Origin of the sequence: Gilliamella sp. B2772, assembly GCF_026536985.1 — a bacterium.
GTDB classification, from domain to species: domain Bacteria; phylum Pseudomonadota; class Gammaproteobacteria; order Enterobacterales; family Orbaceae; genus Gilliamella; species Gilliamella apicola_E.
In genome coordinates this window covers 173,014-288,356 of record NZ_JAFNNB010000002.1, presented here as the reverse complement: position 1 = coordinate 288,356, position 115,343 = coordinate 173,014, and the positions used below count along the sequence as shown (strand labels likewise).

Sequence of the window (115,343 nt, the reverse complement as noted above, 5' to 3'; positions counted from 1 at the left end):
TCTTTTCACCACAAATAAGGATTTTTGATGAAGAAGCAACTTGATTTAACACTCTATTTAGTACTTGATCCATTACTTTGTGATGGCATAAATGGTATGGTTAATACCACTACGTTTGCAGTTGAAAATGGTGTTACTGCCGTTCAATTACGTTCAGAACAAAAATATTCAGGTAGAAATTGGTATAAAGCCGCCCAAGCTTTAAAAGAAGTATTAATCGACACTCAAGTTCCACTATTGATTAATGATCATATTGATATAGCTTTAGCTGTCGATGCCGATGGTGTTCATGTTGGACAAAGCGATCTACCTGTCGAAATTGCACGACGATTAATTGGAGAAGATAAATGGATAGGGCTTTCAGTCTCTAATTATTCGCAACTTGAGCGCGTTCCTTGGCAACTAGTCGATTATCTAGGTATTGGCCCTATCTATCCAACCCCCACCAAAAAAGATGCAGCAGAAGCAATAGGCATCGCCCAATTGACTGAACTTGTTAAAGCAAAACAATGCCCTGCCGTTGCGATAGGTGGTATCGGTGTAAACAATTTAACTGAAGTGATTCAAACTGGCATTGAAGGTATTGCCGTTGTATCCGCAATTTGCGGGCAAGGAGATATTGCTAAGGCCACATCTGATTTGATTAGAAAAATAAGACAAGCAAGATAGGAAATTAAACCATGACAACAGTTTCATTAACTATAGCTGGTAGCGATCCTAGTGGCGGTGCAGGTATTCAGGCCGATTTAAAAGCCTTTTCAGCGCTTGGCGCTTATGGGATGTCAGTCATTACTGCTTTAACCGCACAAAGTACACAAGGTGTTAATAGCATATACCCAGTGCCACCCGAATTTGTTGAGGCTCAATTTAACACACTTTATCAAGATATCCATATTGATAGCGTTAAAATCGGTATGCTGATGAATAAAGAGATTGTAACCACGGTTAATCATCTATTAAGCAATAATCCTATTGCCAATATTGTTCTTGATACGGTAATGATAGCCAAAGGGGGGCATCCTTTATTGAGAAATGATGCCATTACCGCTATTCGAGAATTGCTATTACCATTAGCCACCATCATCACCCCTAACCTTCCAGAAGCAGCAGCATTACTTGATTGTCATGAGGCACAAAACGAAGATGAAATGCAACAACAGGGTTATGAGCTACTCAAATTAGGCTGTCAGGCAGTATTAATGAAAGGGGGACATTTGCCAAGTCAAGAAAGTCCGGATTATTTAATCACGCCAACAAAGATCATCAGAATGGCATCACCACGTATCCAAACTAAAAACACTCATGGTACAGGTTGCACATTATCGGCAGCCATTTCAGCATTACTACCAAAATATGAGTTAGAAGAAGCCGTTAAACAAGCAAAAAAATACCTACAAGGTGCCATTGAAAATGCAGATAATTTGAAAATTGGTAAAGGAATTGGACCTACTCACCATTTTTATCAATGGTGGAACACCGCAGGAAAAGGCTAGAAAGCTAAATGTGGTATTTTCGGCAAACGCTATTTTCAACAGCTATATACTTCATCGACAATCCGTGCCAATGAAGTATATGAAAACTTTTTTAGTGCATCATCTAGTAAAATAGAGGCTATTGGATATTTTTATTATCTAGTATTTAAGCGATTGTCTTAATCGTTTAAAATGAGAAATTGTAAATAGTATTGCCTTAATACGAAATACCCACAAACTCAAACCCCGCTTGATTAACGGCTTGAATTGCAGCTTCTTGTGAGATAGTACCACCTTCTATATCAACCTCATGCTTCGCTAAATCAACGGTCACTTTAGCTTTAGGATCAATATCATTAATTGCTTTAGTAATGGTTTTAACACAATGTTGACAACTCATATTATCGACGATTAATTTCATCATTATCCCCTTTTGTTATCTAATAATTCATCTAGTTATGTTGCAACGTTGGAACATCTATAATTAAAATAAATTTGCCTGCCATATAAAGTATAGTGATTATATTACGCCAATAAGCCTACAAAAAAAACACCTCAGAATAATGAAAATTTATAAGATTTATATCTGTTATTAATAAATCGTAATGATTGAGCGTTTCTGCTCCTTTATACTCAAATAAACCATCGTGCCAAGAAAAATAAGAAAGGTTATCCTTCAAGAATAAAAATTGAATAACAGAAATAATCGACTTATACAAAATTAGATTGTATATTTATTCATCTATGTGGTTTTGATAACAAAGTTAGTTTTTGTTTTTAAATATAATTTTAACTTAGATGTATAGTTCCATTTTTATTTTTTTCTCATAAACGATATTCAGGTTAATTAGGAGCCTAAAATGCAGCATATTATGGAAACGATTAGAAAAACAGAACAAGAATTTGTTGATATTCGACATCAGATTCATAAACATCCTGAGTTAGGTTTTGAAGAGAAAAAAACCAGTGATTTAGTTGCAAATAAGCTATCTGAATGGGGCTATGAGGTTCATCGTGGTCTAGCAAAAACTGGCGTCGTTGGTGTTTTGAAAAATGGCGCTAGTAATAAGAACATAGGTATTAGAGCTGACATGGATGCATTACCTATTGTTGAAGCTTCGGGTAAACCTTGGAGCAGTGTTAGCCATGGTAAATTCCACGGTTGTGGTCATGATGGGCATACCACTATTTTGCTATGTGCAGCTAAATATCTTGCCGAAACACGCAACTTTGATGGGACTTTACATGTCATTTTTCAACCAGCTGAAGAGTTGTTATATGGTGGGAAAGTGATGGTCGATGAGGGTTTATTTAAACAATTTCCTTGTGATGTGATTTTCGGTATTCACAATATGCCCGGATTTAAGGAAGGCCATTTTTATTTTAAAAGCGGTGCTCTTATGGCTTCATCCGATACGATACATATCACCATCAAAGGGAAAGGTGCTCATGGAGCCATGCCTGAGCGAGGAATTGATGCGACGCTTGTTGCTTGTTATATTGGCATTGCTTTACAAAGTATTGTTTCCCGCAATGTTTCACCCTTTGAGAAAGCTGTTATCACGATTGGTTGTATTCAATCTGGAGAAGCCCCCAATGTGGTGAATAGCGATGCATTGATGAAGCTAACCGTCAGAGCATTAGATAATAATACCCGGACTTTATTGCTCAAGCGTATTACCGAAATTGCCACTTCGCAGGCGGAAAGTTTTGGCGCCTCAGTTAAAATCGAACATATCAATGGTAGCCCTGTTTTACATAATGGTGCTAATGCAACAAAATTTGCATTAGAAGTTGCTCAGAAATTAGTCGGTAAAGATCGTGTTCATGATAATTGCCATCCTTTTATGGGCAGTGAAGATTTTGCTTTTATGTTAGAGAGCAATCCAAATGGTTGTTACATGATTATCGGCAATGGAGACGAACCAGGATTTTGTAGTGTTCATAATCCTGGTTATGATTTTAATGATAAATGTATTGTTCCTGCTGCGTCATATTGGGTTGCATTAACTGAAACATATTTAAGTAAATAAGGATAAATCGCTTCTATGTCTGGTTTAAATATGTCAACTTCAAAGAATTCTAGCACCAAGCAATTTAAAAGTTATAACCGGTTAACATTAGGTATTGTATTAGGAGTTATTACTTTTTGGCTGTTTGCTCAATCAATAGTCAATGTTGGACTGGCTGTTCAGCATACTGTTGGTATCACTCCAGCCTCTTTTAATTTAGCAGTAAGTTTGACTGCACTTTTCTCTGGCTGCTTTATTGTGGTTGCTGGTGGTTTAGCTGATCGCTTTGGACGAGTTCGTTTTACTTACTTTGGTTTTATTTTAAGTATTATTGGTTGTCTTTGTTTGATTTTCGCCCAAGGAGAAATATTATTTACCTTTGGACGCATTATTCAAGGCTTATCTGCAGCTTGTATTATGCCATCGACTTTAGCATTAGTGAAAACCTATTATCAAGGTAAAGATCGTCAGCGTGCATTGAGTTTTTGGTCGATTGGATCTTGGGGCGGCTCGGGCACTTGTGTGCTTGCTGGCGGTGCAATAGCGACTTATTTAGGTTGGCAATGGATCTTTATAATCTCTATTATCTGTGCTGTATTAGGTATGCTTTTGTTGAAAGGAACTCCTGAAACCAAAATTGAAGATCCTTCGAGTCTGCCAAAATTTGATTATGTAGGGCTATTTGTTTTTGTTATTACGTTAGTTTCATTAAATCTTGTGATAACCAAAGGTTCTACTTTTGGATGGACTAGTCTAACAACATTATCGTTGGCTACCGTTTGTTTTGTTTTTATGATTTTATTTTTTGTTATTGAAAAAAGTAAAGCGAGTGGCGCTTTCATTGATTTTGCATTATTTAAAAATATCCCTTACCGTGGTGCTACCTTATCCAACTTTATGCTAAATGCTGTTGCAGGCACGTTAATTGTGGCCAGCACTTATACCCAACAGGGGCGAGGGTTTACCTCTTTCCAAAATGGATTATTAACTATTGGTTATTTAGTTTCGGTTTTATGTATGATTCGTGTTGGTGAAAAAATCTTACAAAAGGTAGGTGCGAAAAAACCAATGTTAATGGGACCGTTAATTACTGGTTCCGGAATTGCATTGATGACGCTGACATTTTTACCAGATATGCTTTATATCATTTCAGTATTAGGTGGCTACATTTTATTTGGTCTTGGTTTAGGTTTTTATGCGACACCTTCGATCGACACAGCAATTTCTAGCGCCCCTGAAGATAAAGTTGGTATTGCATCAGGAATATATAAAATGGCAAGTTCATTAGGCGGTGCTTTTGGTGTCGCCATTTCAGCATCAATTTATGCTGCAGTTATTGCCAGTGGTCAAAGTATAGCAACTGGCGCAGCAATTGGATTATGGATTAATGTCGGATTTTGTCTGTTATGTTTTATTTCAATTTTATTTTTAGTTCCAAATAATGCCGGCAAAAATAAATAGCTTAAGTTAATTTTTAATTCTTAAAACACTTCATAGGGATATGACTTTTTATTTATATCCCTATATTTCTAACCAACATTATGTTCAGCTTATTTACCAATGCAAAATGAGCTGAATATGCGCCCTAGTAGATCATTGGAGGTAAATTCGCCAGTGATTTCACTCAATGACTCTTGCGCAAGCCGAAGTTCTTCTGCTAATAGTTCGCCAGCATGAAATGTTGTGAGCTGGTATTTACCATTATTTAAATGCTCTGCTGCTTTTTCAAGTGCTTATAAATGTCAGTGATAAGCCAAAAGTCTCATCCCGTGCTACTCATAAAACACATTACCTGTTTGATATAATCACATATTTAGGTTAATAGCTGATCCTTTTCGTACTAATTGAATGAGGGAATAGCCATAACGAGTACAAATCTACTTAACCGTCATTGCACAAAACATTAAATGACATTTTACTCAAAAAATCTTTAAACAAAAAAACTCTCGAACTTATGGTTAATTATGTCAAATAATGATTATTGAATTGTGATATTAGGACTTTTTTAACGATTAATTTTTAATATTTGATAAGATCCTGTCGCATATATCACTCCACTTATAACTAAAAGGGCTCCAGCTAACTGTAATAAATTGGGTATTGTACCGGTTATAAAAGCGAGTAATAAAGTAAAAACAGGTACGAAATTGAAAAACAATGAAGTATTAGCTGCACCGAGTTCTTTTATCCCAACATTCCAAAATAAATATGCTAATACTGAACCAACAAGTCCCATATAAATAAGAATAATTTGATTGTATGTTGAAATTTCTTCAATCTCTTTTATTAAGTCACTTTGATAAAAAGAAAATACAACTATTCCTATAGTACCAAATAACATCGTAAAAGCTGTTGTTTGTAATGGTGTCGAATCGGATATAAATCTACGACATCCAACAGTGTAGGTTGCCCAAGCCAGATTTCCCAATAAAATAATCAAATCACCACGAGTAAAATGTAATTTAAATATATTATTTATATCACCATGGCTTATCACTAAAATTACACCAATCAAGCTGATCAACATCCCTACAGTTTGTGGCAATGAAACACGGTGTTTTTCTGTAATTGATGATATTAATATGGTTGTCACTGGCGATGTAGCCATAATAAGTGCACCATTTAAAGCGGATGTAGTTTGTAACCCGATAAAAAAGGCTAAATTGAAGCCTGTAATGCCACATAATCCAAGTAAAATTAATGGTTTCCAATTTAATTTAAATGCATTGATGTTGCCTTTATCTTTAATGATCATAAAAACAAAAATAGCTAATGTTGCAATAATAAAACGTTCAGAAGCTGCTGTAAGTGGCGATACGGAAGAGACAACTATCGAACCAGCATTAAAATTAGTTCCCCAAAAAAAGGTTGATAGTATAACAAGTAAAATTGTAATTTTTTTTTTCATTTTAATCTCTATTTTATTCATAAAAAGGCATCTAATGGTATCAAGTTAGTCCACGTTGCTTAAGGTAGGTCAATAACTGATAGATTTTGATTTTATGAATAATTCATTCATAGTACAATAAACAAAAAAACAAGGTTAAATTTCAAAAATGAAATTATCATTAGATGATTTGGTCATTTTCGTTAATGTAATCAAAGAAGGTAGTATTGTTAAGGCATCGCATAAACTTTGTATGCCTTCACCAACTATAAGCAGACGTCTAACTCAATTAGAAGAGGCTATTGGCGGTCTTTTGATGCATAGAAGCAGTAGGAAGATCACCCTAACGACATTAGGACAAATGTATATTGCTAAATTTACTACCTTAGTTGAGGAGTTTGTTGAAACAGCTGAAGATTTGTATGATTTTAACCAAAAGTTATCCGGAACAATAAGAATAACTGCACCATTAAGCCTAACACATCAATGGTTTGGAAACTGTGTGTTTTCATTTATGAAAACATACCCTGATATAAAAATAGATTTAATGGCTACGAATCAGATAGTTAATTTAGCCGATATGAATATAGATATTGCCATACGCGTGGGAGATTTGACCGATAGTGATTGGATAGCAAAACGAATACTATTGTCGAAAAATATTTTGTGCTCATCCAAAGATTATTTAGAACAAATACCTATATGTACACATCCCATTGATTTACTCGATAAAAATTTAATTAATATAAGTCATAACTTAAGCTGGTCACTCACTAATACCACAAATAAAGAATATTATGAGGTACAAGCAAATCCTTATTTGATTATGGATGATACTGAACTAATAATTGACGCAACCAAAGCAGGAATGGGGATATGTTTTGTTCCATCTCAGTTTGTTCAAAAAAGTTTAGTTAATGGAGAGTTAGTGCAAGTGTTACCTAATTGGACCGGTAGCATTCGACCTATCTCTTTAATATTCAAGGATAGAAATTATATGCCAAACAGAGTGAAAGTTTTTAAACAATACATTGAAAATTATGTAAATTTAATGCTTTAGAATCCATACCTAAACGATTATCTCTCGTATTTACTGAGTATATTTTTTATCTTTTTTTGAATAACACTGAATTATTCCAGACATTACAGTCGTTCAACTCTTCTATGTCTTTATGTTCAAAAACCAAAACAACTGAATTCTGGTTTTTGACAAGTATTAGCTCGTTAACTGTAAAACTTGAATTATTTACCAATACAAAATGAACTGAATATTCTTCCTAATAAGTCATCAGATGTAAATTGACCAGTGATTTCACTCAGAGATTCTTGAGCTAATCTGAGTTCTTCCGCTAATAATTCGCCAGCATGAAATGTTGTGAGCTGGTATTTACCATTATTTAAATGCTCTGCAGCTTTTTCAAGTGCTTGTAAGTGTCGTCGACGAGCTAAAAAGCCCCCTTCTGTACTACTAGTAAAGCCCATTACCTGTTTAAGATGATCACGTAATAAGGTAATACCTTCTCCAGTTCGTGCTGATAGTTGGATAAGGCAATAACCATTTTGTTCACTATAGCCTAATGGTTCACCTGTTAAGTCTGCTTTGTTTCGAATAACGGTTACTGGCATATTTTTAGGTAAGCGTTCAATAAATTCTGGCCAAAGTTTTTCTGGGTTGGCCTCATTGGTTGTTGTGCTATCAACCATAAATAACACCCGATCCGCTTGGTCAATTTCTTGCCATGCCCGTTCAATCCCGATTCGTTCTACTTCATCGCTGGCTTCGCGTAGTCCGGCAGTGTCAATGATATGCAAAGGCATACCATCGATATGAATATGTTCACGCAAAACGTCACGTGTTGTCCCTGCTATGTCAGTAACAATAGCCGCCTCACGACCGGCTAATGCGTTAAGTAAACTTGATTTACCCGCATTAGGTCGACCGGCAATGACAACTTTCATGCCTTCCCGCAGTAATGAACCTTGTTTGGCTTCATGACGAACTTCATTTAATCGTTGAATAACTTGGTCAAGCTCTGCTTCTATTTTTCCGTCAGATAAAAAGTCTATTTCTTCTTCAGGAAAATCAATAGCTGCTTCAGTAAAAATACGCAAATGAATAAGCGATTCTACTAATTCATTAATCTTCTTGGAAAACACGCCTTGTAAAGATGACAAAGCAGATTTGGCCGCTTGTTCTGAACTCGCATCAATTAAATCTGCGATGGCTTCAGCTTGTGCAAGATCTAATTTATCATTTAAGAAAGCTCGCTCTGAAAATTCACCCGGTCTTGCAATACGCACACCAGAAATTTCTAAAATACGTTTTAAAAGTAGATCTAAAATAACTGGTCCACCATGGCCTTGTAGTTCAAGTACATCTTCACCAGTGAACGAGTTTGGATTTGGAAAAAATAAAGCAATGCCTTCATCTAACGTTGTACCATCAGCGGCTAAAAAAGGCAGATAATGAGCGTATCGTGGTTTAGGTAAGATACCTAAAACGACTTTAGCTACCTCTTGTGCTTTAGGTCCAGAAATACGCAATATACCAACACCACCACGACCAGGTGGTGTTGCCTGTGCAACAATTGTGTCTGAATTCATATTTATTAATTGTAATTAAAAATAGCAATGATTAATCATACCATGACTATCATTAAAAATCTGTAAAGGCAAGCTATCTAACTTAATTAGAATGGCTAATTATTATTTTCAACATAATCTAATGGATGGTCAAACAACCATGAATTAAGTAAAGCTAATGGCTCTCTTATCATTGCTATATATTTATCAATATTGGTATAAGCTAACGGTGCAGGTAAACCAGTAATATCACTAATACCCGAGCGTTTAGCTAGCATAATTGAACGAAGAATATGAAAATCATTGGTCACAACAACTGTTTTGCCTAGTGGTAAAATTTGATTAGCATAAACAAACTGTTGAGCCGTTCGCCTTGATCTGTCTTCAAGATATACTCTTGAGGAATCAATACCTTTTTTAATTAGGTAATCAGCCATCACACTTGCTTCAGTTGCAGATTCATCGCTTCCTTGCCCACCACAAACAATTACTTTGGTATTTGGATTACTCTGCAAATAATTAAATGCTGTATCTAAACGATTTTGTAAGGTAAGTGGCGCTTCAGCTGGTGTTCCAACCACTTGTGATCCTAATACGACTAAAGTATCAGCATTAGTTGATGGCTTTTGATTAGCGTAAATAAAAATAATGATATTACAAACGATAAAATAAACTAATATTAATATTAGGCAATATTTTATTAATTTCATGATTGTCATCAATTTCCCCTCATTTTTTAAAGCAATCTTCGAAATGGTCGTTAACTAAGCCCATAGATTGCATAAATGCATAGCAAATTGTTGATCCTACGAATGAAAATCCTTTCTTTTTCAGTGCTTTTGACATTTTATTGGATATTTCTGTACTAACAGGAACCTCACTTTTATCTTTGTAGTGATTGACTATTGGCTTACCATCAACGAATGACCAAATAAATTGTGAGAAGTCCTCATTATTATTTTGCATAGCTAAATAGGCATAGGCATTTTTTACAATGCTATTAAGTTTTAAACGATTTCGAATTAATCCTTTATTTTTGATTAATGACTCTATATCAATAGCGTTTAATTGAATAATTTTTTCTGGGTCAAAATTAAAAAAACATCGACGATATTCTTCTCTTTTTTTTAGTACGGTAATCCAAGATAATCCAGCTTGTTGTCCTTCAAGACAAATTTTTTCAAATAGCTTAAGGCTATCATATTGTGGATACCCCCATTCATTATCATGATAATTTATATATAACGGGTCATTTGTAACCCAACTGCATCGTTTTGCCATTATTTTTATCCAAATATTTTAAAATTATTATATGCGATATATAGATAGAATTTTAGCTTAATATCATTTTTTATACATATTATAAATCAAACAAACATATCGTTATTGTTGATTAAATTTTTTTATGATTAAACAAAAGACTACTTTTTATGGCAGAATGCCTTTTCAAGATTAAAATTTATCAAAGAATAGTCATTTCCTTTACTGGCTATATTCATTTAATAATAAAAATAAGGTTTTTTCATGAGTCAATCTGAAATTAACGCTGAATGGCAACCGGTCGCCCGACCATTGAATAGTAAGGATTTTAAAACATTAATATTGTCATCTTTAGGCGGAACGCTTGAATTTTATGACTTTGTTATCTATGCGCTATATATTGATACCATTGTCAAGCCACTATTTTTACCACATACCTTGTCACCATTAACTTTAGATTTATTTGCATGGGGGATTTTTGCTGCTGGTTATTTAGTTCGTCCTGTTGGCGGAATTATTATGGCCCACTTTGGAGATAAAGTTGGCCGAAAACGGATGTTTACCTTAAGTGTAGCAATGATGGCTTTACCTACTTTTATTATCGGTATTTTACCGACCTATGAAGCAATTGGTATTGTAGCACCATTATTATTGTTGTTGATGCGTATGTTACAAGGCGCAGCTATTGGTGGAGAAATGCCTGGTGCATGGGTATTTATCGCAGAACATACACCAAAACAACGCTATGGTTTGGGAGTTGGTACGTTAACATCAGGTATTACAGGCGGAATTTTACTTGGATTTTTCGTTACAATTATTGTTGATCTCTATTTTACTAGCCAAAATATTTTAGATTATGCTTGGCGTATACCATTTATTATTGGTGGAATTTTTGGTGTTATTTCAGTCTACTTACGAAAATTTTTATCTGAAACGCCAATCTTCAAGGAATTAGCTGCACGTAAAGCATTGGAAAAAAGCATTCCTGTTGTTACTGTACTAAAAAAACATAAGACAGCTTGTTTGATAGTCGCTTTGTTAACTTGGTCATTATCAACAGCAATTATGGTTGGTATTTTAATTACTCCTGGCCGTATCGTTGGCGGTATGTATCATTTTGCTAATCTGGATTGGCGTATAGGTGGATGTATTGCTGCCTTAACATTATCTATTGGCTGTGTTATTTCTGGTTGGTTAGATGATAAATTAGGCACAGCAAAAACAGTCGTCATAACTTGGGGTGGATTGGCTGTGGTAAGCATCTATTTCTATAGTTCACTAACGCCAGATATGTCATTAGCTAAACTATATTCGATTTGGGCGATATTTGGCTTATTTATCGGATCAATCGCTATGACACCAATTATAGGAACTAGAACCTTTCCACCAGCCATTCGCTATTCTGGTCTATCATTATCTTACAATTTAGCCTATGCATTGTTTAGTGCAATAACGCCGACTTTAACTATTTACTTATTAAGTCCCGATCATATATTAGGTGAATACAGTTATCTGGGAGCAGGTATTTACATCTCAGCAGTGGCTTTACTTGCTGTTTTAGTTGGTTTTTCATCATTAGCTCAAAAGGGTTGGCAAAATAGATTAGATAATTAATCACTTAACACCATATAAAAACAGGGCTAAAGCCCTGTTTTTTTTTAACAAGATATAATAAATTTTCTATACATTAGCGCATTGTAACAAACTCTTCTGCCGCTGTTGGGTGAATGGCGATGGTGTTATCAAAGTCTTTTTTTGTTGCACCCATTTTTAATGCGACAGCAAAACCTTGTAAAATTTCGTCCATACCATAGCCTATACCATGAATGCCGACTATTTTTTCTTGTTCACCAATACAAACTAATTTCATTTTACACGGTTGGCGATGAGAAGTTACGGCAGTATACATAGCAGTAAACGTAGATTTATAGACCTTCACGTTTTCAGGGCCATATTGTAACATTGCTTGTGGTTCTGTTAACCCAACTGTCCCGATCGGTGGATGGGTAAATACCACCGTTGGAATATTAGTATAATCTAGATGTTCATTTGGTTTATTGTTGAAAAGTCGTTCAGATAAGCGTCGACCAGCAGCAACTGCAACTGGTGTTAATGCCGCTGCTCCAGTATCATCGCCAACAGAATAAATTCCTGCTACATTAGTATTTTGATACTCATCAACAATAATAAACCCATTACTGTCAACTTTAATACCAGCTGCAGATAAATTCATTTCTTTAGTTGCAGGTTCTCGTCCTATTGCCCAAATTAAACAATCAACAGTATAACTTTTACCATCTTCTAATGTTAACGTTAATGATTCATCAATGTTTTTAGTGACAGAAGATGGAATTGCAAAAGTATGCAAATGCTGACCATCATTAGTTATAACTTCCATTAATGTTTCAACAATTAATGGATCGAAAGCACGTAATGGTGTGCCTTGCCGAACAAATTGATGAGTTTCAGCACCTAGCGAGTGTAAAACACTGGCAATTTCACAAGCTATATAGCCTGCACCAACAACGGCCACTCTTTTTGGTAATGCTTTTAATTCAAAGAATCCATCAGAAGTAATTCCATATTGCGCTCCGGGAATATTGGGTATACTTGGCTTACCACCGACAGCAATAAGAATATGATCGGCACTATAATGCACACCATTGACATCAAGCGTTTTGCTATCAATAAATTTAGCATATCCATGAATAACATCGACATTATTATTGTTTAATACTCGATCATAAGATTGATGAACACGATCAATATAAGCTGTTCGGCTAGCGATTAGTTTATCCCAATCAAAATGATTAATTGTCGTATCAAAACCATAATCAGGGCCATAATGATTAATCGCCTCAGCAATTTGTGCACCATACCACATAATTTTTTTGGGAACACACCCAACATTGACACAAGTTCCGCCTAATAATTTAGCTTCAATAATAGCGCACTTTTTACCGTAAGATGCCGCTCGATTAATTGAAGCAATACCCCCACTACCACCACCGATAGCAATATAGTCATAGTGTTTAGTCATAAAAGAAATCCTTTAAATAAATTAGCATTTGGTAGTTGATAGGTTTGCATAAAGCAGATAATAAAAAAAGTATTAATTGTGAAATTTAACGATAGTTAATACCTATTGATTGGTTTTAAAATATACCCAAACCTAAATTATTCGATAATTGACTAATTAGCTACTTAAATAAATAGCTAATTATTATATTATTTATTTCCGTTTAATCTTATCAATGATGTTTGTGGTCGAACAACCATCTTCAAAATTAAGGACTTTAACTACTCCACCTGCTTCTATAACTTCTTTTCCACCAGCGATATCTTCAGGTTTATAGTCACCACCTTTTACTAATACATCAGGTAAAATACTGGCAATCAACCTTTGTGGAGTCTCTTCTTCAAAAGGAACAACCCAGTCAACTGAATCAAGTGCACCTAATACTATCATTCTTTGCATTAATGGATTTATTGGTCGGGATTCCCCTTTCAATTGTTTTACTGAGGTATCACTATTTACTGCTACAATCAAACGGTCACCAAGCTTGCGAGCATTAGCAAGATATGAAACATGCCCAGCGTGTAAAATGTCAAAACAGCCATTAGTCATGACAATTTTTTCACCACGTAATCGTGCTTTACGAATTTCTTCTTTTAATTCATCTTCAGTCATCACCCCAAAACCATCATCTGCACGAGCCCGAATAGCATTACTTAATTCAACTTGCGAAACAGTTGATGTTCCCAATTTACCGACAACTACACCGGCTGCAGCGTTTGCTAAATAACAGCTTTCTTCAAGTGATTGCCCTGCAGCTAATGAAGCTGCTAAAGTTGCGATTACAGTATCACCCGCACCGGTAACATCAAATACCTCTTTAGCTTGAGTTGGTAGATGGTAAACAGGTTTATCTAATTGTATTAACGTCATGCCTTTTTCACTACGAGTAACAAGCAAGGCTTTAAGATCATATTGCTTAATAAGTTGAGAACCTTTTTCAATGATCTCTTCTTCTGTTTTACATGTTCCAACTACAGCTTCAAATTCAGACATATTTGGTGTCAGTAATGTTACACCACGATAACGCTCAAAATCAGTACCTTTAGGATCAACCAATATTGGTACATTAACTTTTCGTGCTTGTTTTATCATTTCTTGTACAGCAGTTAATGCACCTTTGGCATAGTCCGATAGAACCATTACTTTAGAAGTTGTAAGTGCGGTATCAATACGCTCTAAAATAGGAGTATGATCCACATTATTAAAACCTTCCTCAAAATCAATCCTTATTAATTGTTGATTTCTTGATAACACTCTTAATTTAGTAATAGTTGGATGTGTTGAGACAGATATAAAATCGCAATGAACATGTCGATTAGTAAGTTGCTCATCAAGCACCTTAGCAGGTTCATCCATTCCTGTAAGACCAATTAAACGCGCTTTACCTCCGAGGGAGGTAATATTGAGTGCAACATTAGCTGCACCGCCAGGACGTTCTTCAAGAGAATCAATTTTAACAATTGGTACAGGTGCTTCTGGTGATATGCGATTGGTACCGCCATACCAATAGCGATCTAACATAATATCGCCAACAACAAGAACATTTGCCAGATTAAACTCAGGAAGAGATGTTTTCATTTAGTTATCCTTTACTCGTATTCATTGGATCAATTATCAATCTATTATTCATCGTCTATATTTTTATCATCATCTTGTATGATTTTTTTTCTTGGTTGATAAAACCGGGCAAAGAATGTCCCAACTTCAAATAATAAACAGATAGGTACAGCTAATAAAATTTGTGAAAATACGTCTGGTGGTGTAACAAACATAGCTACAGCAAATACTGCTACAATAATATAAGGTCTTTTTTTACGTAGATTTTTAGGGGTTGTTACTCCTGTCCAGCACAGCAATATTATTGCAACAGGGACTTCAAATGCAAAACCAAAGACTATAAATAATGTCATGACAAAATCAAGATATTTAGTTATATCGGTATTTATCGCAACATCAACTGGAGCAGTATGAATAAAGAAGTAAAAAGCGAGAGGAAATACTGCAAAATAAGCAAACGCAATACCAATATAAAAAAGTACCGTACTTGAAATTATCAATGGCATAATTAGACGTTTTTCATGTTGATATAATGCAGGTGCAATAAATCCCCATACTTGATACAAAATATAAGGAATCGAAATAAATATCGAAACAACAGCAGTCAGTTTAATAGGAGTAAAAAATGGTGCCGCAATGTCAGTTGCAATCATGCTACTACCTTTTGGCAATTGACTAATAAGCGGATTAGCAACAATATGGTAAATATCATTCGAGAAATAGAGTAAACACGTTAATACAATTAATATACAGATGATACATCGTAAAAGCCGTGTTCTTAGTTCTACTAGATGACCAATAAGTGGTTGTGTTGCGTCGTCTGTCATAATTTATCTTTGTCTGAATGAATTGTTGTATCTATTTGAGAGGCGGAATCGATCTCTTTTTGTAGTGTTTCGGTTACGCGTTTTAATTCATCAATGGATTCTTGAATTTCCGGTGTTAGAGTATTTAGCCCACTTTGTTCTGCTTTTTTTAAACTATCTTGTAACTCTTGTAATTTAAGCTCTTTATTCAATTCTAACTGAACAGTTGCAGACATACGGCGGAGTACTTTTATCCAGCTTGCAACAGTTTTAATTGCAATAGGTAGACGCTCTGGCCCTAATACGACCAACCCGATAATTAAGACTAATAGTAGCTGACCAAAGCTAATATCAAACACAAGTTACTCTTTATTGGTGTGGTTATCATCAGATGAGTTAAGACGTTCCACTTTTTGTGAATCATCTGTCTCTTTTTGATCATCGTCGTCATTCATAGCTTTCTTAAAACCTTTAATGGAAGCCCCAAGATCAGAGCCCAATGAACGCAATTTTTTTGTTCCAAATAATAGAACGATAACCGCTACAAATATGAGTAATTTGGGCAAACTTGGCATATGATAAGTCTCCAATAGCTTAAAATAGTAAAATTATACACTTAAATGGTGAGATTCCAAAAAATAACTCGCTTAATGCCCGACAAGTAAAGCAATACATAAAAGACTAAGAATACTAATTGCAAACATTAATCTTTGTTGGTTTCTTTTACTACGTTGAAGTTGTTGATTAATCTGTTTTAACTGAACATGCATCAGCTTAGTCATCCGAGCCTGATCATTCAACTTTTCCGGTAGCTCAACAACAAGGTTTTTCCATTCTGGTAAGGAAGTCCAAACTTGATGTAATAACTTTTTAGCACTGTATTTATCTTCATACCAATTTTCTAAAAATGGTTTAGCCGTTTGCCACAAGTCAAGTTCTGGATAGAGTTGACGCCCTAACCCTTCTATATAAAATAACGTTTTTTCAAGTAAGGTTAATTGAGGTTGAATATCCATCTCAAATTGACGTGCAACTTGAAATAGTGATAATAAAATTTGCGAAAAGGAGAGCTCACCAAGTGGTTTAGCAAATGCAGGTTCGCAAACATTGCGCATAGCCATTTCTAATGCGGCAACATCCGTTGTTTCAGGAACCCAACCAGATTTGATATAAATTTGTGCAATTTTTCGATAATCTTGGTTAAAAAATGCAAGAAAATTTTCAGCCAAATAGCGTTGATCATCTTCAGTCAAAATACCTACAATTGCACAATCTATCCCAATGTAACGAGGATTTTGGGGTTCGCTTATATCCACAAAGATATTGCCCGGGTGCATATCTGCATGAAAAAAATTATCCCTAAATACTTGGGTAAAGAAAGCTTGAACACCACGCTCTGCTAATAACTTCATATTGACATTATTTCTTTTTAATTCATCAACATTAGCTATCGGAGTACCGTAAATTCGCTCTTCAACTAAAACATTTTTTCGGCACAAATCTTGGTACACATAGGGAATATAAAGGATCTCACTATTAATGAAATTGTCGCGCAAACGAGCTGTGTTATAGGCTTCTTTCTGAAGATCCAATTCTTTTAGAAGCGTGTTTTCATAATCACTGACAATTTCTACAGCCCGTAACTTTTCACCAAATTTTATCCGTTTAGTAAATTGGTTAGCAATCCAATACATTAAGCGAATGTCAGATTTAATTATAGGTAAAATATTTGGTCGCAAAACTTTGATTACCACTTCAGCTTGGCTACTTTTTAAAGTTGCTGTATGAACTTGTGCGATGGATGCTGATGCTAATGGTTGATCATTAAAATCTGAAAAATAAAAATCTATAGGACACCCTAGAGCAGTTTCAATAATTTGTTTTGCAATTTTTCCATCGAAAGGGGTAACTTGGTCTTGTAATTTGGCTAGAGCATCGACAAGATGTTTTGGCAACACATCGCGTCTTGTTGAAACCATTTGCCCAAATTTTATCCATACCGGGCCTAGCTCTTGTAAGGCTTGACGCAACCTTTCATCAATCTCTTGTTGATTTGATTTAGGTCTAACCCAAAACAAACAAAACAATAATACTCGTAACCACCTTGAGACACGGTGTTTTGGTAATAGCTCTTCTAATCGATAAGCTCGAAATATGGTTAATATTTTATAAAGTCGAAAAAATGTCATTATTTGTTTATCACATTAAAATTTAAAACCAGTATGTAAGGCTACAATACCGCCTGTCATATTGTGATATTTAACATCGACAAACCCAGCATCTTCCATCATTTTTTTCAGTGTTTTTTGATCTGGGTGCATTCTGATAGATTCAGCTAAATATCGATAACTATCTGAATCATTCGCTACGATTTTTCCCATTAATGGCAACATAGTAAATGAGTAAAGATCGTAGGCTTTATTTAAAATTTGGTATTGTGGTTTAGAGAATTCTAGAATCAATAAACGCCCTCCTGGCTTTAAAACTCGCCACATAGATTCTAGCGCTTTTTGCTTATCAGTCACATTTCGTAGACCAAATGAGATAGTGATACAATCAAAATAGTTATCTGCAAATGGTAACTCCTCTGCATTTGCTTGTACATATTCAATATTTTTAAATAAGCCTTTATCTCGTAGTTTATCTCTACCAACCTTAAGCATCGACTCATTGATATCTGCTAATACAACTAAGCCATCATCTCCAACTATTTGTGAGAATTTAGCTGTTAAATCACCTGTACCACCAGCTAGATCAAGGACTTTTTGTCCTTTCCTAACACTACTATACTCAATAGTTATTTTTTTCCAGATTCGGTGAATACCAAATGACATTAGATCGTTCATGATATCGTATTTATCTGCAACAGAATGAAACACCTCTGCTACGCGTTTTACTTTATCTTGTTTTGGAACTTGGGTGTAACCAAAATCAATTTTATCCTGATTTTCATTTGGTTGAGAAGATTGAGACATAAAAATTCACCTATCACAAAAAGTTAGCTTATTTTAACATAAGCTAACCTAAATGTGATGAGCTAAATCAATAACGATTCAACCATTTTAGAAACAATTTCAAAATGCTGTAATGGAGTGGAATTCGCCGGTAATTCGTTTTCATAAATAATTAAATCAAATTGGTAACTACTTTTTAGTCCAATTAAGACTTCATTAGATTTGCCAAAAATTTGCTCGTAGTAGTTAGATAATGTCCCAAAATCGATCGAAGTAAAGAGAAGCTTATTAGCATTTTCTAATGATTTACTCATTCTCTCTACATGTAACATTGCAATTCTTAGATAATCATTTTCACTTAAGTAACGTTTATTTTCTAGAGTGGAAATTTCTCGTTGAATATAATTTATATACCCATTTGAAACATATTGTGTATTATAAATATTAGCTAATTTTACGGGCAATTCATTAAATTTATCATGTCCTATGATGGCGACTTTTTTAACAAAAAAAGGTCTAGCTGCTTGGGCAATAAAAGACCAATTTTGATAAGGATTTTCTCGAATTTTGGTTGCACTGATATTAACGAATTCACGATTAGCATCAATAACAACTACAGGGCAACCAAAATAGCGCTCATGCTCCGTTACATCTTGTGGTTCACTAGTAAACACAACAGATGGTTCAATTTTATTTTCTGATAATATATGTTTAATACTATCACTCCACTCTTTCCAACCATTAGGATAATAGTTAATTCCAGTTTCATCAGAAATATAAATATGAATATTATGTCTATCTTTGAAGGTATCTTTTAACCATGAAAAACGATCACTAACTTGTGGCTGTCTAGGTAAACGACTTTTCTCAAATAGTTGTTTATCGCGAGTTGCTTCACAACCAAGCATTACATGTAATTCATCAACTTGCGTTAACGCTTTTTCAATAAGATAAATGTGGCCACTGTGTAATGGATAGAACTTACCAAAAATTAAACCAACTCGATGTTTAGATGACATAATAATTACCAATACATTAAAAAACTCGATACCAATGTACAGAAAAAACAACCATTTTCTAACCAATTGATGCTATTTAATATAATGAGAAGATAAAAGTGTTAACTTCATCAAAATATTCAAAAATAACTAGAGCAATATCAATTAAGATTGATATTTAATAGTAGATAAAACAATCCCTGCTGCAACAGAAATATTTAATGCCGACATATTATCATTACCACTCAAATGCACAACATTATCAGCACAATTAATTAACTTTGTATTAATTTGTTGAAATATAATTAATACAACTTTCTTTTTAAATTCAAGTTGTGATAATTCGGTTGATTTAATGGATTTTGACTGACATGGTAATAAGGCAATTATTTGATAACCATTCTTTTTTAATATATCTATGGATACAATAAAATCATCACTTTTAATTGGTTCAATCGCTTCAATACCACCTTCAGCGACTCGCATTGCTGATCCACTATCAAGCAAATTAGTTTGACGCAAAATGATACCATTAACGCCAAAAAAAGCAGCGCTACGAACTAATCCACCTAAATTATGAGGGTTATTAACATCATCAATCGCAAGAATACAATCACGAACTCTATCATCATGTTCATGTAAATAATCAAGTAAAGAGAGCGGTATCCGTTTTTTAACAATTAAACAGACTCCACCATGATGTAGGTTTTGAGTTATTTTAGTAATTTGTTCTGTTGATACAACGTCATAACCTAGTCGTTGTTTGACTAACCAATTAATTAAATCTTTAAACTGGTAAGTCATTTCTTGAGTAATAAATAATTTCACTATAGCAGAGCGTCGATGCTTAAATACAGCTCTACAACTGTTTTCACTATAAACTAAAGTCTCTTCTTTTTTTTGTCGATACTCATCGTAACCAAATGTTGGAGTTTGATCGTTATCTTTAACTTTTTTTTGCCAAGGAGAATCATGTTCATCTGATAAATTTAAGTTTACTTTAGATGACTTTATAGTTTTATTTGATGATTTTACTTTAAATGTTTCAATTCGATCATTTTTTGCATTTGAATTAGACTGAAAACTATCATTTTTACGCTTACTTCGATGATCATTGCCTTTGTTTTTTACAGATTTCACACTTGATTGACTATTTTTGGCATAAAAAATTGAAGGCCTGCTTTTTTCGATCGTGTCGTTCATAATATTCCCAATTTAAGACAGTTATCGTGTACGAATAGTTGGAGCAACTTTATCCAATACACCATTTATAAATTTGTGGCTTTCTTCTGCGCCAAAAGTTTTCGCCAGATCAATTGCTTCATTGATAACCACTTTATAAGGGACATCATGTCTCTTCATTAATTCATAAGTTGCAATTCGTAGTACCGCTAATTCAATTTGTCCTAACTCATCAACAGTTCTTTCTGTTAGGTAAGGTGCCATTTTTTCATCTAATTCTGCTGTGTTTTTGGCAACACCATGAAGTAATTCTCTAAAATATTTACTATCAACACCTTTCATATCTTGTTCAGCTATAAAACTGCTCTCAACATCAGCAAGATCATTTTTAGAAATTTGCCAAGAGTAAATGGCTTGAACGGCACACTCTCTTGCTCGACGACGAGGATTAACTAACGCCACTAAATTACCCCTTAATTGTTTTGATAACATTTAACATTTCAAGTGCGGTTAATGCTGCTTCAGCACCTTTATTACCCGCTTTAGTTCCAGCTCGTTCGATCGCCTGCTCAATACTTTCGGTGGTTAAGATTCCAAAACCAACTGGTATTGAATACTCTAAACTAGCATTCAATAAACCTGAACTTGATTCTCCAGCAACGAAATCAAAATGAGCCGTACTGCCACGAATTACCGTACCTAATGCTACAATGGCATCATATTTTTTTGATTGTGCAGCAACTTTTGCTGCTAAAGGAATTTCGTAAGCGCCTGGTACCCAAATAACTGAAATGTTTTTATCTTCAACTTGACCAATACGAGTTAATGCATCTACTGCTCCATTAACTAAACTTTCGTTAATAAATTGGTTAAAACGTGCCACGATAATGGCTACTTTAGCTTTTGGTGCAGCAACTTTACCTTTAACTATTTGCATATTTATTCCTTATCGATAGATTCTAGATGCAATTTTATAATCACTTTTAGTGAAAAATTTATAAGCCAATTATAGCACAGATTAAAGGGTTATCCTATTAGCAAAAATGGGGAATTAACATGTTTATAACAAGCATAAGTAAGTATGATTATTTGAAAGTTATTGTTTGTAAATTTACTGTTTATAAAGTGTAATTTTTACATTTATAAATTATCATTCCTTCAACAAAGATTTATAAATTTTTAATAATTGCATCAAAGTTTTTTCTTACTATAAGAAATTTCATTTTTATTACTTGCAAGCTGTTATTAACGAATTACAATGGTAAGAAAAAAGCTTTCTACAAAAGAGGTAAAATTGATGTACATTAACACTATTCGAGATGAGCTAAATCAAGCAATTGAAGTTTTAGCCAATTTCATTTCAAATGATGAAAATCTTAAACAAATCCAACAGGCGGCCATTTTAATCGCAAACTCATTTAAACAAGGTGGTAAAGTACTTTCATGTGGTAATGGAGGTTCTCATTGTGACGCTATGCATTTTGCTGAAGAGTTAACTGGCCGTTTTCGCGATAATCGACCATCCTATCCTGCCATTGCAATTTCAGATGTAAGTCATATATCTTGCGTTGGTAATGATTATGGTTTCGATTCTATTTTTTCTCGCTATGTAGAAGGTGTTGGTCAAAAAGGTGATGTACTACTAGGTATTTCAACTTCAGGAAACTCAACTAATGTCATTAAAGCGATTGAAGCAGCAAAACAAAAAGGTATGAAAATTATCACGCTTACCGGTAAAGATGGTGGAAAAATGAATGGTTTGGCTGATATAGACATTCGTGTACCTCATTTTGGTTATGCTGATAGAGTGCAAGAAATCCATATAAAAGTGATTCATATTTTGATTTTACTCATTGAAAAAGAGATGGCTTAATATGTGCGAATTATTGGGTATGAGTGCCAATGTGCCGACTGATATCTGTTTTAGTTTTACCAGTTTAATCAAACGTGGCGGTGATAAAGGTCCACATAAAGATGGCTGGGGAATAACATTTTATGAAGGTAAAGGATGTCGTACATTCAAAGATCCTGAACCTTGTAGTTTTTCACCTATAGCTAAATTAGTTCAACAATACCCAATAAAATCAACGGCAGTAATTGCTCATATTCGTCAAGCTAATCGAGGAGGAGTAGCTCTAGAAAATACCCATCCTTTTACTCGCGAATTATGGGGAAAAAATTGGACTTTTGCCCACAATGGGCAATTAACTGATTACGAAAAGCTGCATATGGGAATTTTTCAACCAGTTGGATTAACCGACAGTGAATATGCTTTTTGTTACTTAATTAATCAGTTACATAAAAAATATCCCAAACAACCTACCGATGATATTGAACTTTTTGATTATATTCGAGAGTGTGCGATTAAATTAACCGAACTTGGTATTTTTAATATGTTACTTTCAGATGGTGAATATGTATTTGCCTATTGCTCGACTAATCTTCATTGGATCACCCGAAAAGCGCCATTTGGTAAAGCAAAATTAATTGATGAAGATGTTGAAATCGATTTTCAAAAGCATACTACACCAAATGATATTGTCACTATTATTTCAACTATGCCGTTAACCTCAAATGAAACTTGGCATAAATTAAACACTGGTGAAGCAATTTTATTTAAATATGGTGAAATTAATCAATTTTTTTCATCTTGACTAAATTAAAAGGTGGTTCATCCTTAAATAAATATTGTAAATAACCTAACGTTAATAAACCAACTAAAGTTAAAATAATCCACGGTAAATGCGGAAAACCCATCTTGATTGCAATTTCATAAAGCCAACCGGCACCGGTATAACCAACAAACCCACCTAAAGCAAGCCCTAATCGACTAAATCCCATATAACTACCTTTGGCTTTTGGATTAGTTAACACGGTTGCTAAAGTTTCTCTAGCCGGCTCAGCAATAATTGCACCAAGGTAAAAAAGCGCAATCAAGGATAGCAAAATAGATAATTGGGATGTAAATCCGATTATTATAAAGGCAAACGACATCAAAAGTAATCCAAATTTAAGGCGTTGATCTAATCTAAAATATTTTTCACTAAACCGAGCAATAGGATAAAGCAGAGTTAGTGAGATAGTTGCTTCAATCACGTACATCCATTTCACATAGCTTGAACTTCCTGAAATATTGGTAATAGTTAGAGGTAGCATCAACATGACTTGCACCCCAAGCACATAATAACCAGTTAAAGTAAGCACATAATGAGTAAACTTTTTATCTTTCAAAACCATTTTCATACCATTAATAATTGAAGCTTTACCAATTGCAATATGATAAGAGGGTAAAAAAAACAGATTAAAAATACCACATAAGAAAAAGATAAAAGCACCACACCAACAAACTAATTGGAAATCATAATCTATTAAGATACCACCAATAAGAGCACCAATAACTGCACCGGCATTATCTTGTATCATTAATAATGATATAAATTTGCCTCGTTCGTGAGGTCTAGTAAATTTTATGGTTAATCCCATTCGAGGTGGATCAAATAACAGTCCACCCAATGCAGACAATAAGCAAGATACAAGTAATAACCAGTGTTCAGTTGCTAAAGCCATTGAAATAAAGCCAATCGACCGCAAAAACATACCTGTTATGATCATAGGTTTTGCACCAAATCGATCAGCTATAGCACCACCAATTAAGCCAAAACCTTGTTGAACAAATTGACGAAATCCTAAAGCAAAACCAACAAATAGTGCACTCCAACCTACTTGGCTAACAAAGTGCGTAGAAACGAGCGGAAATACGACATAAAATCCCAATACAATAAACAGATTATCAAATAATAATATGTATCTACCTGTTTTGCGAACTTGTGAAGGAATTGGCATCTATTTTACTCTTTCATTTAAATAGCCTTGATAATCAGGGATCTCTATCTCCACTTCTTGAGTAAATATTGAGGACTGTATTAATGCGTTAGCTGTTGCTTGATTAGTTGCAACAGGAATGTTCCAAACCGTTGATAAGCGTAACAGTGCTTTTACATCTGGATCATGAGGAACGGCATTTAGAGGATCCCAGAAAAAGATAAGAATATCAATTTTACCTTCTGCGATTAAAGCGCCGATCTGCTGATCGCCCCCCATTGGACCACTAAGCATTGGCGTAATATTTAATCCGGTTTCTTTCTTAATTAATGTACCTGTTGTACCTGTTCCACATAAATTATGATGAGAGAGTTCTTCGCGATTTGTTTTGCACCAATTTAATAATGCTTCTTTCAAATGATCATGTGCAACCAATGCAATGCTTTTCTTTGCAGGTAGCTTTCGAGTAATATAAAGCATCAAATAATCCTAATTCCTTATTATTTTTTGTATTTTTTAACAAACTATCTATAAAAGTGCAAGCAGTATTTGATCCAGAAAGACAAGAAAAAAGGCACCGAAGTGCCTTTATCAAATCAAAAGATAAAATAATTAGAATTGATAAATTAATCCTAATGCAACAGTATCCTTAGCTGTTGCTTTAATTTGAGATTTACTAAATGTACCGTCTTCATATAAAGCACGACGTGCGCCAATATCATTCTTATCTAACAAGTTGATTTTATAATCAACAATGGCTGATAAATTTTTATTGAAATCGTAAGTTAAGCCAACATCAACATATTTAACTAAATCATTACCTTTAAGGCCTGCATCACCACTTCTTGAGAAGCTTGAAGCATCTTGTACTTTATGTTGAATATATGCAACAGAAGGTGTTAAACGGCCAACTTCAAAGTCAATACCATATTGTGCAACTAATTCAAAACCTTTGGTTTTCAAATCATCAGTGTTACTTGTACTTGACGCTTTTTCCCAACCATATTTTTGTTTACCTTGAATATAAAGTGCAGCTAAATAAAGATTGTCGTTATTATATTTAGCACCTGCTGACCATGCTTTAGCATCTTTATGTCCACCAGTTTGCGCATAACCTGCACCAATAGATAAACCACTATCAAGCACATCCCAATCAATTACAGAACCCCATGCTTCTGCACTATCATGGTCAGTACGATCATGCTTATTTAGATATTGAGTTGAACTATTATCTCCGTTATCTGCATACTGTACTGCAAAACGTAAACCGTTAACTAATCCAAAAAAGTTTGAATTACGGTAAGTCGCTACAGCTTTTGTTCTAGCCGTTAATGCGTAAATATCATTATTTGAAGCATCACCACCAAATTCAGGTAGAACGTCAGTATAAGAAGTTAAAGTTTTTAATACACCGTCGTTACGACCGTAGTCAAATGAACCAAAATCACCGAAATTTAAACCAGCATATGCATAACGAGTTTCGTTATCAGCATCTGATCCAGTTTTTGCTTCATATTCCCAACGACCATAGCCACTCAAACTATCTGAAATTTGCGTTTCACCAGACATACCTAAACGAGCTGTCGTTTTGTCACCTTCACCAGTTTGATTATTTCGATCAGTAAGATAATTTAAAGCATAGACTCGACCATAAAAGTCAACTTTATTGCCATCTTTGTTCCACACTTCAATAGAAGCGCTAGCTGTTCCGGCAATTAATAGTGCAGGAATAGCAATTGCTAATAGATTACGTTTCATTTAATTACCCTCTTAGGTATTTTATTATTTAAAAAAGATACAAAAATATTTGTTCTTGGTTTAATAAATAGTTGCTTTCAAATAGCAACTAAATTATTACTGGGATATCTACTATTGAATACTAGATTTTTATTGAAACACTGTAGATTAACAATGTTTATCACATGTAATTCTGCGAATTAGGACTATTCTATGACTTAAAATTAATTTTTTTTAAGCATAAAATGTTTTTTTGTATGGTTTGATATTTAATAGACGAAAAAAAAGGCACCTAAGTGCCTTTTTGAGATATTTAAGGATATTAAGAGATTAGAATTGGTAAATTAAACCAACACCTAACACGTCTTTAGTACCTGGTTTGTATTTATGACGACCATTGCTTTCACGAACTGTATTATCTTCAGCTCCTTGATCGTATTTTTTAAGAAGATTGAATTTATATTCAACGATAGCACTGAAGTTCTTATTAAGGTCATATGTCATACCAACTGAAACATATTTAGCTAAATTACGACCTTCTTTATGGTTATCATCATAATACGCATCTTCAATATTGCTAAGTTTATGTTGAACATAAGCTAAAGATGGAGTTAAACGACCTACTTCTAAATCAATACCATATTGAGCAACTAACTCAACACCTTTGATTTTAGGATCATCATAACGATCACCGCCAGCAACTCTCTCATTCCAAGTATTGAATTTAGTTTGGAAATAGTTTGCTGCTAAATATAGGTTATAGTTATCATATTTGATACCTGTGCTCCAAGTTCTAGCTTTTTTAGTCTCGCCTTCATAATATTTAGATTTACCTGCAGTTTGTGCATAACCAGCACCAACGGTTAAACCTGTGTCAAAGATACGCCATTGAACATTAGCACCATATGCTTCGCGGCTATCACCTTTAAATCCGTCGAAATTATCATGTTCATCAAGTACTACTTTAGACTTTTTACCATCATAGGTTAATGAATTATCACCATTATCTGCATATTGTAATGCAAAGCTGATATCGTCAGTTAAACCGAATAAATTGTTGTTACGGTAAGTTGCAACAGCTTTAGTACGAGCTGATAGCACGTTCCATTCGTTGTTTGCTGCGTCACCACCAAATTGTGGTAATACGTCAGTATATGCAGTGATTGCTTTTAACACACCGTCATTACGACCATAATCGAATGAACCAAAATCACCAAAGTTTAAACCAGCGAATGCATAACGAACTTCGTTATGAGAATCTTTACCTGCTTTAGCTTCATATTCCCAACGACCGTAACCAGTGATGCCGTCAGTGATTTGTGTTTGACCAGACATACCTAAACGAGCTGAAGTATCATCACCTTCACCTGCTTGTCCACGGTCAGTGATGTTGTTAGCAGCTTTTACTCGTCCGTAAAAGTCTACTTTGTTACCATCTTTATTCCATACTTCGATAGAAGCATTTGCACCTGCTGCTACTAAAAGAGCAGGGATAGCGATTGCTAATAGATTACGTTTCATTTCTTACCCTCATGGTTATTTTTCTTAAAAGACACGTCTTTTGGGTTGTGTCAATTTTGTTACAATGATTATTCATCCAAAAATAATGTTTTTAACTAATGTTTATAACTATTATTTTTATCTCAATTTTCACAGTACTGTAAATTATGTATAAAAATTTATTAAAATCAAGTGAACTTTTCCTAAAACTTCGTGTCTAAGCTTAAAATTACATCCGTTTGATTAATTTTTATACGATTTTTGTATTTTATTTATATTAATTTTTATATCAACTGACAAAAAGTCAGTTGAAAATTTGAGCAAATTTTAGAAATTTGCATTACGCGGTGTTCTTGGAAATGGGATCACATCACGAACATTTTGTACACCAGTGACATACACAATCAATCGTTCAAAACCAAGTCCAAAACCTGAATGTGGAACAGTTCCATAACGACGCAAATCACGATACCACCAGTAGTCTTCTTTTTTAAGACCTAACTCATCCATACGTTTATCTAACATATCTAAGCGTTCTTCACGTTGCGAACCACCAATGATCTCGCCGATTCCTGGCGCTAATACATCCATTGCTGCAACAGTTTTACCATCATCATTCATACGCATATAGAATGCTTTGATATCCTTAGGATAATTTTTAACAACAACTGGCGCTTTAAAATGTTGTTCAGCCAAATACCGTTCATGTTCAGAGGCTAAATCAATTCCCCAACTAACAGGATTTTCAAATTTTGCATCACAGTTTTGTAAAATAGAAATGGCATCGGTGTAATCAACTTGAGCAAAATCAGCATTAATAAAGTTTTCTAAACGATTGATTGCTTCTTTATCAATATGCTGAGCAAAAAACTGCATATCATCAGCGCGTTTCTCTAGTACCGTCTTGAAAACATATTTCAACATATCTTCGGCGAGTTTTGCATTATCGTTAAGATCGGCAAAAGCAACTTCCGGTTCCATCATCCAAAATTCGGCTAAATGGCGAGTAGTATTTGAATTTTCAGCCCTAAATGTTGGACCAAAAGTATAAACTTTAGAAAGTGCACAAGCATAAGTTTCTGCATTGAGTTGTCCCGAAACAGTCAAAAAGGCTTCTTTACCAAAAAAATCTTTATCAAAGTCAATTTTACCATTATCTGTTTTAGGTAGATTTAACATATCAAGAGTTGAAACTCGAAACATTTCCCCTGCACCTTCAGTATCTGATGCAGTAATAATTGGTGTTGATAACCAGAAGAATCCACGTTCATCAAAAAATTGGTGAATAGCTTGGGCTAATGTATGTCGCACACGAGTGATTGCTCCAACAATATTGGTTCTAGCTCGTAAATGGGCAACCTCACGAAGATATTCAATTGAGTGACGTTTAGCGGCCATAGGATAAGTTTCAGGATCATCAACAAAACCATAAACTTCAACATTCGTTGCTTGCAACTCATATTTTTGACCTTGACCAGGAGATTCAACTACTTTTCCTGTTACTTTTACTGAACAGCCAGCAGTTAAACGTAAAATATCCTGTTCATAATTTGGTAGTTCTTTTTCTATAACAGCTTGAATAGGATCAAAGCATGAGCCATCATAAACAGCCAGAAATGAAATACCGGCTTTCGAATCACGGCGCGTTCGTACCCAGCCTTGAACAGAAATAGTGCTACCAACAGCAATTTTGCCTTGTAACACGTCAACAATAGGAGCAACTGAATTCATTTTAATTATCCATCTCTATTTTATTATCTATATAGTTAATATTATTAAAAGCAATATAATTTTAAAATGACTAACCATAAAAATTTTCTTTATGATTAATAATACCGGTTAATGATATATTACTTATTTAATTTTTAGCATTAATAATCTACTTTTATTATTAATGATTGACTTTGAACGTTCTTTTCAATTCGTCAATAAAGGCCAAATCTTTCGAAATCGTTTTTCCAGGACTATCTGATAATTTAGCCACAGGTTGATTATTACATTCAGTGAGTTTTAACACAATATTCAAGGACTTGGTATTAAACTCTGTAGACGGAATGTCACAAGCTAAAAAACCGCCTATACCAAAAGATAATTTTACTCGGTTATTGAAGTATTGATAGATTTTAAGCGCTTTATCAAAGTTTAGGCTATCAGAAAAAACCAGTAATTTTGTTTTAGGATCAATTCCTAATTGCTGATAATGACGAATCGCTTTTTCGCCCCACTCTATCGGATCGCCTGAATCATGGCGTAATCCTTGATAATGAGAGGCTAAATAATAATCAAAATCCCGTAAAAATGCATCCATCGTAATACAATCAGTTAATGCAACACCCAAATCATGTGGATACTCATCTAACCAAACTTGTAGTGCCGTCTTCTGGCAGTCTTGTAAATTGGTACTTAAACGCTGATGAGCTTGAAACCATTCATGTGCTTGAGTACCAACCGGTGTCAATCCTAAACGATATGCCAATAAATAATTACTAGTACTATTAAAATTGGTAAAATGGTTTTGCAAATAACTAACAACGGCTTCTTGTACAGCAAAAGAGTAACGTCTTCGTGTGCCAAAATCCATCAAATTGAAACCAGATATATCGATATCATTAGTATCAAATATTGCTAATTTATCTTTAAGTCTTACTAGTGCTTGATCAACACCAATATTAGGAGAACGATCTTTATGAATAATCTCACTAATTACTGCAAGCAATGGTACTTCCCACAAAATCACATCGACCCATTTACCTTCAATTTGAATAACTAGCTGACCATCTTCATTTTTAATCGTTAACAATTGACTATTAAAATGCCAATTTTTTAGCCAATTTAAATAATCTGGTTTAAAAAAAGAAATATGCGACAAATAAGCGAACTCATCTTCAGTAAGAGCTAGAGACTCCATTAATTTAACTTGATGAGCAATTTGATCAGCATACTGACCAAGTAAATCATCACTACGACACAGGAACTGTGCATTCACAGTCACATCAGGATAATGATGAAAAACAGCTTGCTGCATATGCAATTTATAAGCATCAGTATCTAATATTGATGTAATTATTGCGGGTAACATGTCTATCTATTATCAGTTCTTTCAAGAAAATTCTGGAGATTATAGCAGAATAATAATTAAGATATAGATTAATTATCTAATAAGATTATTTTTAATACGCTATAATAGCCAATAAAGATATTTTGATAAATTAATCCATATCTATTCCAAAATGATTAATATTGATAATTCATTTACTTTTATCTGATTAATAAATGAAAGTGAAAGTAATTAAGACCTATTTTGATGAATTCAAATACATGATCAGCGTATCACTTTAGAAGGCAAAGAAAAATGAGTACAACTGATATCCAACCAATTGCTAAATTTCGTCATGACTATAAAACACCCGACTTCACGATTACTGATATTGACCTCGATTTTGATTTAGCTGCAGAAACAACTACAGTTATCGCTCGTAGTCATGTTATTAATAAAAATCCTCAAGCTGACGATTTAATTTTAGACGGTGAAGAACTTAAATTAGTTTCAATAAATATTGATGAGCAACCTTGGAGTGATTATCAAATCACAAAAACCGGATTAATCATTAAAAATGTCCCATCTGAATTTACTTTAACCATCGTCAACGAAATCAAACCAATTGATAATACCGCACTTGAAGGACTATATGTTTCAGGTGATGCACTTTGTACACAATGTGAAGCGGAAGGTTTCCGTCATATCACTTACTACCTTGATAGACCCGATGTATTAGCTCGTTTTTCAACTCGAATTACTGCCAATAAAAAACAATATCCATATCTATTATCTAATGGAAACCGCATTTCACAAGGCGAACTAGCTGACGGTAGACATTGGGTTCAATGGCAAGATCCATTTCCTAAACCAGCCTATTTATTCGCATTAGTAGCTGGTGATTTTGATATATTAAAAGATTACTTTATTACTCGCTCTAATCGAAAAATTGATTTAGAAATTTATGTAGATAAAGGTAATTTAGAACGTTCACAATGGGCAATGACCAGTTTAAAAAATGCCATGCGCTGGGATGAAAATCGTTTCGATTTAGAATATGACTTAGATATTTTCATGATTGTGGCTGTTGATTTCTTCAATATGGGCGCAATGGAAAATAAAGGACTAAATATTTTCAATTCTAAATATGTCTTAGCTAAACCTGAAACCGCGACAGATGACGATTACATTGGAATTGAATCCGTAATTGGTCACGAATATTTTCATAACTGGACTGGTAATCGCGTTACTTGTCGAGACTGGTTCCAACTTAGTTTAAAAGAAGGATTAACTGTATTTAGAGATCAAGAATTTACTTCTGACCAAGGACTTAGATCGGTAAAACGTATCAGTGATGTCAAACTACTACGAACCGTACAATTTGCTGAAGATGCCAGCCCTATGTCTCATCCTATTCGCCCTGAACAAGTAATTGAAATGAACAATTTCTATACTGTTACCGTATATGAAAAAGGTGCAGAAGTTATACGTATGATGCACACATTATTAGGTGAAGAAAACTTTCAAGCAGGGATGAAACTCTATTTCAAACGACATGATGGAAGTGCTGCAACCTGTGATGATTTTGTTGCAGCTATGCAAGATGCATCAGGCATTGACTTAACACAATTCAAATTATGGTACAGCCAATCGGGCACACCAGTTTTAACAGTAACTGACAGTTACGATCCACAAAATCATCAATATACCCTAACTGTTGAGCAACATACGCCAGCAACGCAAGATCAAAGCCAAAAACAAGCACTACATATTCCATTAGATATTGAACTTTATCAACATGATGGCGAAGTGATTAGATTGCAATATCAAAACAAATCTATACATCATGTATTAAATGTAACACAAGCAAAACAACAATTTGTATTTGATAATATTAGTGAAAAACCAATTATATCTTTATTGCGTGATTTCTCAGCACCGGTAAAACTCAATTACGATTACCAAGATGGTGATCTTATATTCTTAATGCAACATGCTAGTAATGCTTTTAGTCGTTACGATGCTGCGCAAATGCTATTAGCAAAATATGTGCGTTTAAATGTCAGTAATTATCAACATAATCTACCCATGACTTTCTCTGAACTTGTTTTGGATGCTTTTAGAGGAATACTATTATCAGACTCTGTTGAGCCTGCACTTATCGCACAAATATTGACATTACCTTCAGAAAATGAATTAGCAAATCTGTTTGATATTATTGATCCGATTGCGATTTATCAAGCACGCCAATTCTTATTAGGAGTGTTTGCTAATGAACTTTATGATGAGTTAACAGCGGTCTATCATCATAATCAAACAGCTCAATATCATATTGAACATTCAGATATCGGCAAACGTATGCTGAAAAATTGTTGTTTATCATTATTGGCTTATGCTAACGATAATCAGCAAGTAGATGTCTTAGTCAAAAGACAATATGAACAAGCGAATAATATGACAGATTCATTAGCTGCACTTACCACAGCGGTGAAAGCACAGCTTGATTGCCGTCATACTTTACTTGTCGATTTTGATAATAAATGGCATCAAGATGGTTTGGTTATGGATAAATGGTTAGCCTTGAATGCAACAAGCCCTGAGCAAAATGTATTATCAACAGTAAAAAAACTACTCAATCACCGCTCATTTTCACTGAATAATCCAAATCGGATTAGAAGCCTAATTGGTGCTTTTGTAAATAATAATCCTATCGCTTTCCATGCGGAAGACGGTAGTGGTTATCATTTCTTAGTAGAAATATTAACAGAGTTAAACCAAAAAAATCCACAAGTGGCATCACGACTCATTGATCCACTTATCCGTCTAAAACATTATAATAAAGACCGTCAGAAAAAAATGACAGCAGCTTTAGAAAGCTTATTGAAGTTGAATAATTTATCTAAAGATCTTTACGAAAAAATTAGTAAAGCTTTAGCTGCATAATAAAATCCCATCTTGTCATTCTTTAGCAAGATGGGATTTTTAATAAAAAATACATAAAATAGCGTTCAAAAACCCCGTTCCTCAACTTTTTTTAGATAGAATGAGTTTGAATAATGTCAATAATAAAAGAAATAACACCTTTGCAACTAAAACAACAGATCGATAATAACGTACCGCTTTTTTTACTTGATGTACGCGAACCTAATGAAGTAGAAATTTGTGCAATAGCAGGAGCAATACATATTCCTATGAATCTCATACCACTTTATTTAGATAAAATCCCAGATGAAATTGATATTATTATTTATTGCCATCATGGTGTAAGGAGTCTTAACGTTGCAAATTATTTGGTTGAAAATGGATTTGATTGTGATTTTCTCTACAATTTAACTGGTGGCATTGACGCTTGGGCTCGAACTGTTGATACCAGTATGCCTAAATATTAAAAAGCCCGTATTTAAACGGGCTAAATGATCACTATTCTTGTGGCATAACCCAATAACCATTTTGATTATGTGTTTGCATGTAATCTTTAAATTGTTGTGATTGGTAAATACGCTTTATATCTTTTGCCCATTGACTATTTTCATTACCTTCATTAACTACAACCATAATTTCTAAATCAGGAATAATTGTTTCAGACAAAAGTGCTTTTTTCGAGTCAATATTAGCGGAATAAACGATACTGCCTGGAATGACGGCGAAATCTAACTCATTTAAAACTCTTGGAATATTGGCTGAATCCATTTCAACAATATCAACACCCGCAATATTTTCGGCAATATCATTTTTGCCGACAATAATTGGATTACTATTTGGTTTTAACTTAATCCAACCAGCTTTTTCCAACAAGTTGTAAGAACGTGCTGCATTTGATGCATCTTGAGGAATTCCAATTTTAGCACCCGGAAAAACATTTTTTATCGACGTATACTTATTCGAAAATATTGCAGCTGGAACCGAAGGTACATGCACCACTGGTTTTAAATGAGCTTTGCGTTGACTATTAAACACATCCATATATGCAGTATGTTGAGCTACCGTTAAATCAATACTGCCTTCACTTAATGCCACATCTGATTCTAATAAATGTGGAAAATTAACTAACTTAACTTTATAGCCTTCTGATTCTAGTATTGGTTTAACCGCATCATTAAACAGATCATTGTACGGTCCTGGTGAAACGCCCATACTGATCTCTTTTTTAGTTTGATTATCGGTTTTCGATGATGAGTTATCACATGCTGTAATAAAAAAAAGAGAACTAAATAAAGCTAACACCACAACATTATTAACTAATTTTTGCTTGATGAACCTCATTTTCATTTGAACTATCCTCAGTGAAGTGTAAATTTTAAAACTACTCTAACACATAAAAAATAATTCATTTATTCCATGTAATTCTATCTTATAACTTTTTGGAATAAGTTATAAAAAACGATTATTAGAGCCAAAATATCAGCTGTGCTACTGTAAAAATATCAATATTTTTATCAATTGGACTTACCATGACAAAAGCTATTGCACCCATTATCGAGCAGCTTTTTCTCGACTTACATCAAAATCCAGAGCTTTCAAATCAGGAGTTTGAAACAACCAAAAAATTAAGGTATTACTTAGAAAAAGCGAATATTCGCATATTAGAGCTAGGCGCAAAAACTGGTGTTATTGCTGAAATTGGTTCAGGCTCACCAGTCTTAGCCTTAAGAGCCGATATTGACGCCCTACCCATTTTTGAACAATCAGATTGCCAATACCGTTCAACCCAAAAAGGAGTAATGCATGCTTGCGGTCATGATCTGCATACATCTGTTTTAATGGGAGCAGCTTACTTATTGAAAGCCAATGAAGAGCATTTGAAAGGAACGGTTCGATTACTTTTTCAACCGGCTGAAGAAAATTTTAGTGGTGCATTACATTTCATAGAAATTGGTGCGCTTAATGGCGTTGATGTTATTTTAGGAATGCACAATAATCCTAATTTAACCATTAACCAAATGGCTTCACGAGCTGGCCCCTTTTCAGCAAACGTTGACCGAATTGAAATCACAATAAAAGGTGTTGGAGCCCATGCGGCAAGACCTGAGTCAGGAATTGATCCAATTGTTATTGGTTCACAAATTATTAGTGCTATCCAAACAATATCAAGTCGTACAATAAGTGGGCTTGATGCTGTGGTTGTCAGCATTACAAAATTCTTAGGAGGGAACACATGGAATGTCATTCCTGAAATTGTTGAGATGGAAGGCACTGTAAGAACGCTAACTCCTGATATAAGGTTAAAAGTCAAACAACAATTAAAAAGCATTGTTGAAAATATTGCACTTAGCATGGGAGCCAAAGCAGAGTTGAGATGGTTTGATGGCCCGCCATCAATCATAAATGTTGCAAAGTGGGTCGATTTTTGTCAAAAGATTGCCAAACAACAAGGATATGATGTTGTTGATTTTCAACCGCAACTTGGTGGTGAAGATTTTGCCCACTATTTGAATCATGTACCTGGCGCATTTATCAATCTTGGTTCACAAAGCCCTTACGCCCTACATCATCCAAAATTTTTAGTTAATACTGACATGATAATGCCAGCAGCCAACTATTTAGCCAATCTCGCTAAGCAAGGATTAATTGAAGTAGCACAACATTGATAGGTATCACATAATGATAAAATTTGAAAATGTATCGAAACAATACGAACGAAATGGAGTTACCACCCAAGCATTACAAAACATCAACTTAACTATCCAAAAAGGCGATATCTACGGCATTATTGGTTATAGTGGTGCAGGAAAAAGTACGCTAGTTCGTCTGATAAACTTTCTTGAAAAACCAACTCAAGGCAATGTTGTTATTCAAAACCAATCATTGAATCAGTTATCAAACGCTCAATTACGCCAAGTTCGCCGTAAAATAGGCATGATTTTTCAACATTTCAATTTACTTGAATCCAAAACCGTATATGAAAATGTTGCGATCCCTCTAGTCCTCATCAAAAAAGATAAACAAACAATTAAACAGAAAGTTCATGAACTGCTCGAATTTGTTGGATTAAGCGATAAAGCTAATAGCTATCCTAAAGAGCTATCAGGTGGGCAAAAGCAACGTATTGGAATTGCTCGGGCCTTGGCGAACGATCCCGATATTTTACTTTGTGATGAAGCCACATCGGCACTCGATCCACAAACTACTCAAGCTATTTTGGAATTAATAAAAAAAATTAATGATAAATATAAAATAACTGTCGTTCTAATTACCCATGAAATGCATGTAATACAGCAAATATGTCACAAAGTAGCAGTTATGGAAAAAGGTAAAATTATCGAACATGGCAATGTACTTGATGTCTTTGGTCATCCAACGCATAAAACCACACAAAAATTTGTTAGTTCAGTTATTAATGACCAAATCCCTGAAGGTGTTGTTGAAAATCTGCTAAAAATTGAGGGTGATAAACATAATATTAAGTTGTTTAAGCTTGAATTTTTAGGTCGTTCGGCCTCAGAGCCAGTTATGAATGCATTGATCTTACAGCAGAAAGTAGTAGTGAATATTTTATTTGCCCATATGTCTGAAATCGAAAAAACGGTATTAGGCAGTATGTTTGTTCAATTAAAAGGAAGTGATAATAATATCGAACAATCGGTGCAATTTCTTCGCGAAAATGGGGTTAACGTTACAGAAATCAAACATGGGGAGAACAACTAATGGAAATAGTCAACGATTTTATCAATTATATAAATACTAATTTTCTAACCAGAGTAACCGTTGAGCAATATGCACAAGCATCATTAGACACATTATATATGGTTGTTTTTTCATTAATATTAGGCGCATTAATCGGCGTTCCATTAGCGATCTGCTTAGTCACCACCCGACCATCTGGTTTACTCGAAAATAAACGGGTTTATCAGATTATCAACCCAATTATTAATTTTGTTCGCTCATTACCTTTTATTATTTTACTCTTTTCACTTCATTCATTTACTTACTTTATAGTTCGCACATCAATCGGTACGACAGCAGCAATTGTGCCCTTAACTTTTTATGTTGCTCCTTATATTGCTCGGCTTGTTGAAAACTCATTATTAGAGGTAAAAAGTGGTATTATTGAAGCAGCTGAATCGATGGGCGCAACGCCAGTACAAATTATTTGGCACTTTATGCTACCAGAAGCATTTAGTTCATTGATTTTAACTTTCACAACCGCCACAATTGGTTTGATTGGGGCAACAGCAATGGCAGGGGCTATTGGCGCAGGTGGTATTGGAGATGTCGCCTATTCGCAAGGTTATCAACGTTTTGATGATACCGTCATATATATCTGTGTTGTGATCTTAGTTATTGCAATACAAATTGTACAAAGCATTGGTAATTATTTGGCACGCAAGGCAAGACACGAATGATCCCAACTATTTAAACCCTATTGCAACACTTTATACTGGCGTTTACTTCAAAACGCCACTATTTACCACAAAAAATCAATAAATATAATTCAATATTCTCATATAGTTAAAATATTAAAAAAGTTTTAGCATAAAATGACGAACAAATAAGTTCAGCATATTTTATGATTACCGTCACTAAATCAGCTACTTGGTTAATACATTTGTTTATTTGTAATAATCAAGTAAAATAACCAACATTTAATTATGGTAGTGTAGGAACTCATTGTGACCAACACATTACAACAAAATCTGGTCGAAATACACGATATGTCTTTTTATCGTGGGACTCGTCCAATTTATAAAAATATGAACTTGACGGTTCCCAAAGGCAAAGTTACCGCAATTATGGGGCCATCGGGAATAGGTAAAACTACACTATTAAGACTGATTGGCGGGCAACTTAAGCCACAATCAGGTCAAATCCTATTTGATGGTGAAGATATACCTAGTATGACTCGTTCAAGGTTATATGAAGTCCGTAAAAGAATGAGTATGTTATTCCAATCTGGGGCTCTATTTACTGATTTATCAGTATTTGATAATGTTGCTTATCCATTAAGAGAACATTTTAATTTACCAAAACCTATTTTACATAATTTGGTATTAATGAAATTACAATCAGTAGGACTTCGTGGTGCAGCTAACATGATGCCTTCAGAACTATCTGGAGGAATGGCACGGCGGGCAGCATTAGCCAGAGCAATAGCACTCGATCCTGATTTAATCATGTTTGATGAACCTTTTGCTGGGCAAGATCCTATATCCATGGGCGTAATTGTCAAACTTATATCTGAAATTAACCAATCACTTGGATTAACCTGTATTGTTGTTAGCCATGATGTTAGTGAAGTATTAAGTATTGCCGATTATGCCTATATTGTTGCTGAACAACATATTATTGCTGGCGGTACATCTGAAGAATTACGCAATAATGATGATTTACGAGTAAAACAATTCCTTGAAGGATTAGCCGATGGCCCAGTACCATTTCATTATCCTGCGGATGATTACAAATTAGACCTAAGTAGAGGTGCAAACTAATGTTAAACTTAATTGCAAAACTTGGGCGATCAATAATCAATATTATCGCGATGCTAGGTCGCTCAGGCGTAATGCTATTTGGTGCACTTATCGGTAAACCTCAATTTAGCAAACAATTCCCATTACTTGTTAAACAATTTTACTTTGTCGGTGTACAATCGCTATCAATTATTATCGTATCCGGTCTTTTCATAGGAATGGTACTAGCGCTACAAGGTTACTTCATTTTAACCACCTTTGGTGCTGAAGCCAGTTTGGGGATGCTAGTCGCACTTGCGCTGTTGAGAGAACTTGGGCCTGTAGTAGCAGGATTACTATTTGCAGGCCGTGCCGGCTCAGCGTTAACCGCTGAAATTGGTCTAATGAAGGCCACCGAACAATTATCAAGCATGGAAATGATGGCGATCGACCCATTAAGACGAATTATCGCGCCACGATTTTGGGCTGGATTTTTTTGTATGCCGTTTCTAACAGCAATTTTTGTCGCTGTTGGCATTTTAGGTGGTGTATTAGTAGGTGTTGATTGGAAAGGGATTGATGCAGGATTTTTTTGGTCATCCATTCAAAGTAATGTCGATTGGTGGCACGATTTAGGCAATTGTTTTATTAAAAGCTTTGCATTTGCAATCGCTAGTACTTGGATTGCTCTATTTAATGGCTATGATTGTGTGCCAACATCAGAAGGAATCAGTCGGGCAACAACGAACACCGTTGTCTATTCATCATTAGTTATTTTGGGGTTAGATTTTATTTTAACCGCATTAATGTTTAGTAATTGAGGTCATTAAACATGAGTCGTAAAGTTGAAATTACAGTAGGGTTATTTATGGTACTGGTTATCTGCTCAGTGCTGTTTTTATGTTTTAGAGTTACCGATCCAACGTCTTTCGCTCGTCATAACTCCTACCGTGTTTATGCTGTATTTGATAACATTGGTGGATTAAAAGTAAGATCACCAATTAAAATTGGCGGTGTAGTGATTGGTCGTGTAAGCAATATTAGTCTTAAATCAGAAAAAGGTGCAACGTATAAACCTTATGTCACTATGGATTTAGATGCTCAATACAATAGAATTCCAAGTTCTAGCTCGCTTTCAATCAAAACTTCTGGCCTATTAGGTGAACAATTTATTGATATCAATTTTGGGTTAGATCAAAGCATTGAACACGAACTTGATTCATTAGATTCTGATACCACTACAACAACGAGTAATAGTAATAATAAACCAGCTTATCTTATAGATGGTTATGTCATTAACAATACAAAACCAGCCATGGTGATCGAAGACTTGATTGGACAATTTTTATATAGCACAGGCGGATCATCAGATAAAAAACAAGATACCAATGATAGTAAGGAGTAACTATGTTAACCAAATTTAAACAAGCCCTTTTTTTAGTACTTACATTAGTAATAAGTTCTTCAGCATTTGCAAACGATCCTTATAACGATATGCAAGTTGCTGCTGACAAAATATTTAGTACGATGAAAGCTCAATCAGCATCAATTAAGTCAAATCCAAATAAACTTAAAGATATTGTAAGAGCGGATTTATTGCCTTATGTCCAAGTTAAATATGCAGGCGCATTAATTTTAGGTGATGCTTATAAATCAGCAACTGACGCACAACGAACAGCTTATTTCAAAGCTTTTGAAAACTATTTAGTTCAAGCTTTTGCTCAAGCACTTTCTATGTACAACGGTCAAACTTACCAAGTTGAAGCACCAAAAGATTTAACTAACAAATCACTTATTTCAATTCGCGTGCTTTTAAATCAGCCAGATAAAAATCAACAACCTATTCGTATCGATTTCCAATGGCGAAAAAATACAGTAACAGGTGAATGGAAAGCTTATGACTTAACAGCTGAAGGAGTAAGCATGGTTACAACTAAACAAAACGAATGGGCAGCTATTCTTCGCCAAAATGGAATAGATGCATTAACCAAACAATTAAATGATCTATCCAATCGCAAAATTGATCCAAACGCTAAACAAAAAGGTTAGTTCATTATGTCGCGAATCCAAGCAGAAAAACAACAAAATGCACTTAATTTAATCGGTGAACTTGATTTTCACTCTTTAAATGATTTATGGATTGCTCAAGATACACTATTAAGCAATATAAGCCATATTGATGTATCTAGAGTAACACGGGTTGACTCTTCTGGACTCGCGACACTTGTCTATTTTTGTAATCAATATAATGTAAAATTGATTGGGATCAGCCCACAATTACAAACACTAATTGAGCTTTATGATTTGCAAACAGTGATTAATCATTAAAATTGATGCAATTTGAGAGCTCAAAAACCCCGTTCCTCAACTTTTTTTTATAAAATAGTTAATACTGAGTTTAAATAATGGATAAACAAGAAATTATAGCTAAATTAAAAAATTCACTTAACCTCGACGATGTGCATGTACTGACAAACGACGGCAGCCATTTTCAAGTTATTGCCGTTGGTGAAATGTTTGCTGAATTAAGTCGTGTAAAAAAACAACAAGCTATTTATGCACCATTAGCGGAATTTATTAATGATAATCGAATCCATGCATTATCAATCAAAACCTATACACCAACTGAATGGCAACGTGAGCGAAAATTAATGGGTTTATAATCACCCTCCATGAACATAGAAACTTGAATAAAGTTTTTTTAGCCACATGTTTTATAAATAAACATAATCATTGCATAAGGTATTCCAGAATGACTAACCCACTATTAAGTAATTCATCATTACCCCTATTTTCACAAATCAAACCTGAGCATGTTTTACCAGCGATTAAAGAGACATTAAACAATTGTCGTAAAACGATTGAATCTGTGCTTGAACAAAATAGTGAATACACTTGGGATAATCTTGTTCAACCCATTGATGAAATGGATGAAAAATTTAGCCGAGCATGGTCACCGGTTAGTCATCTTAATTCAGTGAAAAACAGCCCAGAACTACGTGAAGCATATGAAGCTTGCTTACCTTTGCTATCTCAATACAGTACTTGGGTAGGACAACATAAACCACTATATAATGCTTATAAACAACTTAAAGATAGCAAACACTTCGAAAAGTTAAGCAAAGCACAAAAAAAGGTAATCAACAATGCATTGCGGGATTTTGAATTATCGGGTATTGGATTGGCGGATGATAAGCAAAAACGTTATGGTGAAATTGTTGCCAAACTTTCAGAATTATCATCTCAATATAGTAATAATGTATTAGATGCCACTATGGGCTGGTCAAAATTAATCACGAATATTGAAGATTTATCCGGAATGCCTGAAAGTGCCTTAGCCGCAGCTAAAGAGCAAGCTAAGGCAAAAGAGCAAGATGGTTGGTTATTAACGCTCGATATTCCAAGTTATTTACCTGTAATGACTTATTGCGATAATCGAGATTTACGATTTGAACTCTATCAAGCATACAATACTCGAGCGTCTGACCAAGGACCTAATGCCGGTAAGTGGGATAATACAGAAATCATTAAACAAATTATATCGCTTCGAGCTGAACTTGCTCAGTTACTTGGTTTTGACACATATGCCGATAAGTCATTAGCAACTAAAATGGCTGAAACTGTTACGCAAGTTACCGCATTTTTAACCGATTTAGCAACCAAAGCTAAACCACAAGGTGAAAAAGAATTAACCGAACTTAAAAGATATGCTTATGAGTATTTTGGTGCAAGTGATATCAAACCATGGGATATCGCTTATTACAGCGAAAAACAAAAGCAACATCTTTATACCATCAATGATGAAGAACTTCGTCCATATTTTCCAGAGGATCGAGTTATTAGTGGATTATTTGAAGTCGTTCGTCGTATTTTTGGCATTACTGCAAAACAGCGTCATGATGTTGAAGTTTGGGCACCTGAGGTAAAATTTTACGATTTATATAATGCCAATGGTGAATTAAAAGGTAGCTTTTATCTTGATTTATATGCTCGTGAACATAAACGCGGTGGTGCTTGGATGGATGATTGTATTGGTAAAATGCGTTTTGCTGATGGCCATATCCAAAAACCTGTTGCCTATCTAACATGTAATTTCAATCGACCAATCGGTGATAAGCCAGCATTATTTACTCATAATGAGGTAACCACATTATTCCATGAATTTGGTCATGGACTACATCATATGTTAACTGAAATTGATGTGTCATCAGTGGCTGGTATTAATGGTGTTCCATGGGATGCCGTTGAATTACCGAGTCAATTCTTAGAAAATTGGTGCTGGCAGCCTGAAGCTTTAGAATTTATTTCAGGTCATTATCAAACTGGCGAACCATTACCACAAGAAATGCTAGAAAAAATGCTTGATAGCAAAAACTTCCAAGCTGCATTATTTATTCTGCGTCAGTTAGAATTCGGTTTATTTGATTTTAAATTACATCGCGAAAAAACACCTGATATTTTAGAAACTTTAAAACAAGTCAGAGAACAAGTTGCAGTAGTACCAACCGTAGATTGGGGACGATTCCCTCACGCATTTAGTCATATTTTTGCAGGAGGTTATGCCGCAGGTTATTACAGTTATCTATGGGCTGAAGTTTTATCTGCTGATGCGTTTTCTCGCTTTGAAGAAGAAGGTATCTTCAATGCAAATACAGGTAATGCTTTCCTAGATAATTTTTTATCTCAAGGTGGCAGTGATGAACCAATGACATTATTCAAAAATTTCCGTGGCCGTGAACCGCAACTTGAGGCATTACTTCGTCACTATGGTATCCACTAAAGTTAACACTGCTCAGCTCAAAAAGTTAGCTGAGCAGTGGCTATTCAAGCATCCTGATCTTCCATTTACTCTCGTTAATCAAAACAATCAACTTGAGTTACAAAAAACTGATGAACCTAAATTAGGCGCAATCGCGGTTAATTTTGTGTCTGGTGCGATGGCTCATCGTCGTCAATTTGGTGGTGGTCGTGGTGAAGCGATAGCTAAAGCTGTTGGCGTTAAAGGTAATTATTTACCCACTATTATTGATGCAACAGCTGGATTAGGACGAGATGCATTCGTATTAGCTTCTATTGGTTGCCATGTTACTATGTTTGAGCGACATCCTGTTGTTGCTGCCTTGTTAGAAGATGGGCTTAATCGTGCTTATCAAGATCCAATCATTGGTCAGCAATTACAAAAGCTGTTACATTTAATTTATAATTCAAGTTTACTTGGGCTCAATTCACATCAAGAAAAACCTGACGTTGTTTATCTTGATCCGATGTTTCCGCATCGACAAAAAAGTGCATTAGTGAAAAAAGAGATGCGAATTTTTCAACAATTAGTTGGTAACGATCTCGATGCAGAAAGCCTACTTGAACCCGCAAGACGATTAGCTAAAAAACGCGTTGTGGTTAAACGACCTGATTATGCACCATTTTTAGCCAATCAAAAACCAACGGCGGAAATTAAAACTAAAAATCATCGTTTTGATATTTACACACCATGTTTATAGGAATAGTATTTGAATATGCGACTGGATAAATTTCTAGCTCACCATCTAGGGGTAAGCCGAACAATAGTCAATAAAGAACTGAAAGCCCAAAAGGTAACTGTTAATGGAGCTGTTGTAAAATCAGGTGCTTACCATATCTCAGATGATCAAATTGTAGAATATGATGGTTTCGAAATTATACCTATTACCGAAAATCGTTATTTCATGCTCAATAAACCACAAGGTTATGTTTGTTCTACTGATGATCCTGATCATCCAACTATCCTCTATTTTATTGATGAACCTATGTCTGAAAAGCTGCATTCAGCAGGTCGACTGGATTTAGACACCACTGGGCTAGTTTTATTAACCGATGATGGTAAGTGGTCACATCGCATTACTTCTCCTAAACATCATTGTGAAAAAGTTTATCAAGTAACCGTTGAGCAACCTCTTAATAATGATCTTATTGAGATATTTAAACAAGGTATTCAGCTAAAAAGTGAAAAAACACTTACTCAACCAGCTAAATTAGTTATCCTTGATGATTACCATGCAGAACTTACAATAAGTGAAGGCCGATATCACCAAGTGAAACGAATGTTTGCAGCTGTAAATAACCATGTCACCCAGTTGCATCGTAAACAGATTGGCAATATTATTCTTGATATACCTGAGGGCGAATACCGCCCTCTTACTCAAGATGAGATCAATTCGTTTAATTAGCCGTTTGATTCTTAACTAATGTTTTCTTTTACTAGGTTTTATAGTTAAAACTTAGTAACTTTGTATCCAAAGGAATGACAACGTGCAAACACAAGAACCACAAGTAGAAATTAAAGTTTCTAAACAAGCACTTATCTTTGTTCTTGGTTTCATTTCAATGTTAATGCCATTATCTATTGATATGTATTTACCAAGTATGCCAACTATTGCGAACAAATTTAATGTCGCCGATTCAACTGTGCAGTTGACAATCAGTTTCTATTTATTAGGATTTTCATTAGGTCAGCTTTTGTTTGGTCCACTCACCGATAGTTACGGACGAAGAAAAGTTTTAACTGCTGGACTAATTATTTTCATAATTGCAGCATTATGTTGTGGTCTTGCTGCTAATATAAATCAGTTAATCACAGCCCGATTTTTTCATGGAATAGCAGCATCAGCAACCACTATTGTTATTAATGCATTAATGAAAGATATCTATCGCGATCGTGATGATTTTTCTAAAATGATGTCTTTTGTAACATTGATATCGAATGTTGCCCCATTACTCGCACCGATTATTGGTGGTTTTATTCTTTATTGGTTCAATTGGCAAGCTAACTTCTATGCACTTTGCTTAATGGCGATTATTTGTTTTGCATTAGTAACAATCAATATCCCTGAGACATTAGCCAAATCCAAACGTGATAAATTCAGTATAATTCGAATTTTAAGCAACTTCATTGCCCTATTTAGACATAGACAAGTGTTTACTTACATGATGATTGGTGCATTTTCCGGAGCCGGATTATTTTCATTTCTAAGTTTAGGACCATTTGTCTATATGAACTTACATGGTGTTGCATCAACCAATTTCGGCTATTACTTCGCTATTAATGTTATGGTCATGGTTTCAATGAATACACTCAATAGCCGTATTGTAAAACGGGTTGGTTCTATTAAGATGATTCAGTTAGGCTTACTCCTCCAATTTATTACAGCCATAGGTATGGCTACAGTGAGTATATTTGACTTAGGTTTTGTCTTTTTAGTGGCATGTATTGCTGGTTATATCGGTTGTATTTCAACCATAGGTGGTAATTGCATGGCTGTAATACTCGATTATTATTCTCATATAGCAGGCACAGCCTCCTCGCTTGCAGGCACCATCCGCTTTGTCGTCGCTGGCGCTATCGGAGTCTTACTTTCAACACTCGTTTCAACTCATAATACAGCAACTGTTACGAATAATTTAACAGAATGGCTAATGGTTGGCTCAATGGTTATCTGTAACTTTTTTGCGGCTGGATTGTTTTTGAGTGTCAAAAATATAAAAAGGAATTAACCATGATTTATCAATTAGAAAATCTAAAACCACAAATTAATTCTAAGTGTTTTATTGCTAAATCAGCAGACATCATTGGTGATGTTATTTTAGAAGAAGGCGTATCTATATGGTTTAACGCAGTTTTGCGAGGTGATATCGCAACTATTCATATTGGTAAAAATAGTAATGTTCAAGATAACAGTACTATTCATACAGAAACTGACATTCCCTGTATTGTTGGTGAGAATGTCACCGTTGGCCATAATGTTATTTTGCATAGTTGTAATATTGAGGATAATAGTTTAATTGGTATGGGAAGTACTATTTTAAACAATGCTAGAATTGCCAAAAACTGCCTAGTAGGTGCAAACTCACTAGTTACACATAGTCTACCTTATGAGGAAGGTTGTATGATTATGGGATCACCAGCTAAAATTATTCGTAAACTCACAGATGAAGAAATTCAAGCAAATATTAAAAATGCTCAACATTACGTGTTGAATGCAAAAAGATTTAATCAAACCTTAACGCTATCGAATTAATAGTTGCTAATAAATTAGTTTTTATACACCTTTCACGCTATGAGTAGGTTCAATTTATGATAAAATACTCAAAATTTTTAATTAAGATAGTTTTTAGGTACGTGTTTGAAAAAATCTAAAATTACAAGAAGACAGATTGTTGCACAATTAATTCTATTATCATTAATAGGCCTGTCTGTTTACTTATTTTTATCACTGTTTACTTACAACCCATCAGATCCTGGCTGGTCACGTACAGCTTGGCACTATCCTATTAGCAACTTAGGCGGTTATATTGGTGCATATATTTCTGATATCTTATTTCAGTTTTTTGGATTAATCGCCTATAGTTTACCGGTTATTATTATCTTTTTTTGTTTACAATTAATGGGTTACTTTTACCGCCATGCCAGTGATCCTATTAACTATTTTAGTGTTTCTTTCCGAATTATCGGCATTTTAGCTTTTGTACTTAGTTGTTGTGGTTTTTTTGCTCTTAATATTCGCGATCCAGAACAATTCCAAGCAGGTGGTTATTTAGGTTCGATAGTAATTGAAAGCCTTCTACCTGTTATGAGTAGCTTAGCTACCTCTCTAGCTTTGCTTGCAACAACACTAGCATGTATTACGCTTTTAACTGGTTTCTCTTGGCTTTATCTGTTTGAAAAAATTGGTGCTTTAGTTATGTTCATCCTGTCACCAATAAAATGGTTATTTACTCCGGATAAAGTTTCACAACCAGCTGATTCGAAGCAAGAAGACAAATTAACAACAGAAAAACAGCCTCAATTTGATCTACCTATTGATGTTGATAGTAGTGATAATATTGACTCAACCAAATTGGCGACAGAATCAGATATTAGTACAACTAAACCTATTTCATTAAAAGATGATGAAGTATTTATAAAAACTGCTGCTCAATTATTGCAATCTATTGAGGCAAATACATCTCCTAACGAAACTAACCAACCGACTAAAGATATATCTAAAAAAGAAATGGATCCTGACGCGATTTTAGCGCGAATGGAAACTATTTTGAAAAATATGAATGAAAGCACCACGAGTGATATGAGTTCAACAGAATCTGATGGAGAAATTAATAGTCGTGAGGCCTTAGAACCTTTTGAAGAAGATAAATACGCTATTGCCGATGCACCAAGTAAACCTTTATTCACTATGGAGCATAATGAGCCAAAAATTAATCTAAATCATATTGCATCTCAAGATTCAGTTGATCCAATTGTAATCGAACCTTTAGCGGAAACATCACCAAGTATTACACCTGAATATCATAATACTAATGATATTCCAGCCGAATTTGAGATACCCGAAGATGTTGATATATCACTTCTTAAAGAAGAAAACCCTCTCATTGATGACATATATCAAAATGAGGTAGTAAACGAATCAAATGAACAACAAACTAAAAATGAAATAAAAGAAGTTACGGACGAGGATGAGGATGAGGAAGAAAGCCTTATTCATCCTTTGCTAAAACGCAATGATAAGCCTTTACCTAAACCAACAACACCGTTACCTTCGTTAAATTTATTAACGCCACCACCAACAACTCGAATTGAAGTTGATCACGCGGCATTAAATGCAATGTCAGAGCAAATCGAAAAAAGCCTCTCTGATTATCGAGTAAAAGCTAGAGTTGTCGATTATTTACCTGGCCCCGTTATTACTCGCTTCGAAATTGAACTTGCACCAGGCATTAAGGCAGCAAGAATTTCGACACTTGACCGAGATTTAGCTCGCTCATTATCAATGCCTTCAGTACGGGTGGTCGAGGTTATTCCAGGTAAACCGTATGTCGGAATTGAATTACCAAATAAAAATCGACAAACTGTTTATTTCAGAGAAGTATTAGATAGTCCACAATTTAAAAATGCACAATCTCCTTTAACAATTGTATTAGGAAAAGATATCGCAGGACAATCAGTGGTTGCAGATTTAGCTAAAATGCCACATTTATTGGTTGCAGGAACGACCGGTTCAGGTAAATCAGTAGGTGTTAATGCCATGATATTAAGCATTTTATACAAATCACAACCTGAAGATGTTAGGTTTATAATGATTGATCCTAAAATGTTAGAACTATCTATCTATGAAGGGATTCCTCATCTATTGACTCAAGTAGTAACTGATATGAAAGATGCGGCTAATGCTCTTAACTGGTGTGTTAATGAAATGGAGCGTCGCTATCGATTGATGTCAGCATTGGGCGTTCGTAACATTGCTGGTTTTAACGAAAAAATCAAACTTGCCGAAGAAATGGGACGACCAATTCCAGATCCTCTTTGGAAACCCACTGATAGTATGGATCTTGAAATGCCAACGCTTGAAAAACTTCCATATATTGTGGTTATGGTGGATGAATTCGCCGACTTAATTATGGCCGTTGGAAAAAAAGTCGAAGAGCTCATTGCACGACTTGCACAAAAAGCTCGAGCGGCTGGCATCCACTTAGTGCTTGCAACCCAACGCCCATCAGTTGATGTAATTACTGGTTTAATTAAAGCCAACATACCAACTCGAATAGCATTTACTGTTTCAAGCAAGATTGATTCACGTACAATCCTAGATCAAATGGGGGCAGAATCACTTCTAGGTATGGGTGACATGCTCTATTTAGCACCAAATAGCTCAATTCCTATTCGTGTTCATGGCGCATTTGTACGTGATGAAGAAGTTCATGCAGTTGTACAAGATTGGAAAGCGCGTGGCACACCTAAATATATCGAGAATGTAACAGTTTCAACTGATGATAATGAAGGTAATAGCTTCGATATGACCGACGAAGAACTCGATCCACTTTTCGATCAAGTAGTAGCATTTGTGGTTGAAACCCGTCGAGCATCAATATCAAGCGTCCAACGCAAATTTAGAATTGGTTACAATCGCGCTGCACGAATAGTAGAACAAATGGAAGTGGAAGGCATTATAAGTGCGCCAAGTCATAATGGTAATCGCGAAGTACTTGCACAAGCATCACCTAATGATTATTAGGCTAAATTTCAATAGTAAAACCATTTAACTAATAAGATAGTGTGTCACTATATAAAATTTTAAGTGATCTACTTTCTAAATTTTAACCAGTAAATCATTGATAAAATTGCGCCTATTATTGCTATACCGGCTAAGGCAAAATAGGCGATTATCATCGACCATTTCAAACTAATTATTCCAACAATAATTGGAAATAGCGTCATACCTAGTGCATAAATAGCTTGAAATAATCCCATGGCAGCAGAACGGGCATACGATGGCACATCTATCATCGCTTCAAAATTTAAAAACGAAAATAGTATACCCGTCCCTATACCAGGGATAATTTGCAATAGAAGAATAATATAAACAGAAGAGACCTGAGGTACTAAAATACAATAAAGTGCTAGTAATAGAAAAGATAAAATTACCCAGCTTGAAATTCTCATCAGATTAATCCACTTAGTCGCCCCCAATTTAGCAAATAGAACTGAAGATAACATATAGACAATTGAAGAAATGCCAATTAAAAAGGCATTCCCCCCTAAATCACTCAATATCTGATTAGTAAAAGACATTGTGGTAGACATTTGAATCCCTTGCTGAATTAAAGCAAGAAATGAGAAAAACAATAATTTTCGATTACATAATGCGCTAAACAAAAGATGATAGTTAAAATCATGATGGATCTTTTCCGGATATTTTAGCTTTATTGCTAAAATAAAAGCCAATAACCCACTAAAGCAACTGAGCACACAAATTCCTACCATATGAATATAATCATACAATAATGTACTTGTTAAAAAGGCTAAAAACACACCTAGATTATTAACCATTATAATTAAACTAGTTGCATACCCTTTTTTAGATTTGGGATAAAAACCTAAAAAAAGCACCATAAAAGAGATCCACATTGCACTGGCGAAACCTGAAATTATATTACCAACGAGAAAACCAGTTCCATTCGGTTCAATAATACGAATCACCGATGCAATTCCAGCAAAAAAGGTGCCTAATACAATAAAAATTTTATGTTTCTCTTTTACATTGGCTAATAAACCAACCGGCAATCTTAAGAATAATTGCGAAAATCCATAAGCACTAACCACCATTCCGATCATAGTAGTCGATATATTTATCGCCGCAAGATAAGGGGTTTGATAAGGAATATAGATATATTGTGCATACCAGAAAAAAAACACAATACACAACAATAAATAAGACTTCTTCTTGGCTGACTTCATTTATCCACAATTTTAATACTGATAATTTTTGCTCTAAAAATATATCTAAATAAATTATTTAGCAATCATTATGACAAACTTGTCTAATTTTTTAAACTATGCTAGCTTGAAGTGAATTAAAAAGTGATAAAAATTGATCTTACTAAATTCATAATACAAACATCTTAACTTTATGATTTATATAATAATGATAATTTTTAGTGTATTAAGCTTTTTTATCAATGAATAACCATTCTTTAAGTAATGGAGAAAATAATGGACTATCAAAAAATTGCACAGCAAATACTTGAATTAGTAGGCGGTAAAGAGAATATTATCAACTTAACACACTGCTTTACTCGCTTACGGTTTCAATTAAATGACAGTAAAAAAGCTAATCGCGAAAAATTATTACAGACAGAAGGTGTGATTTCCGTTGTTGAAAGTAGTGGTCAATACCAAGTAGTATTAGGCAATAAAGTCACCAAAATTTATGAGCAACTCCTTCCTCTAATTGGTGAGTTAGAACAAAGTAATCAAACGGAACCTAAAGTTTCATTAGGGGTAAAAATACTTAATGCTTTTGCAGCTATTTTTACACCAATCATCCCAGCTATTGCAGCATCAGGTATGTTAAAGGGAATTTTAGCTATAGCGGTTATGATAGGTAATTATTACTATCAAACTGATATCAAAACTTATAACACCTACACGATTTTACATGCTGCATCAGATGCAGTTTTCTACTTCATGCCAATAATACTTGGCTATACCGCTGCTAAAGTATTTAAAGCTCATGAATTTATATCGATGATAATTGGTGCAACATTATGTTATCCATCAGTTGTCAATTTAATGGCTAGTAAAACTGAAGTCACTCTGTTTACCATTGAATTAACCAAAGCAAGTTACACGTCTAGCGTTATCCCAATTATATTAGCGGTATTTATTTTAAGTTATGTACAAAGATTTTTGGAATATATTATCCCTGAAGTATTAAAAATTATCATGGTGCCAACTTTTTCATTACTTATCATGATACCAGCTACTTTACTTATTTTCGGTCCTATTGGCATCTATATTGGCGAATTTATAAACTGGATCTATTACTACATTATGGGCGTTAGCCCTATATTATTAGGAGCATTTATTGGTGGTGTATGGTGTATTTTAGTCATCTTTGGCGCACATCGTGCTATTGTACCAATCGGCATTAATGACGTAGCTCAAACTGGACGCCAGAACTTACTTGCTTTCGCTGGAGCGGCGAACTTTTCACAAGCTGGAGCCGCATTAGGTGTATTTTTCAAAACCAAAAATAAAAATTTAAAAACCGTTGCCGCATCGGCAACAATCACAGCCTTGTTCGGCATTACCGAACCAGCGATTTATGGCGCTAACTTAAGATTGAAAAAACCAATGATTTGTGCGGTTGTGTGTGGTGCACTTGCTGGAGGATTAATGGGTTGGGGAGGATCTTATGGTACAGCCTTTGCCAACCAAGGGGTATTAACAATACCTGTTTATGCGGAAGCAGGTACAAAAGCGTTCTTATGCTATTTAATTGGTATAGGCTTTGCATTTTTTGGTTCATGCATTATGACAATGATTGTTGGATTTAATGACATACCAAACGAAAAAGAATCAAAAACAATTCAAACTCCATTAACCACTGATACAACTATTCTATCGCCTGTTGAGGGTGAGGTCATTGCCTTAAATCAAGTCAAAGATGAAGTATTTGCTTCAGGAGCGATGGGCAAAGGGATCGCGGTTTATCCTAAGGTAGGAGAAATAGTTGCACCAGCGGATTGTACAGTATCAGTACTCTACCCTACTTTACATGCTATTGGTCTAACATTAGATAATGGTATTGAACTGTTGATTCACATTGGAATTGACACCGTTAAATTACAAGGTAAATATTTTAAATCCTATGCACAAGCAGGCCAACACATTACAAAAGGAACCAAAATAGTTTCATTTGATATTGATAAAATAAAAGAATTCGATTTAACGACTTCGGTTATTGTCGTTAATTCGGATCAATATAAAAATATAGAATATTGTCAAGAAGATCACGTCAGTAAAAAAGACAATTTATTATTTATTCAAGTTTAGAGGTTAATATATGAAAGCTTTTGCTAAGGATTTTTGGTGGGGAGCATCATCTTCTGCTTTTCAAATTGAAGGTGGATGGGATGCTGATGGAAAAGGGATGACCGTTGCTGATTATAACTCATTTCAACGCTCTGCAGTGCAAGCCGATAGCAAAGTTGCCAGTGATTTCTATCATCATGTAGAGAGTGATATTGCTTTGTTTAAAGAATTGGGATTAAAAACTTATCGTTTTTCAATATCATGGGCACGTATTATTCCTGATGGGGACGGTGAAATAAATCAAGCTGGAATTGATTTTTATAATCGAGTAATTAACGAATTAATCAAAAATAATATCATTCCATTTATTACTCTTTATCACTTTGATTTACCATTTGCCTTAGTTGATAAATATAATGGTTGGCAAGACCGCCGTTGTGTCGATGCGTTTAGACGCTATGCTCAGGTCTGCTATAAAGCATTTGGTGATCGGGTAAAAAACTGGCAAATCAATAATGAACAAAATTTGATGATTCGTGTTAATGAACGAATGAACATGTACAAAGTCGCACCAGGCGACACAGAAAAAGTGAGAGCTCAAATGGATTATCACATGTTTGTTGCTCATGCGATGGCAACAAATGATTGTCATGAACTAATTGCTGGAAGCAAAGTAGGACCAGCGGTATCATCCACCATGACCTATCCTGCAAGTAATAAACCAATGGATGTTTGGGCAGCTAAAATGAATGATAATTTTAAAACTAATTATGCCCTAGATATGTACTGTTTTGGTGATTATCCGGGATACTATAAACATTATTTGCAACGTTGTGGTATCTACCCTATCACACAACCAGAAGATGCCGAAATATTAAAACAAGCTAAACCGGATTTTATTGCCGTAAATTACTACCGAACATTAGTCGCAAGCTATTTACCGGAAGATGATGCTCATCCATTTGGCACTAAAGAAAAAGATATTGATTTCGATCTATATGGCTATTTCAAGATCGAGAAAAACCCAAATTTAACCGCTTCTACTTATGGCGCACAAATTGACCCGATGGGGTTGAGACTAGTATTAAATGAATATTATCGCCAATATCGTTTACCATTAATTATTACTGAAAATGGATTAGGTACTCCAGATACATTAACTGCTGACAATAAAGTACATGATGATTATCGAATTGATTATATCAAATCGCACATATTAGCTTGTCATGATGCAATTGAAGATGGGGTTGAACTATTTGGATATTGTCCATGGTCAGTATTTGATTTACTAAGTTCTCATCAAGGTTTCAAAAAACGTTATGGCTTTGTTTATGTTGATCGAGATGATCATGACTTAAAAACACTTAATCGAATTAAAAAAGATAGTTTTTATTGGTATCAGCAAGTCATCAAAGATAATGGCATTAAAGATTAAAAACAGGGATGGGCTTTAAAAAAGCCCATCATGATAGTTGTTGAAACAAACAGCTATACTGGGAATAATTGTTTGCCTAATCTCTTGTCATAACTTCAAATATGAACTACATCACTGTATTAGCCTGATAATAATTCAGTTTTAATGTAAATTAGATGATTTATAGATATGGAGTGATATTGAATTTTTGAGTTGAGGAACGGGGTTTTTGAGGCAAATATAAACACTAATTTAACCACTTTAGTTAGTCAAAAAGTAAAATAGTGCATTATTATGAAAGTAAAGGAAAATAGGATTGATAAAATCAATTATTTCTCAATCCTATTGATCAGCAGATAAAATTTAGATTTGAGCTAGTGCTTGTTCTAAATCATTAAGAAGATCACTGATATCTTCAAGACCAACCGAAATACGTAATAATTGATCGGATATACCTGCGGTTTTACGTGCTTCAGCACTAATTCCTGAATGAGTCATAGTTGCAGGATGACAGATTAAACTTTCCACACCACCAAGTGATTGGGCTAATGTAAATATATTGAGTGCATTTAAAAATTTCGGCATAACATTAGCATCACCTGCTAATTCAAAACTTAGCAGTGAACCAAAACCTTTTTGTTGTCTTTTCGCAATATCATGTCCAAGATTTGAAGGTAATGATGGATGAAAAACTTTTGCAATTTTAGGGTGATTTGCTAAAAATTCTACCACTTTTTGCGCATTTTCTTGCTGTAATTTAACTCTTGCTGCTAGCGTTCTTAAACCACGTAATAACAAATAACTATCAAATGACGAGGTAGATGTTCCGATATTATTGGCCCACCATAGTACATCCGTTGCTAATTGTTGATCTTTAAACACCAATATTCCAGCGAGTAAATCTGAATGGCCATTTAAAAACTTAGTACAAGAATGGCTAACAATATCAGCACCAAGCTCCAATGGTTTTTGTAAAATTGGTGTCATAAAAGTGTTATCGACTAAAACCAAAGCACCAACCTCATGAGCTTGTCGAGTGATCGCTTCTATATCGACAACTCGTAACAAAGGGTTACTTGGTGATTCAATTAAGACTAATTTAGGTTTTAAGCTAAGTGCTTCTTTCAAAGCAACAGAATCTGATTGGTCAACAAATTTTGTTTTAAAATAGCCTTTTTGACTCAAACTATTAAATAATCGATAACTACCGCCATAACAGTCATGAGGCGCAACAACAACATCATTTGGACTAAGTAAGGCAACGCTAATTAGATGTATTGCTGACATACCGCAATTAGTTAAAATAGCATCCGCCCCATCTTCTAATTTAGCAACGGTTTCTTCGACTAATCGTCTACTTGGATTGGATTTGCGACCATAATCAAACTTCCTCGGTGTTGCAAACTCTTCATAACGATAACATGTTGAAGGCGTAATAACAGGAACTACGCTACCAAATTGATCATCTGTATTAATTCCACCACGAACAGCTATCGTGCCTTGGCTAAAATTAGCACCTTGTCTTAGATTTTTAGAATCACTAGCCATAACAACCTTCCTACCAAGCATTTTATATATCTAATAATTGTATAAGAATAGCACAATAAAAAAAGACGTCAACATGTCTAGACGTCTAACTATCTTGGTGTATAGATTGCAGCTAAATAAAAAAAACGCTAAAATTACCCACATTATTTGTGATGTGATTTGGTGAAAAATATGATGGAATGGAACGGCGATTATATCAGCCCTTATGCTGAACATGGTAAAAAAAGTGAACAAGTAAAAAAAATTACAGTCTCAATTCCGTTGAAAGTACTTAAAATATTAACTGATGAGCGAACAAGGCGACAAGTCAATAACTTACGTCATGCAACGAATAGTGAATTATTATGTGAAGCCTTTTTACACGCTTATACTGGTCAACCACTCCCTTGTGATGAAGATCTTCAGAAAGATCGTGATGATGGAATTCCACAACAAGCACAAAAAATGATGAGAGATTTAGGCATCGATCCGGATTTAATCGACGAATGATTGAATTAAAATAGAATAGTAGATACAAAAAAGGCGCTTAAAGCGCCTTTTTGACAACGTTAGTTTAGTAAAACTATTTTTTACCACCAACCATTGCAAAACGTTGTTTGAATTTATCAACACGTCCGCCAGTTGCAACATCACGTTGTTTACCAGTATAAAACGGGTGACATTCACCACATACGTCAAGATGAATATCATGACCAATAGTTGAATGAGTTTTAATTGTGTTACCACAAGAACAAGTTGCTGTAATTGCAGTGTATTCTGGATGGATACCTTCTTTCATAATAAACCTCTAAAGTTTGTTCGTATCGCTATATAAACGGCTTAATCGCAAAATCTATACACCATACGAGTGTTAAATAACATGATAAGGGTGCGAATTATACGTCCTATATGAAAGATAATCAAGTAATAATCGACCAATCTAAACCGGTAATTGCCCGATAGTTACTTGAAGTTCAATCTTTTCTCCATTTCGCAAAACTAATATGGGGACGATTGTTCCTGGTTTCAACTCTGCAATTTGATCCATAGTTTCTACTATGGATTTTACTGGTTTATTATCAACCATAATTAATATATCATTTGCTTCAACGCCAGCCTGTAATGAAGGTCCTTCAGCATTGGTAACTAATATACCTAATACCTTCGGTAAATCACTAGGATTTTGCGTTGGGGCGAATTCTAACCCATCAATGCCAATATAGCCTCGAATCACTTTCCCATCTTGAATTAATTTATCCATTATTTTAACGGCTAATGCTGTTGGGATGGCAAAACCAATTCCTTCAGGAACATCATTACCGAGATTTTTAGCAAATGTTAATGTATTAATGCCTACCAACTCACCTTTAGTATTTACTAAAGCTCCACCTGAATTACCATGATTAATCGATGCATCAGTTTGAATAAAGTTTTGTCGACGATATGGGCTTAATCCGTCACGCCCTGTCGCACTAATAATACCTTGGGTAATCGTTTGACCGATGTTGTATGGATTACCAATAGCTAAAACAACATCACCAATTTTTGGGTCTCGTTTAGAATTAATAGGTATGACCGGGATATTAGTTGCCTCTATTTTAAGCACAGCAATATCAACCAACTTATCGGAACCTACAGGTAATGCTTCAAAAATTCGACCATCTTGCAAGGCAACAATAATTTGTTCAGCTCCATCAACAACATGATAATTGGTAATGATATAGCCATACTCACTCATAATTACACCAGAACCTAGCGGTGTAATTGGGCCATCTTGTGATTGTTTTGGAACAGAATTAATCGATCGACTGTAGATATTTACTACTGCTGGAGCAGCAATCTTAACCGCGTCAGAATAACTCATAGGTTCTTCATTAAAAATAGATCTAGAAAAATCTGATTGTGTTCCATTTCTTAAAGAAGGGAAAATAATGAGTAATACTATCGCTAACACACCACCAATTAATATTGGCCAAAGAAACTTTTTAAGCATAATTATTATAAAGATGAGAATAGTTGATAGGATTCTATCATATCTAACTGATGGTTAAAATGAAGTTTTCGTCGATGCAAAGCATCGACGATTTTTAGCTATATAATTACTTAGCGTAAGATAAGATATAAACGGCTATCTCCTCGGACAATATTTAAAGCGATTGCAGAAGGATTGCTATCAATCACTTTACGTAGTTCAGAAATACTATTAACTCTAGACTTATTGACCCCAGTGATAAGATCACCTTCTTGTAAACTTAAACGTGAAGCAGGAGAGTTTTTAACAATACTCTCAATTAATACACCTTTTTGTCCTTTTATATCACCATTAACAAGTGTTGCACCTTCAAGTGCTGGATGTAAAGATTTTGCTTCGGTACTGGATGCATCACCGTTTTTCAATTTAACCTCAACAGAAATCTCTTTGCCATCTCGAATCAAACCTAATTTAACTGTACGACCAGCTCCAGTTGTCGCGATTTTTGCGCGTAACTCTGCAAAACTATCAACCGGTTTACCGTCCATAGAAATGATGACATCACCAGATTTAATTCCTGCTTCTTTTGCAGCAGAATCATCTATAACTTCACTAACAAAAGCACCTTTTTGTACTTCAAGGTCAAAAGCTTTAGCAATATCTGATGTTAATTCATTACCTTTTATACCTAAAACTCCTCGTTTAACTTCACCATACTCAATAAGTTGAGAAGTCAAACTTCTAACCATATTACTAGGTATAGCGAAACCAATTCCTACATTACCCCCACTTGGCGCAATAATAGCAGTGTTTATCCCAACTAGTTCACCATTTAAGTTAACTAAAGCACCACCGGAATTACCTTGGTTAATTGACGCGTCAGTTTGAATGAAATTTTCAAAGCCATCCATACTTAACCCACTACGAGCTAACGCAGAAATGATACCAGAAGTAACAGTTTGACCGATACCGAATGGATTACCAATCGCAACAACGTAATCACCAACTCGTGTTTTATCTGAATCAGCAAGTTTGATTGAGGTTAATTTTTTTGCATTATCCACTTTCAATAAAGCAATATCACTTTGTGGATCTTTACCAATTAGTTTTGCTTGATATTCATGACCGTCATTTATTACTACCGTAATTTTATCGGCGCTATCAATTACATGATTATTGGTAACAATATAACCTTTTTCAGCATCAATAATGACACCAGAACCTAATCCCGAAAAAGGCCTAGATTGACTATCCGGATAGCCGAAAAATCGTCTAAATTCTTCCGGCATATTATTTTGCATTTGAGCAGTGCCTTCAACTTTAATACTTACTACCGAAGGTAAAACGGTTTCCAACATTGGTGCCAACGATGGTTGTTGTTGGTTATTATCCGTTGGTAAAAATGGGAATGCCGCATTGGCATTAGATAATGTAGCTAAACTTAAACCTAAACTTAATGCAATTATACTTAATAATTTTTTTGGTTTTCGTAAAGAATGACTCATCATAAAACTCTCTTATTTAAGAAATTTGATATTTAAAACATAAATAGCCTAATAAAACTAAGAAATGTTGAAAATTAATTAAGATTTCACTTCATCATTTTTGAATAATCCTGAAGGATTATCTGAATAGTCTTTAGGCTGCTTTTCAAGTGTTAATTCATTTTTGACACTGATATCATTATTGACGGCTTCTAAATCAATCATAGGCATATCATCAGAAGTTACAAATTGCCCAGAAGTTTCAGCAATATGTTGATATAAGCGACGAAAATCTTTGGCCATATTATCCAATATTTCAGCACTATGAGAAAAATGTTTAACCATCATCTGTTTTTGAGATGCTAATTCTTCTTGGGCTTGTTCCAATTCGCGTTTAACTTTGGCATATTTACGTCCTTTTTGAGAAACAAAATTGATGAAAATTATACCCACAATAAAACCAATTATTAGGCCGATGATAATATAGGTCATCATACTTTTATCCATATTTCACTCCTGTATCTTTTCATTTATTATTTCTAAATATTGTTTAGCTTATTTTGCATGGTTAGCAAGTTTTATCAATTGTTTTTTTAGTTTTTCAGGTGCTTGCTCAGCCAAAGCATTTAAATATATTGCTGTTTGAATCGTAATCACATTATTAATTTTAGCATTCTTATTTGAAAAATTAACTAATTGTGAGTTATTTGTCGCAATAGTGGGATTAATCTTATATTGAATAGAGGATAACGAAGGTAAGATTTTTTGACGTATACCTGAAATCAAATTACTTTGTTCGTATTTTATTCTTGTTAACCAGTTAGCTGAACTAACTTCAAGAATAAGAATACCTTGACGATAATTTGCGACTCTATATTGCTGATTCAACGGTGCTGGAAGCAATTCATCAATAACCTTCGTTAATTGAGTCAGTGCTAATGTCCTTTCTTTTATTTGGGATAATAAAGCCCCTTGTGACAAAAGGCTGGTCAACATTTTTGGCTCATTATCACGCATGAATTAGGCTCATCCTTAGTTCTTGCTAAAATTAAAACAAATCTATTTTTAATATAAATAACTCAATACTCAATAATTTACCTGATCTATTCAAAAAAGTCGTGTAAAAAAATAATATTTACACATTATTTGAACTATTAAAAATGAAATAAATAATAAGGCTAATTAAAATAATTATTCAATTTCAAAAAAATAGGTAGAATCAAAAATTTTGATCCTACCTATGTTAGTTATTATTAATTATTTGTTAGTTATCTAGTTATGATTAATTAGTGGTACTTTGATTAACTTGGTTCTCGCGAATAAATGTCCAAAGCACAATTGCACCGATTACATCAAAGAAAGCTAATGCAATAAAGAAAGGACCAAAACCAATTATGCCTACAAATGCACCAATAAAAAGGTTAAATATTAATTGACCTGTCCAAGCACAAGCACCGGCCATCCCAACTGCTGTAGCAACCTGATTTTTCTTAAATAAATCGCCGCCTAAAGTTGATGCAACAGTAGATAACAATTGATGTGAAAAACCACCAAGGCTGATTAAAAATACCGCTAAGTATGGGTTTTCAACAATACTAACAAAACCAATGGTCATCATTAACACAGCGCCGATGGTAAAGGTGATCAATCTTGAATTGATTAATGATATTCCACGGTCATTAAAAAACTTCGCAACAAAACCACTTGCTAAACAGCCTAGATCAGCCATCAAAAACGGTAGCCAAACAAACATAGCAATTTCTTTTAAACTAAAGTGTAATGTTTCAACGAAGAAAATTGGCACCCAAAAATTGATTGTCCCCCAAGCTGGATCTGCAAGAAAACGTGCAATACCAATACCCCAGAAATTACGCTGAGTAAGGATCGTTTTTAAAGATACTTTTTCTTTATCATTGTCTAAATATTTTTCTTGACCTGCTTCAATATATTCTCTTTCTTCAGGAGACAATATTTTTGAATCTTTAGGGTCACGATAAAAAATAAACCAAGCAAGAGCAGCAATTAATGCTAACGAACCAGAAACAACGAAAGCAAATTCCCAACCTTGGAATAAAATACACCAAGCGATTAGAGGGGGAGCTAACATAGCACCAAAAGATGTCCCCATATTAAACACACCTGATGCGATCCCTCTTTCTTTTGCAGGGAACCATATAGAGGCAGTTTTTATTCCTGCTGGGATAGCTGATGCTTCACTAAAGCCCATTACACCGCGCATGAAAGCTAAACCTTGCCATGTACCTGTCAATGCATGACCCATGGTTGCTAATCCCCAAATTACCGCACAGATAGCAAACCCAAGTCTTAGACCTATAGTATCAATAAAAAAGCCCATGATAGGTTGACCTATCGTATACGCTAACTGGAATGCGCTAACAATCCAAGAATATTGCTCTTTAGTAATACCTGTGGTTTCTAAAATTGTCGGCGCGGCAACGCCTAATGCCGTTCGATCAAGATAATTGATTATTGTAATAGCACAGACAAGTAAAATCATGTACCACCGAAATTTTGGAATTGTTCTCATTTTATTTCCTTCATCTTATTTATTGTTAATTCGTGTTATTTAGAAAAATAATGATTTGCATTGTTAAAACAAATATTTCTAATCATGTTGCCAACTAAGTCAAAATCTTCAGGAATTTCTCCATTTTCCATCCAATTCCCCACCATATTACAAAGAATTCGCCTAAAATATTCATGTCTTGTAAATGATAAAAAACTACGGGAATCAGTTAACATACCGACAAATTGACTTAATAATCCCATTTGAGAAAGTTGCATTATCTGACGTTCCATTCCATCTTTTTGGTCATTGAACCACCAGCCCGAACCAAATTGAATTTTTCCTGCAATATTTGAACCTTGAAAGTTACCAGCCATAGTCGCTAAGACCTCATTATCACGAGGGTTTAGACAATACAAAATAGTTTTAGGAAGTTCATCAGTTAAGTCCAAAATACCTAATAATGAAGAAAGTGGTTCAGCAATGGGGCTATCGCCAATCGAGTCAAACCCAGCATCAGGACCAAGTATTTTAAACATTCGTTGATTATTATTACGCAAAGCTCCTAAATGTAATTGCATAACCCAATTACGTTTATGATATTGCTTACCTAACCAAACAAGTACTGCTGTACTAAATTGTGCAATTTCCAGTTCAGAAAGGGACTGATTAGCAAGACGTTTTACTATTATTTGATCAAGCTGTTTTTCCGAAGGAATATCAGCATAACGGAGAATTTCGATGCCATGATCTGCAGCTTCACAACCATGTTGTTCAAAATGATCTAATCGTTTGGTTAACGCACAAAGTAATTTTTCAAAACTATTAATTTCAATATCAGTTACTTTTCCTAATTCAACAATATAATCAACAAAGCCTGTTAGTTCTATTTTAAAAACTCTGTCTGGTCGCCAACTTGGTCTTACTTTAGTATTAAATGAAGCATCTAAAGCGATTTGTTTGTGATATTCAAGTGAATCAATAGGGTCATCAGTTGTTCCTACTGCTTTGACATTCATTTGTGTCAAAATACCTCTGGTTGAAAATTCAGCAGTCGCTAATTTATCATTAGCCTCAGACCAAATTTTGTCAGCTGTTTTTTCGTTAAGAAGAATATTTTTTATACCAAATGGTCTTTTTAACTCTAGATGAGTCCAATGGTAAATCGGGTTTCCAAGCGTTAAAGGAACAACTTTTGCCCAAGTAAGATATTTTTCATAGTCAGATGCATCACCTGTGATATATTTTTCATCAATTCCAGCTGTCCGTAACACTCGCCATTTGTAATGATCACCAGCTAACCAAATTTCAGCTAAATTACGGAAATTTTTATTTTCAGCGATATCTTTTGGTGGTAAATGGCAATGATAATCGTATATAGGTTGATCTTCAGCGTAATCAAAATAAAGCTTTTGTGCCGCATCAGTTTGTAACAAAAAGTTATCATCTAAGAATTTTTTCATTGTTTTTCTTTCCAATTTATAAAGCTAAATCCTTAATAGTCTGTTTGGCACCTTTTTTCATTAAAGAAAGATAATGTTCTGTTATTTTTTCTCTGAATAATGAATTGGCTGGTAAATCTGGTCCAAAAACAGCTTCTAAACTTAATAACGAGTTAACTCTTTCTACCCCATCATCACTCTCAGCAACAAGTTTTTTCAACTCATCAACCATTGGATCGCGAATATCGATTACTTGTTTATGGTCATCAATACCACCAACATATCGCATCCAACCAGCTACCCCTAAAGCTAGTAATGAAAAATCAGAATTATGTTTAATATACCAACGGATAGAATCAAGTATGCGTTGCGGTAGTTTTTGTGTACCATCCATAGCGATTTGCCATGTTCTATGTTTTAGGGATGGGTTACTAAATCTTTCAATAAGTTTTTCAGCATATTGTTGTAAATTAACATGCGGTGGAACATTTAAGGTTGGTGCTTGCTGTTGCATCATTAACGATAAAGTCGCTTTTTTATAATTTTCGTCATTCATACAATCATTGATGTGCTCATAACCAGCTAAATAACCTAAATAGGCTAAAAATGAATGGCTACCATTTAGCATTCGAAGTTTCATTTCTTCATATGGCACTACATTATCAACAAATTCAGCACCAGCTTCGTTCCAATTAGGTCGTGAAGTGACAAAATTATCTTCAATAACCCATTGAATAAATGGCTCACAAGCAATACCACACGGATCATACATTCCACCTAATACATCTTGAATTTCTTCTAAGGTTTCAGATGTTGCAGCAGGAACAATACGGTCAACCATTGTACAAGGGAAAGTTGTATTACTTTCAATCCATTTAGCAAGCTCTGGATCGCGAGCATTTGCTAAATCTAAAATAGCTTTCCTCAAAACTAAACCATTTTCTGGCATGTTATCGCATGATAAGGCCGTAAATGATTTCAATCCTCTTTGCATTCTTCTATATAAAGCTTCAACAATAACACCTGGTGCTGACATAGGTTTACTTGGAGAAGCTAAATCTGCTTTGATTAATTCATTATTCAAATCCAAACCAGTTCCACCAGGCAACATACAGTAACCTTTTTCAGTTACCGTTAATGAAACAATTTCGACAATAGGATCAGCCATTTTTTCTAAAATTGTTTCAATACCGTCTGTTGGTGCTAGTAATGATTCTTTTACACTTCCAATAATATAGGCTTGTTTAGATGTCGCACCTTTTTCAAGCACTGTATATAGATGATCTTGTTTTCTAATATCATTGATTAACTCTTCACCACCAACAATATTTACCTCGCAGATAGCCCAATCACTATTACCTTTATTCAATAAACGATCAGTAAATAGTGCCTGATGTGCTCTGTGAAATGCACCAAAACCTATATGTACAATACGAGCGGTCATTTTCTCCCTATTGTATAAAGGTTTATTTTTGATTGATTGTGGTATTTCTAATAAATTCAACATGTTATACACCGTAATTAACTAACTGCAATATTTATTGGTTAGACATATTTTCATTTGTTGACAAAATTTTCATCTTTATTTTTCAATTTTTGTGATTCGCGTCACATTTTTTGGTTTATTTTATAGGGATGTTTGCTAAAATCTTTATAATGGCCGACAATATTGGTAAACCAATTTAAAGATGTAATGGATTTCTTTTATTATTAACTTAGAGGAGTTTAATAATTAGCGTATAATTATCTTCAATAAACTTAATAGTATTCTGAGGATTATAGATTATGCCAAGAGGCAAACGACTCTATCAAGAAATTGGTAATGAGTTAAAATTGTTATTAAAAAGTGGAACTTTTAAAATTGGTGACCGTCTACCACCAGAAAGAGATATTGCTGAGACCTTTGATGTTAGCAGAACGGTAGTTCGAGAAGCATTAATTATGTTAGAGCTTGAAAAATTAGTTGAAGTAAAAAAAGGCTCTGGTGTTTATGTAATTGGTTTACCAAGCGAGTTCCTGTCTGAAAAAGACAGGGAAATAGAAGAAGAGGATTTTGGTCCTTTTGAATTATTACAAGCGAGACAATTAATTGAAAGTAATATTGCCGCTTTTGCTGCCTCACAAATTGTAAAAGCTGATATTGTAGAGTTAAGAGCTATATTAGAACAAGAACGTCAAATTTTAGAACAAGATGTACTTGATGACTATAGTGCTGATGAAATGTTTCATATTGCAATAGCTCGAGCCACAAAGAACTCAATACTTGAGCGGTTATTAGAAGATCTATGGACAAAACGTTCATCAAGTAAAATGTGGGACCAACTACAAAGTAGAATAACCGATCATAGTTATCGAAAAAAATGGTTATATGATCATGAAAAAATTCTACAGGCATTACAGTTAAAAGATGCAATGGCTGCACGCCATGCTATGTGGCAGCACTTAGAAAATGTTAAACAAACATTAATGACTGTTTCTGACAGTGAAGATCCAAATTTTGATGGTTATTTATTTGACTCTATACCGGTCACTATCGTTAACCAATAGAAACAAATATGCATTGTTTATGGATCTTCATTTTAGAATAATTTTGTAAATGAAGTATCTTTGAGGAGAATTTAAATGGAACAAACAATGCGTTGGTTTGGACCTAACGACCCTGTATCATTGGACGATATTAGACAATCAGGGGCAACAGGAATTGTTACAGCTTTACATCATATTCCCAATGGTGAAATCTGGACAATCGACGAAATTAAAAAACGAAAAAAAATGATTGAAGACAAAGGTCTAACTTGGTCAGTTGTTGAAAGTATTCCTGTTCACGAAGAAATTAAAACCCATTCTGGCAACGTTGAACAACATATTGCCAATTATCAACAATCAATTCGTAATTTAGCCGCTTGTGGTATTGATACTGTTTGTTACAATTTTATGCCAGTATTAGACTGGACTCGCACCGATCTAGGTTATGAATTATCTGACGGTTCAAGAGCTCTACGTTTCGATCAAATTGCTTTTGCTGCATTTGATATTCATATTTTAAAGCGACCTAATGCCGAAAAAGATTATTCACAAGAAGATCAGATTTCAGCAAAAAAATATTTTGAAAATATGACGCAAGCCGATAAAGATAAACTTGTTGGAAATATTATCGCTGGGTTACCAGGTGCCGAAGAAGGTTACTCACTAGATCAATTTCGAGCACATCTTGCAACATATGACGGTATTGATAAAGCTAAATTACGTGAGAATTATGCTTATTTCTTGAAAGCTATCGTTCCAGTCGCCGAAGAAGTTGGCGTTGTTCTGACAGTTCATCCTGATGATCCTCCTAGACCTATTTTAGGTTTACCACGCATTGTTTCAACTATTGAAGATATGCAGTGGATAAAAGAAACAGTTGATAGCATTCATAACGGATTCTGCTTCTGTACTGGTTCTTATGGCGTTCGTAGCGATAATGATTTAGTTACAATGGCTGAAAAATTTGCTGATAGAGTTCACTTTATTCATTTGCGCGCAACAGTTCGTGAAGATAATCCATTATCTTTCCACGAAGGTGATCACTTAGCAGGTGATGTTGATATGTATGGCGTAATTAAAGTGCTTATTGCTGAAGAAGAACGACGTAAAAAAGCGGGAATCAAACGTTTAATACCAGTTCGTCCTGATCATGGTCACCAAATGCTTGACGATCTTAAAAAGAAAACCAATCCAGGTTATTCTGCAATAGGACGCTTAAGAGGTTTAGCGGAAATTCGCGGCGTTGAATATGCGATTAGACGTGCATTTTTTGAATAAAGACTAATCGCCTTTGACTAGAAAAGCCCATAATATTGGGCTTTTTTTAATTTGAACATAAAAATAGCGTGATATACACGCTATTGTTTTTATATAGTTAGAATGTCTTTATTTTAAATCATGATTTTAAATATTTATTATCGATATTTTTTATTTAAAGCAACACCAAAAAGATAGCCGAATAAGCACTGCTTAAAAAATATCATATTAAAGAAAGAAATTTTACTGTCTATCCAATTATTTATTCAAATAAAATATAACCAATAATTGGTGAACCAAATACTACTATTATTTTTAGTCGCTGTATTGAGTTATTTATTGAATTTGTGATGTATATCACAATACTTTCTCAAATTGGTATAATAAGTTTTTTTGATTGTCGATAGCTTTAATTAATTTGAAAATATGAGCTATTGAATAAAAATATATTTCTAAAACCCTAATAGCATTATCACAAAAAATGCTATTGGTTCATTGTTGCTTTGACACAATTTATATTTAACAGCTATACTTTAGGGGATATTTTCTACATCTATATCGTTAAGCAGTTTTTTAATAAGCAGTTTAAACATAAGGGGTGTAAAATGGGTATCTTAAATAATATTTTTTCTAAAATATTTCCAAGCGCACAAGCCGCTGTAGGTCATGCAAAAGATGCAGTGAAAGAGCAAGTTGATAAAATCACTGACACCGTTAAAGGCAACACATCAAGTAACAACACAAATAGTAATACTGAACAAAATCAACAAAATACATCAGAAAATAAAAACCCAATTTCTGAAATCGATGTGATGTCAATCTTAGATAATTTAGCTAAAAAATTTCCTGAAAAACTTAACTGGAAGACATCAATTGTTGATTTATTGAAATTATTAGGTATTGATAACAGTTTAGATGCACGTAAAAAATTAGCAACTGAACTTAATTATACCGGTAGTACAGACGATACAGCAGCAATGAATACATGGTTGATTAAAGAAGTTATGAAGAAAATTGCTGAAAAAGGTGGTAACGTTACTCACTTATTTTCTTAGTCTGGAATAAATACGTGATTTGTCATCCACCTGTTAATCAGGTGGATTTTTTTTAAATTTTGTTGATTAAAGAAAATATTAATCTTAGCAAATTTAAGCTTTGAATGAATGCAAACGATTCATTGCACTTTCTACTCCATCTTTCAGTAAGATATCTGTGCAATATACTGATTCATCGATTGCTTTATCAATTAAATCTTGTTCTGGTTTAGATGGTTTATTTAATACATAACCAACTACTTTATTCTTATCACCAGGGTGTCCAATACCAATTCTTAACCGATAAAAATTCAAATTATTGCTAAGTTTATTTGCAATATCTTTCAATCCATTATGACCGCCATGACTACCACCAAATTTCAATTTAGCAATACCTGGATTAAGATCTAACTCATCATGAGCAACTAATATCTCATCGGGCTGAATTTGATAAAAAGAAGCCATTGCTTGAACAGCTTTACCACTTAAATTCATAAAGGTAGTTGGTACTAACAAACGGACATCATGACCATGAATATTAATCCGTGAGCTATATCCAAAAAATTTAGGATCAATTTTTAGCGGTTGGTTATAACGTTCAGCAAGAAGATCTACATACCAAGCTCCTGCATTATGGCGAGTTGCAGCATATTCGTTACCTGGATTAGCTAAACCTACAATAAGTTTAATTGTTGTCATAATAGTCTGTCGTCAATTATTATTAGCAAAAAAGCCCCTAGAAGGGGCATTTATCTAATTCAGAAAAAAAGATTATTGATGGAACATTGCTGAAATTGATTCTTCGTTACTAATACGTCGAATTGCTTCAGCAAGCATACCTGATAATGTAAGTTGGCGTACATTTTTCAATGCTTTCACTTCTGCTGTTAATGGAATTGTGTCACAAACTACAATTTCATCAATGGCAGAATCTTTAATGTTACTTACCGCTTTTCCTGAGAAAATAGGGTGAGTTGCATAAGCGAAAACACGTTTTGCACCACGAGCTTTCAATGCATCAGCCGCTTTACAAAGTGTCCCGGCAGTATCAATCATATCATCAACTAAAATACAATCTCTGTCGGCTACATCACCAATAATATTCATCACTTCTGCTTCATTTGCACGTTGACGACGTTTATCAATAATGGCCATGTCAGTATCATTTAAAAGTTTTGCAATTGCACGTGCACGAACAACACCACCAATATCTGGTGATACCACGATTGGGCGTTCAAAATCACGTTGTAGCATATCTTCTAAAATTACAGGGCTACCAAATACGTTATCAACAGGTACATCAAAAAAGCCTTGAATTTGTTCAGCATGAAGATCAACCGTTAAAACCCTATCTACACCAACAGTTGATAAAAAGTCTGCAACAACTTTAGCTGTAATAGGCACACGGGCTGAACGCACTCGACGATCTTGTCTTGCATAACCAAAATAAGGAATAACAGCAGTAATACGACCGGCAGATGCTCGACGCATCGCATCAATCATTACTAATAATTCCATTAAATTGTCATTTGTAGGCGCACAAGTTGATTGGATAATAAAAACATCTTCACCACGGACATTTTCATTAATTTGGACATTGACTTCACCATCACTAAAACGGCTAACAATAATATCACCAAGAGAAGTATAAAGACGATTAGCTATACGTTTTGCTAGTTCGGGTGTGGCGTTACCAGCAAAAAGCTTCATATCAGGCACGAGAAATCCTCAAGCATGTAATCATGATTACATAAAACGTAATCGGTTAAATCGGAGTGATAATTATATAATCATTTACAGATCATCCTCAACTACATTATAAAAAATTATTACAAATATTTTATATCTATCACAATAATATATAGAAATATAAGTTAATATGATGTTTTTTTGAAGTAGATTAAAAATCGGTTAAAATACTGTACCACAAAGGTGAATAATTACCTTGATAAATCATTTAATACTAACAGCAGACACACAATGAGTGAACAATTAAAAACGAATAATCAAGAGATAGAATCTAAACGAACAATACGTAGTTTTGTATTGAGACAAGGCCGCTTAACTAAAGGGCAGCAACAGGCTTTAACTCATTTATGGCCTATATATGGCATTGAATATAATGCACACTCACAAATCACTTTCGAAAATGACAAACCGCTGGTTCTAGAAATCGGTTTCGGTATGGGTGCATCATTGATTGAGATGGCAAAATCCTCGCCAGACAAAAATTTTATAGGTATTGAAGTCCATCGACCAGGCGTAGGCGCTTGCTTAATGGCAATCGAAGAAAATAAATTAACCAATTTAAAAGTAATGTGTCATGATGCAGTTGAAGTATTAGAAAATATGATAACTAATGAATCATTAGATAAAGTTCAAATTTTCTTCCCTGACCCTTGGCATAAAGCAAGGCACAATAAACGCAGAATTATTCAACCTGAATTTGTTAAATTAATTCATGAAAAATTAAAAGTTAATGGAGTATTACATTTAGCTACTGACTGGCAACATTATGCTGAGCATATGCTTGAAGTATTAAGTCAAGCTGATGGGTTTAAAAATTTATCTACATCAAATGACTATATCCCGAGACCTGATGACAGACCTATTACCAAGTTTGAAAAACGTGGGCAAAATCTAGGGCATGGTGTTTGGGATTTGCAATTTATAAAAAAATAATGGTGCCTAGGAGCCAATATGCAAAATGAGACAATCGATTTAATTTGTCAGCGCAGCTCAATTCGGTCTTATAAATCAACACCACTGACTAATGAACAGTTGGAATCAATTTTTCAAGCGGCACAATCGGCTCCGAGCTCTAATTTTCTACAATGCACCACAATTATCCGAATTACAGACAGCGATAAGCGTTCAAAGCTAGCACATTATTCAGGAGAGCAAAGTTATATTAATCAAGCTCCTGAATTTTGGGTATTCTGTGCCGATTTTAATCGCCACTTTCAAATTGATTCAACTATTCCACTTGAAAAAGCTGAGCAGCTTTTAGTTGGCTGTATCGATACGGCACTTATGGCGCAAAACGCCGTTATTGCAGCACAGTCATTAGGTTTAGGGACAGTTTTCATTGGTGGATTACGCAATAATATTTCGAAAGTTACCGAATTACTAGCATTACCTAAATATGTCCTTCCTTTATTTGGGCTTTGTATCGGTCATCCTGATCAAAATCCAGAAATAAAACCAAGATTACCGAAAGAATTAGTGTTTTTTGAAAATTACTATCAACCAATAAATGATCAACTATTAGCAAAATACGATACTCAAATGAGTGAATACTATAGTCATCGACAGACAAATCAAAAAGCAAGTGGTTGGAGTGATAAAATTGCTGAAACAATTATCAAAGGGCAAAGAGATTTCATTTTAACTTATTTGCATGAACAAGGATGGATAACTAAATGAACAACACTCAATATCAGTTAGACAAAGTCGTTATACTAAGTCGCCATGGCATACGTACTCCATTAGAAAACACGATAGCGTTCTTAGAAAAATCAAGCCCTTTTAAATGGCCAATTTGGGATCATGCTTATGGTTATCTAACAACACGAGGCGCCGTTTTAGAAACGTTTTTTGGACATTATCTATCACAATGGCTAGAGCAACGAAATATTAAGCTCTCACCAGAGAGTCCTGATATATATGTTTATGCAAATAGCCTTCAAAGAACAGTAGCTACGGCTCAATTCTTAGTTGGCGGTGCTTATGCTGGTTATGACATACCTGTTCATCACAAATATACCATCGAAAAAATGGATCCTATTTTTGATCCAAGTGTACAAGATGACTCCCCAGAAATTAAACAAAAAGTCTTAAAAGATATTAATGATGCAGACAAAGCAGCATCAATTTTCAAAAATTTAGCGCCGGCTTATCAAATCGTGTCGGATATATTAGATTATAAAAATTCGCAATTATATTCTGAACTTAAATGTGATTTTGCTGATATTCCTTATGAGCTTCATTTTGTGAAAAATGAAGAACCCGAATTACATGGACCATTAGCAATTGGAATTTGTGCCGTTGATGCTTTTTTATTACAGTATTACTCTGCATTTCCTAAAGAACAAATTGCTTGGGGAAGAATAACCAGCCAAGAACAATGGCAACAAATAATACAAATTCGTAACCACTATATTAACTTAGTTTTTCACTCTAAAACGATTGCACGAAGTATTAGTAAATTATTAATCAATAAGATAGATGATTTAATACACAGTCAATCTCATAAAGTCAATTTATTGGTTGGTCATGATAGTACTATTGCTGCACTGCTCGGTGCTTTGGATTTTGCTGAATATCAACTGCCTAATCAATTTGAAAATACACCAATTGGCGGAATGGTTATATTTCAACGTTACCGCCATCTACCATCAGGTGAATACTTCTTCAAAGCTGAATATGTCTACCAAAGTTTTGATCAGCTATTTACTGGTGAAGCTATTGATATTAATAATCCACCACAACATTATCAACTTAAGTTGCTTAATGCAGAACAAAACAGTGATGGATTCTACCCATGGCAACATTTTGAAAATAGGCTAAAAGAGTTTCAATAAAATTCAGATTAGATTGCCGATATGACTTTAAGTTTCAAATCATTAGGCAATCTATAAATATCAGACCCATTTAAAATTGTTATTTTAATTTCGCCCCAAAATGTAATCGATACCACAAAATAGATAATAATTTTCATAAGTATCTATTAATTGTATAAAATTCATTACCTAAAACTTATTTAAAATACTATGAATTACTATTTCAATTAGGCACATATTGAATTTTGATATAACTTATTTGGATGTTATTTAACTTACCCAAAATAATTTAATAAAAATGTAATCGATTTCACAAAATGTTAACTAGATCACTTTTTTTGCATTTTTTTAATGTTATTATCCTGAGCAATTTATAGCTTTTAGTTTATTTCTTACATAAACGATTTCTGAATGATTAGGTAATCATTTAAAGCTTAGCAAAGGAAATTCACTATGAATCAGAAAATTAAATCTGCAATGCATAACAAAAATTATTGGGTATTTAGCCTCTACTTTTTTCTTTATTTTTTCATTATGGGAGCTTACTTTCCATTTTTCCCAGTTTGGTTAAAAATGATAGGTTTAGATCAAGCGGATACTGGATATGTTTTCTCATTTATCTCATTATTTGCACTATTCTTTCAGCCGTTATTTGGGTTGATATCCGATAAGTTAGGTTTAAGAAAACACCTTCTTTGGATTATCACCTTCCTTTTAGTTTTATTTGGACCATTCTTTATATTTATATTAGGTCCTTTACTTAAACTAAATGTTACTCTAGGGGCTACTGCAGGCGGCTTATATCTTGGTATGGTCTTTAGTGGTGGTGCTCCTGCAATTGAAGCATTGGTTGAAAAAATCAGTAGACGTAGTGGATTTGAATTTGGTCGTTGCCGTATGTTTGGTTGCTTCGGCTGGGCGATTTGTGCTTCATTTGTTGGAATCATGATTTCTAAGGATATTAATGCTGTTTTTTGGTTATGTTCTGGCTTTGCCTTAGTGTTACTTATTTTAGTCAAAATAGCCGATCCAGCTAAAACAGCAACCACAGATGTTGTCGACCAAATGGGACTAAATAAACCTGAACCATTTAATTTAAAACTTGCGGTTAATTTACTTAAAATGCCTAAAACTTGGTATTTTATGCTCTACATTATTGGTGTGGCTTGTACTTATGATGTATTTGATCAGCAATTTGCTAACTTCTTCACCTCATTTTTCTCAAGTGAACAAGTTGGTCGTGAAGCATTTGGCTACGTCACAACACTGGGTGAATTTTTAAATGCGACTGTAATGTTTTTTGCTCCAATTATTGTCATGAAAATCGGAAGTAAAAATACTTTACTCGTTGCTGGTGCAATTATGTCAATTCGTATTACAGGTTCAGCATTTGCTAGTAGCGCAGTTGAAGTTATTATTTTAAAAACCTTACATATGTTCGAAGCACCTTTATTGTTAGTTGGTGCATTTAAATATATTACAAAACATTTCCCAATTCGATTATCAGCAACGGTTTACTTAATTGCTTTTTGTTTTGCAAAACAATTATCTATAATGTTTATGTCCACCTTTGCTGGTTTAATGTATGTTAAAATTGGATTTGAAGGGGCATATTTAGTGCTTGGCTTAATTGCATTAAGTTTTACACTTATTTCTGCTTTCACCTTATCAGGACGTGGACCTTTGGATCTTTTCAAAAAGAAAAGCAACGTTGAAATTGAAGAATAGTTAAATAATAACAATTCAAAAAATTAAGGTATCAAAATGAAAATATTAGTAACAGGTGGTTGTGGGTATATAGGCAGTCACACTTGTGTTCAATTAATTCTTGCTGGCTATACTCCTATTATTATTGATAATTTATTTAATAGTAAAGCCTCAGTATTAGAAAGAATAAAAACCATCACAGGAAAATCAGTCGATTTCTATCATGGTGATGTTTGTGATGGAAATTTGCTTGCAAGAATTTTTAAAGAACACGATATTAAAGCTGTTATTCATTTTGCAGGATTGAAAGCCGTTGGTGAATCAGTATATAAACCACTTGAATACTATGAAAATAATGTTTATGGCAGTATTGTTTTAATGAAAGCAATGCGTGATGCTGGCGTTAAACAATTAGTCTTTAGTTCTTCAGCTACCGTATATGGTGAGCTAGCGCCAGTTCCTTACGTCGAAACATTACCACAAGGTTTACCAACTAGCCCGTATGGAAAAAGTAAGCTTATGGTTGAACAATGTATGATGGATTTAGCTATTGCTGAACGTGATTGGTCCTTAACTTTACTGCGATATTTCAATCCTGTAGGTGCTCATCCTAGCGGTTTAATGGGAGAAGATCCGCTTGGCGTGCCCAATAATCTGATGCCTTTCATTACCCAAGTTGCGATAGGTAAACGAGAATCGCTATCTGTATTTGGTAATGATTACCCAACAGTTGATGGCACATGTGTGCGTGACTTTATTCACGTTGTGGATTTAGCAGATGGTCATATTGCAGCACTTAAAACTGATAGAAATAAAGCTGGAGTTCATATCTATAATTTAGGTTCTGGTGTAGGTTTCAGTGTACTGCAAGTGATTAAAGCCTTTGAAAAGGCATCAGGAAAATCACTTAATTGGCATTTCGCACCAAGGCGAGCCGGTGATCTACCTGCATTTTGGGCTGACGCTAAAAAAGCTGAACAACAATTAGGTTGGAAAACAAAGTTAACCCTTGATGATATGGTAAAAGATTCATGGAATTGGCAATCAAAGAATCCGCAAGGTTATCCTGATTAAAGTAATGTTTACACCAAAATCGCAGTAAAACTATAATTAAAGAGGCAAATATGGATATTTTTAACCCAGTTGATCATCCTCATCGCCGATATAACCCATTGACCGCACAATGGGTGTTAGTTTCGCCCCACAGAGCAAAACGCCCTTGGCAAGGTCAACAAGAAACCTTAAATGAAGAACAGAAACCCCATTATGATCCTAATTGTTATTTATGTCCGGGCAATAAACGTGTCACTGGCGATATAAATCCTAACTACACTGGAACGTACGTTTTCACGAATGATTTTGCTGCATTAATGGAAGATACGCCTAATTCACCCGATAGTAACGATCCTCTATTTCAAATCCAAAGTGCCAGAGGAACAAGCCGAGTTATCTGTTTTTCACCAGATCACAGTAAAACTCTACCTGAACTTGATTTACCTGCAATTGAAACGGTGATAAAAACTTGGATCACCCAGCAACAAGAACTAGGAAAAAAGTACCCTTGGGTACAAGTTTTTGAAAACAAAGGGGCAGCAATGGGCTGTTCAAACCCTCATCCGCACGGACAAGTTTGGGCTAATAGTTTTATCCCTAATGAAATAGCGCGAGAAGATCTCAATATGCGCAACTATTTTCAAAAAAATGGACGAAATTTATTAGTAGACTATGTAGAAAAAGAGTTGACCAATAAAGAACGCATTGTGGTAGAAACAGAACATTGGTTAGCAGTCGTTCCTTTTTGGGCTATTTGGCCATTTGAAACCCTACTATTGCCAAAGAAACATATTGCTAGATTAACAATGCTTAACCAATCTGAGCAAAAAGATTTGGCCTTAGCATTAAAAAAACTGACCTGTCATTATGATAATTTATTCAATTGCTCTTTCCCCTACTCTATGGGATGGCATGGTGCACCGTTTGTGGAAGGAAATACTGATTATTGGCAAGTACACGCCCATTTTTATCCTCCGCTATTACGTTCAGCTACCGTAAAAAAATTCATGGTAGGTTATGAAATGTTAGCTGAAGTGCAAAGAGATTTAACGCCAGAGCAAGCAGCCGAAAGACTGCGCAACGTTAGTGATGTGCATTATAAAGATAAGAAGGATAAATAAATGAAAGCATTAATCAATAAAACCGCGCAAGCATTTGAGGATCAATTTGGTTATAAACCCGATACCATTGTACAAGCACCGGGCAGAGTAAACTTGATAGGCGAGCACACAGATTACAATGATGGTTTTGTATTACCTTGTGCCATCAATTATGAAACTGTAATTAGCTGTCACAAACGTTCTGACAACTTAGTTAGGGTAATAGCGGTTGATTATAATAATGAACAGGATCAATTTTTACTTAATCCTTCAATTGAAAAACATCCAAATTACCAATGGGCGAATTATGTCCGAGGTGTAATTCAATATATCGTAAAATATTCAGAAGATATTAGAGGTGTTGATTTAGCTATCAGTGGTAACGTGCCACAAGGTGCAGGATTAAGTTCATCAGCTTCACTTGAAGTTGCAATTGGTAAAATGTTTCAGGTGCTTTACGATCTACCTTTTGATGGCAAAAAAATAGCCTTAATCGGTCAAGAGGCAGAAAACAAATATGTTGGGTGCAACTGTGGCATAATGGATCAATTAATATCCGCGCTTGGCCAAGCACAACATGCTTTATTAATTGATTGCCGATCATTAGAAGCATTACCTATTTCTATCCCCAAAGATCTAGCAGTTGTAATCATTAATTCCAACATTAAACGTGGATTAGTTGATAGCGAATATAATACTCGTCGTAAGCAATGCGAAGCCGCAGCCAAAGCGCTAGGTGTAAATGCCCTTCGTGATGCATCATTGGTTGATTTACTACAGATCAAATCCTCACTCGATCCGCTAGTATTTAAACGTGCTCATCATGTCATTACCGAAAATGAACGTACACTTAAAGCCGCTTATGCGCTTGCTAATGAAGATTATCCATTACTCTCAAAATTAATGGCTGAAAGCCACAATTCGATGCGCGATGATTTTGAAATCACAGTACCTGCAATAGACTACCTGGTTAAAATTATACAAGACGTTATTGGAAATGAAGGTGGTGTACGGATGACGGGTGGTGGTTTTGGTGGTTGTGTTGTTGCCTTAGTTCCTAAGAACAAAGTTGATGAGGTAAAAGATGTGGTTAACCAAAACTATCATAAGAAATTTAATATTAAGGAAGATTTTTATATCTGTCAGCCAAGTGAAGGGGCTCATAAATTATGTCTGTAAAACAAATTATCACCCTTAAAAATAGCCAAGGCATGAAAATTAAATTGTCCAATTGGGGCGCAACTTGGCTTTCTTGTACCATGCAAGTTGAAGGAGAAAACCGAGAACTAATACTTGGTTGCCAATCATTCGAACAATACGAACAACAAGATGCATATTTAGGCGCTACTGTTGGACGATATGCCAATCGCATTGCAAATGCTGAAATAGATATAGCAGGAAAACATTATCAGCTTATTGCCAATCAAGGCGTTAATCAGTTACATGGTGGCAAATCAGGCTTTGATAAAAAAATATGGAAAATTGAATCACAATCGGAACAACAAGTTACATTTGGATTAATTTCTCCAGATGGTGACCAAGGCTTTCCTGGCGAACTTAAAGTTACCGCTAGTTATACATTAACTGACGATAATCAAGTCATCGTCGAATATAATGCGAGCACAACCAAGTGTACGCCAGTTAACTTAACTAACCATGCCTATTTTAATTTAGATGGTGAAACTAATGATATACTTGCACACAGTTTAAAAGTAAATGCTAACTATTACTTACCTGTCGATGCCAATGGTATTCCATGCAATGATTTGCTTGATGTTACTCAAGACGATATGGATTTAAGACAGTTACGAGTTCTATCCGATAATTTGCTAACTAGCCCAGCACGAAAAATTACAGGCGGTTATGACCACGCTTACTTATTAGATAAATCAAAACCAGTTGCAGCTCAACTTGTATCATCAGACAAAAAAGTGACAATGGACGTAACAACGTCTTATCCTGCCCTACAAGTCTATACTGGTAACTTTTTAGCCAACACACCAAATCGTCACAATGGTAAATATGCTAATTTTGCAGGAGTAGCATTAGAAGCACAGTTTTTACCCGATAGCCCTCATCATCTGACATGGCCACAACCAAGCTGCTTCTTAGAACCGGGACAAACTTACCATTACCAAATTACCTATCAGTTTTTTATAAGCTGATAAATTTCTCTTTTTATTATTGATGAAAAATAAATAATTTCATCAATAATAAAAATTCTACAAGTTTAACCATACCTCAAATAGATTTATGATAATAAAAAAAGTTGAGGAACGGGGTTTTTGAACATAAAAAACGAAGATTTTGTACGGTTAAACTAACAATCCAAGTCAAAATTAGGTATCATATTCTCCTATTCGCTAATGGATAAGATAAATGAAAAGTAAAAATCTCACGGCTATTTTTCCGGGAACATTCGATCCAATTACTAATGGTCACATTGATCTGATTACCCGTGCATCCCAACTTTTTCCTCGTTTGATTGTCGCAATAGCGGAAAGCCCTAATAAAAAAACGCTATTTACTTTAGAGGAAAGAGTTAACTTAGCCTCAACACCAGTGGAACATTTACTGAATGTTGAAGTGATTGGCTTTGATAATCTTATGGCTGACTTTGCCCAGAAACACGGAGCAACAGTTATTGTTAGAGGTGTGAGAACAACTCTTGATTTTGAATATGAAAGACAACTCGCAGAAATGAATCGAGCATTAAAACCAGATTTAGACACCATCTTTTTAATGCCTTCAATTGCAATGGGATTTATTTCATCTACCATCGTTAAAGACGTTGCTTACCATGGTGGTGATATATCCAATTTAGTACCCTTGCATGTTAAAACAGAGTTATTGAAACGGTTAACATAATATCGATTTATTAATATGGTCAATTTTTATACTCCTCCGAAAAAAAAACTACCCTCTCAAAAACTGACAGTTACAGTTACAAAATTAGATGCCTTTGGACAAGGGGTAGCAAATCATAAAGGTAAAACAATCTTTATCAAATCAACCTTGCCGGACGAGACCGTCGATATTCAATTAACCGAAGATAAAAAAAATTACGCTAAAGCCAAAGTAATAAAGTACCATAATTACAGTCAATATCGGGTTAAACCACAATGTAAGTATTTTACCCAATGCGGTGGCTGTGAATTACAACATATTTCGCCAGATCTACAACAACAAGCAAAATATGAAGCACTAATTAAGCTAATACAAAAAGAAACTGGGGCTTTGTTGGAAGATGATGCTCCTAATATCATTGCTGATCAACCCTATCATTATCGTAGACGTGCTCGGTTATCAATTAATTTCTTCAAAGGTGAATTACTTATTGGTTTCAGGCAATCCGAATCGAACAAAATTATAAATATTGACCACTGCCCAGTATTAGTTGAACAGCTAGATGATTTACTCATTCCATTACAATCTTGCTTAAGACAAATCAAACAGAAAAAAGCACTTGGCCATATTGAATTAATTGCAGTTGATAGTGGAATAATTATAGTGTTAAGGCATACTGAGCTATTGACTGAGCAAGATAGTCATTTATTAAAACAGTTTGCTGAAATTCATAACATATCACTCTATTTACATGGTGATAATCTGGTTCATGTTTTTGGCAATAAAGAACATTACTACCTTATCGATCAATTAAAACTAACCTTTAGCCCACTCGATTTTATTCAGGTAAATAACCAGATTAATCAAAAGATGGTAAATAAAGCACTTGAATGGTTAGATATATCATCAAATGACAAAATACTTGACCTATTTTGCGGCATGGGCAACTTTTCATTACCTATAGCAAAATATTGCCAATCTATTACCGGTGTTGAAGGCGTAGAGGAATTAGTCGAAAAAGCTAAACTTAATGCCAACTTAAATCAAGATAAAATTCAGGCTAAAACCCAATTTTTTACCTGTAATTTAGAAGATAAACAACAATTTTCGATATGGAATCAAACAGTATTTGACAAAGTATTATTAGATCCTGCAAGAGCAGGCGCTTATAATGCTACAGCAGAAATTGTTAAATTATCACCATCAAAAATAGTTTATATTTCATGTAATCCTGCTACATTAGCTAGGGACTGCAAACTCTTTATTGAGGAAGGATACAATATTGCAAAGATTGCTATTTTGGATATGTTTCCACAAACTAAGCATATTGAATCAATGTTGATGTTAACCAGATCAGGGTAATAATTATGGTATCAATTAGAGGCGCCCATCAACAAAATGACGAGCATTATACTCTAACACAGTTTGATGTTGAACAATGGGCTAAACATGAACTTTTATTAACCAATTTTGAATCCTATCAAAAGTTTAAGGATATCTGGGATTTTTGTTTTGAACACAGTGCTGGTGCGCCTGAACAAACCTACTGCTTCCAAAATGCAATTGAGATGGTTGAGATTTTATCAACCTTGAACATGGACATTAACAGTTTATGTACAGCCCTTTTACTGCCATTCCTTGATACTAAAATTATCCGCCGTGAAGATCTGCCTGAAAATTTCGATCGCGACATTATTCACATCCTTTCCAGTGTTATCAAAATGAAGGATATCAGGCAACTACGAGCCATCCGTAATGGACATGCAACTACTGAGCAAATTGACAGTATTCGTCGTATGTTATTGGCTATGGTAAATGATTTCCGTAGTGTGGTAATAAAATTAGCAGAGCGTATTACTTATTTACGTAATCTAATGAATGCCCCAAAAGAAGATCAAGTCCTTGCAGCTAAAGAGTGCTTTAATATCTATGCTCCTCTAGCCAATCGATTAGGAATTGGGCAATTAAAATGGGAACTTGAAGATTTTTGTTTCCGTTATTTACATCCAGATCAATATCGTTTCATTGCTCATAAGTTACATGAAAAACGATTGGATCGTGAATCATACATTAATCAATTTGTTAAGAATTTACAGGATATGATGAATAAAGATCATATTCGTGCTGAAGTTTATGGTCGTCCAAAACATATCTATAGTATATGGCGAAAAATGGAACGCAAACATCTACAATTTGAAGAATTATATGATATTCGAGCTGTGCGTATAATTTGTGACCGAATTGAAGATTGCTACAATGCATTAGGTATTGTGCATAGCCATTATAAACATATAGCTAAAGAATTTGATGACTATGTGGCTAACCCTAAACCCAATGGCTATCAATCGATCCATACGGTTGTTTATGGTCCACAAGATAAAACTATTGAAATTCAAATCCGTACTGAACAAATGCACAATGATGCTGAATTAGGTGTAGCCGCACACTGGAAATATAAAGAAGGCAGTACGGATAAGATGACAGCTTACGATCAACGAATTTCTTGGTTGCGTAAGTTATTAACATGGCAACAAGAAATGTCCGAAAGTGGCGAAATTCAAGAAACCGTCCGTAGCCAAATTTTTGATGACCGGGTTTATGTATTTACGCCTAAAGGTGATGTAGTCGATTTACCAACTGGTTCAACCCCTTTAGATTTTGCATATCATATTCATAGTGATGTTGGACATCGTTGTATTGGCGCCAAAGTGGGTGGTCGTATAGTTCCGTTCACTTATATTTTGAAAACTGGCGATCAAGTTGAAATTATTACTCAGAAACAACCAAATCCAAGTCGTGACTGGTTAAATCCTAATACGGGGTTTGTTAATAGCAGTCGCGCTCGAGCAAAAATACAAGCTTGGTTCAAAAAGCAAGATAGAGATAAAAATATTGCTGCCGGACAACAAATTTTAGAAAACGAGCTAGAGCCATTAAATATTAGCTTAAAAAGTGTCGAAAAAATTCTTATTAGTAAATACAATGCCCACTCTTTTGATGAGGTACTTGCTGGGATAGGTAGTGGTGATGTTAGGATTAATCAACTAGTTAACTTCATTAATGCCCAATTTAATAAACCGACAGCTGAAGAAGAAGATGAAGCTGTTCTAAAACAAATTACCCAAAAATCAACATCTCAAGCTAAAAATACAGGAAAATCGACCGCTATAAAAGGTGGTGAAATTATTATTGAAGGTGTCGACAATTTACTTTACACCATTGCTAATTGCTGTCGACCTATTCCTGGCGATCCGATTGTTGGCTTTGTAACACAAGGACGAGGTATTTCTATTCATCGAGCTGACTGTGAACAATTGCAAGAGTTAAAAAATCATGCTCCAGAGCGCATTACTAGCGCTATATGGAGTGGCAATCACAATTCAAGTTATACAATGGTTGTTAGAATCATAGCTAACGACAGGAGTGGTTTATTGCGAGATATCACCACTATATTGGCTAACGAGAAAGTAAATGTTTTAGGTGTCTCAAGCCGAATTGAAATGAAACAACAAATTGCGACTATTGATATGGATATGCAAATTTTTGATCAAGATTCACTAGAAAGAGTATTAAACAAAATTAAACAGCTTCCAGATGTAATTGAGGCAAAACGGTTTCAAGGGTAGCTATTGATTAAGTTGCCACTAATTCTAGGTGGCAACTCATTTATTTTGATTGATTCGTTTTTTCTAGAATCTCAAATTGATAATCATATTGATTTTTTTCATCAGCTTTATGTTGTTCTGAGTGAATTTGTCGCCATGCTATTTGAGAATAATCCGGAAAATAAGTATCACCTTGTAATTGAGCATCAATATGAGTTAAGTAAAGACGATTAACTAAAGGTAATACCTGACTATATATATTACCCCCACCTATAAAAAATGCCTCTTCAACCGACTGTTCATTGAGCAACGATATTGCTTCATCAACCGATTGAACCCAGCTAACATCAGAGTTTATTGAAGCTTTGTTATCAGCTTGACGACTAATTACAATGTTATGGCGATTAGGCAATGGTCTACCAATAGACTCAAACGTTTTTCGCCCCATAATAACTGGCTTATTTAATGTGTTTTTTTTAAACCATGCTAAATCTGCTGGCATATGCCACGGCATTTGATTATTTAACCCAATAACTTGATTATCCGCCATGGCAACAATAATACTTAATATCATATTAGTTCCTTTACACATACCCTAAGGATTTTATACGCTCATTCACATTGTCAGGGAATATAGTCTGCTGCCAAAGTCTTTGACTTAAAGATAGTAATGATTCTTTTTGACCTGAAACAATCCAATTAGCTAACTCGGTCGCCACATCTGGATAAACAACTGGTTTGGGAGAAGGCAAGCTAACCCAATATTTAAGCTTCATGCTATTTAGATTTTCCATCACAGTTGCCATATCCAAAGATTGCAAACATTGAGCATTATAAACTTGTTCAAATTGACCTGCTACTGGCTTAGTTAGAATCTTCTTCCCTAAAGATAACGCTTCAGATATTAATGCAAATCCAGTATTTGAAATAATCCCAGAACAACTAAGCAAAGCTTGCGTAAAATTATCTCGGCTTAACGGTTGTAATAATAAATTCTTACGCTCTGTAACTTGTTTTACATCGGGATGGAAACAACAAAATTGATATTGTGGAAATTGAGTAACTAATTCTGCAATTTCATTTAAATCTTCAAAAGGTAAATACACAACAATTTTACCATCTTCAGTTGGTACAGTTTCAAATGAATCAATCATTGGTGGAATTAGTTTATGGCCAAAGTGAAACCAATGTAAGCCAATTGGTTTTGTAACAGGTGCATAATATTTCATAATAACATTGGCTATCATGCCGTATTCTTTTGGCTTAAGGTAATGGCAGACAGATTGGTTACTAATCCCTAAACATTCTCGATTTTGATAATGTGCAGCCCATGCACTTACTGGCTCAAAATCACTAATAATGCAATCATATTTTGATAAATCGAGATCACGAACATCTTTAATTAACCTAAAGGCGCGAATTTTTTGGATAGTTTTTCGATAATTAATTTTTCCATTATGTGTTGCAAAAGATAGACCGCTAAATGTTCGATAATTGCCAAAGGCCTGCATATCAAAATAATCTTTAGGATCACGACCACTGAAAATGTAATCAACATCAGCACCAGCCTTTTTTAGAGCTTTCGCTAAAGTTCTACTACGACTGATGTGGCCATTTCCTGTTCCTTGAACTCCGTAAAGAATTTTCATATCGTTTTTAATCAGAATATTATTTTTATGCAAATATGATACCAGAACCATTTATATTTGGCTTATTTATTTTATGATTATAACAAATAAATGAGTAAGTGATATTTATCATTAAACGTTTGAACAGCTTTAATTCCTTGGTATTAAAATCAAATTTTTATATCAAGAGTTAAAACTGTATAAATTTGCTGCTATTTTTAGTAAAATGGATTCGAGGAGATTAATTGTGTGATGAATAATGTCGCAAATCGTTAACAAGAAGCAATTTTATATTTTAATTATATTGGCAATATTTTTGCTTTTTTCTTCTATTGGGCATTTTTCTCTAATTATATCTAAACCTTGTTCAGATCATCATTCACCAAATTTAATATCATCTCAGGTGAACGCAAATCTTAATTATGCAAATACAGATTTGCCGACTTCTAAATCAACAAAATCTTTTATTGGTAAATCGGTTAATCATTGTGCCACTTGCAGTACAATTATAACTAATTATATTGTTAATTTTGATTATCCGATTCATAGTGAACAATATCTACTTACTAAATTTATTCCTGAATATAAAGAATTTATTCCTGAGTTAAAGCCACCAAAATTTATCTAATTTACGCAGTTAAATATTAGTAATAAGTACTGGAAATCAATAACACAATCTCACTTTTTATAGTCTTGACGGTTGTATGCAGGTTATTGTTTAACGTAATAAATAATTATAGGAATACTATGAAACGCCGAAATTTTATAATGAATATTACCGCTGCTGTCGGTGGTTTAATTGCAACTAAAGCCATAGCCAAATTGGATAATTCACCAATGTCTGACATGGTTTGTGATGTTAAATCTGATAATTGTGATAAGGGGGACAACATGCACGATCATATGAATATGAATATGAACATGAATAACAACATGCCACAAAAACTGTTATCGACTACAGCGCTACCACACGGTAAAAACTTACCCAAGTTAACTAATTTAAAAAATACCAGCACCCAAGCTGGCGTATTTGAAGCAACGCTACATTTAAAACCGGTTAAAATAGCCTTAACACCGGAAATTACCACCGAATTTTGGGCATATAATGGCATGATTCCTGGTCCGAAAATCGAAGTATTTGAAGGCGATCATGTTAAAATAACCGTTAAAAATGATCTCTCACAGCCAACAACCGTTCATTGGCATGGTTTGCTGATTCCTTCAGATCAAGACGGCAACCCGCAAGATGCTATTCCGGCAGGTGGCAGCAGAGTTTATGAATTTACCATTCCAGAAGGCACTGCCGGAACCTATTGGTATCACCCACATGGACATAATACCGTTGCAGAGCAAGTATTTCGTGGTTTAGCCGGTACCTTTATTGTGCGCAGTAAAAATGATCCACTTGCTTCGCTACCGGAGCAACATTGGTTCTTTTCTGACTTAAAATTAACTGAAAACGGCGAAATCGCCGAAAATTCCATGACCGACTGGATGAATGGTCGGGAAGGACAATTTGTGTTGATCAATGGCGCTTACCAACCCAATATAAAAGTAGAAGGTGCAACACGAGTCAGAATCTGGAATGCGTGTTCAGGCCGATATTTAAATCTATCAATACCGGATTGTGATGTCTTTTTAGTTGCTACCGACGGCGGTTTCATTACCGAGCCGCATCAACTCAATAAACCGTTATTACTTACTCCGGCAGAACGGGCTGAAGTGGTTATCGTTCCGAAAAAAACCGCCAGTCTTTATCTGCAAAACATCGGCTACGATCGTGGCAAAATGGGAAATGTACCGCCGGAACCAAACATCATTCTTTCACAGCTCCAGTTAACTCAAACGGCCAGTACAGTTCTACCAACGCATCTAAAACAAGTACCCATTTTAGGCAAAGCCGTCGCCAAAAAATCACTTGAATATACTGAAGTAATGGATAAAAGTGAGCCTCGAGGTGGTATGCTATTTTTAATTAATGGCAAACGGCATGATATGTCACGAATCGACTTGGAAAGTAAACTTCACGATGTTGAAGAGTGGACAATTGTTAATAACTCACATATGGATCACAATTTCCATATACATGGAGCGCAATTTATTGTGCAATCTCGTGAATTAAATGGCACTAAAACTACACCCGAGTTTGTTGCTTTGAAAGATACCACTAACTTACGCCCGCACGAAACGCTTGTTATTAAAATTCAGCAAAATATGCCGGGACTACGTATGTATCACTGTCATATTGTAGAGCATGAAACGCTGGGTATGATGGGGCAATTAATGGTTAAAGAATAATGAAATAAATTACCCACTTTCAAAAAAAGATCGTGGGTATTTTTTAATAAATAACATAATAAAATTTAATACATTTACTAATAAATAATAATAGTTTTTCATTTTGGCAAAAAATGCTAAGATATTATTGTTATGACCTTGATTAACTACTGGCAACAAATTAGTAAACGCCTCATCATCAAAACAGCCTTATCGCACTTATTATTAGGTGTAATCGCTGCTGGGTTCGGTTTATATGAGGAAAATGCATTACCAGTTCAATCATCTTCTACACAGGTTGGTATTATTGCTATAACAGCAATAGTACAAGATCACCAAGCACCAATAAGAACAAAATCTCAAACTTCATCTTTGTTAAAAGAAGAGCATTACGATAAGCAAATTATCTCACTCAATTATGATGAAGTTACTCCAAATACCGTTATTCGATTATCACCATATAATGGAATAAGAGCGGGTCCTCAAGCTACTGCTTAACGTGTTTTTATATAATTAAATTAATTTATTAAATAAGGTTTATTCCTTATTAGTCCCATTATAAAAAAAGAATAAGAGAACAGTTATGTTATTAAAATTATTAACAAAAGTATTTGGTAGCCGTAATGAACGCGTTCTAAGATCTATGCGTAAACGTGTTGAAAATATTAATGCTCTTGAACCATCTATGGAAGCGCTAACCGATGATGAACTTAAAGCAAAAACCAATGAATTTAAGCAGAAGATTGCAAATGGTACTAAGTTAGATGACATATTAGAAGAAGCATTTGCAGTAGTTCGTGAAGCAAGTAAGCGTGTATTTGGTATGCGCCATTTTGATGTCCAACTCATTGGGGGCATGGTGCTAAATGAGCGCTGTATTGCCGAGATGCGTACTGGTGAAGGTAAAACATTAACAGCTACATTACCTGCCTATTTAAATGCATTAACCGGTAAAGGTGTACATGTTGTAACTGTAAATGATTATTTAGCTCAGCGTGATGCAGAAAATAACCGCCCTCTATTTGAATTTTTGGGCTTAACAGTCGGTATCAATTTACCTAACATGCCTCCAGAAATAAAACGTGATGCTTATAATGCTGATATCACTTATGGTACGAATAATGAATATGGATTTGATTATCTACGCGATAATATGGTGTTTAACAAAGAATCACGTGTTCAACGACCGCTACACTATGCTTTAGTCGATGAGGTTGACTCAATTTTAATAGATGAAGCAAGAACTCCATTAATCATCTCAGGTCAGGCTGAAGATAGTTCAGATAAATATATCAGTATTGATAAAATCATCCCTCATCTTATTAAACAAGAAAAAGAAGATTCAGAGCAATTTCAAGGAGATGGAGATTTCTCAATTGATGAAAAATCACGCCAAGTAAATCTTACTGAACGAGGTTTAATTAAAGTTGAAGAACTATTAATAAAACAAGGAATTATGAAAGGTGATGAATCACTTTATGCACCAAGTAATATTGTGTTGATGCACCATGTCAATGCAGCTCTTCGAGCTCATCATTTATTCCACCGTGACGTAGATTATATTGTTAGGGATAATGAAATCATTATCGTCGATGAACATACAGGCCGTACAATGGATGGTCGCCGTTGGTCAGATGGTTTACATCAAGCAGTAGAAGCTAAAGAACATGTAAAAATTCAAAATGAAAATCAAACGTTAGCTTCTATTACCTTCCAGAATTATTTCCGTTTATACGAAAAATTAGCTGGCATGACCGGTACAGCTGATACTGAAGCCTTTGAATTTAACCAAATCTATGGCTTAGATACCATTGTTATTCCAACCAACCGCCCAATGGTTAGGAAAGATTTACCTGATCTTGTCTATATGACAGAAAAAGAGAAAATTAATGCTATCGTTGCTGATGTGCAAGATTGTGTCAAACGAGGACAGCCAGTCTTAGTAGGTACTGCTTCAATTGAGAAATCTGAACTTGTCTCTCATGCATTTAAAAAAGCAGGGATTAAACATAATGTACTTAATGCTAAATTCCATGCTCAAGAAGCTGAAATTATTGCTGATGCAGGTAGTAAAGGCGCTGTAACTATTGCAACAAATATGGCAGGTCGTGGTACCGATATTATGCTTGGTGGTAATTGGCAAAGTGAAGTTTCGAAATTAGAAAATCCAACTGATGACGATATCCAGAAAGCTAAACAAGCATGGCAAGTTAAACATGAAGAAGTCATTCAACTTGGTGGGCTTTATATTTTAGGTACTGAACGTCATGAATCTCGTCGTATTGATAACCAATTACGTGGACGTGCTGGCCGTCAAGGTGATCCAGGTGTTTCACGTTTTTACTTATCATTAGAAGATCCACTTATGCGTATTTTTGCATCAGAGCGTGTTGGTAACATGATGCGTAAATTGGGTATGAAAGAAGGTGAAGCAATCGAACATCCATGGATCACTAAAGCTATTGCTAATGCTCAGAAAAAAGTTGAAAGCCGCAATTTCGATATTCGTAAACAATTACTTGAATATGATGATGTTGCAAATGATCAACGTAAAGCTATATATAGCCAACGTAATGATTTATTAGATAACGCAGATATCAAAGAAACTATTGATTCTATACATGGAGATGTATTTACCACTGTTATTGATCAATATATTCCACCACAATCTATTGAAGAAATGTGGGATATTCCTGGACTTGAAGCAGCATTAAAAAGTGACTTTGATTTAGATTTACCAATTGCAAAATGGCTTGATGAAGAACAAAATCTTCATGAAGAAACCTTACGTGAACGTATTATACAACTTGCACAAAATAAATATCTTGAGAAAGAAAATATTGCGGGTTCTGAAGCCTTCAGACAGTTTGAAAAAAGTGTTATGTTGCAAACACTTGATACATTGTGGAAAGAACATTTAGCAGCAATGGACTACTTACGCCAAGGTATTCACTTACGAGGCTATGCACAGAAAGATCCTAAACAAGAATATAAACGAGAATCTTTCAACATGTTTGCAAGCATGTTAGATACATTGAAATATGACGTAATTGGTATATTAAGCCGAGTACAAATTCGTTCACAAGAGGAAGTTGAAGAAGCAGAACGCCAACGCCAAGCTGAAGTCGAAAAATTAATGGCTAAGCAGCAAGCTAATCATGAATCAATGGGTGGCATGGGCAATGATGAACAATCAGCAAACTCACAACAACCTGTTGTACGTGCTCAGGCAAAAGTTGGACGTAACGATCCTTGTCCTTGTGGATCAGGCAAAAAATATAAATATTGTCATGGTGCTGTTAATTAAATCAAAAATTTAGTATGATAAATAATCATTGATGTTTAAATAACCAATTAAGGTAAAAAACAAATGGGAAAGCAGTTGCTTTCCCAAACTTTAATCACATACAAATTGGATCATGAGAAAACATACTGAAATTGCTGTAGGTATCATTCGTTCGCAAGATTGCCAAATCTTTATCACCCAACGCGGTGAAGACTCTCATCTTGCTGGTTTTTGGGAATTTCCTGGGGGAAAAATCGAAGCCGGCGAAACACCTTATCAAACTTTAGAGCGTGAAATAGCAGAAGAAGTTGATATTCATATTCATCAATCACAATTTTTAAAAACTTTTGAACATAGTTATGATGATCGTGATATCACTATTCATGCTTACCTAGTAGAAGAGTGGGATGGTGTTCCTTTTGCAAAAGAAGGACAACCAAGCCGTTGGATAGATCAGGAAGATCTAAATGCAGATGAATTTCCAGATGCTAACAGACCGATTATCGAAATGCTTAAGAACCTAGACAAACAGATCTAAGTTATTTCCTTATTTAATTTTAATTAGACTCTATAAAAACAATGAAAGAATATAAAGTTGTCATTTATCAAGAAGGGGCTTTGTCTTCATTAGTTTTCGGTACAGCTAATTCAAATGCTGACAAATTTTCCGCTTTTTTAAATAATATTGCCCAAGAAGGCTGGCGCGTAATTACAATGCAAAAAGATATCCGTCGCTTATTTTTATTCTGGCAACGTGAAGCCTATCTAATTGTGATGGAGCGAGATAGAGGACAGGTGAAATAAAAACACGTTTTCTATTTTAGAATTAATAATCACTTCGTAAATAGCTATTTGATGATTTTATAAAATCATTAAAATAATTTAACTCGAAGATTTATTGTGTATTCTTTGTTCAGCCAACGCAAGAAAGATAATCCCAACAATAATAGATAAAGCACCTAATAATCGTGAAATGGTAATTTGTTCGTTAAAAGCAATGACCGACACTATCATTACTGTTACCACTTGTAGGTGAGAAGCAGCAAAAGCTGGACCAACTGGTGCTTTTTGCAATAATACCATCCATGTTATAAATGCACCTGCATACCCAATCATAACTAAATATGCCCAACCATGACTAAAAACTCTTAACAACCAAGCAATATCTGGTTCAAATGGCAACGCTGAAATAGCAGTAAGTTTAAAGCTGGTTTGCCCAAAAGTATCAAAAAAAAGTAGTAAAATAAAACCAATAATATAGAACTTTTTCATTAAGTTAATCCTACTAGTACTACGCCAAGAGTTATAAAAAAAATACCAATTAAACGAAATGGCGTTAAATGTTCTTTAAATAAAACACGCCCAGCAATCATTACTGTAATAATATTAAAAGAGCCTAATAGTATGCTTTTAGACAAAGAAACTTCACTCAAAAAAGCCAACCAAAATACAAAACCGATGAAGTAAGCTCCAAAACCTAACCATAACCACATGTTACCAAATAACTTCTGCCAATAATTTAAACCCTTCTCATCATTAGAAGTAATCGCAGCATATTTGAATGCAATCTGCCCTACCGTGTCACAAGCAATATTAATTAACCATAAAAAAAAGATTAAGGTTGACATGAGTGACAAATTCCATGAATTTCAAGCACACTATGCTTTATTAAGAATTGACTTTGGCTAGCAAGTTGTTTAAGTTGCGACTCGATATTCTCAGAATGTTTTTCGATAATTTGCTGACAATTATCACAAATAAATAAGATTGATATATGCTGAGGATCCTGAAAATGAGGGCAAATGATATAGCAATTGGTTGACTCAACTTTATGAATAAAACCTTGCTCAAGTAGAAACTCAAGAGCTCGATAAATCGTTGGCGGTTTTGCTTGTGGCTCACTAACTTTTAAGAGATCTAAAAGATCATATGCGCTCATAGCTTTATTCGCTTTAAGCATGATATCTAAAACGGTTTTACGCTGAGTTGTCAGCTTAATGCCACGTTTTTTGCATAAAGTTTCAATTTTCTCAATCAGCATATTATGCATTCAGTTAAGTTCCCTTCACTTTATTTGTTACTTTTTCAATGCCGCTTTTTTTCTTCTAATTTCTTTTGGGTCATTGATTAAAGCTCGATATATTTCTATACGATCGCCGTCTTTTACTTGTTCATTCAGTTCACAACGTTTTCCATAAATTCCAACAAGATGTTCATCTAATCGAATTTTACATATTGATAAGATATTGGATTTTGTAATGGCTTGCAAGACATTAGTTTGCTCATCAACTGTGCAATCAATAATCGTAGGTCGATTAGGTAGCGCATAGACAACTTGAATATTTATCATATTAATATATCTGCCTTGCTCTTTGAGAAAATGCATTAACCATGTTGGTCATCACCTCCTTAAATATTGGCGTAAAAACAGCACTCATTAATTTATTATTAAACTCAAAATTTAAATTTAAGCTGATTTTACTTTTTTGCTCATCAATTTTAGTAAATTCCCATCGCCCCTTTAAATGTTTAAATGGACCATCTATCAATGCCATATCAATTGAATTAGGCTCATTAATCTGATTTATGGTGGTAAAAGATTTTTTAAATCCCAATTTTTCAACCTCAATAAATGCAGTTAAAAGATTATCTTGTTTGCTAATAATCCCAGTTGCGATACAATCAGGAACAAACTCAGGGTATCTAGCTATATCATTTACCAACGCAAACATTTGTTGGATTGAATAAGGCTCGATCACTTCATGAAAAACATGTGCCATAATAATAAAAAATTAAAAGTTAAAATTAGTGGCATATAGTATCATGTAACTCTATAATAACGCACATTATGACTAAGAAAAAATCACATAAGCCCGGTTCGGCTACCATTGCATTAAATAAACGTGCGCGTCATGAGTACTTTATTGAAGAGGAAATTGAAGCAGGTTTATCCCTACAAGGTTGGGAAGTTAAATCACTGCGAGCTGGCAAAGCGAATATCAGTGATAGCTATGTGTTACTTAAAAATGGCGAAGCATGGCTATTTGGTGCAACTATAACTCCATTGAGTGTTGCTTCTACCCATGTAGTGTGTGACCCTATACGCACACGAAAATTACTGCTAAATGAACGAGAATTAAACTCGCTTTTTGGACAAATAAATCGTCAAGGTTACACTGTTGTTGCACTTTCATTGTATTGGAAAAATGCATGGGCAAAAGTAAAAATTGGCGTTGCAAAAGGTAAAAAAGAATACGACAAACGTACTGATATTAAAGAACGCCAATGGCAAGTTGACAAAGCACGCATAATGAAAAATGCGAATCGCTAATCATAACGTTTAAATTAACGATGGCGTATAATTTGTGGCTCAATAAAAAATTCTAGATGTTTTAATTCTTTAAAATTTAGCAAATCATCAACCACATCTACACAAGTTAGCGCCATATTTTCGATATCTTGTACAATAGCATCTATCGGATAATACGAATAGCCAAGATAGTTATTGTAATCATAAGAACACAAATACACCTGCTCAGGATCAATTCTAGCTGTAACCAAATAACCTAAGACCTCTTCCAATAAATTACCTGATGGTGTAAAAATAGCTTTTGGCATTCGGCCTAACCTTTCATGAACACCTTTAAGTAATTCAAAACCTTTATTAGGAGAATAATCATCACTCACAATCCATTCTGGTTTTACAGTTAATCCCACACTTTCTAAGCCACGCCTGAAACCCTCAAGTCTTGCACATATCGAAGTTAACTGAATATCACAACCAATAAAATAAAATTCGTCTAAATTCTTTGCATAAGGCTTAATTAAATCACTTACAGACTGTAATGATTCACTTGTAATAAAGGGTAATACGGTATCTTTGAGATAACGGTCAAAAAGTAGTACCGGTGTATTTTGATTAATATCTACATACAATTTATCACTGTCTAATGAGGTTACAACAATCATCGCATCAACTTTTCGCTCTACTAAGTTTTGAGCTACTTTGATTTCAACCTCTTTATTATAGTGACTACAAGTAATTAATAATTGGATATTTTTTTGCCGAAAAGATGATTCAAGATGATGCAAAAACATAGAAAAAAATGAATTTGACATATCGGGGACAATAACACCAATCGTATTGGTGCTGTTAGCTTTCACCAAATATTGACGAATATGGGGTTGATCGCTATATTTCTCCGCGATCGATAAGACTCTTTGCCGAGTTTGTGGAGAAATACGATATTTTTTATCTCGTTTGTTGAATATATGACTGACGGTCGTTGCCGACACGCCAGCCAAACGAGCAATATCATTAATTTTTAGTTTATTACTCGCCATAGATCACCTTAATACTAACGTGGAGTACGTTGTTGTTTATTCGGGAACACTGGATTGTGGTTCACCGATGGACTTTGATACCAATAAGCAACACTCGCAATATCATCACAACGTTCATATAGTCTTATATCATCATTACCGATTTGTTGAAACGCTAATTTGATATTTTTGTGAAATGCAATTGGATCTGGAAGATGCCAACGATATAAACCATGTGAAGGCAAACCATCATCACCAAAACCATGTACTGGATTAGAATCTCCAGTTTGGAAAAAGTCACGTGTTGCATCACGGTTTGTTTGATATGGATATCCCATAAACATTGTTTGGAAACATTTCGCTTTTGGACGACCTTGGCTATCACGGTTATGGAATGCCCAAGCTCCACCAAAGTAATCTTCTGAACCAGTTGAATGTTGTGTTGGATAATCGCTATCATCATCAAGATAGAATTTAAACTCCCCTTCTCCCCACCAATAACGCTCTAAAGCTGTAAGAGCTAAGTAAGTACCTACATAATAACCATAACCTTGAACGTTATCTAATATGACATAATCTTGTGCATGATTAGTCACACGTTGACGACGCCATTGAGCATGAAAGTAAAGTGGATTTTCAAATGGTTTTGGCATCAATGCATAATTAATAGCAAAGAAGAAATGTTGCAAATCAGCTTCATGTTCATTGTGAATTTCAACTCTAGCTTTTTTATTAAATGGCATTCTAAAATAACTATTAAAACCACCTGTTGGATTAACCACTATTGGCATAGAATTAATATCACATCTCGCACCAAAACCATTACAGAAAAAGTCACCAATAGGGCTTTCCACTGAAGGAACTGTTTCATCATCCCAATAAATTCGAATCACAACATCACGTAATACAAAGCTTCCACAATGTGTTTTATCAGTTAAAGTAAACCACATATGACGAATTTCCCCTGGGCCAGTAATTTCAGCAATAGTCACTTTTTCACCAGCAGGAATGGATATAAAACCTTGTCCTTTCCTACATGGACCTAAAGCACTAGCTTTCATACACGATTTACCCTTTTCACCAGTCAAATTTTCAGGTGAAATAGTTCTTGTTTGTTCGAAGTGAAACTGTGTTACTGAATCAAATATATTCATTTTGTGTCCTTAATAAGTTTTAACAAATATTATTAATTAAAATATAAATTTCGTTTGCTTAATTACTTTCATTTTCAATTTTGTCTGACTTTCTATCACGACTTAAGAAGGCCATAGCAAATATCATGAAGCCTAAAACAACTAAGCCTAAATAATTAAACGTAGTAGCAGCACCTTCAGTGTCATAAAAATTACCGACAAAGGTAGAAAATAATATTACGCCTACTGAACCGGCTACTTGATAACCGATCAAAAACACTGTAGCCGACAAGCGTGCATTGAAATTGTTATCAATATATTTAAACACTGAGACTAAAATAGTTGAGATCTCTAAACAGTGCATAAGTTTTATTACGGAAATAATTGCAATACTTTCCACATGGCCAGTTAAAAATATTCGAGTTGCAGATATGAATGCAGCAAAGATTAATGCATTTTTTGCACCAACTTTGTTAACCACGAATGGCACACAAAACATAACAGCTGCTTCTAAAAAGACTTGAAATGAATTTAAAATACCATATAAACGATAACCATCATTAACATCGGTAAATTGCTGAGTAAAAAAGACAGGGAATAATTGTTGGTCATAAATGTTGTACAAGCTATAAGTACCAAGTACATAAACAACAAATATCCAAAACTTTTTCAGTCCAAAGACTGAAACAATTTCATTAAAACTTAGTTTATCTTTCTTCTGAAATACTGCTGCCGATGATTTACTTAAATCTGGTTTGAAATTCAAATTGAGTATCATAAAACAGATACCGACCACTGAAGCAGCCCAAAAGTTAAGATGAGGATTGATACTAATTAAAATACCAGCGATAAAGGTACCCACTGCATAAGCAATACAACCCCAAGTCCGGCATTGTCCAAATTCAAAATCGAAAGCACGGCTGATTTTTTCACAGTAAGAATCGATCAAGCCCATACCGGCAACCCAACCAAAACCTAAGAAGAAACTGCCAAAGATAACACCTACATAAAAATTATGTCTTAAAAGTGGCTCGTAAACATAGATTAATGCAGGTGCAGCACATGTTATGATGACACTTTGAAACCAAATTAGATGTTTTTTTAAGACTAATTTATCTTGATAAACACCATAAATAATCATGATAATTAACGAAATAAAATAGTTAAAAGAATAGATAATACCCGTCTGTTTTGCTGTTAAACCAATCTCTTTACTAAGCCATATTGCATAAAAAGAAAAAACAAAACTACCCGCCGCGTAATACATAATGCTATAAAACGAAGCAAACCAATAAGTTGGTTTTTTATAAAATGCACTTGTCATAATTTATCCTATAAAGAGTTAAGCACTGTTTTGAGTATGAATAGCTAAAAATTTAGCTTTAACGGCTTTATTAGATAAATGTGATCTACATCAAAATTATTTTGTTTTCGAGAAAGAGAAACGAAAATTGTGAGAAATGCAAATAATAAGAATAAACAGTATTAAAAGATTGAAGATAAAAAATTGAATGAAGAAATCATACTTAATTAAAACAAAAAATTTTTACATTCAAGAATATTAATAGCAAGATATAATGGTAAAGCTAATAAAAATTTAAAAAATAACCGTTACCAATACGGCAACAGTTATTTTAAATATCATATTTAACTTTTCAAGCTTATTAACTTACCGTCTTGCTTAACAAAAGACTGATTAATATGTACGTCTTCACTATTTTTTACACATAGTGGATCAGTCACAATATTATCAATAATGACATTATTAAATAAAACACTTTGTGCATTCTCAATAAAGAACCCTTTACCAGCCTCCGGTTTGACATCTTTAAACATATCAACCTCGCCTGCTTGGGCATTTTGTTGCATTGAAACACGGATATTATCAAAAGAGATATTAGAAATAGGAGATTCTGGAATACCATATAAAAAGCCGGCATAAGCACGAACATTTTTAGCAATAATGTTTGAAAAGCTAATATTGTGGCATGCTGGTGTAAACTCATTAACTGGTAGAGCATCTTTATTCCAAACAATTGGATCATTTCCTTTTGGACCACAATAATAATAGTAATTCATAACAAATGCCGATAAAACTTCATCCATTACAATATTACTAAATGTGATATCAGAAATAGTTCCTCCTCGACCTCGACGAGTTTTAAATCTTACACCTCGATCGGTTTTTTGGAATACACAATTTGTAATAGTTACATTACGAATGCAACCACTCATCTCACTACCAAGAACCACCGCACCATGACCATGAATCATATTACAATTAGTAATTAAAATATTCTCACATGGACTTTTTTCAGCTGTTTCTTCAGTGCCTGCTTTTATTGCAATACAATCATCGCCAACATCAATATAACAATTTGAAATTCTCACATTACGACAAGATTCAGGGTTAATACCATCGGTATTCGGTGAATCAGCTGGATTAAGAATTGAAATATTATCGACAACGACATTATTTGATTCCATTGGATGAACAGTCCAGCTAGGTGATTGAGTTAGAAAAACTTTTTCAATTGTAACTCGTTCACAAAAATCAAAACCAATTAAATAAGGTCTTGGATATTTAAGATTGCTTCGATCATGACGGAATGTATGCCACCATTTTTGACCATTACCATCAATTTTACCATTTCCAGTTATAACCACATTTTCAATATGTTGGCCATATATACAAGGCATATACACATCCTGTTTAACACCTTCCCAACGAGAATTAACAACAGGATAATCTTTAGCATCATCAGAAAATAATAAAGTCGCTCCTTGCTCAATAACAAACGTTATGTTGCTACAAAGTTTAATTGCCCCAGTAAAATAGGTACCAACAGGAACAATTAGCGTTCCACCACCTAATTGATCAATATGTTGAATTGCTTTTTCAAAAGCTTGAGTATTTATTGATTTTCCGTCACCAATAGCGCCAAAATCTTTTACAGATATAGTCGTCATGAGTTTATCCTTTATATTTTTACAAACATTTTAATTTACTCTAATGTCTGCAGCTTTAGGTTATAGGATCAGCATACTGATCCTGATAAATATTTTGCTTTAATTAGTTGTGGTCTCTTTTTGCTTAAATCCAATGTTATTATTACCGAAACATTTTTCGTAAGCGATGCCAGATAATTCTTCAACCACTTTTCGTGTTTCAGGCGTAACATCTTCCATTTTGCCACCTTGTCGAATACGAGCAACTTCATTGATAATGATGGAATGAGTAGAATGATCGAGCTTCATTCTCCAAGCAAAGAATGCCCCAATTAATGCCATTCCTACTACGCCGTATAAAATAATACCATTAATAGCATCAATCGCACTTTGTGGCTGTACATGTGATTTCGATTCAAAGCCATAAGCACTTAATATCATACCAAGCACAAAGACAATTGAAGCACGAACTAGTTTACCTGCCATGGTCATTGCTCCTGCATATACCCCTTCACGACGTCGATTAGTTACAACCTCATCTACATCAGCTAAGAATACATATACACTCCAAGGAATATAGTAAACACCACCAGTACCCAAACCAAACCAAATTGTAATACCCACTACAATCCAAGTGATATGAGGCAGATTAAAGTAATAAATACCGACATAACCAATCATCGATGAAATAACAATGAGTAATGCGATAATAAATGGTTTTTTGAAGCCTTTCTTAGCACAATACATCATAAAAAATGCGGTTGAAACCAGCTGACAAATACTACTTAATGAATTCATTGAAGCAACAAATGAACGAGGTTCACCTAAACTAAATACGATGAAATAGGTAAATACCGCAGTAAATAACCACTCAGCACCAAATCCGAATAAATACATTCCTAAATGCGTTCTAAACGTTTTAACACGGAATGTTGATAAGATATCGATAAAAAGCTTTTTAATTGCTTCAAAAAAGCTATGAACAGATTCATCTTTTACTTCTTCTTTAGGTTTTTCCCAACTATTACAATAAAGCAAAATCAAAGCTAACATCATGATAGTGGCATAAGTGATCCCAGTTAACAAAAATGGTGTTGCGGATTCCTTACTATAGAAATAAAAGAATACACCTGGTATCGCCGCACCTAAGAAATTAGCTACTTTACCAAACATTGCTTTTGAACCAGTTAAATAAGTACGTTCTGAAAAGTTAGATGTCATTTCTACAGGTAACGTATTAAATGGAATCATGATGCTGGTATAAATAATCTCAAATAAAATATATGTTACTAAGTAATACCAAAATCCCATACCATCAATCCAAAGCATAGGATAAATGACCATTAGCGGAATACCAATCAAAATAAAGAATCGACGGCGTCCAAAACGTTGCCCTATTTTAGTTTGATAGAAATTGTCTGTAATAAAGCCCATCAATGGATTCAGTATGACATCCAAATAAGTAGCGATCGAAAAAATTAATGCAGCTTGCACCACACTTAATCCACAAAAAGTGGTATAAAAATAGAGTAGCCAAGCGCCACTAATTGCTAATGCCCCACTACCAATTAAATTACCACTGCCGTATGAAAATCTTACTAACCATGTAATTTTATTCTTTTTTTCCTTACTCATAAAAGATACCTATAATATTTAAAAAAAACGGTCCCTCGCATCAAGTCCCGAAGGACTTAATGACGTGGATATTTATTCTTGGATTTTTATCTATAGAGTTACACCACTTTTCAATATGGCTAAATTTCTAAAGTTGTTAATTTCGTTTCGTGTTTGTTTCCCGTTAGCAATAAGAACGATATAGTCAATAAACTCTATCAACAAAGATTGCATGGAGACTCCTTGTATCAGTTTACCGGCATTAAAATCGATCCAATTGGCTTTCTTCTCAGCTAATTGTGTATTAGTTGCAATTTTGACTGTTGGCACAATACCGCCGTAGGGAGTACCTCTCCCTGTAGTGAAAAGCACCATATGACATCCAGCTGCTGATAAAGCACCAGTAGCTACTGCATCATTACCAGGTGCGCTTAGTAAATTTAATCCATGTCTAGTTAACATTTCACCGTATTTAAGAACATCAATAACTTCACTACCACCCGCTTTTTGCGTACAACCTAAAGATTTCTCCTCTAAAGTTGTAATGCCACCAGCCTTATTCCCAGGAGAAGGGTTTTCATAGATTGGTTGATTATTTGAAATAAAATATTGTTTAAAATCATTGATCATGTGTACAGTCTTGTCGAAAGTTGACTCATCAATACAATGTGACATCAAAATGTTCTCAGCACCAAACATTTCTGGTACTTCAGTAAGAACACTCGTTCCACCATGAGCAATAACATAATCAGAAAACAGACCAAGCATTGGATTAGCTGTAATACCTGAAAAACCATCAGAACCACCACACTCCAATCCAAATTTCAATTCACTTAAATGCCCCACTTCACGTTTATCCTGCTTCATAATGGCATAAAGTTCTCTTAAATGAGCCAATGCTGATTCAACTTCATCGGTTTCTTGCTGAGCGATTAAAAATCTAACTCGAGATTCATCATATTCACCTAAACTAGCCTTAAATTCTGAAACCTGATTATTTTCACAACCAAGTCCGATGACCAATACAGCACCAGCATTAGGATGTTTGACTAAATTTTGTAAAATAGTTTTAGTATTTTGATGATCTTGTCCAAGCTGAGAACAGCCATAAGGATGTTCAAGTACAGTTATACCATCAATTTCTAATTGATTATTTAACTCATCACAAAACTGTTTAACAATTTGTTCTGCTATCCCGTTTATACAAGTTACAGTTGGAATAATCCAGAGTTCATTACGGATACCAACTTCACCATTTTTACGTCGATAAATTTGTACTTCCTTATCGGTAATCTCATGCAATAGATCATTTTTCGATAAAGTAGGTTGATATTTGTAATCATTAATATCACTTAAATTGGTTTTTAAATTATGAGAATGAATATGCTCTCCAGCTTTAATTAAGCGAGTAGCATGACCAATTGGTAAGCCATATTTAATAATATTTTCATCTTGGTCGATATCGATAAGTGCAAATTTATGCCCTTGTTTAATAGGCTCTTTTAGATCAATTACCTGTCCATCAACAACGATATTTTCTTCATGTGCTTCTAAATCAGATAATGCCACACCGACATTATCTTTATTGTTTATTTTTATATATTTAACCATTGAATCACTCATGTTATTTGCTACCATTAACATATTTTTCAATTGCTTGACGCATTCCCTCTTCGGTTATGACGGTTAAATATTGTGTTAACGTTTGTGCTAATTGAGGAATAGCTAATAGATCATGCTCCCAATGAGCCGTGTCACCTAAAACAACTTTGATTAAATCCTCTAATGAACTTTTCCCTTCTGCAATGGCTGTCCAACTATTACTGAAGCGTTCTAACCAGATTGCATCATCTTGTAACGGATAACTTTGTCCATTACGCACACCTCGATAAAATGCGATCAATGCAGCAAAAGAGAACACCAAATGTTTAGGCAATGTTCCTTTTTCTTTTTGATAATTAATTAATTGAGGAAGAATACGTGTTTTAAACTTAGTCATACTGTTTAAAGCAATTGACATCAATTGATGTTCAATAAATGGATTTTTAAAACGACTAATAACTGATTGAGCAAAATCAACCAATTCTTGATGAGGTAAATCTAAAACAGGGATAATTTCATCAAAAATGGTTTCTTTTATATAAGATAAAATCTGAGTGTCATTCATTGATTCGCCAACAGTATCAATACCTGATAAATAAGCAACAGGAACTAATGCAGTATGAGCACCATTTAAAATAGCTACTTTACGCTCTTTATACGGTTTAATATCATCAACAATTTTGATGTTCATATTGCATTTATCAAGGCATAATTTTTCAGCTAACCATTGCGGTCCTTGAATAACAAATAGATAAAAATATTCCGCTGAATCAATAAAGTTATCTTTATAACCTAATTCAGTCTCAAGCTCAGCGATTTGCGCTTTTGGGTATCCTGGAACAATTCTATCTACTAAAGTTGAGCAGAATAAATTATCATTTTCAAGCCAATTGATAAATTGGTCTGACAAGTTCCACTGATTCGCATATTTAAGTACTAATTTTTTAAGTGCTTCGCCGTTATAATCAATTAATTCACAAGGAATAATAATCAAACCACTTTCTTTACTGCCGGCAAAGTGAACAAATCTTTCATATAAAAATGCAGTCAATTTTGCTGGATAACTCGTTGCAGGTTTATCTGTTAATTTGTCACTTTCAACATAACTAATGCCAGCTTCGGTAGTATTTGAAAAAATAAACTGAATATTCGGATCTTTAGCTAACTCAAGATATTCATCATATTGAGCATATACATTGATTTCGTTATTAACTGAACGAATCAATCTAAACTCTTTCACTGTTTCATTTTGTTCATTTAAACCACGAACAAGCGTTGTATACAATCCATCTTGAATACTTAATGATGGTGGAAAGTCCGTATTTAACGGACGAACCACAACAATACCAGCATCAAGATCAGTTTTTTCATTAAGAATATCTAACTGCCAATCTAAAAATGCACGTAAAAAATTACCTTCGCCAAACTGAACAACACGTGTCGTATATTTTGCACCCGGAAAATCATTTCTGTTTAATGTTTTCATTACTCTAACTCTTCTTTAATTAATCTAATCACAACGACTTAATGCTTTTTAGCTTAGTTCAATACCAAAATAGTTTTTAGCATTATCAAAACTAATATTTTTAACCATTTGACCTAATAATTGGATATCACGTGGTGCTTCGCCATCTTCAACCCAACGTCCAATCATTCGACATAAAATACGTCTAAAATATTCATGGCGAGTGTAAGATAAGAAACTACGACTATCGGTTAACATACCAACAAAACGGCTTAATAATCCAAGTTGAGCAAGCTGTGTCATTTGACGAATCATGCCGTCTTTTTGATCATTAAACCACCAGCCTGAACCAAATTGCATTTTTCCTTGAATACCTGCTCCTTGGAAGTTACCAATCATCGTACCAAGAATTTCATTATCAGAAGGGTTTAAACAATACAAAATCGTTTTTGGCAATGCATCTTGTTTTGCTTGAGCATCTAATAGACGAGAAAGTGGTTGAGCAATAGGTGAATCATTAATAGAATCGAACCCAACATCAGGCCCCATTAAATTAAACATTCTTGAATTATTATTACGCAATGCACCTATATGATATTGTTGAACCCATTCACGTTTGTTGTATTCAACACCTAAGAAAATAAGTACAGCAGTTTTAAATTGAGCAACTTCTTTAGCGGTTAAAACTTCGCCAGATAAACGTTTAGTTAAAATGGTATCTAACTCTTTTTCAGTAGCTTCTTCATAAACAACTGTATCTAATGCATGGTCAGAAATCTTACAACCATGAGCAGCAAAATGATCCATACGTTTTGATAAAGCCTGACAAAGCGCTTGGAATGTTGAAATTTCAACATCGGCTACTGCAGAAAGTTTTTCCATATATGCCGCAAAGAATTCTGAATCAATATTGAATGCTTTATCTGGACGCCAGCTTGGTAAAACTTTAACATCAAATGAACTATCTTCTGCAATAGTTTTATGATGAGCTAAATCATCAATAGGATCATCTGTTGTACCTGCCATCTTAACATTCATTTTTTTCATGATGCTACGAGCTGTAAACTCTGGAGTCGCTAACATCTCATTACAAGTATTCCAAATTTGCTCTGCTGTAGAAGGAGATAATAGAACGTTATCAATACCGAAAGGACGACGAAGCTCTAAATGTGTCCAATGATATAAAGGATTACCAATAGTATGAGGAACAGTTTCTGCCCAAGCCTTGAATTTGTCTAAATCACTAATATCAGTACCAGTACAGAATTTTTCGGCAACACCATTGGTACGCATTGCACGCCATTTATAATGATCACCTTTTAACCAAATATCGTATAAATTCTTGAATTGATAATCTTTAGCAATTTGTTCCGGTGGTAAATGGCAGTGATAATCAAAAATTGGCTGATCAGCAGCAAAATCATGATAAAGCTGACGAGAAAATTCGGTATCTAGTAAAAAGTTTTCAGTTAAAAAACTCATTTTATTCTCCATAAATAGTAGTTAACTATTAAAAGATTACAGGAAAATACATCCTGTAATCTTATTAATTTATTGATTAATTTTGATCTGATGATGGTTCTTTCAAAATAGTCCAAACCGCTAAGGCAGCTAAAAGATCTAAACAAGATAAAATTACAAATAAAGGACTAAAGCCAACAGTATCAGCAAGTGCACCAACAATAAGTGCAAAAATAGTACTAGCTAGCCATGCAGCCATGCCGGTAAATCCATTCGCTGTTGCCACTTCATTACGGCCAAATACATCAGACGATAAAGTAATTAATGCTCCTGATAATGCTTGATGAGCAAAACCACCAATACAGAATAAAAAGATAGCAACATAAGGACTTGAAAATAGACCTATCAGACCAGGTGCAATCATAAGCACACCACCAACCGTCACTACCATTTTTCTTGAATTAATTAAGCTTACTTTAAAATGTTTTTGGAAAAATGGTGACATATAACCACCAAGAACACATCCAACATCAGCAAAAAGCATTGGCATCCAAGCAAAAATAGCGATTTGTTTTAAATCAAAACCATAAGCCGTAAACATAAATAACGGAATCCACGCATTAAAGGTACCCCATGCAGGCTCTGCTAAAAATCTTGGTAGAGCAATTCCCCAAAAACGGCGGCTAGTTAAAATTTTACTTGCTGGTAATTTTTCATTATTTGAAGTTTGATGACTCGCTTCTTGACCAGATAAAATATATTTTTTTTCTTCTTCAGAAAGACGTTTCTGTTTTGTAGGGTGACGATAAAGAATTAACCAAAAAATTCCCCAAATAAAACTTAATAAACCACACAATATAAATGCCCATTGCCAGCTATGGAACCAAATTGCCCATGCAACTAATGGTGGTGCGATCATGGCGCCCACTGATGAACCTAAATTAAACCAACCAACCGCGATCGACCTTTCTTTTGCCGGAAACCATTCACTAGTTGCTTTAAGTCCCGCAGGGATCATTGCTGCTTCTGTTGCACCAACAGCACCTCGAGCAAAAGCCAGTCCGATCCAACTACCTGAAAATGCGGTACTAACACAAAATACTGACCACAAAATAGCAAAAACCGCATATCCCGCTCTCGTGCCTAACAAGTCCAAAATATATCCGGCAACTGGTTGCATTATGGTATAACAAGCTGAGTACGAAGCTACCACATATGAATATTGCTGCGTTGTTAATCCCATTACTTCATTAAGAACCGGGGCGGCTACCGCAATCGAATTTCGCGTAAGATAACCAAGAATTGTCCCTACGGTGACTAATGCTATCATATACCATCGTAGGTTTTTTATCGTTTTGTACATCTTTAATTGCTCCTAAATATATAGATATTTTGGCGCATAATAACATGCCTGACAACTAAAAAAGTTGACATACATCACAAAAATGAACTATATCCCTAATAATTAAAGGGATATTTTTTAAACTAAAAAGTTTGTAACTAAAAAATTTAATTAAAAAAATTGGAACAACATTATTTAATTTGAAGCAATTAGATGTTATTTTAAAAGTCTAAAAAAACTTAAAGGATTTATGCAAAATTCATCATGACCCAAGAACAGCACGAGTATCAAAGACTTTATCAAGTTATCGCAACTGAACTTAAAAACCGAATTATTGACGGCATTTATCCAGTAGGAAGCAAATTACCATCTGAAAGATTGATATGTGAAGAACTAAAAGTAAGTCGTTCAGTTGTCCGTGAAGCTATTATTATGCTTGAAGTTGAAGGTTATGTTGATGCAAGAAAAGGCTCTGGAATTCATGTTATAGCTAATAGTTTACAGACCAATATTCTAACCTCACAGAAAGGATTAAATTTTTCTACGACAGGGCCTTTTGAATTATTGCAAGCCCGCCAACTTATTGAAAGTAACATTGCCGAATTTGCAGCAACACAAATTACTAAAGACGACATCGTCAAATTATTAGAAATTCAACATAATGCTAAAAAAGAAGATCATTATCGTGATTCTGATTGGGATCTAAAATTCCATACACAGATTGCCATGATCACACGGAATACCGCTTTAATTACTATCGTTCAAGAAGCTTGGCAGCAAAGAACATTAAACCCATTATGGAAAAAACTTCATGAACATGTACAACAACAAGACATTGAAAGCTGGTGGGATGAACATGACAAAATATTAGATGCGCTAATTAATCGTGATCCCAAAGCGGCTAAGTTAGCCATGTGGCAACATCTAGAAAACACCAAAAAAATGTTATTTGATGCTGCTAGCGAAGATTTTGAAACAAAACGAGATCACTATCTATTTTCAGATAACCCCGTTATTAGTATTAATGAAAATGAGTAGATTCTATTAAAGGCAATACACTTTGCGCCATTGCGCAAAGTGTATTAATTCGCAAAAGTTAAATAATTAACTATTGTTTAAACCATTAACGCTGATCATCAACCGTTACTCCAGCTGGTGGAGTAAACTTAAACTTATCAAGTGCTACCTTACCTAGGGTTTGACGAGATAAATCATAAAAACTACGCTGACCATCTTCCTCGATAATCGTAAAATTTGAAATCATCCCAGTAGGCAAAACAGAAATAACAAAATCTTGGTTAGAACCATCAGTTGGTTTCAATGTAAAAGAGTCTTGTTTACGTGTAACAATATATGCATTCCAAATAGGATTATGACTATCCGTAATCAAAAGCATTAAACGATTATCCACCGATTTTTTTAAGCTCATTACACTAACTTGTTCAACGGCAGGAGTATAGACCCACATGTTACGCCCATCTGAAATGATTGACGTCTCGTCTGGCTCAGTCATTGTCCAATTAAAGTAATAAGGCCTTGTTACCCACAAATCACCTTTACCTTGTTGAACTGGTTGTTTATCGGCTGTTTTCACATCTTGTGAAAATCGAGCATAAAACCCATCAATTTTAGCTAATCGCTCTTGCAACACCTCTTTATCACCAGCCCATGCTGCACAGCTTGTCATTAACCCAATTAAAATTAAAAACTTCTTCATTACCAATCCTTATGCATTTTGTTTAATACAATAAATTAAACAATCATTTTAATTTAGTTCAAAATATTACCGTTTTTCTGTTAGCTGTGAAAGATATTTTCTTTTCTTTTTCACTTATCAGTTAAGCAGTATATAATAACTGTATTTTGTAAATTTGGATGGTGTAGCATGCCTAGTCTCTCTTTTGAATTTGGGTCAGATGAATTTAAACCTTTAGCGGCAAGGATGCGTCCACGTAATTTATCTGAATATATAGGTCAAAGCCAACTACTTGGTAAAGATAAACCCCTGCCTAAAGCAATTGAAGCAGGTCATTTACATTCTATGATCCTTTGGGGACCACCCGGAACCGGCAAAACCACTTTAGCAGAAATTATTGCGCATCATGCTAATGCTAAAGTAGAACGAATTTCAGCTGTCACTTCAGGGATTAAAGATATTCGCGAAGCGATTGAACGCGCCAAAATTAATCAACAATCAGGAGTAAGAACCATTTTATTTGTTGATGAAGTTCATCGTTTTAATAAAAGCCAACAAGATGCTTTTTTACCTTATGTCGAAAATGGTACTGTAACCTTTATTGGCGCTACCACTGAAAACCCCTCTTTTGAGTTAAATTCAGCACTACTATCCCGTGCCAGAGTCTATCTGCTTAAATCATTAACTAATGAAGATATTGAGCAAATTTTACAACAAGCGATGGATGATCCGGAACGTGGTTATGGCAACCAAAAAATTACGCTACTTGAGGAAACCAGAAAACAGATTGCCGAATTTGTTGGTGGTGATGCAAGACGCGCACTCAACACGCTTGAATTGCTGGTTGATATGTCTGATGGAAAACCATTAACGCCTGAATTACTAAAAGAAGTCATCGGCGAACGTAGTGCAAGATTTGATAATCAAGGTGACCGTTATTATGACCTAATCTCGGCGGTTCATAAATCAATTAGAGGATCTGCACCTGATGCAGCACTTTATTGGTATGCAAGAATCATTTCCGCCGGTGGAGATCCGCTATATGTCGCTCGTCGATTATTGGCTATTGCATCAGAAGATATCGGTAATGCCGACCCAAGAGCAATGCAAGTCGCTTTAGCAGCATGGGACTGTTTTACTCGAGTTGGACCAGCAGAAGGCGAACGAGCTATCGCACAAGCAATTGTTTACCTAGCATGTGCACCTAAAAGTAATGCGGTTTATCTTGCATTTAACCAAGCGATGAAAGATGCAACATCCAAACCTGACTATGATGTTCCAGAACACCTACGCAATGCGCCAACCAGTTTAATGAAAAATTTAGGTTATGGTGCACAATATCGTTATGCACATGATGAACCTAATGCCTATGCAGCCGGTGAAAACTACTTCCCACCAGAAATGGCCGACAGCAAATATTACCACCCAACACAACGAGGTGCTGAGAAAAATTACTCGGAGAAACTGGCTTGGTTGGAAGCACAAAATAAAGCTAGCACAAATCAGCGCTACAAAAAGAATTAGATTGAATATATTAATAGTTACCAAAAGTTCTTGCTCAAGCAAACATGTTGACTGATATTAAATTGATCAAACTAAATCATGCATGTTTAAACAAAGTTTTTGGTAAAGTTGTATATACCTAAAAAATTGATTCACTGATAGGTAAATGAGAGATCCTTAGCAAAGGCTTATCCTAGTTCTTGAGCATATTTAATTAAAATTATATTTGGGAGATAGCCTTAAACAGCTATTATGCTTTATATCCTTATAAAGCTAAATAGCATTATAAAAGCAAATCTCAAGATAAAAATGGATAATATATAGCTAAATATATAGCTCAATAAACGAATTAGATTCATATTTATGATATGAATTTCGAGTTGTAATTATAGATAGGTAGATCTTATCATTCCCCAATATCTCATTTAGTAAGTAACTACCTATCATTGCCTTTTTTGGCAAAAAAAGTTCATATTTCTAAATATCACCCGTAGTCATTGATTTTCGTCAATAAATTAAAGATCACCGCTTATTAAATACACTATATATAGTAATAAAATGATTAATAGGAACTATATATTGTATATTTTGATAAATATCAATTATTATAATCACCATTAAAAACCACAAAAATGGATGGAAAATGAATAAATCAATACTAGTCACAAAACGTGATGGAAAAAAAGAACCTATAAACCTAGACAAAATCCATAAAGTCATTACATGGGCTGCTGAAGGATTAGATAATGTTTCGGTTTCTCAAGTTGAATTACGTTCACATATTCAGTTTTATGATGGTATTCGCACTTCCGACATTCATGAAACAATCATTCGTGCAGCAGCAGATCTCATCTCTCAAGATGCACCAGATTACCAATACTTAGCTGCTCGATTAGCGATATTCCATTTACGTAAAAAAGCCTATAACCAATTTACCCCCCCACCGCTTTATGAACATGTAAAAAAACTTGTTGCCAGCGAACGTTATGACAAACATCTTCTTGAAGATTATAGCCAAGAAGAGTTTGAACAAATGGATAAAATTATCGATCACTGGCGTGACATGAACTTCTCTTATGCAGCGGTTAAACAACTTGAAGGTAAATATTTAGTTCAAAATCGAGTCACTGGGGAAATTTATGAAAGCGCCCAATTCCTATATATCTTAGTGGCAGCATGTCTATTTGCAAATTACCCTAAAAATAGTCGACTAGATTATATCAAACGATTCTATGATGCCGTTTCGACATTTAAAATCTCACTACCCACGCCAATCATGGCGGGTGTTCGTACCCCGACTCGTCAATTTAGTTCTTGTGTGCTAATTGAATGTGATGACAGTTTAGATTCTATCAATGCCACCGCAAGTGCTATCGTAAAATATGTTTCTCAACGAGCTGGTATCGGTATTAACGCGGGTCGAATTCGGGCATTAGGTAGCTCTATTCGTGGTGGCGAAGCATTCCATACTGGCTGTATCCCATTTTATAAGTATTTCCAAACCGCGGTTAAATCTTGTTCACAAGGTGGTGTTCGTGGTGGTGCCGCTACCGTATTTTATCCAATTTGGCATTTAGAAGTTGAAAGTTTATTAGTATTACGTAACAACCGAGGTGTTGAAGAAAACCGCGTTCGGCATCTGGATTATGGTGTACAAATCAATAAATTAATGTATCAGCGCCTCATTAAAAATGAAAACATTACACTATTTAGCCCATCAGATGTACCAGGGCTTTATGATGCATTTTTCGCCGATCAAGACAAATTTGAAGCACTTTATCATCAATATGAACAAGATGTTAATATCAGAAAACGTGTAGTAAAAGCAGTAGAACTCTTCTCATTATTAATGCAAGAACGCGCATCGACTGGTCGAATTTATATACAAAATGTTGATCACTGTAACACGCATAGTCCGTTTAATGCACAACTTGCGCCGGTACATCAATCTAATTTATGTATGGAAATTGCGTTACCAACCAAACCACTTAATAATGTCAATGACGATAAAGGCGAAATCGCACTTTGCACCCTATCTGCCTTCAATTTAGGTAAAATCGAATCGCTTGACGATTTTGAAGAACTTGCCGACTTAACTGTTCGAGCCCTTGATGCATTACTTGATTATCAAGATTATCCTGTTCCTGCGGCTAAAAACGCATCACTTAATCGCCGTACGCTTGGTATTGGTGTGATTAATTATGCTTATTATTTAGCAAAACATGGCGTTAAATATTCTGACGGCAGTGCTAATAATTTAACGCATCGTACTTTTGAAGCGATGCAATATTATCTATTAAAAGCATCGAATAACTTAGCCAAAGAAAAAGGCGCATGCCCACTATTTAATGAGACGACTTATTCACAAGGGATCTTACCTATTGATACCTATAAACAAGATCTCGATACAATCACTAAAGAACCACTACATTATGATTGGGAATCTTTACGTGAATCAATAAAAACTCATGGTTTACGTAATTCAACTTTATCAGCATTAATGCCTTCTGAAACATCATCCCAAATCTCCAATGCCACTAACGGTATTGAACCTCCACGTGGTTATATCAGCATTAAAGCGTCCAAAGATGGCATCTTAAAACAAGTTGTACCTGAATATAATAAATTAAAAGATTTATATGAATTACTTTGGCAAATTCCAAATAATACAGGTTATCTGCATTTAGTAGGCATTATGCAGAAGTTCATTGACCAATCAATTTCGGCAAATACTAATTACGATCCAACCAAATTTCCGAATGACAAAGTACCAATGAAACAACTTTTAGCTGATTTACTAACAGCTTATAAATACGGTGTAAAAACCCTTTATTATCATAATACACGTGATGGTGCTGAAGATATTCAAGGCGATATTGAACTCACATCAAGTGATGATGGTTGTGAAGGCGGAGCATGTAAAATTTAATGGCCCTGTTTAGCACTATAACAAAAGTGAAGGATAGCGATAAGTTATCCTTACTATTCCTACTTTTTCCGAATATTTAGTGAAAAAGTAAACAAAATTAGGAGTTCGACTATGAGTATGAATTACAGCACCTTCTCACACGTCCATAATGATCAACTTAAAGAACCAATGTTTCTTGGTCAACCGGTGAATGTTGCTCGTTATGATCAGCAAAAATATGAAATGTTCGAAAAATTAATAGAAAAACAACTTTCTTTCTTTTGGCGCCCTGAAGAAGTCGACGTTTCACAAGATCGTATCGACTATGCGGCTTTACCTGAACATGAAAAACATATCTTTATTAGCAATTTAAAATATCAAACATTGCTTGATTCAATACAAGGGCGAAGCCCCAATGTTGCCTTACTTCCCCTAATATCTATCCCTGAACTAGAAACATGGGTAGAGACTTGGTCGTTCTCAGAAACTATCCATTCTCGTTCTTATACGCATATCATCCGCAACATCGTCAATGATCCTTCTGTAGTGTTTGATGATATTGTTACCAATAAAGAAATCCAAAAAAGAGCTGGTGATATTGCGGGTTACTATGATGAGCTAATTAGCTACGCAAGTTATTACAATCTACTTGGGGAAGGCAAACACACTGTCAATAATCGAACCGTCACTATCGACTTGCGTGAACTTAAAAGGCGACTTTACCTCTGCCTAATGAGCGTTAATGCCCTTGAAGCTATTCGTTTTTATGTGAGTTTTGCTTGCTCATTTGCCTTTGCAGAACGAGAATTAATGGAAGGTAATGCAAAAATAATCAAATTGATAGCTCGTGATGAAGCGCTTCATCTAACTGGTACTCAATTTATGATCAACACCCTAAGAAGTGGTGAAGACGATCCTGAAATGGCCGAAATCGCCAAAGAGTGCGAACAAGATTGTTATGACCTGTTTTTACAAGCAGCCAATCAAGAAAAAGAGTGGGCAGAATACCTATTTGAAGGTGGTTCAATGATTGGATTAAATAAAGATATTCTTTGCCAATATGTTGAATACATCACCAATATTCGTATGCAAGCTGTTGGGCTTAAATTACCATTTGAAGTAAAATCCAACCCAATCCCTTGGATCAACAATTGGCTTGTTTCCGATAACGTACAAGTCGCACCACAAGAAGCAGAAATGAGCTCATATCTTGTTGGTCAGATTGACTCAGAAATCAGCGAAGATGATTTAAGTGATTTCAAATTATAATTGATAGTAGCTTGCATGGATTGAAAAAATAAAACTGTGCAAGCTATGTTTAATTATTCGCAATCAGTGCCAAACTAAACATTTATCATTTTGATAAATTTAAGTAATTTAGTTCTTCCAAATTTATCTACCCTATTTTTAAGATTAAATAAAATATCAGCAAATGGTATACACTCCTCAATTATTTTTACACAAAGTATTAACTTACCTTATTCATAAAGTATGAAATGAACCAAGTCATGATTTATTAATACTTATTCTGAGTAACAAAGGATTTGTTTTTAGGTGAATGTGTCTTTAATAAATATTATCAAACGGTATATACTCCTCAATTATTTTTACACAAAGTATCAAATCACCTTATTCATAAAATATGAAATGAACCAAGTCATAATTTATTAATACTTATTCTGAGTAACAAAAGATGTGTATTAGGTGAATGTATCTTTAATAAATATTATCAAACGGTATACACTCCTCAATTATTTTAACAAAAAAATCAAAAATCAATTTTAAAAGGTGCAAATGCTCTTTAATTAAAAGTAAAGGTATTCTAACTTGACACTCTTTTAAAATCGGGAGACGATATGACAATTGAATTATCTCAATTTGATATGATGACTATGACTAATGCGCATTTGTTTTATTCTGTCTCTCCGCTTAATTTTAGTGATAACCAAATCACAGTTCCTTATATAAAACAGCAACTCAATGCGTTTCAACAATGGTCGATTACTCAATTCGAAAATAATGCTGATATTGATGATTTAGTACACCTGCGTAGTCAATTTATCGATCAGCTACTTGAACGTTTATGGCATTACTATCAAATTCCAGAACAAATTTCATCGCTATTTAAAAAAAATCGGATTGCACTTATTGCTGTTGGTGGTTATGGCCGTTGTGAACTGCATCCTTTGTCTGATATCGATATTTTGATACTAAGTGATAACTCACTCACCAAAGAGCTTGAAAAACAGATAGGTGATCTAGTTCGTTTACTTTGGGATCTTCATCTTGATATTGGTCACAGCGTCAGAACATTAAAGACCTGCCTGCAAGAAGCTAAAAATGATATCACAATTATGACAAACTTAATTGAATCAAGATTGATTGCAGGAAGTGAGTCATTACTTAAGGAGCTCCAAACACAAATTTTTAGCGATAAAATTTGGCCTTCGCCAGCGTTTTATCGCGCAAAAATCAAGGAACAACA

106 protein-coding genes and 2 pseudogenes (2 of these 108 only partly in view) are annotated in these 115,343 nt (G+C 34.6%); 55 read left to right on the top strand and 53 right to left on the bottom strand.

Going from position 1 to position 115,343, the window contains the following annotated elements; genetic code table 11:
• The 3 genes in view from thiM to thiD are tightly spaced (at most 11 nt apart) and all read left to right on the top strand, a layout consistent with a single transcriptional unit that may run on beyond the window.
• Nucleotides 1-28: the 3' end of a hydroxyethylthiazole kinase gene (thiM, locus tag J3T98_RS06545; protein WP_220225722.1), read on the top strand. It extends 758 nt beyond the left edge of the window; only the last 28 of its 786 coding nucleotides appear in the window; its start codon lies off the left edge, out of view; it ends in the stop codon at nucleotides 26-28.
• Entirely contained in the window at nucleotides 28-669 is a 642-nt protein-coding gene (thiE, locus tag J3T98_RS06540; RefSeq protein WP_267362434.1) for a thiamine phosphate synthase, read from the top strand. The genes thiM and thiE overlap by 1 nt, the downstream gene beginning before the upstream one ends.
• A gap of 11 nt (nucleotides 670-680) precedes the next feature.
• The gene (gene thiD / locus J3T98_RS06535; RefSeq protein WP_267362432.1) at nucleotides 681-1,493 is read left to right on the top strand and encodes a bifunctional hydroxymethylpyrimidine kinase/phosphomethylpyrimidine kinase; all 813 of its coding nucleotides are present in this window, start codon (nucleotides 681-683) and stop codon (nucleotides 1,491-1,493) included.
• Between the two features lie 196 nt (nucleotides 1,494-1,689).
• Here the strand turns inward: thiD and J3T98_RS06530 are convergent, their stop codons facing one another.
• The gene (locus J3T98_RS06530; RefSeq protein WP_267362431.1) at nucleotides 1,690-1,893 is read right to left on the bottom strand and encodes a heavy-metal-associated domain-containing protein; all 204 of its coding nucleotides are present in this window, start codon (nucleotides 1,891-1,893) and stop codon (nucleotides 1,690-1,692) included.
• 439 nt (nucleotides 1,894-2,332) lie between these two features.
• On the opposite strand from J3T98_RS06530, the gene J3T98_RS06525 reads away from it, so the two are divergent.
• Entirely contained in the window at nucleotides 2,333-3,505 is a 1,173-nt protein-coding gene (locus tag J3T98_RS06525) for a M20 aminoacylase family protein (protein ID WP_267362430.1), read from the top strand.
• A 15-nt stretch (nucleotides 3,506-3,520) separates the two neighbouring features.
• Nucleotides 3,521-4,945, top strand: coding sequence for an MFS transporter (locus tag J3T98_RS06520; protein ID WP_267362429.1), 1,425 nt, complete (start codon nucleotides 3,521-3,523; stop codon nucleotides 4,943-4,945).
• An 89-nt stretch (nucleotides 4,946-5,034) separates the two neighbouring features.
• Here the strand turns inward: J3T98_RS06520 and J3T98_RS06515 are convergent.
• Nucleotides 5,035-5,217 (bottom strand): annotated as a pseudogene (locus J3T98_RS06515) (tRNA uridine-5-carboxymethylaminomethyl(34) synthesis GTPase MnmE); the annotation flags it as partial.
• A gap of 272 nt (nucleotides 5,218-5,489) precedes the next feature.
• Nucleotides 5,490-6,392 (bottom strand): DMT family transporter, encoded by a 903-nt coding sequence (locus J3T98_RS06510; RefSeq protein WP_267331779.1) that lies wholly within the window; start codon nucleotides 6,390-6,392, stop codon nucleotides 5,490-5,492.
• A gap of 148 nt (nucleotides 6,393-6,540) precedes the next feature.
• Here J3T98_RS06510 and J3T98_RS06505 point away from each other — a divergent pair, with 148 nt between their 5' ends.
• Nucleotides 6,541-7,431 carry a LysR family transcriptional regulator gene (locus J3T98_RS06505; RefSeq protein WP_267331780.1) on the top strand — a complete coding sequence of 297 codons (891 nt, stop codon included), beginning with the start codon at nucleotides 6,541-6,543 and terminating at the stop codon, nucleotides 7,429-7,431.
• A 182-nt stretch (nucleotides 7,432-7,613) separates the two neighbouring features.
• Here J3T98_RS06505 and mnmE read toward each other — a convergent pair whose 3' ends face one another.
• From mnmE to J3T98_RS06490, 3 genes are all read right to left on the bottom strand, one after another.
• Nucleotides 7,614-8,975, bottom strand: a complete 1,362-nt coding sequence (mnmE, locus tag J3T98_RS06500; protein WP_267362428.1) for a tRNA uridine-5-carboxymethylaminomethyl(34) synthesis GTPase MnmE — start codon at nucleotides 8,973-8,975, stop codon at nucleotides 7,614-7,616.
• Between the two features lie 95 nt (nucleotides 8,976-9,070).
• On the bottom strand, nucleotides 9,071-9,673 hold the full coding sequence (locus J3T98_RS06495; protein WP_081303381.1) for a YdcF family protein: 603 nt from the start codon (nucleotides 9,671-9,673) through the stop codon (nucleotides 9,071-9,073).
• 10 nt (nucleotides 9,674-9,683) lie between these two features.
• Nucleotides 9,684-10,235: a DNA-3-methyladenine glycosylase I gene (locus J3T98_RS06490; RefSeq protein WP_267362427.1), complete on the bottom strand. Its 552-nt coding sequence runs from the start codon at nucleotides 10,233-10,235 to the stop codon at nucleotides 9,684-9,686.
• Between the two features lie 243 nt (nucleotides 10,236-10,478).
• Here J3T98_RS06490 and J3T98_RS06485 point away from each other — a divergent pair, with 243 nt between their 5' ends.
• Nucleotides 10,479-11,828 (top strand): MFS transporter, encoded by a 1,350-nt coding sequence (locus tag J3T98_RS06485; protein ID WP_065734657.1) that lies wholly within the window; start codon nucleotides 10,479-10,481, stop codon nucleotides 11,826-11,828.
• 73 nt (nucleotides 11,829-11,901) lie between these two features.
• Here the strand turns inward: J3T98_RS06485 and gorA are convergent, their stop codons facing one another.
• The 11 genes and pseudogenes from gorA to ribE all read right to left on the bottom strand — a co-directional run bounded on the left by gorA (nucleotide 11,902) and on the right by ribE (nucleotide 21,727).
• On the bottom strand, nucleotides 11,902-13,254 hold the full coding sequence (gene gorA, locus J3T98_RS06480) for a glutathione-disulfide reductase (RefSeq protein ID WP_267362426.1): 1,353 nt from the start codon (nucleotides 13,252-13,254) through the stop codon (nucleotides 11,902-11,904).
• Between the two features lie 192 nt (nucleotides 13,255-13,446).
• Nucleotides 13,447-14,871 carry a bifunctional D-glycero-beta-D-manno-heptose-7-phosphate kinase/D-glycero-beta-D-manno-heptose 1-phosphate adenylyltransferase HldE gene (gene hldE, locus J3T98_RS06475; RefSeq protein ID WP_267362424.1) on the bottom strand — a complete coding sequence of 475 codons (1,425 nt, stop codon included), beginning with the start codon at nucleotides 14,869-14,871 and terminating at the stop codon, nucleotides 13,447-13,449.
• 44 nt (nucleotides 14,872-14,915) lie between these two features.
• Nucleotides 14,916-15,677: a twin-arginine translocase subunit TatC gene (gene tatC / locus J3T98_RS06470; protein ID WP_065563592.1), complete on the bottom strand. Its 762-nt coding sequence runs from the start codon at nucleotides 15,675-15,677 to the stop codon at nucleotides 14,916-14,918.
• Nucleotides 15,678-15,691: 14 nt separating this feature from the next.
• A pseudogene (gene tatB, locus J3T98_RS06465) lies at nucleotides 15,692-16,015 on the bottom strand (Sec-independent protein translocase protein TatB); the annotation flags it as partial.
• Between the two features lie 3 nt (nucleotides 16,016-16,018).
• Nucleotides 16,019-16,231, bottom strand: a complete 213-nt coding sequence (gene tatA, locus J3T98_RS06460) for a twin-arginine translocase TatA/TatE family subunit (protein ID WP_065563594.1) — start codon at nucleotides 16,229-16,231, stop codon at nucleotides 16,019-16,021.
• 72 nt (nucleotides 16,232-16,303) lie between these two features.
• Complete coding sequence (gene ubiB, locus J3T98_RS06455; RefSeq protein WP_267362423.1) at nucleotides 16,304-17,845, bottom strand: ubiquinone biosynthesis regulatory protein kinase UbiB; 1,542 nt, start codon at nucleotides 17,843-17,845, stop codon at nucleotides 16,304-16,306.
• Between the two features lie 15 nt (nucleotides 17,846-17,860).
• Complete coding sequence (ubiE, locus tag J3T98_RS06450; protein ID WP_065563595.1) at nucleotides 17,861-18,631, bottom strand: bifunctional demethylmenaquinone methyltransferase/2-methoxy-6-polyprenyl-1,4-benzoquinol methylase UbiE; 771 nt, start codon at nucleotides 18,629-18,631, stop codon at nucleotides 17,861-17,863.
• A gap of 62 nt (nucleotides 18,632-18,693) precedes the next feature.
• Nucleotides 18,694-19,629 carry a multifunctional transcriptional regulator/nicotinamide-nucleotide adenylyltransferase/ribosylnicotinamide kinase NadR gene (gene nadR / locus J3T98_RS06445; RefSeq protein ID WP_267362421.1) on the bottom strand — a complete coding sequence of 312 codons (936 nt, stop codon included), beginning with the start codon at nucleotides 19,627-19,629 and terminating at the stop codon, nucleotides 18,694-18,696.
• A gap of 144 nt (nucleotides 19,630-19,773) precedes the next feature.
• Nucleotides 19,774-20,811, bottom strand: a complete 1,038-nt coding sequence (locus J3T98_RS06440; RefSeq protein WP_267357179.1) for a TrmH family RNA methyltransferase — start codon at nucleotides 20,809-20,811, stop codon at nucleotides 19,774-19,776.
• Nucleotides 20,812-20,832: 21 nt separating this feature from the next.
• The gene (nusB, locus tag J3T98_RS06435; RefSeq protein WP_218058472.1) at nucleotides 20,833-21,252 is read right to left on the bottom strand and encodes a transcription antitermination factor NusB; all 420 of its coding nucleotides are present in this window, start codon (nucleotides 21,250-21,252) and stop codon (nucleotides 20,833-20,835) included.
• Between the two features lie 4 nt (nucleotides 21,253-21,256).
• The gene (ribE, locus tag J3T98_RS06430; protein WP_065563599.1) at nucleotides 21,257-21,727 is read right to left on the bottom strand and encodes a 6,7-dimethyl-8-ribityllumazine synthase; all 471 of its coding nucleotides are present in this window, start codon (nucleotides 21,725-21,727) and stop codon (nucleotides 21,257-21,259) included.
• Between the two features lie 360 nt (nucleotides 21,728-22,087).
• Here ribE and lpcA point away from each other — a divergent pair, with 360 nt between their 5' ends.
• Both lpcA and J3T98_RS06420 read left to right on the top strand, forming a co-directional pair.
• Nucleotides 22,088-22,663: a D-sedoheptulose 7-phosphate isomerase gene (gene lpcA / locus J3T98_RS06425; protein ID WP_267362419.1), complete on the top strand. Its 576-nt coding sequence runs from the start codon at nucleotides 22,088-22,090 to the stop codon at nucleotides 22,661-22,663.
• Between the two features lies 1 nt (nucleotide 22,664).
• Nucleotides 22,665-23,444 carry a class II glutamine amidotransferase gene (locus tag J3T98_RS06420; protein ID WP_065563601.1) on the top strand — a complete coding sequence of 260 codons (780 nt, stop codon included), beginning with the start codon at nucleotides 22,665-22,667 and terminating at the stop codon, nucleotides 23,442-23,444.
• Here the strand turns inward: J3T98_RS06420 and mdtH are convergent.
• From mdtH to pncB, 6 genes are all read right to left on the bottom strand, one after another.
• Nucleotides 23,422-24,633, bottom strand: coding sequence for a multidrug efflux MFS transporter MdtH (gene mdtH, locus J3T98_RS06415; protein ID WP_065734665.1), 1,212 nt, complete (start codon nucleotides 24,631-24,633; stop codon nucleotides 23,422-23,424). The genes J3T98_RS06420 and mdtH overlap by 23 nt on opposite strands.
• Entirely contained in the window at nucleotides 24,634-25,092 is a 459-nt protein-coding gene (locus tag J3T98_RS06410; RefSeq protein ID WP_065734666.1) for a methylglyoxal synthase, read from the bottom strand.
• Between the two features lie 132 nt (nucleotides 25,093-25,224).
• Nucleotides 25,225-26,370, bottom strand: coding sequence for a porin (locus J3T98_RS06405; protein WP_065734667.1), 1,146 nt, complete (start codon nucleotides 26,368-26,370; stop codon nucleotides 25,225-25,227).
• Between the two features lie 309 nt (nucleotides 26,371-26,679).
• Nucleotides 26,680-27,870, bottom strand: a complete 1,191-nt coding sequence (locus J3T98_RS06400; protein ID WP_267362418.1) for a porin — start codon at nucleotides 27,868-27,870, stop codon at nucleotides 26,680-26,682.
• A gap of 306 nt (nucleotides 27,871-28,176) precedes the next feature.
• Nucleotides 28,177-29,580: an asparagine--tRNA ligase gene (asnS, locus tag J3T98_RS06395; RefSeq protein WP_220225709.1), complete on the bottom strand. Its 1,404-nt coding sequence runs from the start codon at nucleotides 29,578-29,580 to the stop codon at nucleotides 28,177-28,179.
• 160 nt (nucleotides 29,581-29,740) lie between these two features.
• Nucleotides 29,741-30,928, bottom strand: a complete 1,188-nt coding sequence (pncB, locus tag J3T98_RS06390) for a nicotinate phosphoribosyltransferase (RefSeq protein ID WP_267362417.1) — start codon at nucleotides 30,926-30,928, stop codon at nucleotides 29,741-29,743.
• A 273-nt stretch (nucleotides 30,929-31,201) separates the two neighbouring features.
• On the opposite strand from pncB, the gene pepN reads away from it, so the two are divergent.
• Together pepN and J3T98_RS06380 are read left to right on the top strand one after the other, a co-directional pair.
• Nucleotides 31,202-33,829: an aminopeptidase N gene (pepN, locus tag J3T98_RS06385; protein WP_267362416.1), complete on the top strand. Its 2,628-nt coding sequence runs from the start codon at nucleotides 31,202-31,204 to the stop codon at nucleotides 33,827-33,829.
• Between the two features lie 113 nt (nucleotides 33,830-33,942).
• Entirely contained in the window at nucleotides 33,943-34,275 is a 333-nt protein-coding gene (locus J3T98_RS06380; protein WP_267362415.1) for a rhodanese-like domain-containing protein, read from the top strand.
• Between the two features lie 31 nt (nucleotides 34,276-34,306).
• Here J3T98_RS06380 and J3T98_RS06375 read toward each other — a convergent pair whose 3' ends face one another.
• Complete coding sequence (locus J3T98_RS06375) at nucleotides 34,307-35,155, bottom strand: MetQ/NlpA family ABC transporter substrate-binding protein (RefSeq protein ID WP_220225705.1); 849 nt, start codon at nucleotides 35,153-35,155, stop codon at nucleotides 34,307-34,309.
• A 182-nt stretch (nucleotides 35,156-35,337) separates the two neighbouring features.
• Here J3T98_RS06375 and J3T98_RS06370 point away from each other — a divergent pair, with 182 nt between their 5' ends.
• The 15 genes from J3T98_RS06370 (at nucleotide 35,338) to J3T98_RS11225 (ending at nucleotide 50,312) form a co-directional block, all read left to right on the top strand.
• Nucleotides 35,338-36,474: an amidohydrolase gene (locus J3T98_RS06370; RefSeq protein ID WP_267362414.1), complete on the top strand. Its 1,137-nt coding sequence runs from the start codon at nucleotides 35,338-35,340 to the stop codon at nucleotides 36,472-36,474.
• Nucleotides 36,475-36,487: 13 nt separating this feature from the next.
• Nucleotides 36,488-37,531, top strand: a complete 1,044-nt coding sequence (locus tag J3T98_RS06365; RefSeq protein WP_267362413.1) for a methionine ABC transporter ATP-binding protein — start codon at nucleotides 36,488-36,490, stop codon at nucleotides 37,529-37,531.
• A gap of 98 nt (nucleotides 37,532-37,629) precedes the next feature.
• A complete protein-coding gene (locus J3T98_RS06360) occupies nucleotides 37,630-38,229 on the top strand; it encodes a methionine ABC transporter permease (RefSeq protein WP_065563747.1) in 600 nt (199 codons plus the stop codon).
• Nucleotides 38,230-38,493: 264 nt separating this feature from the next.
• Complete coding sequence (gene mlaF / locus J3T98_RS06355) at nucleotides 38,494-39,312, top strand: phospholipid ABC transporter ATP-binding protein MlaF (RefSeq protein WP_081299570.1); 819 nt, start codon at nucleotides 38,494-38,496, stop codon at nucleotides 39,310-39,312.
• A complete protein-coding gene (mlaE, locus tag J3T98_RS06350; protein WP_065563612.1) occupies nucleotides 39,312-40,091 on the top strand; it encodes a lipid asymmetry maintenance ABC transporter permease subunit MlaE in 780 nt (259 codons plus the stop codon). The genes mlaF and mlaE overlap by 1 nt, the downstream gene beginning before the upstream one ends.
• Nucleotides 40,092-40,102: 11 nt before the next feature.
• Nucleotides 40,103-40,675 (top strand): outer membrane lipid asymmetry maintenance protein MlaD, encoded by a 573-nt coding sequence (gene mlaD / locus J3T98_RS06345; RefSeq protein WP_065563613.1) that lies wholly within the window; start codon nucleotides 40,103-40,105, stop codon nucleotides 40,673-40,675.
• Between the two features lie 2 nt (nucleotides 40,676-40,677).
• Entirely contained in the window at nucleotides 40,678-41,319 is a 642-nt protein-coding gene (mlaC, locus tag J3T98_RS06340) for a phospholipid-binding protein MlaC (protein WP_267357167.1), read from the top strand.
• A gap of 6 nt (nucleotides 41,320-41,325) precedes the next feature.
• Nucleotides 41,326-41,598, top strand: a complete 273-nt coding sequence (locus tag J3T98_RS06335) for an STAS domain-containing protein (protein ID WP_267357166.1) — start codon at nucleotides 41,326-41,328, stop codon at nucleotides 41,596-41,598.
• Between the two features lie 77 nt (nucleotides 41,599-41,675).
• A complete protein-coding gene (locus J3T98_RS06330; protein WP_220225699.1) occupies nucleotides 41,676-41,933 on the top strand; it encodes a BolA family protein in 258 nt (85 codons plus the stop codon).
• Between the two features lie 89 nt (nucleotides 41,934-42,022).
• On the top strand, nucleotides 42,023-44,050 hold the full coding sequence (prlC, locus tag J3T98_RS06325; protein ID WP_267362412.1) for an oligopeptidase A: 2,028 nt from the start codon (nucleotides 42,023-42,025) through the stop codon (nucleotides 44,048-44,050).
• Nucleotides 44,037-44,768 (top strand): class I SAM-dependent methyltransferase, encoded by a 732-nt coding sequence (locus J3T98_RS06320; protein ID WP_267362410.1) that lies wholly within the window; start codon nucleotides 44,037-44,039, stop codon nucleotides 44,766-44,768. Before prlC ends, J3T98_RS06320 begins: the two co-directional genes overlap by 14 nt.
• 15 nt (nucleotides 44,769-44,783) lie before the next feature.
• Nucleotides 44,784-45,473: a 16S rRNA pseudouridine(516) synthase RsuA gene (gene rsuA, locus J3T98_RS06315; protein ID WP_220225696.1), complete on the top strand. Its 690-nt coding sequence runs from the start codon at nucleotides 44,784-44,786 to the stop codon at nucleotides 45,471-45,473.
• A gap of 82 nt (nucleotides 45,474-45,555) precedes the next feature.
• Complete coding sequence (locus J3T98_RS06310) at nucleotides 45,556-46,797, top strand: Bcr/CflA family multidrug efflux MFS transporter (protein ID WP_267362409.1); 1,242 nt, start codon at nucleotides 45,556-45,558, stop codon at nucleotides 46,795-46,797.
• Nucleotides 46,798-46,799: 2 nt separating this feature from the next.
• Nucleotides 46,800-47,321 carry a gamma carbonic anhydrase family protein gene (locus J3T98_RS06305; protein ID WP_065563620.1) on the top strand — a complete coding sequence of 174 codons (522 nt, stop codon included), beginning with the start codon at nucleotides 46,800-46,802 and terminating at the stop codon, nucleotides 47,319-47,321.
• A gap of 105 nt (nucleotides 47,322-47,426) precedes the next feature.
• Entirely contained in the window at nucleotides 47,427-50,312 is a 2,886-nt protein-coding gene (locus tag J3T98_RS11225) for a DNA translocase FtsK 4TM domain-containing protein (protein ID WP_065563621.1), read from the top strand.
• Between the two features lie 68 nt (nucleotides 50,313-50,380).
• Here the strand turns inward: J3T98_RS11225 and J3T98_RS06290 are convergent, their stop codons facing one another.
• On the bottom strand, nucleotides 50,381-51,535 hold the full coding sequence (locus J3T98_RS06290) for an MFS transporter (protein WP_065734687.1): 1,155 nt from the start codon (nucleotides 51,533-51,535) through the stop codon (nucleotides 50,381-50,383).
• A gap of 255 nt (nucleotides 51,536-51,790) precedes the next feature.
• Between J3T98_RS06290 and J3T98_RS06285 the strand changes: the two genes are divergently transcribed.
• Together J3T98_RS06285 and J3T98_RS06280 are read left to right on the top strand one after the other, a co-directional pair.
• On the top strand, nucleotides 51,791-53,635 hold the full coding sequence (locus J3T98_RS06285) for a beta-glucoside-specific PTS transporter subunit IIABC (RefSeq protein WP_267362408.1): 1,845 nt from the start codon (nucleotides 51,791-51,793) through the stop codon (nucleotides 53,633-53,635).
• A gap of 10 nt (nucleotides 53,636-53,645) precedes the next feature.
• Complete coding sequence (locus J3T98_RS06280; RefSeq protein ID WP_267362407.1) at nucleotides 53,646-55,049, top strand: glycoside hydrolase family 1 protein; 1,404 nt, start codon at nucleotides 53,646-53,648, stop codon at nucleotides 55,047-55,049.
• A 342-nt stretch (nucleotides 55,050-55,391) separates the two neighbouring features.
• On the opposite strand, the gene metB is transcribed toward J3T98_RS06280, so the two are convergent.
• Nucleotides 55,392-56,576: a cystathionine gamma-synthase gene (gene metB / locus J3T98_RS06275; RefSeq protein WP_267352978.1), complete on the bottom strand. Its 1,185-nt coding sequence runs from the start codon at nucleotides 56,574-56,576 to the stop codon at nucleotides 55,392-55,394.
• A gap of 171 nt (nucleotides 56,577-56,747) precedes the next feature.
• Here metB and metJ point away from each other — a divergent pair, with 171 nt between their 5' ends.
• Nucleotides 56,748-57,065, top strand: coding sequence for a met regulon transcriptional regulator MetJ (metJ, locus tag J3T98_RS06270; protein ID WP_065563626.1), 318 nt, complete (start codon nucleotides 56,748-56,750; stop codon nucleotides 57,063-57,065).
• Nucleotides 57,066-57,138: 73 nt separating this feature from the next.
• On the opposite strand, the gene rpmE is transcribed toward metJ, so the two are convergent.
• The 8 genes from rpmE to J3T98_RS06230 form a co-directional block, all read right to left on the bottom strand.
• The gene (gene rpmE / locus J3T98_RS06265) at nucleotides 57,139-57,354 is read right to left on the bottom strand and encodes a 50S ribosomal protein L31 (RefSeq protein WP_065563627.1); all 216 of its coding nucleotides are present in this window, start codon (nucleotides 57,352-57,354) and stop codon (nucleotides 57,139-57,141) included.
• Nucleotides 57,355-57,495: 141 nt separating this feature from the next.
• Entirely contained in the window at nucleotides 57,496-58,548 is a 1,053-nt protein-coding gene (gene degS, locus J3T98_RS06260) for an outer membrane-stress sensor serine endopeptidase DegS (RefSeq protein WP_065563628.1), read from the bottom strand.
• A gap of 110 nt (nucleotides 58,549-58,658) precedes the next feature.
• Entirely contained in the window at nucleotides 58,659-60,032 is a 1,374-nt protein-coding gene (locus J3T98_RS06255; protein WP_065563750.1) for a Do family serine endopeptidase, read from the bottom strand.
• 78 nt (nucleotides 60,033-60,110) lie between these two features.
• Complete coding sequence (locus J3T98_RS06250) at nucleotides 60,111-60,518, bottom strand: YhcB family protein (RefSeq protein WP_065563629.1); 408 nt, start codon at nucleotides 60,516-60,518, stop codon at nucleotides 60,111-60,113.
• Between the two features lie 48 nt (nucleotides 60,519-60,566).
• Entirely contained in the window at nucleotides 60,567-61,028 is a 462-nt protein-coding gene (locus tag J3T98_RS06245) for a DUF721 domain-containing protein (RefSeq protein WP_267362405.1), read from the bottom strand.
• Nucleotides 61,029-61,293: 265 nt separating this feature from the next.
• Nucleotides 61,294-62,559, bottom strand: coding sequence for an MFS transporter (locus tag J3T98_RS06240; protein ID WP_065563631.1), 1,266 nt, complete (start codon nucleotides 62,557-62,559; stop codon nucleotides 61,294-61,296).
• Nucleotides 62,560-62,594: 35 nt separating this feature from the next.
• The gene (gene uxaC / locus J3T98_RS06235) at nucleotides 62,595-64,001 is read right to left on the bottom strand and encodes a glucuronate isomerase (RefSeq protein WP_065563632.1); all 1,407 of its coding nucleotides are present in this window, start codon (nucleotides 63,999-64,001) and stop codon (nucleotides 62,595-62,597) included.
• Between the two features lie 16 nt (nucleotides 64,002-64,017).
• Nucleotides 64,018-65,487, bottom strand: coding sequence for a mannitol dehydrogenase family protein (locus J3T98_RS06230; RefSeq protein WP_267362404.1), 1,470 nt, complete (start codon nucleotides 65,485-65,487; stop codon nucleotides 64,018-64,020).
• A gap of 278 nt (nucleotides 65,488-65,765) precedes the next feature.
• On the opposite strand from J3T98_RS06230, the gene J3T98_RS06225 reads away from it, so the two are divergent.
• The 3 genes from J3T98_RS06225 (at nucleotide 65,766) to J3T98_RS06215 (ending at nucleotide 68,818) form a co-directional block, all read left to right on the top strand.
• Nucleotides 65,766-66,527, top strand: a complete 762-nt coding sequence (locus J3T98_RS06225) for a GntR family transcriptional regulator (protein ID WP_065734694.1) — start codon at nucleotides 65,766-65,768, stop codon at nucleotides 66,525-66,527.
• Nucleotides 66,528-66,602: 75 nt separating this feature from the next.
• Nucleotides 66,603-67,784: a mannonate dehydratase gene (gene uxuA, locus J3T98_RS06220; protein ID WP_065734695.1), complete on the top strand. Its 1,182-nt coding sequence runs from the start codon at nucleotides 66,603-66,605 to the stop codon at nucleotides 67,782-67,784.
• A gap of 584 nt (nucleotides 67,785-68,368) precedes the next feature.
• Entirely contained in the window at nucleotides 68,369-68,818 is a 450-nt protein-coding gene (locus J3T98_RS06215) for a DUF3597 domain-containing protein (protein ID WP_065563636.1), read from the top strand.
• A gap of 93 nt (nucleotides 68,819-68,911) precedes the next feature.
• Here the strand turns inward: J3T98_RS06215 and pth are convergent, their stop codons facing one another.
• On the bottom strand, nucleotides 68,912-69,496 hold the full coding sequence (gene pth / locus J3T98_RS06210) for an aminoacyl-tRNA hydrolase (RefSeq protein ID WP_324123931.1): 585 nt from the start codon (nucleotides 69,494-69,496) through the stop codon (nucleotides 68,912-68,914).
• 72 nt (nucleotides 69,497-69,568) lie between these two features.
• On the bottom strand, nucleotides 69,569-70,516 hold the full coding sequence (locus J3T98_RS06205) for a ribose-phosphate pyrophosphokinase (RefSeq protein WP_086319756.1): 948 nt from the start codon (nucleotides 70,514-70,516) through the stop codon (nucleotides 69,569-69,571).
• Nucleotides 70,517-70,777: 261 nt separating this feature from the next.
• Here J3T98_RS06205 and trmB point away from each other — a divergent pair, with 261 nt between their 5' ends.
• From trmB to relA, 11 genes are all read left to right on the top strand, one after another.
• On the top strand, nucleotides 70,778-71,479 hold the full coding sequence (trmB, locus tag J3T98_RS06200; RefSeq protein ID WP_267362403.1) for a tRNA (guanosine(46)-N7)-methyltransferase TrmB: 702 nt from the start codon (nucleotides 70,778-70,780) through the stop codon (nucleotides 71,477-71,479).
• An 18-nt stretch (nucleotides 71,480-71,497) separates the two neighbouring features.
• Entirely contained in the window at nucleotides 71,498-72,223 is a 726-nt protein-coding gene (gene nfsA / locus J3T98_RS06195; protein ID WP_267362402.1) for an oxygen-insensitive NADPH nitroreductase, read from the top strand.
• On the top strand, nucleotides 72,220-73,380 hold the full coding sequence (locus J3T98_RS06190) for a histidine-type phosphatase (protein WP_267362401.1): 1,161 nt from the start codon (nucleotides 72,220-72,222) through the stop codon (nucleotides 73,378-73,380). The genes nfsA and J3T98_RS06190 overlap by 4 nt, the downstream gene beginning before the upstream one ends.
• A 432-nt stretch (nucleotides 73,381-73,812) precedes the next feature.
• A complete protein-coding gene (locus J3T98_RS06185; protein WP_256122109.1) occupies nucleotides 73,813-75,087 on the top strand; it encodes an MFS transporter in 1,275 nt (424 codons plus the stop codon).
• Between the two features lie 36 nt (nucleotides 75,088-75,123).
• Nucleotides 75,124-76,140, top strand: a complete 1,017-nt coding sequence (galE, locus tag J3T98_RS06180) for a UDP-glucose 4-epimerase GalE (protein ID WP_267362400.1) — start codon at nucleotides 75,124-75,126, stop codon at nucleotides 76,138-76,140.
• Nucleotides 76,141-76,190: 50 nt separating this feature from the next.
• Nucleotides 76,191-77,240 (top strand): galactose-1-phosphate uridylyltransferase, encoded by a 1,050-nt coding sequence (galT, locus tag J3T98_RS06175; protein WP_065563642.1) that lies wholly within the window; start codon nucleotides 76,191-76,193, stop codon nucleotides 77,238-77,240.
• Nucleotides 77,241-78,398 carry a galactokinase gene (gene galK, locus J3T98_RS06170; protein WP_267331822.1) on the top strand — a complete coding sequence of 386 codons (1,158 nt, stop codon included), beginning with the start codon at nucleotides 77,241-77,243 and terminating at the stop codon, nucleotides 78,396-78,398.
• The gene (gene galM / locus J3T98_RS06165) at nucleotides 78,389-79,384 is read left to right on the top strand and encodes a galactose-1-epimerase (RefSeq protein WP_267362399.1); all 996 of its coding nucleotides are present in this window, start codon (nucleotides 78,389-78,391) and stop codon (nucleotides 79,382-79,384) included. The genes galK and galM overlap by 10 nt, the downstream gene beginning before the upstream one ends.
• A 214-nt stretch (nucleotides 79,385-79,598) precedes the next feature.
• On the top strand, nucleotides 79,599-80,087 hold the full coding sequence (gene coaD, locus J3T98_RS06160) for a pantetheine-phosphate adenylyltransferase (RefSeq protein WP_065563645.1): 489 nt from the start codon (nucleotides 79,599-79,601) through the stop codon (nucleotides 80,085-80,087).
• 15 nt (nucleotides 80,088-80,102) lie between these two features.
• The gene (gene rlmD / locus J3T98_RS06155) at nucleotides 80,103-81,428 is read left to right on the top strand and encodes a 23S rRNA (uracil(1939)-C(5))-methyltransferase RlmD (RefSeq protein ID WP_267362398.1); all 1,326 of its coding nucleotides are present in this window, start codon (nucleotides 80,103-80,105) and stop codon (nucleotides 81,426-81,428) included.
• Between the two features lie 5 nt (nucleotides 81,429-81,433).
• Nucleotides 81,434-83,692 (top strand): GTP diphosphokinase, encoded by a 2,259-nt coding sequence (gene relA / locus J3T98_RS06150; RefSeq protein WP_065563647.1) that lies wholly within the window; start codon nucleotides 81,434-81,436, stop codon nucleotides 83,690-83,692.
• A 40-nt stretch (nucleotides 83,693-83,732) separates the two neighbouring features.
• Here the strand turns inward: relA and folA are convergent, their stop codons facing one another.
• Entirely contained in the window at nucleotides 83,733-84,245 is a 513-nt protein-coding gene (folA, locus tag J3T98_RS06145) for a type 3 dihydrofolate reductase (RefSeq protein WP_220225677.1), read from the bottom strand.
• A gap of 10 nt (nucleotides 84,246-84,255) precedes the next feature.
• Entirely contained in the window at nucleotides 84,256-85,320 is a 1,065-nt protein-coding gene (locus tag J3T98_RS06140) for an MJ1255/VC2487 family glycosyltransferase (RefSeq protein ID WP_220225676.1), read from the bottom strand.
• Nucleotides 85,321-85,558: 238 nt separating this feature from the next.
• Here J3T98_RS06140 and J3T98_RS06135 point away from each other — a divergent pair, with 238 nt between their 5' ends.
• The 6 genes from J3T98_RS06135 (at nucleotide 85,559) to J3T98_RS06110 (ending at nucleotide 91,666) form a co-directional block, all read left to right on the top strand.
• On the top strand, nucleotides 85,559-85,927 hold the full coding sequence (locus J3T98_RS06135; protein WP_220225675.1) for a hypothetical protein: 369 nt from the start codon (nucleotides 85,559-85,561) through the stop codon (nucleotides 85,925-85,927).
• A 119-nt stretch (nucleotides 85,928-86,046) separates the two neighbouring features.
• Nucleotides 86,047-87,597 carry a multicopper oxidase family protein gene (locus tag J3T98_RS06130; protein ID WP_267362397.1) on the top strand — a complete coding sequence of 517 codons (1,551 nt, stop codon included), beginning with the start codon at nucleotides 86,047-86,049 and terminating at the stop codon, nucleotides 87,595-87,597.
• A gap of 132 nt (nucleotides 87,598-87,729) precedes the next feature.
• Nucleotides 87,730-88,074: a hypothetical protein gene (locus tag J3T98_RS06125; protein WP_065563650.1), complete on the top strand. Its 345-nt coding sequence runs from the start codon at nucleotides 87,730-87,732 to the stop codon at nucleotides 88,072-88,074.
• A gap of 85 nt (nucleotides 88,075-88,159) precedes the next feature.
• Nucleotides 88,160-90,883: a preprotein translocase subunit SecA gene (gene secA / locus J3T98_RS06120; protein ID WP_267362396.1), complete on the top strand. Its 2,724-nt coding sequence runs from the start codon at nucleotides 88,160-88,162 to the stop codon at nucleotides 90,881-90,883.
• 112 nt (nucleotides 90,884-90,995) lie between these two features.
• Complete coding sequence (gene mutT / locus J3T98_RS06115; protein ID WP_065563652.1) at nucleotides 90,996-91,400, top strand: 8-oxo-dGTP diphosphatase MutT; 405 nt, start codon at nucleotides 90,996-90,998, stop codon at nucleotides 91,398-91,400.
• A gap of 41 nt (nucleotides 91,401-91,441) precedes the next feature.
• Nucleotides 91,442-91,666 carry a DUF4177 domain-containing protein gene (locus tag J3T98_RS06110; protein ID WP_065563653.1) on the top strand — a complete coding sequence of 75 codons (225 nt, stop codon included), beginning with the start codon at nucleotides 91,442-91,444 and terminating at the stop codon, nucleotides 91,664-91,666.
• A 78-nt stretch (nucleotides 91,667-91,744) separates the two neighbouring features.
• Here the strand turns inward: J3T98_RS06110 and J3T98_RS06105 are convergent, their stop codons facing one another.
• The 5 genes from J3T98_RS06105 to J3T98_RS06085 are packed head-to-tail and all read right to left on the bottom strand — an operon-like array spanning nucleotide 91,745 to nucleotide 93,642.
• Entirely contained in the window at nucleotides 91,745-92,134 is a 390-nt protein-coding gene (locus tag J3T98_RS06105) for a DMT family transporter (RefSeq protein ID WP_065563654.1), read from the bottom strand.
• Nucleotides 92,134-92,490 (bottom strand): EamA family transporter, encoded by a 357-nt coding sequence (locus J3T98_RS06100; RefSeq protein WP_065563655.1) that lies wholly within the window; start codon nucleotides 92,488-92,490, stop codon nucleotides 92,134-92,136. Before J3T98_RS06100 ends, J3T98_RS06105 begins: the two co-directional genes overlap by 1 nt.
• A complete protein-coding gene (zur, locus tag J3T98_RS06095) occupies nucleotides 92,478-92,912 on the bottom strand; it encodes a zinc uptake transcriptional repressor Zur (protein WP_065734711.1) in 435 nt (144 codons plus the stop codon). The genes J3T98_RS06100 and zur overlap by 13 nt, the downstream gene beginning before the upstream one ends.
• A 27-nt stretch (nucleotides 92,913-92,939) precedes the next feature.
• Complete coding sequence (locus tag J3T98_RS06090; RefSeq protein ID WP_416380627.1) at nucleotides 92,940-93,218, bottom strand: RnfH family protein; 279 nt, start codon at nucleotides 93,216-93,218, stop codon at nucleotides 92,940-92,942.
• Entirely contained in the window at nucleotides 93,214-93,642 is a 429-nt protein-coding gene (locus tag J3T98_RS06085; RefSeq protein ID WP_065734712.1) for a type II toxin-antitoxin system RatA family toxin, read from the bottom strand. Before J3T98_RS06085 ends, J3T98_RS06090 begins: the two co-directional genes overlap by 5 nt.
• Nucleotides 93,643-93,710: 68 nt before the next feature.
• Here J3T98_RS06085 and smpB point away from each other — a divergent pair, with 68 nt between their 5' ends.
• Nucleotides 93,711-94,193: an SsrA-binding protein SmpB gene (smpB, locus tag J3T98_RS06080; protein ID WP_065563659.1), complete on the top strand. Its 483-nt coding sequence runs from the start codon at nucleotides 93,711-93,713 to the stop codon at nucleotides 94,191-94,193.
• A 14-nt stretch (nucleotides 94,194-94,207) separates the two neighbouring features.
• Here smpB and J3T98_RS06075 read toward each other — a convergent pair whose 3' ends face one another.
• The 9 genes from J3T98_RS06075 to J3T98_RS06035 form a co-directional block, all read right to left on the bottom strand.
• Nucleotides 94,208-95,206 (bottom strand): LacI family DNA-binding transcriptional regulator, encoded by a 999-nt coding sequence (locus tag J3T98_RS06075; RefSeq protein ID WP_065734713.1) that lies wholly within the window; start codon nucleotides 95,204-95,206, stop codon nucleotides 94,208-94,210.
• A gap of 14 nt (nucleotides 95,207-95,220) precedes the next feature.
• A complete protein-coding gene (locus J3T98_RS06070) occupies nucleotides 95,221-96,339 on the bottom strand; it encodes a glycoside hydrolase family 172 protein (RefSeq protein ID WP_267362394.1) in 1,119 nt (372 codons plus the stop codon).
• 58 nt (nucleotides 96,340-96,397) lie between these two features.
• On the bottom strand, nucleotides 96,398-97,642 hold the full coding sequence (locus J3T98_RS06065; RefSeq protein ID WP_065563662.1) for an oligosaccharide MFS transporter: 1,245 nt from the start codon (nucleotides 97,640-97,642) through the stop codon (nucleotides 96,398-96,400).
• A gap of 323 nt (nucleotides 97,643-97,965) precedes the next feature.
• The gene (locus J3T98_RS06060) at nucleotides 97,966-99,288 is read right to left on the bottom strand and encodes a glycoside hydrolase family 28 protein (RefSeq protein ID WP_267331829.1); all 1,323 of its coding nucleotides are present in this window, start codon (nucleotides 99,286-99,288) and stop codon (nucleotides 97,966-97,968) included.
• Between the two features lie 99 nt (nucleotides 99,289-99,387).
• Nucleotides 99,388-100,902 carry an MFS transporter gene (locus tag J3T98_RS06055; protein WP_220225666.1) on the bottom strand — a complete coding sequence of 505 codons (1,515 nt, stop codon included), beginning with the start codon at nucleotides 100,900-100,902 and terminating at the stop codon, nucleotides 99,388-99,390.
• Between the two features lie 90 nt (nucleotides 100,903-100,992).
• A complete protein-coding gene (locus J3T98_RS06050) occupies nucleotides 100,993-102,492 on the bottom strand; it encodes a UxaA family hydrolase (RefSeq protein ID WP_065563755.1) in 1,500 nt (499 codons plus the stop codon).
• Nucleotides 102,493-102,505: 13 nt separating this feature from the next.
• Nucleotides 102,506-103,969 carry a tagaturonate reductase gene (locus J3T98_RS06045; RefSeq protein ID WP_267362393.1) on the bottom strand — a complete coding sequence of 488 codons (1,464 nt, stop codon included), beginning with the start codon at nucleotides 103,967-103,969 and terminating at the stop codon, nucleotides 102,506-102,508.
• Nucleotides 103,970-104,017: 48 nt separating this feature from the next.
• The gene (gene uxaC / locus J3T98_RS06040) at nucleotides 104,018-105,430 is read right to left on the bottom strand and encodes a glucuronate isomerase (RefSeq protein ID WP_065563666.1); all 1,413 of its coding nucleotides are present in this window, start codon (nucleotides 105,428-105,430) and stop codon (nucleotides 104,018-104,020) included.
• Between the two features lie 76 nt (nucleotides 105,431-105,506).
• Entirely contained in the window at nucleotides 105,507-106,772 is a 1,266-nt protein-coding gene (locus tag J3T98_RS06035) for an MFS transporter (protein ID WP_065734723.1), read from the bottom strand.
• Between the two features lie 243 nt (nucleotides 106,773-107,015).
• On the opposite strand from J3T98_RS06035, the gene exuR reads away from it, so the two are divergent.
• Nucleotides 107,016-107,789, top strand: a complete 774-nt coding sequence (gene exuR / locus J3T98_RS06030; RefSeq protein ID WP_065734724.1) for a transcriptional regulator ExuR — start codon at nucleotides 107,016-107,018, stop codon at nucleotides 107,787-107,789.
• An 85-nt stretch (nucleotides 107,790-107,874) separates the two neighbouring features.
• On the opposite strand, the gene lolA is transcribed toward exuR, so the two are convergent.
• Entirely contained in the window at nucleotides 107,875-108,468 is a 594-nt protein-coding gene (lolA, locus tag J3T98_RS06025; RefSeq protein ID WP_267362392.1) for an outer membrane lipoprotein chaperone LolA, read from the bottom strand.
• A gap of 168 nt (nucleotides 108,469-108,636) precedes the next feature.
• On the opposite strand from lolA, the gene J3T98_RS06020 reads away from it, so the two are divergent.
• From J3T98_RS06020 to glnD, 4 genes are all read left to right on the top strand, one after another.
• Nucleotides 108,637-109,971 carry a replication-associated recombination protein A gene (locus J3T98_RS06020; RefSeq protein ID WP_065563670.1) on the top strand — a complete coding sequence of 445 codons (1,335 nt, stop codon included), beginning with the start codon at nucleotides 108,637-108,639 and terminating at the stop codon, nucleotides 109,969-109,971.
• A gap of 622 nt (nucleotides 109,972-110,593) precedes the next feature.
• Nucleotides 110,594-112,879 (top strand): class 1a ribonucleoside-diphosphate reductase subunit alpha, encoded by a 2,286-nt coding sequence (gene nrdA / locus J3T98_RS06015; protein ID WP_267338813.1) that lies wholly within the window; start codon nucleotides 110,594-110,596, stop codon nucleotides 112,877-112,879.
• Nucleotides 112,880-112,996: 117 nt separating this feature from the next.
• On the top strand, nucleotides 112,997-114,127 hold the full coding sequence (gene nrdB, locus J3T98_RS06010; RefSeq protein WP_416380036.1) for a class Ia ribonucleoside-diphosphate reductase subunit beta: 1,131 nt from the start codon (nucleotides 112,997-112,999) through the stop codon (nucleotides 114,125-114,127).
• Nucleotides 114,128-114,714: 587 nt separating this feature from the next.
• Nucleotides 114,715-115,343 carry the beginning of a bifunctional uridylyltransferase/uridylyl-removing protein GlnD gene (glnD, locus tag J3T98_RS06005; protein WP_267362391.1) on the top strand. It continues 2,056 nt past the right edge of the window, so 629 of the gene's 2,685 nt are visible here — the first part of the coding sequence; it begins with the start codon at nucleotides 114,715-114,717; the stop codon falls past the right edge of the window.

What these genes read in the sequence shown, in the direction of transcription:
- thiE (WP_267362434.1), top strand. Translation starts at nt 28, where the DNA reads ATGAAGAAGCAACTTGATTTAACACTCTATTTAGTACTTGATCCATTA.
- thiD (WP_267362432.1), top strand. Translation starts at nt 681, where the DNA reads ATGACAACAGTTTCATTAACTATAGCTGGTAGCGATCCTAGTGGCGGT.
- J3T98_RS06530 (WP_267362431.1), bottom strand. Translation starts at nt 1,893, where the DNA reads ATGAAATTAATCGTCGATAATATGAGTTGTCAACATTGTGTTAAAACC.
- J3T98_RS06525 (WP_267362430.1), top strand. Translation starts at nt 2,333, where the DNA reads ATGCAGCATATTATGGAAACGATTAGAAAAACAGAACAAGAATTTGTT.
- J3T98_RS06520 (WP_267362429.1), top strand. Translation starts at nt 3,521, where the DNA reads ATGTCTGGTTTAAATATGTCAACTTCAAAGAATTCTAGCACCAAGCAA.
- J3T98_RS06510 (WP_267331779.1), bottom strand. Translation starts at nt 6,392, where the DNA reads ATGAAAAAAAAAATTACAATTTTACTTGTTATACTATCAACCTTTTTT.
- J3T98_RS06505 (WP_267331780.1), top strand. Translation starts at nt 6,541, where the DNA reads ATGAAATTATCATTAGATGATTTGGTCATTTTCGTTAATGTAATCAAA.
- mnmE (WP_267362428.1), bottom strand. Translation starts at nt 8,975, where the DNA reads ATGAATTCAGACACAATTGTTGCACAGGCAACACCACCTGGTCGTGGT.
- J3T98_RS06495 (WP_081303381.1), bottom strand. Translation starts at nt 9,673, where the DNA reads ATGACAATCATGAAATTAATAAAATATTGCCTAATATTAATATTAGTT.
- J3T98_RS06490 (WP_267362427.1), bottom strand. Translation starts at nt 10,235, where the DNA reads ATGGCAAAACGATGCAGTTGGGTTACAAATGACCCGTTATATATAAAT.
- J3T98_RS06485 (WP_065734657.1), top strand. Translation starts at nt 10,479, where the DNA reads ATGAGTCAATCTGAAATTAACGCTGAATGGCAACCGGTCGCCCGACCA.
- gorA (WP_267362426.1), bottom strand. Translation starts at nt 13,254, where the DNA reads ATGACTAAACACTATGACTATATTGCTATCGGTGGTGGTAGTGGGGGT.
- hldE (WP_267362424.1), bottom strand. Translation starts at nt 14,871, where the DNA reads ATGAAAACATCTCTTCCTGAGTTTAATCTGGCAAATGTTCTTGTTGTT.
- tatC (WP_065563592.1), bottom strand. Translation starts at nt 15,677, where the DNA reads ATGACAGACGACGCAACACAACCACTTATTGGTCATCTAGTAGAACTA.
- tatA (WP_065563594.1), bottom strand. Translation starts at nt 16,231, where the DNA reads ATGCCAAGTTTGCCCAAATTACTCATATTTGTAGCGGTTATCGTTCTA.
- ubiB (WP_267362423.1), bottom strand. Translation starts at nt 17,845, where the DNA reads ATGACATTTTTTCGACTTTATAAAATATTAACCATATTTCGAGCTTAT.
- ubiE (WP_065563595.1), bottom strand. Translation starts at nt 18,631, where the DNA reads ATGTCTCAATCTTCTCAACCAAATGAAAATCAGGATAAAATTGATTTT.
- nadR (WP_267362421.1), bottom strand. Translation starts at nt 19,629, where the DNA reads ATGTCATCTAAACATCGAGTTGGTTTAATTTTTGGTAAGTTCTATCCA.
- J3T98_RS06440 (WP_267357179.1), bottom strand. Translation starts at nt 20,811, where the DNA reads ATGAACGACACGATCGAAAAAAGCAGGCCTTCAATTTTTTATGCCAAA.
- ribE (WP_065563599.1), bottom strand. Translation starts at nt 21,727, where the DNA reads ATGCAAATAGTTAAAGGTAAAGTTGCTGCACCAAAAGCTAAAGTAGCC.
- lpcA (WP_267362419.1), top strand. Translation starts at nt 22,088, where the DNA reads ATGTACATTAACACTATTCGAGATGAGCTAAATCAAGCAATTGAAGTT.
- J3T98_RS06420 (WP_065563601.1), top strand. Translation starts at nt 22,665, where the DNA reads ATGTGCGAATTATTGGGTATGAGTGCCAATGTGCCGACTGATATCTGT.
- mdtH (WP_065734665.1), bottom strand. Translation starts at nt 24,633, where the DNA reads ATGCCAATTCCTTCACAAGTTCGCAAAACAGGTAGATACATATTATTA.
- J3T98_RS06410 (WP_065734666.1), bottom strand. Translation starts at nt 25,092, where the DNA reads ATGCTTTATATTACTCGAAAGCTACCTGCAAAGAAAAGCATTGCATTG.
- J3T98_RS06405 (WP_065734667.1), bottom strand. Translation starts at nt 26,370, where the DNA reads ATGAAACGTAATCTATTAGCAATTGCTATTCCTGCACTATTAATTGCC.
- J3T98_RS06400 (WP_267362418.1), bottom strand. Translation starts at nt 27,870, where the DNA reads ATGAAACGTAATCTATTAGCAATCGCTATCCCTGCTCTTTTAGTAGCA.
- asnS (WP_220225709.1), bottom strand. Translation starts at nt 29,580, where the DNA reads ATGAATTCAGTTGCTCCTATTGTTGACGTGTTACAAGGCAAAATTGCT.
- pncB (WP_267362417.1), bottom strand. Translation starts at nt 30,928, where the DNA reads ATGTTACCCGCAATAATTACATCAATATTAGATACTGATGCTTATAAA.
- pepN (WP_267362416.1), top strand. Translation starts at nt 31,202, where the DNA reads ATGAGTACAACTGATATCCAACCAATTGCTAAATTTCGTCATGACTAT.
- J3T98_RS06380 (WP_267362415.1), top strand. Translation starts at nt 33,943, where the DNA reads ATGTCAATAATAAAAGAAATAACACCTTTGCAACTAAAACAACAGATC.
- J3T98_RS06375 (WP_220225705.1), bottom strand. Translation starts at nt 35,155, where the DNA reads ATGAAAATGAGGTTCATCAAGCAAAAATTAGTTAATAATGTTGTGGTG.
- J3T98_RS06370 (WP_267362414.1), top strand. Translation starts at nt 35,338, where the DNA reads ATGACAAAAGCTATTGCACCCATTATCGAGCAGCTTTTTCTCGACTTA.
- J3T98_RS06365 (WP_267362413.1), top strand. Translation starts at nt 36,488, where the DNA reads ATGATAAAATTTGAAAATGTATCGAAACAATACGAACGAAATGGAGTT.
- J3T98_RS06360 (WP_065563747.1), top strand. Translation starts at nt 37,630, where the DNA reads ATGGTTGTTTTTTCATTAATATTAGGCGCATTAATCGGCGTTCCATTA.
- mlaE (WP_065563612.1), top strand. Translation starts at nt 39,312, where the DNA reads ATGTTAAACTTAATTGCAAAACTTGGGCGATCAATAATCAATATTATC.
- mlaD (WP_065563613.1), top strand. Translation starts at nt 40,103, where the DNA reads ATGAGTCGTAAAGTTGAAATTACAGTAGGGTTATTTATGGTACTGGTT.
- mlaC (WP_267357167.1), top strand. Translation starts at nt 40,678, where the DNA reads ATGTTAACCAAATTTAAACAAGCCCTTTTTTTAGTACTTACATTAGTA.
- J3T98_RS06335 (WP_267357166.1), top strand. Translation starts at nt 41,326, where the DNA reads ATGTCGCGAATCCAAGCAGAAAAACAACAAAATGCACTTAATTTAATC.
- J3T98_RS06330 (WP_220225699.1), top strand. Translation starts at nt 41,676, where the DNA reads ATGGATAAACAAGAAATTATAGCTAAATTAAAAAATTCACTTAACCTC.
- prlC (WP_267362412.1), top strand. Translation starts at nt 42,023, where the DNA reads ATGACTAACCCACTATTAAGTAATTCATCATTACCCCTATTTTCACAA.
- J3T98_RS06320 (WP_267362410.1), top strand. Translation starts at nt 44,037, where the DNA reads ATGGTATCCACTAAAGTTAACACTGCTCAGCTCAAAAAGTTAGCTGAG.
- rsuA (WP_220225696.1), top strand. Translation starts at nt 44,784, where the DNA reads ATGCGACTGGATAAATTTCTAGCTCACCATCTAGGGGTAAGCCGAACA.
- J3T98_RS06305 (WP_065563620.1), top strand. Translation starts at nt 46,800, where the DNA reads ATGATTTATCAATTAGAAAATCTAAAACCACAAATTAATTCTAAGTGT.
- J3T98_RS06290 (WP_065734687.1), bottom strand. Translation starts at nt 51,535, where the DNA reads ATGAAGTCAGCCAAGAAGAAGTCTTATTTATTGTTGTGTATTGTGTTT.
- J3T98_RS06285 (WP_267362408.1), top strand. Translation starts at nt 51,791, where the DNA reads ATGGACTATCAAAAAATTGCACAGCAAATACTTGAATTAGTAGGCGGT.
- J3T98_RS06280 (WP_267362407.1), top strand. Translation starts at nt 53,646, where the DNA reads ATGAAAGCTTTTGCTAAGGATTTTTGGTGGGGAGCATCATCTTCTGCT.
- metB (WP_267352978.1), bottom strand. Translation starts at nt 56,576, where the DNA reads ATGGCTAGTGATTCTAAAAATCTAAGACAAGGTGCTAATTTTAGCCAA.
- metJ (WP_065563626.1), top strand. Translation starts at nt 56,748, where the DNA reads ATGATGGAATGGAACGGCGATTATATCAGCCCTTATGCTGAACATGGT.
- rpmE (WP_065563627.1), bottom strand. Translation starts at nt 57,354, where the DNA reads ATGAAAGAAGGTATCCATCCAGAATACACTGCAATTACAGCAACTTGT.
- degS (WP_065563628.1), bottom strand. Translation starts at nt 58,548, where the DNA reads ATGCTTAAAAAGTTTCTTTGGCCAATATTAATTGGTGGTGTGTTAGCG.
- J3T98_RS06255 (WP_065563750.1), bottom strand. Translation starts at nt 60,032, where the DNA reads ATGAGTCATTCTTTACGAAAACCAAAAAAATTATTAAGTATAATTGCA.
- J3T98_RS06250 (WP_065563629.1), bottom strand. Translation starts at nt 60,518, where the DNA reads ATGGATAAAAGTATGATGACCTATATTATCATCGGCCTAATAATTGGT.
- J3T98_RS06245 (WP_267362405.1), bottom strand. Translation starts at nt 61,028, where the DNA reads ATGCGTGATAATGAGCCAAAAATGTTGACCAGCCTTTTGTCACAAGGG.
- J3T98_RS06240 (WP_065563631.1), bottom strand. Translation starts at nt 62,559, where the DNA reads ATGAGAACAATTCCAAAATTTCGGTGGTACATGATTTTACTTGTCTGT.
- uxaC (WP_065563632.1), bottom strand. Translation starts at nt 64,001, where the DNA reads ATGAAAAAATTCTTAGATGATAACTTTTTGTTACAAACTGATGCGGCA.
- J3T98_RS06230 (WP_267362404.1), bottom strand. Translation starts at nt 65,487, where the DNA reads ATGTTGAATTTATTAGAAATACCACAATCAATCAAAAATAAACCTTTA.
- J3T98_RS06225 (WP_065734694.1), top strand. Translation starts at nt 65,766, where the DNA reads ATGCCAAGAGGCAAACGACTCTATCAAGAAATTGGTAATGAGTTAAAA.
- uxuA (WP_065734695.1), top strand. Translation starts at nt 66,603, where the DNA reads ATGGAACAAACAATGCGTTGGTTTGGACCTAACGACCCTGTATCATTG.
- J3T98_RS06215 (WP_065563636.1), top strand. Translation starts at nt 68,369, where the DNA reads ATGGGTATCTTAAATAATATTTTTTCTAAAATATTTCCAAGCGCACAA.
- pth (WP_324123931.1), bottom strand. Translation starts at nt 69,496, where the DNA reads ATGACAACAATTAAACTTATTGTAGGTTTAGCTAATCCAGGTAACGAA.
- trmB (WP_267362403.1), top strand. Translation starts at nt 70,778, where the DNA reads ATGAGTGAACAATTAAAAACGAATAATCAAGAGATAGAATCTAAACGA.
- nfsA (WP_267362402.1), top strand. Translation starts at nt 71,498, where the DNA reads ATGCAAAATGAGACAATCGATTTAATTTGTCAGCGCAGCTCAATTCGG.
- J3T98_RS06190 (WP_267362401.1), top strand. Translation starts at nt 72,220, where the DNA reads ATGAACAACACTCAATATCAGTTAGACAAAGTCGTTATACTAAGTCGC.
- J3T98_RS06185 (WP_256122109.1), top strand. Translation starts at nt 73,813, where the DNA reads ATGAATCAGAAAATTAAATCTGCAATGCATAACAAAAATTATTGGGTA.
- galE (WP_267362400.1), top strand. Translation starts at nt 75,124, where the DNA reads ATGAAAATATTAGTAACAGGTGGTTGTGGGTATATAGGCAGTCACACT.
- galT (WP_065563642.1), top strand. Translation starts at nt 76,191, where the DNA reads ATGGATATTTTTAACCCAGTTGATCATCCTCATCGCCGATATAACCCA.
- galK (WP_267331822.1), top strand. Translation starts at nt 77,241, where the DNA reads ATGAAAGCATTAATCAATAAAACCGCGCAAGCATTTGAGGATCAATTT.
- galM (WP_267362399.1), top strand. Translation starts at nt 78,389, where the DNA reads ATGTCTGTAAAACAAATTATCACCCTTAAAAATAGCCAAGGCATGAAA.
- coaD (WP_065563645.1), top strand. Translation starts at nt 79,599, where the DNA reads ATGAAAAGTAAAAATCTCACGGCTATTTTTCCGGGAACATTCGATCCA.
- rlmD (WP_267362398.1), top strand. Translation starts at nt 80,103, where the DNA reads ATGGTCAATTTTTATACTCCTCCGAAAAAAAAACTACCCTCTCAAAAA.
- relA (WP_065563647.1), top strand. Translation starts at nt 81,434, where the DNA reads ATGGTATCAATTAGAGGCGCCCATCAACAAAATGACGAGCATTATACT.
- folA (WP_220225677.1), bottom strand. Translation starts at nt 84,245, where the DNA reads ATGATATTAAGTATTATTGTTGCCATGGCGGATAATCAAGTTATTGGG.
- J3T98_RS06140 (WP_220225676.1), bottom strand. Translation starts at nt 85,320, where the DNA reads ATGAAAATTCTTTACGGAGTTCAAGGAACAGGAAATGGCCACATCAGT.
- J3T98_RS06135 (WP_220225675.1), top strand. Translation starts at nt 85,559, where the DNA reads ATGTCGCAAATCGTTAACAAGAAGCAATTTTATATTTTAATTATATTG.
- J3T98_RS06130 (WP_267362397.1), top strand. Translation starts at nt 86,047, where the DNA reads ATGAAACGCCGAAATTTTATAATGAATATTACCGCTGCTGTCGGTGGT.
- J3T98_RS06125 (WP_065563650.1), top strand. Translation starts at nt 87,730, where the DNA reads ATGACCTTGATTAACTACTGGCAACAAATTAGTAAACGCCTCATCATC.
- secA (WP_267362396.1), top strand. Translation starts at nt 88,160, where the DNA reads ATGTTATTAAAATTATTAACAAAAGTATTTGGTAGCCGTAATGAACGC.
- mutT (WP_065563652.1), top strand. Translation starts at nt 90,996, where the DNA reads ATGAGAAAACATACTGAAATTGCTGTAGGTATCATTCGTTCGCAAGAT.
- J3T98_RS06110 (WP_065563653.1), top strand. Translation starts at nt 91,442, where the DNA reads ATGAAAGAATATAAAGTTGTCATTTATCAAGAAGGGGCTTTGTCTTCA.
- J3T98_RS06105 (WP_065563654.1), bottom strand. Translation starts at nt 92,134, where the DNA reads ATGAAAAAGTTCTATATTATTGGTTTTATTTTACTACTTTTTTTTGAT.
- J3T98_RS06100 (WP_065563655.1), bottom strand. Translation starts at nt 92,490, where the DNA reads ATGTCAACCTTAATCTTTTTTTTATGGTTAATTAATATTGCTTGTGAC.
- zur (WP_065734711.1), bottom strand. Translation starts at nt 92,912, where the DNA reads ATGCATAATATGCTGATTGAGAAAATTGAAACTTTATGCAAAAAACGT.
- J3T98_RS06085 (WP_065734712.1), bottom strand. Translation starts at nt 93,642, where the DNA reads ATGGCACATGTTTTTCATGAAGTGATCGAGCCTTATTCAATCCAACAA.
- smpB (WP_065563659.1), top strand. Translation starts at nt 93,711, where the DNA reads ATGACTAAGAAAAAATCACATAAGCCCGGTTCGGCTACCATTGCATTA.
- J3T98_RS06075 (WP_065734713.1), bottom strand. Translation starts at nt 95,206, where the DNA reads ATGGCGAGTAATAAACTAAAAATTAATGATATTGCTCGTTTGGCTGGC.
- J3T98_RS06070 (WP_267362394.1), bottom strand. Translation starts at nt 96,339, where the DNA reads ATGAATATATTTGATTCAGTAACACAGTTTCACTTCGAACAAACAAGA.
- J3T98_RS06065 (WP_065563662.1), bottom strand. Translation starts at nt 97,642, where the DNA reads ATGACAAGTGCATTTTATAAAAAACCAACTTATTGGTTTGCTTCGTTT.
- J3T98_RS06060 (WP_267331829.1), bottom strand. Translation starts at nt 99,288, where the DNA reads ATGACGACTATATCTGTAAAAGATTTTGGCGCTATTGGTGACGGAAAA.
- J3T98_RS06055 (WP_220225666.1), bottom strand. Translation starts at nt 100,902, where the DNA reads ATGAGTAAGGAAAAAAAGAATAAAATTACATGGTTAGTAAGATTTTCA.
- J3T98_RS06050 (WP_065563755.1), bottom strand. Translation starts at nt 102,492, where the DNA reads ATGGTTAAATATATAAAAATAAACAATAAAGATAATGTCGGTGTGGCA.
- J3T98_RS06045 (WP_267362393.1), bottom strand. Translation starts at nt 103,969, where the DNA reads ATGAAAACATTAAACAGAAATGATTTTCCGGGTGCAAAATATACGACA.
- uxaC (WP_065563666.1), bottom strand. Translation starts at nt 105,430, where the DNA reads ATGAGTTTTTTAACTGAAAACTTTTTACTAGATACCGAATTTTCTCGT.
- J3T98_RS06035 (WP_065734723.1), bottom strand. Translation starts at nt 106,772, where the DNA reads ATGTACAAAACGATAAAAAACCTACGATGGTATATGATAGCATTAGTC.
- exuR (WP_065734724.1), top strand. Translation starts at nt 107,016, where the DNA reads ATGACCCAAGAACAGCACGAGTATCAAAGACTTTATCAAGTTATCGCA.
- lolA (WP_267362392.1), bottom strand. Translation starts at nt 108,468, where the DNA reads ATGAAGAAGTTTTTAATTTTAATTGGGTTAATGACAAGCTGTGCAGCA.
- J3T98_RS06020 (WP_065563670.1), top strand. Translation starts at nt 108,637, where the DNA reads ATGCCTAGTCTCTCTTTTGAATTTGGGTCAGATGAATTTAAACCTTTA.
- nrdA (WP_267338813.1), top strand. Translation starts at nt 110,594, where the DNA reads ATGAATAAATCAATACTAGTCACAAAACGTGATGGAAAAAAAGAACCT.
- nrdB (WP_416380036.1), top strand. Translation starts at nt 112,997, where the DNA reads ATGAATTACAGCACCTTCTCACACGTCCATAATGATCAACTTAAAGAA.